At 66.5% G+C, this 113,409-nt stretch carries 107 protein-coding genes, 2 tRNA genes and 1 pseudogene (2 of these 110 running past the window's edge); 74 read left to right on the top strand and 36 right to left on the bottom strand.

Translation table 11 applies throughout. From position 1 onward, the window contains the following. The 3 genes from SOM18_RS12140 to SOM18_RS12150 form a co-directional block, all read left to right on the top strand. A protein-coding gene (locus SOM18_RS12140) for a S49 family peptidase (protein ID WP_320481770.1) crosses the window boundary here: on the top strand, positions 1-678 show its 3' portion. Its footprint begins 201 nt before the window's first position; only the last 678 of its 879 coding nucleotides appear in the window; the start codon falls outside the window, past its left edge; the stop codon is at positions 676-678. Positions 679-923: 245 nt separating this feature from the next. Then, entirely contained in the window at positions 924-1,850 is a 927-nt protein-coding gene (locus tag SOM18_RS12145; RefSeq protein ID WP_320481771.1) for a GAF domain-containing protein, read from the top strand. A 27-nt stretch (positions 1,851-1,877) separates the two neighbouring features. Next, complete coding sequence (locus tag SOM18_RS12150; RefSeq protein WP_320481772.1) at positions 1,878-2,168, top strand: hypothetical protein; 291 nt, start codon at positions 1,878-1,880, stop codon at positions 2,166-2,168. A 352-nt stretch (positions 2,169-2,520) separates the two neighbouring features. Here the strand turns inward: SOM18_RS12150 and SOM18_RS12155 are convergent, their stop codons facing one another. Together SOM18_RS12155 and SOM18_RS12160 are read right to left on the bottom strand one after the other, a co-directional pair. Next, entirely contained in the window at positions 2,521-2,679 is a 159-nt protein-coding gene (locus SOM18_RS12155; RefSeq protein ID WP_320481773.1) for a hypothetical protein, read from the bottom strand. 185 nt (positions 2,680-2,864) lie between these two features. Next, positions 2,865-4,088: an XRE family transcriptional regulator gene (locus SOM18_RS12160; RefSeq protein ID WP_320481774.1), complete on the bottom strand. Its 1,224-nt coding sequence runs from the start codon at positions 4,086-4,088 to the stop codon at positions 2,865-2,867. Between the two features lie 476 nt (positions 4,089-4,564). Between SOM18_RS12160 and SOM18_RS12165 the strand changes: the two genes are divergently transcribed. Beyond that, complete coding sequence (locus tag SOM18_RS12165; RefSeq protein WP_320481775.1) at positions 4,565-4,753, top strand: hypothetical protein; 189 nt, start codon at positions 4,565-4,567, stop codon at positions 4,751-4,753. A 266-nt stretch (positions 4,754-5,019) separates the two neighbouring features. After that, positions 5,020-5,391 (top strand): PBECR2 nuclease fold domain-containing protein, encoded by a 372-nt coding sequence (locus tag SOM18_RS12170; RefSeq protein WP_320481777.1) that lies wholly within the window; start codon positions 5,020-5,022, stop codon positions 5,389-5,391. A 457-nt stretch (positions 5,392-5,848) separates the two neighbouring features. Here SOM18_RS12170 and SOM18_RS12175 read toward each other — a convergent pair whose 3' ends face one another. After that, positions 5,849-6,079, bottom strand: coding sequence for a hypothetical protein (locus SOM18_RS12175; RefSeq protein ID WP_320481778.1), 231 nt, complete (start codon positions 6,077-6,079; stop codon positions 5,849-5,851). Between the two features lie 632 nt (positions 6,080-6,711). Between SOM18_RS12175 and SOM18_RS12180 the strand changes: the two genes are divergently transcribed. Genes SOM18_RS12180 through SOM18_RS12195 form a run of 4 tightly spaced genes read left to right on the top strand, consistent with a single transcriptional unit; the run spans position 6,712 to position 9,444 of the window. Continuing rightward, on the top strand, positions 6,712-7,155 hold the full coding sequence (locus SOM18_RS12180) for a hypothetical protein (RefSeq protein WP_320481779.1): 444 nt from the start codon (positions 6,712-6,714) through the stop codon (positions 7,153-7,155). Next, entirely contained in the window at positions 7,152-8,177 is a 1,026-nt protein-coding gene (locus SOM18_RS12185) for a hypothetical protein (RefSeq protein ID WP_320481780.1), read from the top strand. The genes SOM18_RS12180 and SOM18_RS12185 overlap by 4 nt, the downstream gene beginning before the upstream one ends. Continuing rightward, complete coding sequence (locus SOM18_RS12190) at positions 8,174-8,368, top strand: hypothetical protein (protein WP_320481781.1); 195 nt, start codon at positions 8,174-8,176, stop codon at positions 8,366-8,368. Before SOM18_RS12185 ends, SOM18_RS12190 begins: the two co-directional genes overlap by 4 nt. Next, on the top strand, positions 8,368-9,444 hold the full coding sequence (locus tag SOM18_RS12195; protein WP_320481782.1) for a tyrosine-type recombinase/integrase: 1,077 nt from the start codon (positions 8,368-8,370) through the stop codon (positions 9,442-9,444). The genes SOM18_RS12190 and SOM18_RS12195 overlap by 1 nt, the downstream gene beginning before the upstream one ends. 13 nt (positions 9,445-9,457) lie before the next feature. Here SOM18_RS12195 and SOM18_RS12200 read toward each other — a convergent pair. After that, positions 9,458-9,531 (bottom strand) — tRNA-Gln (locus SOM18_RS12200). A gap of 185 nt (positions 9,532-9,716) precedes the next feature. On the opposite strand from SOM18_RS12200, the gene SOM18_RS12205 reads away from it, so the two are divergent. Beyond that, the gene (locus SOM18_RS12205; protein WP_031439729.1) at positions 9,717-10,736 is read left to right on the top strand and encodes a Ppx/GppA phosphatase family protein; all 1,020 of its coding nucleotides are present in this window, start codon (positions 9,717-9,719) and stop codon (positions 10,734-10,736) included. Next, positions 10,733-11,413: an RlmE family RNA methyltransferase gene (locus SOM18_RS12210; RefSeq protein ID WP_031439728.1), complete on the top strand. Its 681-nt coding sequence runs from the start codon at positions 10,733-10,735 to the stop codon at positions 11,411-11,413. The genes SOM18_RS12205 and SOM18_RS12210 overlap by 4 nt, the downstream gene beginning before the upstream one ends. A 425-nt stretch (positions 11,414-11,838) precedes the next feature. On the opposite strand, the gene rpoZ is transcribed toward SOM18_RS12210, so the two are convergent. Beyond that, positions 11,839-12,183 (bottom strand): DNA-directed RNA polymerase subunit omega, encoded by a 345-nt coding sequence (rpoZ, locus tag SOM18_RS12215; RefSeq protein WP_031439727.1) that lies wholly within the window; start codon positions 12,181-12,183, stop codon positions 11,839-11,841. 163 nt (positions 12,184-12,346) lie between these two features. On the opposite strand from rpoZ, the gene SOM18_RS12220 reads away from it, so the two are divergent. Further along, the gene (locus SOM18_RS12220; protein ID WP_414712124.1) at positions 12,347-13,549 is read left to right on the top strand and encodes a phospholipase D-like domain-containing protein; all 1,203 of its coding nucleotides are present in this window, start codon (positions 12,347-12,349) and stop codon (positions 13,547-13,549) included. 24 nt (positions 13,550-13,573) lie between these two features. Here the strand turns inward: SOM18_RS12220 and tldD are convergent, their stop codons facing one another. Continuing rightward, positions 13,574-15,004, bottom strand: a complete 1,431-nt coding sequence (gene tldD / locus SOM18_RS12225) for a metalloprotease TldD (protein WP_031439725.1) — start codon at positions 15,002-15,004, stop codon at positions 13,574-13,576. Positions 15,005-15,022: 18 nt separating this feature from the next. Continuing rightward, a complete protein-coding gene (locus SOM18_RS12230) occupies positions 15,023-15,256 on the bottom strand; it encodes a zinc-finger domain-containing protein (RefSeq protein WP_031393477.1) in 234 nt (77 codons plus the stop codon). A gap of 272 nt (positions 15,257-15,528) precedes the next feature. Here SOM18_RS12230 and SOM18_RS12235 point away from each other — a divergent pair, with 272 nt between their 5' ends. Then, positions 15,529-16,452: an ABC transporter ATP-binding protein gene (locus tag SOM18_RS12235; RefSeq protein ID WP_166746624.1), complete on the top strand. Its 924-nt coding sequence runs from the start codon at positions 15,529-15,531 to the stop codon at positions 16,450-16,452. 40 nt (positions 16,453-16,492) lie between these two features. Here SOM18_RS12235 and SOM18_RS12240 read toward each other — a convergent pair whose 3' ends face one another. Further along, a complete protein-coding gene (locus tag SOM18_RS12240) occupies positions 16,493-18,274 on the bottom strand; it encodes a hypothetical protein (RefSeq protein ID WP_031439723.1) in 1,782 nt (593 codons plus the stop codon). 217 nt (positions 18,275-18,491) lie between these two features. Next, the gene (locus SOM18_RS12245; RefSeq protein ID WP_081874162.1) at positions 18,492-18,989 is read right to left on the bottom strand and encodes a PilZ domain-containing protein; all 498 of its coding nucleotides are present in this window, start codon (positions 18,987-18,989) and stop codon (positions 18,492-18,494) included. A 366-nt stretch (positions 18,990-19,355) separates the two neighbouring features. Here SOM18_RS12245 and SOM18_RS12250 point away from each other — a divergent pair, with 366 nt between their 5' ends. The 9 genes from SOM18_RS12250 (at position 19,356) to SOM18_RS12290 (ending at position 30,696) form a co-directional block, all read left to right on the top strand. Then, positions 19,356-21,158 (top strand): ABC transporter ATP-binding protein, encoded by a 1,803-nt coding sequence (locus SOM18_RS12250; RefSeq protein ID WP_320481784.1) that lies wholly within the window; start codon positions 19,356-19,358, stop codon positions 21,156-21,158. Further along, complete coding sequence (locus SOM18_RS12255; RefSeq protein ID WP_052380852.1) at positions 21,155-22,075, top strand: hypothetical protein; 921 nt, start codon at positions 21,155-21,157, stop codon at positions 22,073-22,075. The genes SOM18_RS12250 and SOM18_RS12255 overlap by 4 nt, the downstream gene beginning before the upstream one ends. Before the next feature lie 880 nt (positions 22,076-22,955). After that, the gene (locus SOM18_RS12260) at positions 22,956-23,237 is read left to right on the top strand and encodes a PqqD family peptide modification chaperone (RefSeq protein WP_037528629.1); all 282 of its coding nucleotides are present in this window, start codon (positions 22,956-22,958) and stop codon (positions 23,235-23,237) included. 37 nt (positions 23,238-23,274) lie between these two features. After that, on the top strand, positions 23,275-25,239 hold the full coding sequence (locus SOM18_RS12265) for an asparagine synthetase B family protein (protein WP_037528632.1): 1,965 nt from the start codon (positions 23,275-23,277) through the stop codon (positions 25,237-25,239). After that, on the top strand, positions 25,239-26,291 hold the full coding sequence (locus SOM18_RS12270) for a 50S ribosomal protein L11 methyltransferase (protein WP_052380851.1): 1,053 nt from the start codon (positions 25,239-25,241) through the stop codon (positions 26,289-26,291). The genes SOM18_RS12265 and SOM18_RS12270 overlap by 1 nt, the downstream gene beginning before the upstream one ends. After that, on the top strand, positions 26,288-26,773 hold the full coding sequence (locus tag SOM18_RS12275) for a lasso peptide biosynthesis B2 protein (protein WP_320481785.1): 486 nt from the start codon (positions 26,288-26,290) through the stop codon (positions 26,771-26,773). Before SOM18_RS12270 ends, SOM18_RS12275 begins: the two co-directional genes overlap by 4 nt. Next, on the top strand, positions 26,767-27,978 hold the full coding sequence (locus tag SOM18_RS12280) for a nucleotidyltransferase family protein (protein ID WP_192007824.1): 1,212 nt from the start codon (positions 26,767-26,769) through the stop codon (positions 27,976-27,978). Before SOM18_RS12275 ends, SOM18_RS12280 begins: the two co-directional genes overlap by 7 nt. Positions 27,979-28,294: 316 nt before the next feature. Then, positions 28,295-29,476 (top strand): polysaccharide pyruvyl transferase family protein, encoded by a 1,182-nt coding sequence (locus SOM18_RS12285; protein ID WP_031440303.1) that lies wholly within the window; start codon positions 28,295-28,297, stop codon positions 29,474-29,476. Continuing rightward, the gene (locus SOM18_RS12290; protein ID WP_031440302.1) at positions 29,473-30,696 is read left to right on the top strand and encodes a glycosyltransferase family 4 protein; all 1,224 of its coding nucleotides are present in this window, start codon (positions 29,473-29,475) and stop codon (positions 30,694-30,696) included. Before SOM18_RS12285 ends, SOM18_RS12290 begins: the two co-directional genes overlap by 4 nt. On the opposite strand, the gene SOM18_RS12295 is transcribed toward SOM18_RS12290, so the two are convergent. The 3 genes from SOM18_RS12295 to SOM18_RS12305 all read right to left on the bottom strand — a co-directional run bounded on the left by SOM18_RS12295 (position 30,683) and on the right by SOM18_RS12305 (position 32,701). Continuing rightward, positions 30,683-31,258 carry a hypothetical protein gene (locus tag SOM18_RS12295; RefSeq protein ID WP_152555456.1) on the bottom strand — a complete coding sequence of 192 codons (576 nt, stop codon included), beginning with the start codon at positions 31,256-31,258 and terminating at the stop codon, positions 30,683-30,685. The two genes, SOM18_RS12290 and SOM18_RS12295, sit on opposite strands and share 14 nt — an antisense overlap. Before the next feature lie 57 nt (positions 31,259-31,315). Continuing rightward, on the bottom strand, positions 31,316-31,615 hold the full coding sequence (locus SOM18_RS12300) for a polysaccharide biosynthesis/export family protein (RefSeq protein WP_320481786.1): 300 nt from the start codon (positions 31,613-31,615) through the stop codon (positions 31,316-31,318). A 78-nt stretch (positions 31,616-31,693) separates the two neighbouring features. Beyond that, positions 31,694-32,701: a LacI family DNA-binding transcriptional regulator gene (locus SOM18_RS12305; protein WP_031440287.1), complete on the bottom strand. Its 1,008-nt coding sequence runs from the start codon at positions 32,699-32,701 to the stop codon at positions 31,694-31,696. Between the two features lie 124 nt (positions 32,702-32,825). On the opposite strand from SOM18_RS12305, the gene SOM18_RS12310 reads away from it, so the two are divergent. From SOM18_RS12310 to SOM18_RS12350, 9 genes are read left to right on the top strand one after another with little or no spacing between them, the layout of a single operon-like run. After that, entirely contained in the window at positions 32,826-34,088 is a 1,263-nt protein-coding gene (locus tag SOM18_RS12310) for an MFS transporter (protein WP_235188335.1), read from the top strand. Next, entirely contained in the window at positions 34,085-35,149 is a 1,065-nt protein-coding gene (locus SOM18_RS12315) for a sugar phosphate isomerase/epimerase family protein (protein ID WP_031440285.1), read from the top strand. The genes SOM18_RS12310 and SOM18_RS12315 overlap by 4 nt, the downstream gene beginning before the upstream one ends. After that, complete coding sequence (locus tag SOM18_RS12320; protein ID WP_056406580.1) at positions 35,146-36,288, top strand: Gfo/Idh/MocA family protein; 1,143 nt, start codon at positions 35,146-35,148, stop codon at positions 36,286-36,288. The genes SOM18_RS12315 and SOM18_RS12320 overlap by 4 nt, the downstream gene beginning before the upstream one ends. Next, positions 36,285-36,674, top strand: a complete 390-nt coding sequence (locus SOM18_RS12325) for a c-type cytochrome (protein ID WP_192007838.1) — start codon at positions 36,285-36,287, stop codon at positions 36,672-36,674. Before SOM18_RS12320 ends, SOM18_RS12325 begins: the two co-directional genes overlap by 4 nt. 13 nt (positions 36,675-36,687) lie before the next feature. Then, entirely contained in the window at positions 36,688-37,599 is a 912-nt protein-coding gene (locus SOM18_RS12330; RefSeq protein ID WP_031440857.1) for a hydroxypyruvate isomerase family protein, read from the top strand. A 26-nt stretch (positions 37,600-37,625) separates the two neighbouring features. Then, a complete protein-coding gene (locus tag SOM18_RS12335) occupies positions 37,626-38,441 on the top strand; it encodes a 3-keto-disaccharide hydrolase (RefSeq protein ID WP_192008155.1) in 816 nt (271 codons plus the stop codon). Next, positions 38,438-39,013 (top strand): gluconate 2-dehydrogenase subunit 3 family protein, encoded by a 576-nt coding sequence (locus tag SOM18_RS12340; protein ID WP_031440859.1) that lies wholly within the window; start codon positions 38,438-38,440, stop codon positions 39,011-39,013. The genes SOM18_RS12335 and SOM18_RS12340 overlap by 4 nt, the downstream gene beginning before the upstream one ends. Beyond that, positions 39,010-39,855 carry a sugar phosphate isomerase/epimerase family protein gene (locus SOM18_RS12345; RefSeq protein WP_031440860.1) on the top strand — a complete coding sequence of 282 codons (846 nt, stop codon included), beginning with the start codon at positions 39,010-39,012 and terminating at the stop codon, positions 39,853-39,855. Before SOM18_RS12340 ends, SOM18_RS12345 begins: the two co-directional genes overlap by 4 nt. Positions 39,856-39,876: 21 nt before the next feature. Beyond that, a complete protein-coding gene (locus SOM18_RS12350) occupies positions 39,877-41,553 on the top strand; it encodes a GMC family oxidoreductase (protein ID WP_031440861.1) in 1,677 nt (558 codons plus the stop codon). Between the two features lie 57 nt (positions 41,554-41,610). Here the strand turns inward: SOM18_RS12350 and SOM18_RS12355 are convergent, their stop codons facing one another. Next, positions 41,611-42,696, bottom strand: coding sequence for a LacI family DNA-binding transcriptional regulator (locus SOM18_RS12355; RefSeq protein ID WP_031440862.1), 1,086 nt, complete (start codon positions 42,694-42,696; stop codon positions 41,611-41,613). Between the two features lie 259 nt (positions 42,697-42,955). Between SOM18_RS12355 and SOM18_RS12360 the strand changes: the two genes are divergently transcribed. The 9 genes from SOM18_RS12360 (at position 42,956) to SOM18_RS12400 (ending at position 57,268) form a co-directional block, all read left to right on the top strand. Then, positions 42,956-44,128 (top strand): glycoside hydrolase family 43 protein, encoded by a 1,173-nt coding sequence (locus SOM18_RS12360; RefSeq protein WP_235188383.1) that lies wholly within the window; start codon positions 42,956-42,958, stop codon positions 44,126-44,128. Continuing rightward, positions 44,128-45,573 (top strand): xylulokinase, encoded by a 1,446-nt coding sequence (gene xylB / locus SOM18_RS12365; RefSeq protein WP_031440864.1) that lies wholly within the window; start codon positions 44,128-44,130, stop codon positions 45,571-45,573. Before SOM18_RS12360 ends, xylB begins: the two co-directional genes overlap by 1 nt. A gap of 9 nt (positions 45,574-45,582) precedes the next feature. Further along, a complete protein-coding gene (xylA, locus tag SOM18_RS12370; RefSeq protein WP_031440865.1) occupies positions 45,583-46,890 on the top strand; it encodes a xylose isomerase in 1,308 nt (435 codons plus the stop codon). 398 nt (positions 46,891-47,288) lie between these two features. Continuing rightward, positions 47,289-48,539 carry an arsenic transporter gene (locus tag SOM18_RS12375; protein ID WP_320481787.1) on the top strand — a complete coding sequence of 417 codons (1,251 nt, stop codon included), beginning with the start codon at positions 47,289-47,291 and terminating at the stop codon, positions 48,537-48,539. 53 nt (positions 48,540-48,592) lie between these two features. Next, positions 48,593-49,873 (top strand): MFS transporter, encoded by a 1,281-nt coding sequence (locus SOM18_RS12380; protein ID WP_031440867.1) that lies wholly within the window; start codon positions 48,593-48,595, stop codon positions 49,871-49,873. Positions 49,874-49,975: 102 nt separating this feature from the next. Beyond that, positions 49,976-51,553: an L-aspartate oxidase gene (gene nadB / locus SOM18_RS12385; protein ID WP_031440868.1), complete on the top strand. Its 1,578-nt coding sequence runs from the start codon at positions 49,976-49,978 to the stop codon at positions 51,551-51,553. A gap of 116 nt (positions 51,554-51,669) precedes the next feature. Beyond that, positions 51,670-52,779, top strand: coding sequence for a serine hydrolase (locus SOM18_RS12390; protein WP_192007841.1), 1,110 nt, complete (start codon positions 51,670-51,672; stop codon positions 52,777-52,779). A gap of 78 nt (positions 52,780-52,857) precedes the next feature. Continuing rightward, complete coding sequence (gene polA, locus SOM18_RS12395; RefSeq protein ID WP_031440871.1) at positions 52,858-55,632, top strand: DNA polymerase I; 2,775 nt, start codon at positions 52,858-52,860, stop codon at positions 55,630-55,632. 118 nt (positions 55,633-55,750) lie between these two features. Further along, positions 55,751-57,268 (top strand): lipopolysaccharide biosynthesis protein, encoded by a 1,518-nt coding sequence (locus SOM18_RS12400; RefSeq protein ID WP_031440872.1) that lies wholly within the window; start codon positions 55,751-55,753, stop codon positions 57,266-57,268. Between the two features lie 33 nt (positions 57,269-57,301). Here SOM18_RS12400 and purH read toward each other — a convergent pair whose 3' ends face one another. The 4 genes from purH to SOM18_RS12420 form a co-directional block, all read right to left on the bottom strand. Next, positions 57,302-58,864 (bottom strand): bifunctional phosphoribosylaminoimidazolecarboxamide formyltransferase/IMP cyclohydrolase, encoded by a 1,563-nt coding sequence (purH, locus tag SOM18_RS12405; RefSeq protein ID WP_031440873.1) that lies wholly within the window; start codon positions 58,862-58,864, stop codon positions 57,302-57,304. Between the two features lie 253 nt (positions 58,865-59,117). Then, the gene (locus SOM18_RS12410) at positions 59,118-60,821 is read right to left on the bottom strand and encodes a heparinase II/III family protein (protein ID WP_320481915.1); all 1,704 of its coding nucleotides are present in this window, start codon (positions 60,819-60,821) and stop codon (positions 59,118-59,120) included. A gap of 29 nt (positions 60,822-60,850) precedes the next feature. Continuing rightward, positions 60,851-61,510, bottom strand: coding sequence for a ribulose-phosphate 3-epimerase (rpe, locus tag SOM18_RS12415; protein ID WP_031396295.1), 660 nt, complete (start codon positions 61,508-61,510; stop codon positions 60,851-60,853). Positions 61,511-61,581: 71 nt separating this feature from the next. Continuing rightward, a complete protein-coding gene (locus SOM18_RS12420) occupies positions 61,582-62,859 on the bottom strand; it encodes an RsmB/NOP family class I SAM-dependent RNA methyltransferase (protein ID WP_031440875.1) in 1,278 nt (425 codons plus the stop codon). Positions 62,860-62,961: 102 nt separating this feature from the next. Between SOM18_RS12420 and SOM18_RS12425 the strand changes: the two genes are divergently transcribed. After that, entirely contained in the window at positions 62,962-63,120 is a 159-nt protein-coding gene (locus SOM18_RS12425; RefSeq protein ID WP_081874308.1) for a DUF1674 domain-containing protein, read from the top strand. A gap of 229 nt (positions 63,121-63,349) precedes the next feature. After that, on the top strand, positions 63,350-65,179 hold the full coding sequence (locus SOM18_RS12430; protein WP_235188384.1) for an AsmA family protein: 1,830 nt from the start codon (positions 63,350-63,352) through the stop codon (positions 65,177-65,179). 46 nt (positions 65,180-65,225) lie between these two features. On the opposite strand, the gene SOM18_RS12435 is transcribed toward SOM18_RS12430, so the two are convergent. After that, the gene (locus SOM18_RS12435) at positions 65,226-66,203 is read right to left on the bottom strand and encodes an NAD(P)H-dependent glycerol-3-phosphate dehydrogenase (protein ID WP_031440877.1); all 978 of its coding nucleotides are present in this window, start codon (positions 66,201-66,203) and stop codon (positions 65,226-65,228) included. Next, the gene (tsaD, locus tag SOM18_RS12440) at positions 66,200-67,228 is read right to left on the bottom strand and encodes a tRNA (adenosine(37)-N6)-threonylcarbamoyltransferase complex transferase subunit TsaD (protein WP_031440878.1); all 1,029 of its coding nucleotides are present in this window, start codon (positions 67,226-67,228) and stop codon (positions 66,200-66,202) included. The genes SOM18_RS12435 and tsaD overlap by 4 nt, the downstream gene beginning before the upstream one ends. Positions 67,229-67,303: 75 nt before the next feature. On the opposite strand from tsaD, the gene hemC reads away from it, so the two are divergent. Together hemC and SOM18_RS12450 are read left to right on the top strand one after the other, a co-directional pair. Beyond that, positions 67,304-68,212, top strand: coding sequence for a hydroxymethylbilane synthase (gene hemC, locus SOM18_RS12445; RefSeq protein WP_031440879.1), 909 nt, complete (start codon positions 67,304-67,306; stop codon positions 68,210-68,212). Further along, complete coding sequence (locus SOM18_RS12450; RefSeq protein ID WP_320481789.1) at positions 68,209-69,855, top strand: uroporphyrinogen-III synthase; 1,647 nt, start codon at positions 68,209-68,211, stop codon at positions 69,853-69,855. The genes hemC and SOM18_RS12450 overlap by 4 nt, the downstream gene beginning before the upstream one ends. Before the next feature lie 52 nt (positions 69,856-69,907). Here the strand turns inward: SOM18_RS12450 and SOM18_RS12455 are convergent. After that, positions 69,908-71,455: pseudogene (locus SOM18_RS12455) on the bottom strand (protoglobin domain-containing protein). Between the two features lie 202 nt (positions 71,456-71,657). Then, positions 71,658-71,732 (bottom strand) — tRNA-Gly (locus tag SOM18_RS12460). Between the two features lie 163 nt (positions 71,733-71,895). Between SOM18_RS12460 and SOM18_RS12465 the strand changes: the two genes are divergently transcribed. The 7 genes from SOM18_RS12465 (at position 71,896) to SOM18_RS12495 (ending at position 79,959) form a co-directional block, all read left to right on the top strand. After that, a complete protein-coding gene (locus tag SOM18_RS12465; protein ID WP_031440882.1) occupies positions 71,896-72,693 on the top strand; it encodes an ImuA family protein in 798 nt (265 codons plus the stop codon). Then, positions 72,662-74,167 (top strand): Y-family DNA polymerase, encoded by a 1,506-nt coding sequence (locus SOM18_RS12470; protein ID WP_235188385.1) that lies wholly within the window; start codon positions 72,662-72,664, stop codon positions 74,165-74,167. The genes SOM18_RS12465 and SOM18_RS12470 overlap by 32 nt, the downstream gene beginning before the upstream one ends. 7 nt (positions 74,168-74,174) lie before the next feature. Beyond that, entirely contained in the window at positions 74,175-77,558 is a 3,384-nt protein-coding gene (locus tag SOM18_RS12475) for an error-prone DNA polymerase (protein WP_031440884.1), read from the top strand. Positions 77,559-77,646: 88 nt separating this feature from the next. Next, positions 77,647-78,543, top strand: a complete 897-nt coding sequence (locus SOM18_RS12480; RefSeq protein ID WP_031440885.1) for a tetratricopeptide repeat protein — start codon at positions 77,647-77,649, stop codon at positions 78,541-78,543. Next, the gene (locus SOM18_RS12485) at positions 78,540-79,142 is read left to right on the top strand and encodes an LON peptidase substrate-binding domain-containing protein (RefSeq protein WP_031395355.1); all 603 of its coding nucleotides are present in this window, start codon (positions 78,540-78,542) and stop codon (positions 79,140-79,142) included. Before SOM18_RS12480 ends, SOM18_RS12485 begins: the two co-directional genes overlap by 4 nt. Further along, entirely contained in the window at positions 79,139-79,327 is a 189-nt protein-coding gene (locus SOM18_RS12490; protein ID WP_031440886.1) for a Trm112 family protein, read from the top strand. Before SOM18_RS12485 ends, SOM18_RS12490 begins: the two co-directional genes overlap by 4 nt. Next, positions 79,327-79,959 (top strand): DUF2238 domain-containing protein, encoded by a 633-nt coding sequence (locus tag SOM18_RS12495; RefSeq protein WP_031440887.1) that lies wholly within the window; start codon positions 79,327-79,329, stop codon positions 79,957-79,959. Before SOM18_RS12490 ends, SOM18_RS12495 begins: the two co-directional genes overlap by 1 nt. Here the strand turns inward: SOM18_RS12495 and SOM18_RS12500 are convergent. Beyond that, positions 79,941-81,155 carry a UbiH/UbiF/VisC/COQ6 family ubiquinone biosynthesis hydroxylase gene (locus SOM18_RS12500; protein WP_031440888.1) on the bottom strand — a complete coding sequence of 405 codons (1,215 nt, stop codon included), beginning with the start codon at positions 81,153-81,155 and terminating at the stop codon, positions 79,941-79,943. The genes SOM18_RS12495 and SOM18_RS12500 overlap by 19 nt on opposite strands. Positions 81,156-81,298: 143 nt before the next feature. Between SOM18_RS12500 and SOM18_RS12505 the strand changes: the two genes are divergently transcribed. From SOM18_RS12505 to SOM18_RS12525, 5 genes are all read left to right on the top strand, one after another. Next, positions 81,299-83,614 carry a DNA translocase FtsK gene (locus SOM18_RS12505; RefSeq protein WP_031440889.1) on the top strand — a complete coding sequence of 772 codons (2,316 nt, stop codon included), beginning with the start codon at positions 81,299-81,301 and terminating at the stop codon, positions 83,612-83,614. Positions 83,615-83,825: 211 nt separating this feature from the next. Continuing rightward, entirely contained in the window at positions 83,826-84,446 is a 621-nt protein-coding gene (locus SOM18_RS12510) for a LolA family protein (RefSeq protein ID WP_031395416.1), read from the top strand. A 261-nt stretch (positions 84,447-84,707) separates the two neighbouring features. After that, complete coding sequence (locus SOM18_RS12515) at positions 84,708-85,490, top strand: exodeoxyribonuclease III (RefSeq protein WP_037528589.1); 783 nt, start codon at positions 84,708-84,710, stop codon at positions 85,488-85,490. After that, entirely contained in the window at positions 85,487-86,542 is a 1,056-nt protein-coding gene (gene ribA / locus SOM18_RS12520) for a GTP cyclohydrolase II (RefSeq protein WP_031440892.1), read from the top strand. Before SOM18_RS12515 ends, ribA begins: the two co-directional genes overlap by 4 nt. Next, entirely contained in the window at positions 86,539-87,051 is a 513-nt protein-coding gene (locus tag SOM18_RS12525; protein WP_051916637.1) for a YdcF family protein, read from the top strand. The genes ribA and SOM18_RS12525 overlap by 4 nt, the downstream gene beginning before the upstream one ends. Here the strand turns inward: SOM18_RS12525 and SOM18_RS12530 are convergent. Then, positions 87,048-87,731 (bottom strand): HAD family hydrolase, encoded by a 684-nt coding sequence (locus tag SOM18_RS12530; protein ID WP_031440893.1) that lies wholly within the window; start codon positions 87,729-87,731, stop codon positions 87,048-87,050. The two genes, SOM18_RS12525 and SOM18_RS12530, sit on opposite strands and share 4 nt — an antisense overlap. Continuing rightward, positions 87,728-88,426, bottom strand: a complete 699-nt coding sequence (locus tag SOM18_RS12535; RefSeq protein ID WP_235188386.1) for a YggS family pyridoxal phosphate-dependent enzyme — start codon at positions 88,424-88,426, stop codon at positions 87,728-87,730. Before SOM18_RS12535 ends, SOM18_RS12530 begins: the two co-directional genes overlap by 4 nt. A gap of 22 nt (positions 88,427-88,448) precedes the next feature. On the opposite strand from SOM18_RS12535, the gene SOM18_RS12540 reads away from it, so the two are divergent. Next, on the top strand, positions 88,449-88,961 hold the full coding sequence (locus SOM18_RS12540; protein WP_031440895.1) for a thiamine phosphate synthase: 513 nt from the start codon (positions 88,449-88,451) through the stop codon (positions 88,959-88,961). Between the two features lie 43 nt (positions 88,962-89,004). On the opposite strand, the gene SOM18_RS12545 is transcribed toward SOM18_RS12540, so the two are convergent. Beyond that, the gene (locus SOM18_RS12545) at positions 89,005-89,715 is read right to left on the bottom strand and encodes a hypothetical protein (protein WP_234387526.1); all 711 of its coding nucleotides are present in this window, start codon (positions 89,713-89,715) and stop codon (positions 89,005-89,007) included. A 247-nt stretch (positions 89,716-89,962) separates the two neighbouring features. Here SOM18_RS12545 and SOM18_RS12550 point away from each other — a divergent pair, with 247 nt between their 5' ends. Genes SOM18_RS12550 through holA form a run of 4 tightly spaced genes read left to right on the top strand, consistent with a single transcriptional unit; the run spans position 89,963 to position 94,449 of the window. Then, positions 89,963-90,394, top strand: coding sequence for a DUF3576 domain-containing protein (locus SOM18_RS12550; RefSeq protein WP_031396163.1), 432 nt, complete (start codon positions 89,963-89,965; stop codon positions 90,392-90,394). Between the two features lie 10 nt (positions 90,395-90,404). Then, positions 90,405-92,918: a leucine--tRNA ligase gene (gene leuS, locus SOM18_RS12555; RefSeq protein WP_320481790.1), complete on the top strand. Its 2,514-nt coding sequence runs from the start codon at positions 90,405-90,407 to the stop codon at positions 92,916-92,918. After that, positions 92,915-93,433: an LPS assembly lipoprotein LptE gene (lptE, locus tag SOM18_RS12560; protein WP_031396161.1), complete on the top strand. Its 519-nt coding sequence runs from the start codon at positions 92,915-92,917 to the stop codon at positions 93,431-93,433. Before leuS ends, lptE begins: the two co-directional genes overlap by 4 nt. Further along, positions 93,430-94,449, top strand: a complete 1,020-nt coding sequence (gene holA, locus SOM18_RS12565; RefSeq protein WP_031440897.1) for a DNA polymerase III subunit delta — start codon at positions 93,430-93,432, stop codon at positions 94,447-94,449. The genes lptE and holA overlap by 4 nt, the downstream gene beginning before the upstream one ends. A gap of 70 nt (positions 94,450-94,519) precedes the next feature. Here holA and SOM18_RS12570 read toward each other — a convergent pair whose 3' ends face one another. The 6 genes from SOM18_RS12570 to SOM18_RS12595 are packed head-to-tail and all read right to left on the bottom strand — an operon-like array spanning position 94,520 to position 100,271. Beyond that, positions 94,520-95,431, bottom strand: coding sequence for a ParB/RepB/Spo0J family partition protein (locus tag SOM18_RS12570; protein WP_031440898.1), 912 nt, complete (start codon positions 95,429-95,431; stop codon positions 94,520-94,522). Positions 95,432-95,441: 10 nt separating this feature from the next. Then, positions 95,442-96,224, bottom strand: coding sequence for a ParA family protein (locus tag SOM18_RS12575; RefSeq protein ID WP_031396158.1), 783 nt, complete (start codon positions 96,222-96,224; stop codon positions 95,442-95,444). Next, entirely contained in the window at positions 96,221-96,841 is a 621-nt protein-coding gene (locus SOM18_RS12580; protein WP_031440899.1) for a 16S rRNA (guanine(527)-N(7))-methyltransferase RsmG, read from the bottom strand. Before SOM18_RS12580 ends, SOM18_RS12575 begins: the two co-directional genes overlap by 4 nt. Beyond that, positions 96,838-98,673: a tRNA uridine-5-carboxymethylaminomethyl(34) synthesis enzyme MnmG gene (gene mnmG / locus SOM18_RS12585; protein ID WP_320481791.1), complete on the bottom strand. Its 1,836-nt coding sequence runs from the start codon at positions 98,671-98,673 to the stop codon at positions 96,838-96,840. Before mnmG ends, SOM18_RS12580 begins: the two co-directional genes overlap by 4 nt. Before the next feature lie 54 nt (positions 98,674-98,727). Next, positions 98,728-100,008: a tRNA uridine-5-carboxymethylaminomethyl(34) synthesis GTPase MnmE gene (mnmE, locus tag SOM18_RS12590; protein ID WP_320481792.1), complete on the bottom strand. Its 1,281-nt coding sequence runs from the start codon at positions 100,006-100,008 to the stop codon at positions 98,728-98,730. Between the two features lie 8 nt (positions 100,009-100,016). After that, positions 100,017-100,271 (bottom strand): DUF6489 family protein, encoded by a 255-nt coding sequence (locus tag SOM18_RS12595; protein ID WP_031440901.1) that lies wholly within the window; start codon positions 100,269-100,271, stop codon positions 100,017-100,019. Positions 100,272-100,327: 56 nt separating this feature from the next. Here SOM18_RS12595 and SOM18_RS12600 point away from each other — a divergent pair, with 56 nt between their 5' ends. Together SOM18_RS12600 and SOM18_RS12605 are read left to right on the top strand one after the other, a co-directional pair. Further along, positions 100,328-100,801, top strand: a complete 474-nt coding sequence (locus tag SOM18_RS12600) for a methylated-DNA--[protein]-cysteine S-methyltransferase (protein WP_031440902.1) — start codon at positions 100,328-100,330, stop codon at positions 100,799-100,801. After that, on the top strand, positions 100,798-101,499 hold the full coding sequence (locus tag SOM18_RS12605; RefSeq protein ID WP_031440903.1) for a dienelactone hydrolase family protein: 702 nt from the start codon (positions 100,798-100,800) through the stop codon (positions 101,497-101,499). Before SOM18_RS12600 ends, SOM18_RS12605 begins: the two co-directional genes overlap by 4 nt. A 237-nt stretch (positions 101,500-101,736) precedes the next feature. Here SOM18_RS12605 and SOM18_RS12610 read toward each other — a convergent pair whose 3' ends face one another. From SOM18_RS12610 to hemE, 4 genes are all read right to left on the bottom strand, one after another. Then, on the bottom strand, positions 101,737-102,456 hold the full coding sequence (locus tag SOM18_RS12610) for a TerC family protein (RefSeq protein WP_031395108.1): 720 nt from the start codon (positions 102,454-102,456) through the stop codon (positions 101,737-101,739). 237 nt (positions 102,457-102,693) lie between these two features. After that, positions 102,694-103,950, bottom strand: a complete 1,257-nt coding sequence (gene rho, locus SOM18_RS12615; RefSeq protein ID WP_031395107.1) for a transcription termination factor Rho — start codon at positions 103,948-103,950, stop codon at positions 102,694-102,696. Positions 103,951-104,223: 273 nt separating this feature from the next. After that, complete coding sequence (locus SOM18_RS12620) at positions 104,224-104,685, bottom strand: CopD family protein (RefSeq protein WP_031440904.1); 462 nt, start codon at positions 104,683-104,685, stop codon at positions 104,224-104,226. After that, positions 104,682-105,710 carry a uroporphyrinogen decarboxylase gene (hemE, locus tag SOM18_RS12625; protein WP_031440905.1) on the bottom strand — a complete coding sequence of 343 codons (1,029 nt, stop codon included), beginning with the start codon at positions 105,708-105,710 and terminating at the stop codon, positions 104,682-104,684. Before hemE ends, SOM18_RS12620 begins: the two co-directional genes overlap by 4 nt. A 349-nt stretch (positions 105,711-106,059) precedes the next feature. Here hemE and SOM18_RS12630 point away from each other — a divergent pair, with 349 nt between their 5' ends. The 11 genes from SOM18_RS12630 to SOM18_RS12680 all read left to right on the top strand — a co-directional run bounded on the left by SOM18_RS12630 (position 106,060) and on the right by SOM18_RS12680 (position 113,140). Further along, the gene (locus SOM18_RS12630; RefSeq protein ID WP_031440906.1) at positions 106,060-106,875 is read left to right on the top strand and encodes a pyruvate, water dikinase regulatory protein; all 816 of its coding nucleotides are present in this window, start codon (positions 106,060-106,062) and stop codon (positions 106,873-106,875) included. Next, on the top strand, positions 106,872-107,465 hold the full coding sequence (locus SOM18_RS12635) for a Maf family protein (protein WP_031440907.1): 594 nt from the start codon (positions 106,872-106,874) through the stop codon (positions 107,463-107,465). The genes SOM18_RS12630 and SOM18_RS12635 overlap by 4 nt, the downstream gene beginning before the upstream one ends. A 126-nt stretch (positions 107,466-107,591) precedes the next feature. Next, positions 107,592-108,407 carry a shikimate dehydrogenase family protein gene (locus SOM18_RS12640; protein WP_031440908.1) on the top strand — a complete coding sequence of 272 codons (816 nt, stop codon included), beginning with the start codon at positions 107,592-107,594 and terminating at the stop codon, positions 108,405-108,407. After that, positions 108,404-108,991: a dephospho-CoA kinase gene (coaE, locus tag SOM18_RS12645; protein WP_031440909.1), complete on the top strand. Its 588-nt coding sequence runs from the start codon at positions 108,404-108,406 to the stop codon at positions 108,989-108,991. The genes SOM18_RS12640 and coaE overlap by 4 nt, the downstream gene beginning before the upstream one ends. A gap of 7 nt (positions 108,992-108,998) precedes the next feature. Next, complete coding sequence (gene dnaQ / locus SOM18_RS12650) at positions 108,999-109,691, top strand: DNA polymerase III subunit epsilon (RefSeq protein ID WP_320481916.1); 693 nt, start codon at positions 108,999-109,001, stop codon at positions 109,689-109,691. 49 nt (positions 109,692-109,740) lie between these two features. Beyond that, positions 109,741-110,337 (top strand): ribosome hibernation-promoting factor, HPF/YfiA family, encoded by a 597-nt coding sequence (gene hpf, locus SOM18_RS12655; protein WP_031395099.1) that lies wholly within the window; start codon positions 109,741-109,743, stop codon positions 110,335-110,337. A gap of 101 nt (positions 110,338-110,438) precedes the next feature. Further along, positions 110,439-110,906 carry a PTS sugar transporter subunit IIA gene (locus SOM18_RS12660; RefSeq protein WP_031440910.1) on the top strand — a complete coding sequence of 156 codons (468 nt, stop codon included), beginning with the start codon at positions 110,439-110,441 and terminating at the stop codon, positions 110,904-110,906. Next, the gene (locus SOM18_RS12665) at positions 110,896-111,375 is read left to right on the top strand and encodes a PaaI family thioesterase (protein WP_031395097.1); all 480 of its coding nucleotides are present in this window, start codon (positions 110,896-110,898) and stop codon (positions 111,373-111,375) included. The genes SOM18_RS12660 and SOM18_RS12665 overlap by 11 nt, the downstream gene beginning before the upstream one ends. Before the next feature lie 10 nt (positions 111,376-111,385). Next, complete coding sequence (locus SOM18_RS12670) at positions 111,386-111,712, top strand: DUF1491 family protein (protein WP_031440911.1); 327 nt, start codon at positions 111,386-111,388, stop codon at positions 111,710-111,712. Positions 111,713-111,901: 189 nt separating this feature from the next. Beyond that, positions 111,902-112,525, top strand: a complete 624-nt coding sequence (locus tag SOM18_RS12675) for a cell wall hydrolase (protein ID WP_235188388.1) — start codon at positions 111,902-111,904, stop codon at positions 112,523-112,525. 117 nt (positions 112,526-112,642) lie between these two features. Beyond that, positions 112,643-113,140 carry an MmcB family DNA repair protein gene (locus tag SOM18_RS12680; RefSeq protein ID WP_031440913.1) on the top strand — a complete coding sequence of 166 codons (498 nt, stop codon included), beginning with the start codon at positions 112,643-112,645 and terminating at the stop codon, positions 113,138-113,140. 60 nt (positions 113,141-113,200) lie between these two features. Here the strand turns inward: SOM18_RS12680 and SOM18_RS12685 are convergent, their stop codons facing one another. Then, a protein-coding gene (locus SOM18_RS12685) for an ankyrin repeat domain-containing protein (protein ID WP_235188389.1) crosses the window boundary here: on the bottom strand, positions 113,201-113,409 show its 3' end. The gene runs 448 nt beyond the window's last position; only the last 209 of its 657 coding nucleotides appear in the window; the start codon falls outside the window, past its right edge; its stop codon occupies positions 113,201-113,203.

Raw genomic sequence — 113,409 nt, forward strand, 5'->3', positions numbered from 1 at the left:
GTGCTGGCGCCCCACGGAATGTATGGTGGCGGTACTTCTTACGATATGATCGCCCAACGCGTTCGCGAGGCAGCTGACGACAAGCGGATATGCACGATCATTCTCGACGTCCGCAGTCCCGGCGGAACGGTCTGGGGCTGCGAAGAGGCGGGTGATGCCATCTTTCAGGTGCGCGCCACGAAACCAATCGTCGCAGTTGCAAGTCCATACAGCTTCTCCGCTGCGTACTGGCTCTGCACTCAGGCATCGAAATTTTACGCCACCACCTCGGGAGAAGTAGGTTCGGTCGGCGTCCGGTCGGGGCACACCGACATGTCCGGCTTCGAGACCATGATCGGCATGAAAACGACGCTTATAGCGTCTTCGCCGGACAAGATCGCAGGACACCCCCACGCGCCTCTGTCCGACGACGATCGCGCGGAGATCCAATCGGGTGTCGATGCTTCGAACCGGCGCTTTGCGATGGCGATCGCGCGCGGACGCGGCATGAGGTTCGCCAATGTCGCGGAGGTTCATGGAACGGGCAAGACGTTCTCCGCCAGTCGGGCGCTAGGGCGGGGCGCCATCGACGGCGTAGCTACGCTAAGAGAAATCGCGAGTCGTCAGGGATCAGCGCAAACCCGACTCGCGTTGATGCGCCGTCAAGCGGCGGTGATGGAACTGGCAGCCGACCTCTGATCGCCTCCGTGTAAACAGCTATTCGGCTACTGAAATACCGAATAGCTGTTCTACGCAACCGGATTGGCAACGCGCAAGTCTGGCCAGATAAGCCGGCTCTCCCAAGGCCAGCAACCCGACGGCGTACTTCGTCCCGCTGTGAAGATGAGTATCACGATGCGGACAACGTCGTCCCAGAATTACGAACCACGTATCTGTCTTTCCCGCGAATGACGCCGTAGGTTAAGCCATTCTTGGGGGGCGCAATGCCGAATACACCGATTGAGGACGCGCTGGCCCACGCCCGCCGGTCCATTTACCTAAACAACCGCTTCGTCAGCTTTCTTACTCTCCTGCTCATACCATTGGTGCTCGGGCTTTGGGTTGAGAAGGCGGAGCCGGCGGTTGTCGGAAGTCTCACGTTCTGGGCGGTCATCCTCATTATTTTTGCCATACAGACGTTCGCATACGTCATGCTTGACCGCAAAGCATCCGAAGACACCCCTCAGCTAGTGTTCGAATATGGCGAGCTAGCAAAATTAAACGAGCGTCTGAGAGGCTATGCCACGGAGTTGTCCGCCAGCTTGGAAAACACCGTGGCAGCTGAGCAACTCGGCCGGGCATGGTCGGCAAAACAGGCCCACCTCGGGATTTTCTTCGAGATGAAGGTCGGGACGGTGGATGAGGCGTGCGCATCGGTTATCGACCCCCTTCTTGGCCAAGCAGGCAAAATATTTAGCTGGGGATACGACGACCTATGGACGGTCGCAGTTTACAGATGGGACGAGGTCCAAAACCTATTGCTACCCGTCTGGTGGAAGAGAGCGTCGGAGCATCCATCGACTGGCGATCCGCGAGCATGGCAAAATGGCGAGGGGCATTGCGGAACGGCGTTTATGAGCCAGCAGACGCTTTTTACCGAGGATTTGAATGACCCTAGCACATTCAATCGAGTACGGCCGACGCCTGCAAACGTCCGGGACTATGACCATGATGTCTACAGGTCGTTCGCTACCGTGCCTCTAACCATCGCTCATCCTGACGGCGAAGTTCGATTAGGCGTCGTTACATTGACCAGCAATGTGCTGGGCCGCTTCGGCGAAACGAATGTCAGTGTGGCGGAGCACCTAGGCGATATTCTTGCACAGGTGCTGTACCTAGACCGGCTTGCGAACGTTGAATCACCGTCCTAGGGTTTCAACTTAACAAGGAGCATAGCGATGGCGAAGCGGAGCGAGGCTGACATGGGGTCTCTTTCGTTCGGGGATCGCTCGTTGTCGAAAACGGCAGCGCGCGAGCTGCTGAACACCAAGTCCGGCAACACCCTCGGCTGCATCATAGATACAGCGGTGGTTCGGATTAAGGATGCGAAAACGACGAAGGCGGAACGGTTGACCGACGCCCATTTTTCGACGCGATATGAAGCGACCGTGAGCGGCCGTAACGAAAAAACCGGACGGTATTTGACTGCACCGTCCGGTATATGGCGGAAGCCCCGCGAGCTGGCTTAAGTCCAAACAAAGGTGTGCCAGACAAAGGCGCACTCAAGTTTTTATCGCGATCTCAAGCGGATAATTCGCGGCCGGGTTAATAAACCGATAGGTTGCTTACACTGCGCATGGGACAATTCGTCGTCCGAAGTCCGAGACGATGTTATCTACGCAGTAAAAACCTTCGGGAACACAGGCCCGATCAAAACATGGTCGGCCATGCACGCGACAAATGTCCACATTGCGCGGACGAGGCCGCTCGATCACACATTGCTAGGTGCGCCCAATCCCCGACATCTCGTCGGGAGTTGCAACTTAGTAGCCGACGTGCGGCACCGCCTGACGGTGTCGCACGCGTCTAGCATTTCCCTTCTTAACCCAGCCGCTTGCGCTCCATACTGATGGCTGCGGTATCGAACCGCAGCGCGGACGCCGCGGCGACCACGCCCGCCTCCTTGGCGGCCATCCGCGCGAGATAGGCGGATACGGGTTCGTGCTTCCGCCCACTACCGCGGACGTCACGCTGCGGCACGCTTTTGTGAACGGCTCCGGCTGGTCGGCGCCGGGAGCCTGACGCTGGCGGCGTCCTCGCCCGTGCTGCCGTGAACGAACTGGTAATGGCGTCATCTCGACTCCGCGCTCCAGTGGCCGAGACCCGCCCGCAGGTTCTCGGCGTCTACGAGCGCATGCGACAGGCTGGCGCTGGCCTGGCCTGAGCTATCGCCACCGTTGTGGACGCACGACGTTGTCCGTCGCGATCTGATCGGCATCGACCAGAGCGATCGGCGTCGCCGCGTCGATCCCATTGCGCTTCAACCGGATGTCGCTGACCGTTCCTTTGTTCTCGAAGAAGCCTGCCGGCAGATCGCAAAGGCTCTCGACGTCATGCGCGTAAAGCCGTAGCCCATCGAGTAGCTGGGTGCGCGTCACTATCCTTTCGTCGCAGAGCAGCTTGATCGAGCGACCGAGCAGACGAGGACGCTCCGGTTCCATGTCGCGGTCGAGGGGTTCAGCCTTCCGCCAACCCTTCGCGCTGTAGTGCTTGAACAGCCGCTGCTTTCCCTCGTCATCGATGATGCCGAGGTTGGCGCATCGCATGATCATCGCGCCGATCGACACTTTCCAACGTGATTTAAGCGCCTGGAAACCGGGGAGCGACGGTGACCAGACCTCGGCGCTGAAGCTCTCCGCCGGCAGCAGGAAAGCTCCGGCAAACGCGAACGCCTGACGCTCGATCTCCTTGAACGCAGCTGCATCGTAAAGCGTGCGCTCGGTCAGGCCACGATGCAGAACGAGATGACCGAGCTCGTGCGCTGCATCCATTCGTGATCGAACGCAGGTCTGCTTGTCCGTAGCAAGGAATACATAGGGCCGACCGTCGGCCATCGACCAATTCGACAGCCCGTCCATATTGCCGCTGTCGATCTGCTCCTTCACAACGATGATGCCGGCGTTTTCCATGACCAAAAGAACGTCGGAGATGGGGCCAAGTCCGAGACCCCACTTCTCCCGACATTCCATCGCCACACGCTCGATGTCTTCATCGCGTATCTCGAGGAAATCGCGGACGTCGAGCGTCGGGACATCCGGTGCCGGCAGGTCCAATTCCTGTTGCAGATACAACGACACGTCCTGCGCCCACCGCAGCCGCGAACCGACGCGCGCACGCATGGCCTTGCTGGTAGCAGCCATAGATCGCGCGAACATCGGCGCCGCACCATGCTCCACTGGCGTGGCAAGGAAGTAGCTGACGGGCAGGTTCAGCCCTTTTGCAACCGCGTGCAGAGCTTCTGGCTCTGGCAGTTGCTCGCCCGATTCCCAGCGGGAAATATTCGAGCTTTTACGCCCGCTGAGGTCCGCAAGCGCGACCTGGGTCAGACCGCGCGCCGCACGGGCCTCGATCAGCCGCTCTGGCCGGAAACCTGGAACACCACTTCTCATTCTATCGTCATCCTAGCGGAGGGCGGTCAGCCCTCGGAACGCCCTTTTAGCTTTGGTATCGCACGGTCCCTGATTTCCACCGGCGCACTGGTCGTGGGGACCGACCTTGTGTCGGCATCGTGGTACATGGCAAGTATGTCGGAAATTGGAACGATCTCCACCCATGTCCGGAGATCCTTGTGGGGGAAGCCTACTCCGACCCATGCAGGTAGCGATGGATTGCCACGGGTGTTCGCAGTGACGACGAGCATTGCACAAAGCCGATCGTCCCGGGGGGCTTCGACTAGTTCGAACAGTCGCAACTGCGTACCACTGAGCCAAGCGTTGAACTCCGCGAACTGACGCCGGAACTTGCTGGGCCGCGGGGGGCCGATGTGTGGCTGGACGTTTCCACGAATGAGGTGGATGCCGTCCGAACTAGCGACGCTATACCTCCCACCCTTCGGCGTCGTATGTGGTGATGCGACCAGGAGGCCATGCTCTCTGGTATCGCGACGGAAGCCAGCCTCCAATCGTGCATGCCGCAGCTGTGCCACCGTATTACGATATTCGGGTTCTTCGACATGGCGATCAGCGATGCGTACGGCCTCGGCGAACGCCGCGTCGGCCATCGCTGGGAGATCGATCCACAGTTCGCGTGGCGTCGCGGCCACCAGTCTTTCTAGGCACTGCCCCACGAACCGCATCCTTATGCTACTTGCGTTATAGTGGATATTGCGCCATGTTTTTTGCGTGAGCAAGCGTAATCTCGCGTTTGTGTATTATTAGATTCCGCGTTTGTTCTTCGAAGCCGCCCTTATCATCGTCTATCGGCGGTAAGGCCGCATTGCACGCCCTGCCTCAACCGGTGGGACGCGCCTCTTCCGATGAAGGATGCGCCATTTAGGTCAGCCACGTGAGCCAGAAGCCCCGCCCTCGTATGATCCCCTTGTTGTTCGGCGATGTCCCCATCGCCGCGATCAACGATGCGTTGGGCTTAGAGCTGGATGAGGGGCAGGCGGTCATGTCAACGAATGCCCTTAAGCATGCGCAGAAGCGGCATCCCCTCGATTACGCTCGGTGCCTTCCACACGTCGCCAGTGTGGTAACGAACCCGCTCTATGTTCGGGACGACTTCAAGAACGATGGCAAGATCGAGCTGGTCGGCCGGCCGGCCGCACTGAGCGATTTTCTTCTCGTCGCGGTCGAGATCGTGCTCGACGAGGATGGGCGGTACAACGTGACGTCGTTCTATCCCATATCGGAAAACAAGGTCGCCAAGCGCCGCGATACGGGACACCTTCGGCGCGTCAGCCTGCTCTAATACGAAACGACCCCCCGACTGGCGCCGAGGGGTCGTCCGTTCTGAAGCTCATAGCCGGGCTGCCCACCCCCGGATCTCTTCGTCCTACGGGACTACTGTACCAAAAGCGCCGCAACGCCGCTGGTGTGTGAGGAGGCTGTTCTCACCTCTAAGAGCTTCATTAGCTTGCTTGTCCGTATGCGGTCTATGTGATGATTGATGACCGTGGTGTCAACACCAAGTTGAAAGGTTGGTTGCGTTAAACGTGTTGGAAATGGCTTCTCATTTGCGTTGGTCATAAGCCTAACCGTGTTGACCAATCGCATTCAGTTGCGTGGCACGCCGTAGCGCACCACCGGTTAACGTCACGTTTTCGCATTCAGCAAAGTGATGAATGCGATGGTCGCTTTTCCACGCTCCTTTTCATCGCCTCGGACAGCTCGCGTCGCCGGCCTCGGCAATCCACACTCCTTCAAACCTACATCAGCTCGCACAGGATCGAGACGGAGCGTTGATTGGCGCTGTCCGGTCGCTCGAACCTTCGGCCTGTGACGCGAATGTCGACGATGCGGCCTGTGTCCTGATCCGCGACCTGCAAAATGTCACCGGTCGACGGCAACGCGGGGAAGTCTCCCGGCATGTTCCTCCAGCCCGACGGTGTCATGTAGGCAATCAACACCGGGATCGTGGGGATCATGAACGGCGACATGCACTCTCTCCTGGACGCGACGCCGAAGGCGTTCGGCACCGTCTAAATTCTCACAATCGAGACGATCAGCGTGCCGATTGCAATGATCATCGATGCCAAGCTGATCTAGTATGCCCGACCCGCTGGCGCCGCCCACGCCTCCCGGTGCCGTAGTTCTTGGTCCAGCAGTGATAGGCTCTGCTTGTTGGTGGCTTTCCCGATCCAGCGGTAAAGCGCATCGTCCGACAAGTGGCGGACGACGGAAGCATCGACAGGATCAACCAACCTCCCAGCTTCAAGCTCACAAAACGTGTGAAGTATGTTGGTGTGGCCGCGACGTCGTAATCGGCCCCAGCGCTTCCGCGCCTTTTCAAGCACGTGGATGGTCAGCGGCGAGCCGTTCAGCCAGCAGCGTACGGATAGCCTCCGGCCGAGACGGAGGTGGATCGAAGGCCGCGATCCATTGGTCCAACGCTGCCAACTGATTTGGCTGAAGGCGAACTAGCACAGGCGTCCCCACTCCTGTCGGAGCGGGACCTCGTTTCCGTGATTTCAGGGTTTGACCGTCCATGATGACCCTGATATCAGGGATACGAGCCGAACGGAAGCTTCCAACGACCGCCCGGCTCTGACCAATCGCACGGAGAAGACCCATGCAACAGGCTACCAGCGCCCATAGCGGCGCGCGCACCGGCACGTCACCGGTAAATATCACGAATATTTTCACCCCCAGCCGTCGCGGCTTGCTCGGACTCGCCGGTGTCAGTGCGCTGGCATGCGCAACACCCGGCGTTGCCATCGATTTTCCAGCGCCAGCGAGCGCTGTCATGGCTGCCATTCGCGCCAATGACCACGCGGAAAGCCGTTTCAATTCACTCCCCGACACCTTGGAAAGGACCGATCCCGCACGGCACAAAGCGGAGGAGGCGTTGATGCACGATGCTTACGACAACTGTCTTCGACAAACGCCAACCAACTGGTCCGAATTTGTGGCGATGCTGTCCGTAGCGACCGATGAGGGTAATTTTGAGCTGGATGAAAGTCACAGCGGCAATTTTATGCGCCATGCACGCCGACTTTTGGCAACCACAGCATGAGTACCCGCAACCCTACCCGCCGCGCCGTCTTCGGCCCGTCCGCCAGCGCGGTCGCGATCGCGGCGACCGTCACCCTACCAACCCTTGCCGCGTCCGCGAGCGTCTGGTCCTCAACTGTTTGGCTTGACCGTTGGGGACGCCTCGGTTGCGGAGCGAGGCTCGACGGCCATCTCCTGCTCGAATTGACGCCGCGAGATGGACAGGAAGGCCCCGCCAGCATGCTGCTTGGCGAGCTTGGCACCCCCGGCCGGACCGAATCGATAACGGCGTTGCTCGACATCGCGTACGCAGAGGATGGGGCTGTTCGCGCCGCGCTATCGGAAACGCCAAAATCGTCGCTTGACCGCAAGCCGATGCAAGCGCATCTAGTGCAGATGCAAGAGCATCTAGAGACAAATACGACGTGGACGATTCCCGATAACGTCCCACTTTTCACGATGGCGACCGTCGCGAGAGCAGCGGATGTTCCGCCAGCGACTGTTCGGGCTTGGTTTCAGCGCGGCCATGTGTCGCTAAACGAGGGGGATTCAAAGGCTCACACCAAGGGGGCACCAAACCGGTTCACGCTTCGAAGTGTGTTGATGCTCGCAGCTACCGCAGAATTAGTCCGGCTTGGTACCACGCCAGGTGCCGCGTTCGTGGCCTCCGAGCATTGGATGATCCACGGCGTCCTGAAAGGCCAGTACGGCGCACCCGCACGACGTGAGGGAGGCGGCCTCTTCCCTCACCCATTCAAGACCTACTTGGTGATTGGCGCGGACGGTGTTGGGCGGACGCCTAACCAGTGGCCTTGCGAAATTGTCGCTATCGATCCTCATAGCCCGACCGCCCATTCCGCGTTCTTCAACGCCCTTTTCTTCCGCGGGCGAGGAAGCGCAAAAATTGTGCTCCTCAACATGCTCGACAGACGTGTTCGGCAGATTTGTTACGAGACGATCCTCGGAAAAGACGCTCCAAACGAGCCTGACTGGGAAGCCGAGTTTGTTGAAACGACGGCATCCGACACGGCCGTGACAAAATGAGCAAGCGGCTCACGTCCCCTACCAAGTCCGATGTCTCGCGCGTTGTGAGCGGCGCGATGGCCGCTGGCGTCCAGATTGGCGAAGTTCGCGTCCTGCGCGACGGAAGCATCGTGATCATCCCAGCGGGCATGGCGGATCCCGCGATCCTCGACGACGAGATCGACGCCAAGTTGGAAGAGTTCGCCCGCTGATGACAAACAAGCGCCTCCTCTACGTGACCGCGTTCGACGATCGGCACGGCAAGCGCCGGTGGCGTTTCCGCCGGAAAGGCTATCCGCCCTACTCATTCAAGTCCCCCCACGGGACCAAAGCTTTTGAGCGCGAATACGCGGCCTGCCTCAATGCAGATCAGGCGCCGGTTGCATCGCGTCCGTCGATACCGGGCAGCGTCAGTGACGTGATCGCTCGCTACTATAGCGACAACGCGTTCCTTGACCTGCGACCCTCTACGCAAGGGGTGTACCGAGGGGTCCTAGAGCGCTTCAGAGAGGCTTTCGGAGACGTTTCGATCAAGGCCTTCGATGCCGATCGAATCGCGCGCCTGATGACGGCTATGCGTCACAAGCCGCACGCTGCTGCGCGGCTGCGCAAGTTGCTGGCGCAGCTGCTACGCCTTGCGCGGCGCTCGAAGCTCGTGCCGGTCGGCTTCGACCCAATCAAGGACACCAAGGCGCCGAAGACGGAAGGCGGGGGTTACCACCCCTGGACGGAAGAAGAACTGGCCGCCTTCGAAAACGAGTTCCCGGTTGGCACCAAGCCACGCCTAGCATTCGATCTCCTTCTGTACGGCGCGCAGCGTAGTGGGGACGTCCGCCTGATGACGCCAGCTATCATAGCTGGCGGACGCATCCGGCTAGACCAAAGCAAGACGACCAATTCGGTTGATATTCCGGTCGTCGCCCCTCTCCAGGTGTCGCTGGACGCTGGGCCTTTAGGCCGTGTCACGCTGATGGAAACCAAAGACGGCGAGCCGTACACGGAGAAGGGTTTTTACGGGATGATGAAGAAGGCCTGCATCAAGGCCGGCATTCCACACTGTTCTCCTCACGGCCTCCGCAAAGCGGCAGCGCGGCGATGCAAGGACGCAGGCTGTACCAATGAAGAGGGCATGGCGATCACAGGCCATAAGAGCGAAAAAGAGTACCTGCGCTACGCGGGATCGAACGCACGTCCCGAAGTCGCAGACGCTGCCATGAACAAGGTTATGGCTAACCGAACCGTACGGTTAGCCAGCACACCCTCGCAACCTATTGAAAAGAGGGCGTAATGACCCCCAACGCTGGATGCCCCGTGAGGATTCGAACCTCAATAGGCGGTATCAGAAACCGCAGTCTTACCATTAGACGACGGGGCATCAGCGAGGGCGCGATCTAAGCGGGGGTTTGCGCCGTGTCAACGCCCTGATGGTGCCAATTCGCCACGTCGCTTGCGTAATCGCCGCGCTGCGCTACATTCGTCGCCAAGCACCGGGCGGGTATTTTCCCGCGGCGGCAGATATAGATAGTGAGTTTTACGGCGATGGGGGATGTTTCCGCCCGAATGCCGTCCCGGCAGGCTGGTCCTGCCCGTCCGGCGGCGACCCGGCCCGGTCGAGGGCGGTGGGCCGATGCGCAGGCGTTTGCCGCGCTGGATCTCGGCACCAACAATTGCAGATTGCTGATCGCGCGCCCGCAGGCCGGCGGATTCGCGGTGATCGACGCGTTCTCGCGGATCGTCCGGCTCGGCGAAGGGCTCGCGTCCACCGGGCAGCTGAGCGACGCCGCGATCGAGCGCACGATCGCCGCACTGCGCGTGTGTTCGGACAAGCTGAAGCGTCGCAACGTCACGCTGGCGCGCTCGGTCGCGACCGAAGCCTGTCGCCAGGCGCGCAACGGCCCCGCCTTCATCGCCCGCGCGCTTGCCGAGACGGGTATCCATCTCGACATCATCACCGCGGAGGAAGAGGCGCGGCTGGCCGTGCTCGGCTGCCATGCGCTGATCGAACCCGGCAACGACCCCGCACTGATCTTCGACATCGGCGGCGGTTCGACCGAGCTTGTGCTGGTCGATACGTCGACGCCGATCCCGACCGTGCTCGACTGGCATTCCGCCCCCTGGGGCGTCGTGTCGCTGACCGAACATGCGGGCGGCGGCAAGGGCGAGGCGGGCCGGCGCGCAGCCTATGCGCGGATGCGCCAGGTCGTCGCGGACAGCATCGCGCCGTTCGCCGCGCGGCTGCCGCTCGACGTCGAGCGCCCCCGACTGCTCGGTACCAGCGGCACCGTGACGACGCTGGGCAGCGTGCATCTCGGGCTCAGCCATTATGACCGGTCGGAGGTCGACGGGCTGATCGTGCCCGCCAGCGCGATGCGGCGGATCAGCGCGGACTTGTCGCACATGGCGATCGAGGAACGGGCGAAGCTCGCCTGCATCGGAAACGAGCGCGCCGACCTGGTGGTCGCGGGCTGCGCGATATTGGAGACGATCATGGACATCTGGCCCGCCGAACGGCTCGGCATCGCCGACCGCGGCATTCGCGAGGGCATATTGCGCCGCCTGATGGGGAGCCCCAGGCCATGAGTCGCGGCGGATCGGGCGGGCACACCCGCGTCCTTACCGCACGCAAGCGGACCGCGCAGTCGACGCGCTGGCTCGAGCGCCAGCTGAACGACCCCTATGTGAAGCGCGCCAAGGCCGAGGGCTATCGCAGCCGCGCGGCGTACAAGCTGACCGAGCTCGACGAACGGTTCGAGGTCATCAAGGGGTCGAAGCGCGTCATCGATCTCGGCATCGCGCCGGGTGGCTGGGCACAGGTGATCAAGCGCCGCCTGCCCAAGGCGGCGGTGGTCGGCATCGACCTGCTGCCGGTCGATCCGATCGACGGTGTGACGATCTTCCAGATGGATTTCATGGACGACGCGGCGCCCGCAATGCTGATCGACGCGCTCGGCGGCGCGCCCGACCTGGTGTTGTCGGACATGGCGGCGAATACGGTCGGCCATCCGCAGACCGACGCGCTCAGGACGATGGCGCTGGTCGAGGCGGCACTCGATTTCGCCTGTGACGTGTTGGAAAAGGGCGGGACCTTCGTCTCGAAGGTGTTCGCAGGCGGCGCCGATTCCGCGCTGGTCGCCGAGATGAAGCGCAACTTCACCAGCGTGAAGCACGCCAAGCCGCCGGCGAGCCGCAAGGGGTCGGTCGAGTGGTTCGTGGTGGCGCAGGGGTTTAAGGGGCGATCGGTCGATCGGGAGGGCTGATCCACCGATCGACCCGGCCTACCCCGTTCGTGCTGAGCGTAGTCGAAGCACCTTGAGTCCCATGCCCTTCGACTACGCTCAGGGCGAACGGTGTGGGGGGTGGCGAACGGTGCGGGCGGTGACGCACGGTGCGGGCGGTGACGCACGGTGCGGGCGGTGACGCACGGTGTGGGATGGCGACCGGTGTCGGGGTGGCGACCGGTATGAGGGTTGCGACCGGTGGCCATCGGGACGGCGAATGCGAACCGCCCCCGTTACCCCCCGCCTCACCCCCAACGACACCCGCAAAGAAAAGGCCCGCGGACCTTCAGGTCCACGAGCCTTTCAATCACACCAACCAAGCGATGCCGAAGCATCGTTCGCCGGAAACCGATCAGGGTCAGATCACAACATGGCCCGGCTCGCGCCGCTCCACGTCCGTGCGATCAACCCTCGTAATCGGCACCCAGATTCTGGTTGCGCGGCGGGGCGGCGGCGGTGAGGCGCAGCGCCTCGGCCGATGCCGCGAGGCTGCCGACGGCATCGACCTCGTCGTCATCGTCGACACGAACCTTCTGCAGGCCCTGGATGACCGATTCCTTGAGATGCGCTGGCTTGACGTTCTCGTCGGCGATCTCGCGCAGCGCGACCACCGGGTTCTTGTCGCGATCGCGGTCGAGCGTCAGTTCGGCGCCGCCCGAGATCTGCCGCGCACGCTGCGCTGCGAACAGCACCAGGTCGAACCGGTTGGGGATCTTGTCGACACAATCTTCGACGGTAACGCGCGCCATGACGCTTCCTTCGCAACAAACACCGATAGGGAGAACAAAGGCGCCTACCCACACTGCGCCACAAAGTCAAGATTTTGCCGGTGGGCGTCCCGCGCTACCCCGTGTCGCCCCGCCGCAAGGTTGCATCGGCCCGATGCTATGTCCACTACCCCCGGCCATGACCATGCCCGCCCCCGAGCTCGATCGCATCACGGCCCCGCAGGCGGCGGAGTCGGTCTTCACCGTCGATGGCAACCGGCTGACGCTGCTCGAGGCGGGCCCCGAACGCCTGACGGCGCTGATCGGGCTGATCGACGGCGCGCGGCAGTCGCTGCGAATCCTCTATTACATCTACGCCGACGACGATGCCGGCCAGCGCGTGAACGCGGCGATGATCGCGGCGGCGAAACGCGGCGTGACGGTCGCGCTGATCGTCGACGGCTTTGGCAGCGACGATGCGGCGAGCGCCGATTTCTTCGACCCGCTCGAAGCCGCCGGAATCGCGGTGTGCCGGTTCTCCGCACGATTCGGTCGGCGATATCTGCTGCGCAATCACCAGAAGCTTGCGCTGGCGGACGGCGAACGGGACGACGCGCGGATCATCGTCGGCGGCTTCAACGTCGAGGATGACTATTTCGGCACGATTGCCGACAATGCCTGGCGCGATCTCGGCCTGCTGATCGAAGGCCCGGCCGCGGGGCGGCTGACGGGCTATTTCGATGCGTTGAGCAGCTGGATCCACCAGCCCAAGGGCAAGCTGCGCAAACTGAACCATGCGCTGCGCCGCTATAGCGAGACGCAGGGGCCGACACGCTGGCTGATCGGCGGACCGACGCGGCGGCTGTCACCTTGGGCGCGGGCGGTCCGCGACGACATGCGCCGGGCGACGCGGATCGACATCATCGCCGGCTATTTCACGCCAAGCCCGACAATGTTGCGCAGGCTCGATCGTGCCGGGCGTCGCACCGACCGCGTGCGCATCGTCACCGCCGCGAAATCGGACAACAACGCGACAATCGCCGCCGCGCGGTTCACCTATGCCGGACTGTTGCGCAAGGGCGTGCACGTCTTCGAATATCAGCCGACCAAGCTGCACACCAAATTGTATGTCATCGACGACGCGGTCCATATCGGCTCCGCCAACTTCGACATGCGCAGCCTGTTCATCAACATGGAGCTGATGATCCGGATCGAGGATCCCGGTTTCGCCGCGCATGTCCGCCGCTATGTCGACGCCGAAATCGCCGCGTCGACCGAGATCACGCCGGCGCTCTACAAGGCAAAGACCGGCTGGCTGCAGCGCGTGAAGCAGTTCGGCGCCTATTTCGTGGTCGCGGTCGTCGACCCCAATGTCTCGCGCGGATTGAACTTCGGGATCGAGGACTAGGACGCCGCTGAACGGCGGCGCCCGTTACTGCGCCGCCGTGCCGCCGACCGTCAGGCCGTCGACCAGCAGCGTCGGCTGGCCGACGCCCGCCGGCACCGACTGCCCGCCCTTGCCGCACATCCCGATGCCCTCGTCGAGCGCGAAGTCGTTGCCGATCCCGCGCACCTTGGTCAGCGAGCTGGGGCCGTCGCCGATCAGCGTCGCGCCCTTGATCGGCGCACCGAGCTTGCCGTCCTCGACCAGATACGCCTCGGTGCAGCTGAACACGAACTTGCCCGACACGATGTCGACCTGCCCGCCGCCGAACGCCTTGGCGAAGATGCCCTTCTTGACGCGGCTCAACAGCTCGGCGGGATCGTCGTTGCCCGCCTTCATGAAGGTGTTGGTCATCCGCGGCATCGGCGCGTGGGCATAGCTTTCACGGCGGCCATTGCCGGTCGCCTCGACGCCCATCAGCCGTGCGTTGAGCCGGTCCTGCATATAGCCCTTGAGGATCCCGTCCTCGATCAGCACCGTCTCGCGCGTCGGCGTACCCTCGTCGTCGATCGTCAGCGAGCCGCGGCGATCCTGGAGCGATCCGTCGTCGACCACGGTCACGCCCTCGGCCGCGACGCGCTCGCCGATGCGGCCCGAAAACGCCGACGTGCCCTTGCGGTTGAAATCGCCCTCGAGCCCGTGACCGATCGCTTCGTGCAGCAGGATGCCGGGCCAGCCATTGCCGAGCAGCACGGTCATCTCGCCGGCGGGCGCCGCGATCGACTCGAGATTGACCAGCGCCTGCGACAGCGCCTCGTCGATCGCCCGGTTGTACGTCTCGGGCTCGAAGAGGTCGGTATAGAGATAGCGGCCGCCGATGCCGTAGCTGCCCGTCTCGCGACGACCATTCTGCTCGGCGACGATCGACACGTTGAGCCGCACCAGCGGTCGCACGTCGGTCGCGATGAAGCCGTCGGCGCGGACGATCTCGACCACCGACCATGTCCCCGACAGGCTGACCGACACCTGCGCCACGCGCGGATCGCGCGCGCGCGCGGCGGCGTCGATCGTCTGGCAGAGGTTCACCTTGTCCGCGAACGGCACGAGGTCGAGCGGGTCGGCGGCGGTGTAGCGGTGGCGGTTGGTGCCCTGGGGCGGGCCGGCCTTGGCGGCAACGCCCGGCTCGATCAGCGCCATCGTTTCGGCGGCGCGGCGGATCGCGGCGGGGGTCATCTCGTTCGAATGCGCGAACGCGGTCATCTCGCCCGACACCGCGCGCAGGCCGAAGCCCGAGCTGGTGTCATAGGAGGCGGTCTTCAGCCGGCCGTCGTCGAAGCCGAACGCCTCCGCCTTGCGGTACTGGAGATAGAGTTCGCCGTCATCGGCCTTAGCGAGCGCCTTGGCGGTCAGCGCCTGCGCCTGCTCGGGGTCGAGCGTGTCGCGGTAGAGGAACGAGCGGGGGTCTGCAGCTATCGTCATCCGATAGATATAAGCGGCTTAGCGCCCTGCGCCATCCCCATGGTCGCGCAATGTCGACTGGTCCGCGCCATCGGCGGCCCCGCCGACCAGGATAAAGCGCCGATCGCAATAGCCGCAATCGACATAGCCGGTCTCGTCGATCTGCAGCCACACGCGCGGATGGCCGAGCGCTGCACCGCCGGGAATGTCGGTGGCGCCGTCGCAGGCGACGCGGGCGTGGGTGACGCGGGTGGTTTCGAGCGGCGGATGCATGCGGGCGCGATAGCAAGCGCGGGCGGGGCGGGCAATTGGTTCTTCGGTGGTGATAGGAAGGAAGAATTTGTTCACGCGGAGGCGCGGAGGCGCGGAGGTGTTGCGCTTGTCGCGAAGCGACCTTCACATCAGGAATGGCGGAACAGGGAGTGGGTCTTCCGACCGACAGGCTGGATGCGACATCTCCGCGCCTCCGCGCCTCCGCGTGAACAAATCTTCTTTGCAACGCCCGAGGGGATGACCCGCCCTTCCCGCCCCGCTATGCCGCGACCATGACCGAAGCCGCGATCGCCATCACCAATCTCTGCAAAACCTATGCGGGCGGCAAGCGCGCGCTGGACGGGGTGACGTTCGACGTCCCGCGCGGCCAGATCTTCGGGCTGCTCGGTCCGAACGGTGCGGGCAAGTCGACGCTGATCAACATCCTGGCGGGGCTCGTCAACAAGACTGACGGCAGCGCCGCGATCTGGGGCTTCGACATTGACGCCCACCCGCGCAACGCCAAGGCGTCGATCGGCATCGTCAACCAGGAGATCCTGTTCGACCCATTCTTCTCGCCGTTCGAGACGCTCGAGATCCAGGCCGGGCTGTACGGCGTGCCCAAGGCGAAGCGCCGGACGATGGAGCTGCTCCGCGCGGTGCATCTGGAGGACAAGGCGCACGCCTATGCGCGCACGCTGTCGGGCGGCATGAAGCGGCGTCTGATGGTGGCCAAGGCGATGGTCCATTCGCCCCCCGTGCTCGTGCTCGACGAGCCGACCGCGGGCGTCGACATCGAACTGCGCCAGCAGCTCTGGACCTATGTCCGCAGCCTCAATGCCGCCGGCGTCACGGTGATCCTGACGACGCATTATCTTGAGGAAGCCGAAGAGCTCTGCGACCGGATCGCGATCATCAACAACGGCCGCCTGATCGCCAACGAACCGACCCGCGAACTCGTCGGCAAGGCGCAGGAAAAGATCGTCGCCGTCACCGTCGACCGCGATGTCGGCATGGTCCCGGCGAACGCCTGCTTCCAGAAAATCGCGCTCAAGGGCACGCGCACGCTCGAAATCACCTATGCCAAGGACCGCGTCAACGCCGGCGAAGTGCTCGCCGCGGTCCAGTCGGGCGGTTTCGGGATCGTCGACGTCTCGACCAAGGAACCCGATCTCGAGGACGTGTTCCTCAGCCTCACCCGCGCCGCCAACGCCTGAGCGCGCACGGCACCGGGCGCAGTGCCGGGGCCGGTTCGGTTCACGCCGTGGGGCAGACCACCGTCGTGCCCTGGCCACGGTTGCTCAGCGTGGCGCGGTAGAAGAAGGAGTCGCTGCCATAGGTCTGGTTGGGGCCGAACACGAGATCGACCTTATCGCCGATTTCGAGGCCGAACTTGACCCCGTTGACCGTGGCGGTGTCGACGACGATTCCCGAGGCGACGGTCACGCCATTGCGGGTGATGCGGTAATCGACGCCGTCGCCCGTATTTGCCTTGCTGAAACAGGCGGACAGTTCGACCTGCATCGCGCGCGGCGCGGTATAGCGGATCACCGCGCGGATCGGGTTCGCGCCATCGCCTGCCGGTGCGGCGGTGGTATTGTTGATGCGCAGCGGCTTGGACCAGCGATCGCCGAAATGGCTCGCGAAATCGGTGTCGAACACGCCGAGCCGGGTATCGACATTCGCCTTGTCGCGACGCCAGTAGCTCCAGGATCCGCTGCCATATTGCAGCATCGTGTCGGCAACGACCTGCGACGCGGTGATCGTATAGCCGGTGGCCCCGCTGACGATCAGCGGCTCGGATCCGATCTTGACCGGGCCAGCAGGCAAGGCCACCCCGTACATGTCGCGAACAACACCGCCGGTGAAGCTGATCGTGCCGCGCAGCCCCCATACGACCCAGCGATCGGCACCGATCCGGTAGAGGTTGAACGGCTGGTCCCCGGTATCGACCCGCACCGGCTGACCGTATGGCAACAGCGAATCGATGACGTTGCGATAGGCCCTGCCCTGCGGCTTGATCAGCGATCCGGTAAACAGCCCCATATACGGAAAATGAGTCTGTTCGACGAGCGCGTACCAGGACGCATGCCGGACGCCGGCGGCATAGAGCTCGACGACCGATTTCACCAAACCGGCCGAGGCGCGCCGCGTATCGGCATATCCGAAGCTAAATTCCGTCGCCCAGATCGGCTTTGGCGTCCCGTAGCGGCTCATGGCGGCGTTGAGATTGGCAATCTCGAAATCAATCCCCTCGGCATCGGGGCGATAGGGATGGACCGCGACGCCGTCGATCACGTCGAGCATGCCGACCGCGAACAGCGAGGTCAGGAACCCCGTCCCGATCACGTTGGTCGATCCACCGAGGATCGCGACCTGCGGGTTGGCGGGCTTCACCCGGGCATAGAGGACCCGCAGCATGTCGACATAGGCGCGGAACTTGTCGACGCCGGCCGGATAATCGAGCGCGCCGGCACTGTTGACTTCGTTGCCGACCTCGATCGCCACGACACAGGATCCGAACCGCGTCAGCAGCGCGGCGATATAATTCGCATAGGCGGTCCGGCCCGCCGCGGACGACACCATCCGCCCGCCGTCGTAGAGCGCGTTCTTGGGCGTGATCGTGAGCGTCAGCGCACCGCCGCGTCCGCAAAATGTGGCGAGCGTCTGAACCGGGGTACCGGAAAAGTCGTACACGCCCGCCGTCCGCTCGACACTGGCCCAGTTGACCGTATCGCGCACGGATTTGGTCGCGAGCGGTGTCGTGAGATCGAGCCATGCCGGGCTCCATCCCTGGCTGAAATGAGTCTGCACGCCGAACGCGAACCCGGTCTCGCTCGGCAAAGCGCTCGTCGCCGCAGTGCCGGTCGTCACGCCCGGGGCCTGCTGGCCACTCGCCGGTTGAGACGCCGTCGCGGATGTCGAGACGACCGTGATCGCCGGGTCGGACACAGATGCGCCGCTCGCGCCGATCGCAAATGCCGTGACCCCGTACAACAACGTCGCCGCTGCCAGACCGGCCGCTAGTTTCGCCTGCATTCGAACGCCCCCCGCGCCAAACATGCCCGTCGCCCTCACGACGAATCGCTGCACTTTTCCTACCCCACTTGTAGAACAGATGAGTCTAAAATGGATGAAGTCGGCATTTTTTGGATTGAATATCGTGTTCGAGCAGCATTTCGGACGAATATCACTGCCAAACTACTGGCAAACAGCAGTTTTGCCGATCTAAGTACTGATATCTCGGGATCGCTGGTCAGAGCCAGCCAACGACCAGTCCGAGCAGCACCCAGGCACCGACCCCGCACCCGACCATGACGAAGGCGCGCACGGGTCGCGGCCAGGGTGTGATGTCGGGCATGGACTCAGCCACGGGTGCGTCATGCACCGCCGGGTCCTTTTCGAACATCGCGTGGACGATCGTCTGGCCGGAAAATGCCTTTGCGAACGTCTCTGCCGGAATGGGCACCGCGAAGACACATCCATAGCCGCCAGGTGCGAGACGGACGACATCTGCCTCGACGGTAGCACCGCCGCCGCTGAGCGCGAGACGCAGGCGCGTCCCCACAGTCATCGGGATCGAGGACCGCAGACGGCACCCTGTCGTCGAGAAATCCTCGACGATCACGTCATGCGCGACACCCGGCATGAGCCGTAATGTGCTGTCGGCGGAGACGACGCGCCGTGTGGCACGGCTTTCGCGCATCGTCAGCGCATCGATGGGCATGATCTGCATGGTTGCGGTGAGTGACATCGGTCCTCCAGGTTAAGGGCCGTATAAGTCGCGGCTCTTAACACAAGATTATCAGCGCAGTCCGGCATCATCATTTTTGCAGTTAACCCCCTAACAAATGCCATTATACAGATGCTTAGCAAATCAACATTTGTTTTCTTAAACAATAACCTCAGAGATTAACGCTGAAACGTCCAATAATGACCCGCGTCATTGCTGATCATTGCACACTGCCTTAGGCGGAAAGACTATATGGTGTGCCGATGACAGATACCCCAAGCTCCCCGATCGACGCGCATCGGCATGACATCGCCAGCATCGATCCGACGGCCTATGGCGCCGCCTCGGGGATCGCGCTGCGCATCACGACGGTACGGGCATGACCTTGTGAATTGGCAGGAAGCACGGGCCTTCGTCATCGCATTCTGCCTGTTCAAGCCGCGCGCGTCGCTCGCGACGGGCCTGCTCGTCGCGATTGCCGGCCTGGTCGAGGCGCTTGGCCTCGTCCTCATCATTCCACTTCTCCAGATTGCCGGGGGGACGGGCGCTCGCGGACACTGGTCCACACTGCTCGCCCGGCTGCATCTCGACAGCCGCCCGGAGCAGATCACGCTCGTGCTCTCGGCCTTTGCCGTGCTCATGCTCGTGCGCGCCGCGCTGATCTCGATCCGGCAGAGCGCGGTCATCCGGCTGGAGCTGGAATTCCTGTCCTCGCTGCAGATCAGGCTGATCGAACGCCTGGGGGCAGCACCCTGGAGTGCGATCGTCGGGCTGCGGCATGCCCGGGTCAATCGTATCCTCGGAAGCGACCTCCAGCGGCTCGGCCAAGCTGCGATCGGGCTCGTCCAGTCCATCGTGGCGGCGATCACATTGACGGTGCAGCTGACCATCTCGATGCTGCTCAGCCCGCTGCTCACGCTGCTCGCGGTCCTGTTCGTCGCGACGGGCGCGCTGCTCAGTGCCCCCTTGTTCCGCGCCGCCAGACAGGTCGGCGACAGCGTGACCGATGCCAATCTGATGATGGTGAACGAAGTCGGCCAGTTTCTCGGGGCCCTCAAGCTCGCGATGAGCCAGAACCTGGCCCCCCGGTTCGTCGCCGATTTTTCGAACGCCATGACCGACTCGGTCCAGGCCGAGCTGACCTTCGTCGCGCGGGAAAACCGATCGCGGCTCCGCATGACGGTGGCGGGCATCGTGATGGCGGGCGGGATCGCCGGGATCGGACTGGGCGTGGTCGCAGTCCCCGTCCCGACGCTGGTCGCGCTGCTGCTGATCCTGTCGCGGATGGCCGGACCAGCGCAGGCGCTGCAGACCCAGGCGCTCGAGGTCGTTCGCGCGCTGCCGGCCTATGCGCAGATTCGCGAGCTGGAGGCCGAACTCGCCAGCGATCGCGGTCTTGCGACCGACGCGATCCTGCCGGCGCTGGAGGTCCTGTCGTTCGACCGGGTCGGCTATCGTCACCCGCGCGGGGCCGACGGCGCGGGTTCCGGCGTCGACGCGCTCGATCTGGAACTCCGGCGCGGCGAGTTTCTGGGCGTGGCGGGGCGATCGGGCGCGGGCAAGACCAGTTTCGCGGACCTGCTCGTCGGCCTCTACCACCCGCAGGCTGGGCGCATCCTGCTCAACGGCACCCCCGTCACGCTGGCGAACCACAGCGCCTGGCGCGACCGGCTCGCCTATGTCGCGCAGGATCCGTTCATGCGCCATGCGAGCATTCGCGAGAACCTGCTCTGGTCCAACCCGGGCGCGAGCGATGCGGCGATCGCACGGGCGCTATGGATCGCCGACGCGGACGACCTGCTCGCACGACTGCCCGAGGGGCTCGCCACCTGGGTCGGCGAACGCGGCAGCCTGATCTCCGGGGGCGAACGCCAGCGGCTAGCACTCGCCCGCGCGGTGTTGCGCGATCCGCAATTGCTGATCCTCGACGAGGCCACCAACGCGATCGACATCGATGGTGAACAGATCATTCTTCACCGGCTGCGCGAGGCGTGTCCCGACACGACCATCCTGATGATCGCGCACCGGCTCGAAAGCCTACGCCGGTGTGACCGGATCCTCCTGTTCGATGCCGGGCGCGTCGTTGCACAGGGATCGTTCGAAACGATGCGATCGCGGCTGGTCGCGGTCGAGCGCGACGATGCGACCGCCGCGGCGCCGCACGCCGGACAGACGCAGGGGGCATCGTGAATTTCTATCGCGCGTTCGGACTGGTGTTTCGCTCGGACATCCCGCTCGGGTCGCTTGCCGCGAACCGCATCGCGGCACAGCAGCCCGATGTCGATATCCGACGCGGCACCCCGGCACGCCCCGATCCGGGGGTCGCCGTCGACGATATGCGGGTCGAGATCAACGCCGACTCGTTGCGCTTGTCCGTGCCCGAGTGCGGCTGGTTCGACGTGACGGGGGGTGCGCGCATCATCTACGAGGCGCGGGCCGGCATCCCGGCGGAACACATGCCACCCTATCTCCTGGGGACCGCGCTGGGGGCACTGCTCCATCAGCGCGCGCTGCTGCCGCTGCATTGCAACGCGATCGTCCATGACGGCAGGGCCTATCTGTTCTGCGGGGATTCCGGCGCAGGCAAGTCGACGCTGGCCGCGGTGTTCGAAGCGCGCGGCTATCCCCTCCTCACCGACGATCTGTGTGCGATCGCAGCGGATGCGGAGGGCCGGTTTTCGGCCACCCCGGGAATCCCACGGCTCAAGCTCTGGATCGAATCGCTCACGGCACTCGGCCGCGAAGGCGCGGAGGTCACCCGCATTCCCTGGTATGAGGACAAGTTCGAGGTCGCGATGTCGCGCGCCGCCGAGGATCGCCGCTATCCCGTCGCCGCCATCTATCATCTGCGTCAGGCCGACGAGGATGCGCCGCCGGGCATCCACCGTCTGCAGGGGCTCGAGGCTGCCAATGCGGTGACGGCAAACATCTATCGCCGCCGCATCGCCGACCTCCTTGGCCGCGCGCCGGGCTATCTGGCCGAATCGATGGCGCTGATCCGTAGCGTTCCCCTTTTCCGATTCAATCGACGATGGGGGCTGCAGAACGTCATCGAAGATGCCGCCCTTGCCGAAGCCCATCTACTCGGCGTGAAGATGACCCAATAAGGGACGCAATGCTGCCATTGTAAGCAAAACGGTTGCGATGATTCCGATGATCTGTGCGACGACCGGGCAACAAGAAGTATTAGCTTAAACCGCATTGAAACACGATCTTTGGGAATTAGTCATGACACAGCATCGCAAGACATGGCAGCGTCCAGTACTTGTTCGCATGGATGCCGCCGATGCCGAGAGCGCATCACTGATGTATAATCGGGACTATTATCACCGCCAGATGGGCCCGTCTTGATTCCACAGTCCCGGTGGGTCGACGAAGCGCACCGGGGCGCGTTGACCTCGGGAACCCAGTCACGATCATAGCGGTGCCGCGCCCTTGAATGTGCGGTCCCCCGGCTCCGAACCACGCTGAACTCGCGCTCCGGTTCGATAATGACGATGCATGATTTCGCCGTCTTTCACCGCCGCTCGATCACGTCACCGTGATTCTTCAAGCAAATCCGGTTGGTTGACGGGTAACAAGTCGCCACGATCATACATACGAGCCGCGAATTCATAAATGGTAAGGAAAACTATTCACGCCTTTTGGGCCGTTTATGCAATTATTGCGAAAGCCGGAAGCTGATCGACATGCCGCCGATACAGCAAATGCTACAAGGGGTATCGATATGGTCAAGACTCGCAAGACATGGCAGCGCCCTGCACATGTTCGCATGGACGCAGCAGATGCCGAGAATGCTGGACAGCCCTATAACCGCGACCAGTTTCGTCGTCAGATGGGCCCATCCTGATCTTCAGTCCTGAACAGGCACGGGAAATCGCGCGGCGGTAATGCCGCGCGATTTTTTGTTGGGCATCGATCGGCCCGCCAGGCGCGCCGCCTCCGCGGACGGCCTGCGAAACGCTTCAAGAAGCATGGGAATTCTGTTTGGCTCGTGCAGATTTGGATACGCCGGTCCGCCGCAGCACATCGGCGGCAACGGCGGAGATTGACGGGCAACTGGTCGCGCTCGATATCAATAAGGGCGTTTGCTACGGCCTCAACGAGGTCGGTACGCGCATCTGGGGCCTGATCGATGCCCCCATGTCCGCGCGAGCGATCAGCGCGATTCTCGTGGACGAATATGACGTCGACCAGGCGACCGCCGAGGAGCAGACGCTCGATCTGATCCTCGAACTGCTCGCGGCGGAGTTGGCGATATCCGCCTGATCCGCGGAGGCACGCGCATCGATCGGGAGCGCATGGCGTGACAGCGATCTATGGCCTGACGCACTGGTCCGACCGGGACGTCGATGCCGATGCCGACCGCATGGGTACGGTGCTGGCCCGCTATGGCCGCGACGCGCACGAAATCTGGCGGGGGGGGACGATCGCGCTGGGCGCGCGTCACACCTTCCTGCTCGACGAGGACCGGTTCGTCGCCCCGATCCATGCCCGCGACCGCCGCTATGCAGTGGTCGCGGACGTGCATCTTACCGAGCGTGCGGAGCTGGAACGCGAACTCGGCCATTCGGGCGGGTCGGCAGCGGCACTGTCCGATGCGATGCTGGTCGCCGATGCGCTCGAACATTGGGGCGAGGGCGCGTTCGACCGCCTCTATGGCTGGTTCGCGATCGCCGCCTGGGACACGCAGGACCAGCGGCTGCTGCTCGCGCGCGACTTCATCGGCAAACGCCCGCTTTATTATCTGCGCGCCGAGGACGGCACGCTCGCCTTTGCCTCGATGCCCGACGCGCTGCACGCGCTCGGCATCGTCCCACGCGCGGCGGACGAGGACCAATATCTACGCCTGTTCCGCCGCGCGCCGCTTTCGCCGGATCGCACGCCGATGGCCGGTATCTCGCGCATCATGCCGGGATATTATGGCGTATTCACCGCACAAGGGGCGACGACGCACGCCTATTGGAAACCTGATCTGACGCCGTTGCGACGCCAGACGCAGCGCGACTATGAGACCCAGATGCTCACCCGGCTCGACGCCGCGGTCACGGCGACGCTGCGCGGCGCGGGCGACGAGATCGCCGCGCATCTCTCGGGCGGGTTCGATTCGACGACGGTCGTCGTGACGGCGGCGCGGCTTCTCGCGGATACGCCGAAGCGGATTGTCGCCTATACCGCGGCCCCGCATCACACGCCGCAGACCTACCAGACGCATCATTTCTCCGACGAAAGCGCGCTCGCTGCCGAAACCGCGGCGATGTATCCCAATGTCGAACATGTCGTGATCCGCAGCGATGCTCCGACGCTCGCGGCGCTCGACCGCACCGTCGATCTCTATCCCGAGCCGATCCCCAATCTGTGCAACATGGTGTGGGTCGACGCGATCAACGCAGCGGTGCAGCGCCGCGGCATCCGGGTCCTGCTCGAGGGCACGATGGGCAATCTTTCGATCAGCGCATCGGGCGTCGCGGCGCTGCCGTCGCTGGCGCGACGCGGACGGTTGCTCGCCTGGGCGCGGCTCGGCCGGGGGCTGGTCCGGTCGGGGTGGATGCGCTGGCCGGGCGTCGGCTGGAACACGATCGGCCCGTTGTTGCCCGTATCGCTGTGGAAACGGGTGATGCGCGCCCGGGGCATCGTGATGCCGTCGGTCGCCACCGCCATCCCGCTGCTCCCTGAGACGCTCGCCCGGGTCGAGGCGCGCATCGCCGCGGAGAACCCGACGATCGACCCGGCGCATGCGGCGGACCTGTCCGACGCGATGCGGTACGGCACCGATCCTGTCGGCGCCAATCTGCGCATGGTGGCCGGCAATGAGGACGGCAGTTTTTTCAAGGCAATGCTGGCGGAGTTCAGGATCGACGTCCGCGATCCGCTTGCCGACCGACGCCTCGTCGAATGGGCGCTGCGCGTGCCGGTCGAACGCTGGGCCTGGGGCGGCGAGCCCCGCGCGATCCTGCGCGGGGCCATGCGGGGCAAGGCACCGCCGAGCGTGCTCGATACCCGGCTGCGCGGCTATCAGGGCGCCGACTGGCCCGTCGCGCTCGTCGCCTCGCGCGACCGGCTGCGCGACGAGATCGACCGGATGAAGATGTTCGATCAGACCGCCGGGACGATGGATGTCGACCGGCTCCAGAAGCTGGTCGACGACATGCCGCCCGCCGATTCACCGCTTTGGACGGATATCGCCTATGAGATCGCCTATCGCGAGAATCTGCTGCACGCCGTCGCACTGGCCAGCCACATGCGTCGGACCGCCGGGAGCAATTATTGATGACCGCGGACGATCGTCTCGATCCGGGTATTCAGCGGCTGATCGCGGCTGTCGACGGCCGGCCCGATGCGATGGTCGCGCTGGCCCTGACTCTCCTGCTGCCCCGCGGCCTGACGCAAACCGCGCGACGGTTGTGCGACGCTGCGGTGGCGCTCGCCCCCGATGATCGCGAGATCGCAGCACAGGCGCGCCGGATTCGATCGGCCGGGGTCGGCAAATGGTATTTCACGATGGTGCAGGACGATGATCGCCACGCGCTCTATGCCGAGGCGCTGCGCAGCGTGATGCCGGCCGACGCGACGCTGCTCGATATCGGCGCCGGGACCGGCCTCTTCGCGATGATCGCGGCCCGGGCCGGTGCCGCGCGCGTCATCGCCTGCGAGCGGGATTCCGTGGTTGCAGCGGCCGCATCCGCGGTCGTCGCCAAAAACGGCTATGCGGACCGCGTGACGATCGTCCCGAAGGACGCGCGCGATCTGCAGATCGGGGTCGATCTGGCCGCGCCCGCCAATGTACTGCTGTGGGATAATCTCGCGAACAACCTGATCGGTGCGGGTGGACTGAGGACGGTCGAGGATGCGCGCGCGCGCCTGCTTACGCCGGACGCGGTGATCATGCCGTACCGGGCCGAGATCATGGTCGGGCTCGCCACCCATCGCCGCCCCGCCGATTATGCGATGGGCATCGTCGACGGCTTCGACATGACCCCGTTCAACCAGCTCGCGGTCAGCCATGATACGCCGGACCGGGGGGCGATCGACCTTCGCTCGAATGGCGTCGCGATCTTCGACATGGACTTTACCGGCCCGCCGATCCCCGCGGCGCGCAACGCCGTCACGGTCCACGCGACCGCAGGTCGGGTGCACGGGATCGTCCAGTGGATCCGCTTCCATCTGACCGAGGGGATCGTCTACGACACGATCGATCCCGGCGTGCGGGCGTTCGAAACCGAGGTGACGCCGGTCGAGCCGTTCGACGTCACGGACGGGCAGGCGGTGGTGATATGCGGCCGGCACGACCGCGACGTGCCATGGTTCTGGCTGGAGGCATGATCGTGCCACGCCGCCAGGATGGATTCTGGACCAAGTTCGGCCGCTTTTCGTGGGAGGAGCGGTTCGCCCTCGCCGAGGCGACCATCCTGCTGACGGTCTCCGCACCGCTGATCCGCCACGCGGCGCTGCCCCGGCTCGGCCGGATCGCCTCACGCCCGCTGCCCCGCCCGCTCCCGCCCGGGCCACGCCGGCGCGACCTGGCCGAGATCATCGCCTGGGCCGTCGATCGCGCGGCCAAGCGCAGCCGCCTGCGCGCGCTGTGTTTCGAGCGCGGGCTCACCGCACAGGTCATGCTGCGGCGGCGCGGAGTCGATTCGACGCTGTTCTATGGGATCCGCCCCGGTTCGAAGATGCCGCTCGACGCGCATGTCTGGGTTCTCGATCAGGGATTCGACGTGACGGGCACGCCGCCCGATGGAGGCTATGCGATCCTGGCGTCGTTCCCGCCGGGTCGTGAGGCGAGCGGATTTCAGCCGTGTTGAACCTCGATGCGCTGATCGACGGCGATGCCCAGATCGCCTCCCCGGAATTCGCGCTCGTCGTCGCGGCAACGCGGTGGCCGCATGATCCGCGCTGGGCAGCACGGCTTCGCGATCTGGCGTTACAGGTCACCGATTGGCCGCGCGTCGCGGCGATCGTCGAGCGCCACCGCGTTGCCGGCCTGTTTGCGGCAGGCCTGAACCATGCGGGCCTGCCGGACATCGATGCCGGGACCGAAGCGCGCGCCGCGATCGGGGCACTCGCGCGGGACAGCGCGGTGCAGGAACTGCAATCCGTCTTCGAAACGCTACACTTGGTACGCGCGCTGGAGGGGGCCGGCATTCCCGTCCGGGTGCTGAAGGGCGCGACTGCGGCGATGCTCGCCTTTGGCCGCTATGGTGTCCGCTACAGCATGGACATCGATCTGATCGTCGCCAAGGACCAGGTCGCGCACGCCGCCAGCCTGCTCGACGCGCGGGGCTATGTGCGGATCGCGCCGGCGGCCGATGCGAGCGCGGCGACGATGCGGGCGCGGATGGCGCGCTACAAGGATCTCGCATTCGAGCATCCGGATTCGGGGCTGATGGTCGAGCTGCACTGGCGCCTGTTCCAGAATCCCTATCTGTTGCGCGGCGATGACCTCGATGCGCGCGAGCCGATGCAGCTCGTGCCGGGCGCCAGCGTGGCGGTTCTCCCGCGCGCTCCCGCGATCCTGTACCTGTTCGCGCATGGTACAGAACATGGCTGGGCGCGGTTGAAATGGCTCGCCGATATCGGCGCGATCCTTGCCGCCGAGACGCCCGCCGACCTCGATCAATTCTATGCGCGTGCACAGAAGCGGGGGGCGGCACGACTGGTGGCGGCGGGACTCATTCTCAGCCATGCCCTGTATGAGACCGCGCTGCCCGGCGCGATCCGGGACGACCTGGCACGCGACTGGCGGCTGCGATCGCTGGTGCGCACCGCTTATGCGAGCCTGATCGGCGACGAGGATGGCCGCGAACTCGAGCAGGTCGCGCATGCGACGACGCGCAAGAACCTCAGCCACTATCTGATCTCGCGCGATCCGCGTTTCGTGGTCCACGAACTGCGCTACGATCTGCTCGACCGCAGTGCGGAGGGGCTGAAGGGGGGCTCGCGGCTAGGCCGAGTGTCGCGACGGCTTTGGGCACTGTCCGGCGGCCGACGCCATGCCCAAAATGGCTAGGGCTCGACGGCTTTCACGATGATCTCAAGCCACGATGATTAATGCACCCCTGATTCTGGTATTGCAGTTCATATGTCTGGGATGTTTTAGATCTCTAATGTCTGTCAGTATATTGTGCAATTACCAGACTTTATCACCATATAGCGATTTGATTGATCATTTTTAGATTATATTTACTCGCAACGCTGCTCTGATGTTGCACGTAGGATATTTCGTCGGTAGGTTTGATCCGATCGGCGCGATAAAGTCTGATTACTCATTTGCGCCAACCGTCGGGTCCCCGTCATAATCTGCTGTCAGCCTAGGAGGCGCTGCTTTGAAGGTCGCGCTTTTCAATGTGAAATACAGCCCGAATCTGGGCGATGGGCTGCTGTCCGAATGCACTGAGCTCGAATTGCACCGCGCCGGGATCGATGCGGTCTCGATCGATCTTGCCGGCAGGACGGGCTACGCGCCCGGTAATGCCAGCCGGGGCAGGATGCTCGCCGTGCTTGAGGGAATGCCCGCACCGCTGCGCCGCGTCGCGACCCGCACGATCCTCTCGGCGCTGGCGGCGATCCGGCTGCGCCCGGCGTTTCGCCGCCAGCTCGTCGATTGCGATGCGGTCGTCGTCGGCGGCGGCAATCTGTTCAGCGACAGCGATCTCAATTTTCCCGTCAAGATCCACGCCGCACTGTCTGAAGCGGTGAACCTGCCGGCCGCGGTCTTTGCGGTCGGCGTGGCGCGGAACTGGTCCGCGACCGGTAGGCGATTGTTCGCCGACGGATTGCGGAATGCCACGATGGTCTATGCGACGGTGCGCGACGAACGATCGCGGGAGATCTGGGACGACCTCCTCCCCGCACCGATCCCCCGCGCGGGGCTGGTTCGCGACCCGGGTCTACTGGCCAGCCGGCACTATCCGCGAGGCCCCGCCTCCGCCGACCACCGCAGCGTCGGGTTATGCATCACCGATCCGCTCGCGCTGCGCTATCACGGCCATGACACGGATGCCGGAGACATGGCGCACTGGTATGGTGGCGTGGCGACGGCGCTTGCCCAGGCGGGATGGACCGTCGGGCTGTTCACCAACGGCAGCCCCGAGGACCGGGCGTATCTCAATCGCAACGCGGCAGACTGGATCGCGGCAGCCGTGCCGACGCGCATCACCCGCATCGCCGATTTCGCCACGCCCGGCGACCTCGCCACGTTCATCTCGAGCTGCGACCTGATGGTTGCGCACCGCATGCACGCCTGCATCGCCGCGCATTCCTTCGCGGTTCCAACGATCCTGCTCAAATGGGACCCGAAGCTGGAAAGCTTTGCCGAGATTGCGGGCCGATCGGACTATTTCGTCGACCCCGCGACGATCACGCCGACCGCGCTGGCCGAGCTGGCCGCACGGGCCGAGCAGGCCGGGGTCGATCGGGCCGCGTGCACGGCGTTGATGGATGCGGCGGCCGGCGACGTTGCGGCGCTTGCCCGCGCACTCAGGGCGGCGGTCGCGGCGCGTTCATGATCGATCATATCGTCGTCATCAACGACCTGTCGGTACCCAAGGGCGGGGCGACCGCACTCGCGCTGGCATCCGCATCGGCGTTTCGCGCACGCGGCTACCGCGTCACCTTCGTCACCGGCGATGATGGCGACAACCCGGCGCTCCGCGACCAGGGTGTCGAGATCGTCGCACTGGGAAGCAAGCGGCTGCTCTCGGGCGGCGCGCTGACCGCGCTGACCCGCGGCGTCTATAATCGCGCGGCCGCCGACATGGTCGCGCGCTGGATCGCCGCCAATGATCGCCCGTCGACGGTGTATCATGTGCATGGCTGGGCACAGATCCTGTCGCCGTCGCTGTTCGCCGCGATCGCGCCGGTGCGGGCGCGGCTCGTCTATTCGGCGCATGATTTCTTCCTGGCCTGTCCAAACGGCGCGTTCGCGTTTCTGAAGAGCGGTGCGGTCTGCACGCTGACGCCGATGTCGCCCGGCTGCATCGGCGCGAACTGCGATCGTCGCAGTTACGCGCACAAGCTCTGGCGGGTCAGTCGGCAGGCGGTGCAACGCCATCTTTATGATCCGCGCCACTCGCCGCCGGTTCTGGCGATCCACGAATCGATGCGCCCGTATTTGATGCGCGCGGGCATTCCGGACGCGGCCATCGAAGCGCTGCCCAATCCGGTCGTGCCCTGGTGCAACACCCGGGTCGAGGCCGAACGCAATGCCGAAATCCTGTTCATCGGCCGCCTCGAAGCGACCAAGGGTCCCGATCTTGCTGCAGCGGCGGCGCGGGCGGCGGGGTGCACCTTGCGTGTGATCGGTGACGGCGTCCTGCGCGAGTCGCTACAGGCCAGCTATCCCGAAATGTCGTTCATGGGCCAGCAACCGCCGGCGGCGATCCGCGGCTATGCGGAACGCGCGCGGATGCTCGTCATGCCGAGCCGTTATCCCGAGCCCTATGGGTTGGTCGCGGCGGAGGCGCTGTGGAGCGGCCTGCCCGTCATCATCACCGATACCGCCTTCCTCGCAGACGATATCGTCGCGGCGGGCGCCGGGCTGGCGATCGAACCGCGCGACACGCTAGCGTTTGCCGCCGCGATCCGGCTGATTGCCGAAGATGATGCGCTGGCACGCCGAATGAGCGAGGCGGCCTATGGCCACACCCGCGGGCTCGCGCTGACGCCCGACGCGTGGATCGACCGCCTGCTCGACGCCTATGCGCGTCGCCTGGCTATGGCAGCGTGACTGACGCCGGCGCGGGAAGCAGCAGCGGCAGCGGCAATGCGCCCCCGCGTGCACCCCGGCGGTCCGCCCGGGCGGTCCTGGCCGCGGTTGTCGTCGCATAGCCGGTCTTGACGACGCCCCTACTGTCGTCGGCCATCGTAGCTTTTCCGGCGCGTGCGCGGCCGGCGCCACGGCGCTCGCTGCCGGCAAGGACCCGATAGGGATTGGCGAGCGCCGTCGCGCGTAGCCGTTGCGCACGCATCGGCAGGATCGCCGCACCCAAGGCCGCCATGCCATAGAGCAACCGCATCGCGTCGATCGAATGATGGAAAAACGCCGATCCCGCGAATTCGCCGAGCGTCAGGCCGATCGCGCCAAGCCCGGCGATATCCGCGCTGCGCACCATCGGCAGGCCGAGCAGCAGCAACAGCGCCAGCGCATAGGCGATGATTGCGCCCAACGGAGCCGCGATCAGATCCGCGGCGGACAGCAGACCCGCCGCGACGACGAGCAGCACTAGGCCGCCCCGCGCGGCCATGACCACGTCTGCGCCGGTGATCCAGTGGGAGGGTCCTCGAATCATGGCCACAGCCATAACCGGGACACCTCAATTTCGTATTAAACCGGCCGGGGACCGCGATCAGAAATAGCGTTCGCCGACGCGGATCGTATCGCCGGGCTGGACCTCGATCGGCTGCTCGCGAATGACGACGGTGCGCTCCTCGGTCGCCCGCGCGCGACGGATATAGATATGGTTGCGATTGGCCCGATAGGAGAACCCGCCCGCGGCCGCGACCGCCTGCTCGATCGTCATGCCGTTCACGAACGGAAACTCGCCCGGCCGCGCGACTTCGCCCAGGATATAATAAGGGCGATAGTTGAGGACCTCGACGCTGACGTGCGGATTGTTGACATAGCCCTGGGCAAGGCTTGCCGTCACCGATTGCGACACCTGCTTGGCGGGACGCGGCCTCAGGGACGATGCGGGCGGCCCGTCGGACGGTGCCGCGCGCGCGCCTTAGCGGTCGGTGCGCGGCCCGGCTGTGCTGCCGCGCACCACGAGCGTATGCGCGAGCGTCGTCTGCCGCCGCGGGCATTCGACGCCGCGCAGTATGTCGACGAGCAGCTCGACGGTACGCCGGCCGATCATCCCCTTGGGTTGCGCGATGGTGGTCAGCGCGGGCTGGAAATAGCGTGCGAGCGGAAGATCGTCGAACCCCATGACCGACACGTCGCGCGGACAGGACAATCCGGCCTCGCCGATCGCGCTCAGCGCCCCCAGCGCCATCTCGTCGCTGAAGCAGAAAATCGCCGTCACCCCGGCGGCGAGCAGCGCACGCGTGGCCACGAACGCCGACCCCGCGGAATAATCGCCGATCTCGACGTGCAGCGCGTCGCGCAGACCGCGCAGCTCGGCCGCCCGCAGCGCACCCGCCAGACGGTCGCGGCTGATCGGACTGATCTCGGGGCCGGTGACGACGCCGATCGCCCGGTGGCCGAGATCGGCGAGATGCGCGATCGCCTCCGCGCTCGCCGCCGCATTGTCGATATGGACGCTGGGGACGCCGAGATCCGCACTATATTCGCAGCCATTGACGATCGGTGCGGCACCCCCCTCCCGCGCGAGCAGCGACGCCAAGCTGTCGGGGAGCCGATGGCCGAGGAAGATCAGCCCGTCGACCTCGCGACGCGACAGCATATCGGCATATTGATCCTCGACCGCGGAATCATGCCGCGTGTCGCCGACAACGACCGAATAGCCCGCGTCGCGCGCCGCCTCCTCTGCGCCGCGGATGACGCTGGCGAAGAACGGGTTCGAGATGTCGGGGACCGTCAGCAGGATCTTGGCGGCGCGCAGCGTGCGCAGGCTGCGCGCGGCGACATTGGGGGCGTAGCCCGACGACCGGACGATCGCGAGCACGCGCAGCCGAGTCTTCTCGGACACCTGATCCGGTCGGCTGAGCACGCGCGACACGGTTGCGGTAGAGACGCCAGCCATCGCGGCCACTTCGATGATCGTCGGCATCGCCGGGTCATGGATCCGGCCGCTGCCGCTGTCGACCGATAACCGATGTAATCCTTTACATCGATGCTTCGCCGACCTAGCCTTATGTCAGACAAGCAGCAAAACTGCGGTTGAGAGGTGGCGAATGGCGGTAGCGGACGATCTGGGAACGGCCCCCTTGCGCGGTGTCGACACCGCGGCGGGCGGCATGCTCACCGCGCGCCTCAGTGCGCTGATGTTCATGCAGTTTTTCGTCTGGGGCGCGTGGAACGTCACGCTCGGGCTGGCGATGCAGACCGTCGGGATCGGCAACCTGATCGGCAATGCCTTTTCGGTCGGTCCGATCGCCTCGATCGTCGGCTCTTTCCTGCTCGGCATGGCGGCGGCGCGCTATGTCAGCCCGAAGATGCTGATGGTCATCCTCCATCTCGTCGGCGGCGTAATCCTGTTCGTGCTGCCGTCGTTCGTGACGCCCGAACGCGGTGCGAGCTTCGTCTGGCTGCTGCTCGGCTACATGATCCTCTACATGCCGACCGTGGGGCTCGCGAACACGATCGCACTCAAGAGCTTTGGCGATCGGACCGACAATTTCCCGTTCGTGCGCGCGTTCGGAACGCTCGGCTGGATCACCGCGGGGCTGATCATCGGCTGGGCGGGACTGTCCGCCAGCCCGCAGATCTTCCGCGTCGCGGCGGTCGTCTCGATCGCGCTCGGGCTCTACAGCTTCACGTTGCCCAATGTCGCCTCCGACGCGCCGCGTGACGAAAGCGTGCTGCGCCAGGTCCTGTGCGTCGAGGCCTTCGGTCTGCTCCGCCAGCGGTCATTCCTGATTTTCATGACCTGCGCGACGCTGATCTCGATCCCGCTCGCCATGTATTACGCCTATGCCTCGCCCTATGTCGGCGCGACCGGCATCACCAATGTCGGCGGCACGCTCGCGATCGGGCAGATGTCCGAACTGGTCTTCATGTTCTCGATGCCGTGGCTCTACCGCCGGTTCGGCGTGAAGCCGCTGCTGCTGGTCGGGATGATCGCCTGGGCGGCCCGCTACGCGCTGTTCGCGATCGGTGACGGCGGGTCGAGCCTCTGGGCGGTCTATCTCGGCGTCGCGCTGCACGGCGTCTGCTACGACTTCTTCTTCGTCGCGGGCGCGATCTACACCGGCACGATCGCGACGCCCAAGGGGGTGAACGCACAGGCGCAGGGGATGCTGACGCTGTTCACCTATGGCGTCGGCATGCTGCTCGGGTCGCAGATCGGCGCGATGCTCTATGCGCAGCTGCCCGCCGCCCCGACCATCGCCGACTGGCAGCATATGTGGTGGTATCCCGCGATTGCCGCCGCCGTGATCGCGCTGCTGTTCCAGATCCTGTTTCGCGACGATACCCGACGGGAGATTGCAGCATGACCGGACTGCGCGGACCAGCCATCTTTCTCGCCCAGTTTCTCGGCACCGAGCCGCCGTTCGACACGCTCGACGGACTTGCCGAATGGGCTGCCGGACTTGGCTATGTCGGGGTGCAGATCCCCTGCACGTCGCAGCTGATCGACCTGTCGCTGGCTGCCGAGAGCAAGACCTATTGCGACGATCTTAGCGGCCGGCTCGCCGCGCATGGCATCGCGATCACCGAGCTGTCGACGCATCTCCAGGGCCAGCTCGTCGCGGTCCACCCTGCATATGATGCGCTGTTCGACGGGTTCGCCCCGCCCGAGCTGCACGGCAAGCCCGCCGAGCGCCAGCAATGGGCGGTCGAACAGGTCAAGCTGGCCGCGCGTGCGAGCGCCAATCTCGGCCTGTCCGCGCATGCGACCTTTTCGGGCGCGCTTGCCTGGCCCTATGTCTATCCCTGGCCGCAACGCCCGGCCGGGCTGATCGAGGAGGCGTTCGCCGAGCTCGCGCGCCGCTGGACCCCGATCCTCGACGTGTTCGCGGAGGCCGGCGTCGACTGCGCGTTCGAGGTGCATCCGGGCGAGGACCTCCATGACGGCGCGTCCTGGGAACGCTTCCTTGCCGCGGTCGACAACCATCCGCGCGCGCGCCTCCTGTTCGACCCGTCGCATTTCGTGCTGCAACAGCTCGACTATCTCGACTTCATCGACCGCTATCACGACCGGATATCCTGCTTTCACGTCAAGGATGCCGAGTTCAACCCGACCGGCCGATCGGGCGTCTATGGCGGGTATGAAAGCTGGGTTGACCGCGCCGGCCGGTTCCGTTCGCTCGGCGACGGACAGGTCGATTTCTCCGCAATCTTCAGCAAGATGGCGCAATATGGCTTTGCCGGCTGGGCGGTGCTTGAATGGGAGTGCGCGCTCAAGCGGGCCGAGGACGGCGCGCGCGAGGGCGCACCGTTCATCCGTGATCACATCATCCGCCTGACCGAGCGCCCGTTCGACGATTTCGCCGCCAGCGGGATCGATCGCGCATCGATCCGTGCGATCCTGGGACTGGCGGAGGACCGCGCATGACCCGGCTGCGGCTCGCGATGGTCGGCGGCGGCGAGGGCGCGTTCATCGGCGCGGTCCACCGGATGGCCGCCGCGCTCGACGGCGACTGGGACCTCGTCGCGGGTGCGTTCAGTACCGATGCCGGCCGCAACACGCGTACCGGCACACAGCTCGGGCTCGCCCCGGCACGCGTCTATGCGTCGTTCGAGGCGATGATCGCCGGCGAAAGCGCGCTGCCCGCGGACATCCGCGCGCAGGCGGTCGCGGTCGTCACGCCCAACCATCTCCACGCGCCGATGGCGATCGCCGCGCTCGACGCGGGCTTCGACGTGTTGTGCGAAAAGCCGATGGCGATGAGCGTCGCCGAATCGGAGGCGATCGCTGCCGCCGCCAAGACCAGCGGCCGGCATTTCGCGCTCGCCTTTACCTATAGCGGCTATCCGATGATCGAGGAGGCGCGCGCACGCGTCGCACGCGGCGATCTTGGCGCGATCCGCCTCGTCCAGGTCGAATATCTGCAGGGCTGGCTCAGTTTGCCGATCGATGGTGACGGCAACCGCCAGGCCGAGTGGCGGACCGACCCGGCCCGTGCCGGGCTGGGCGGCTGTCTCGGCGATATCGGCACGCATGCCTTCCACCTCGCCGAACATGTCTGCGCGCTGCGGGTCGAGGCGGTCTCGGCGGATCTGACGACGCACGTGCCGGGCCGCCGGCTCGACGACGATGTCAGCGCGATGCTGCGGTTTGAGGGCGGTGCGCGCGGCATGCTGAAGGCGAGCCAGGTCGCCGCCGGCGAGGAAAATGCGCTCACGCTGCGAGTCTATGGCGAGCGTGGCGGGCTCGAATGGGCGCAAATGGAGCCGAACACGCTCGTCATGCGCTGGCTCGACCGCCCCGCCGAGATCGTCCGCACCGGCGGCCCCGCGTTGCAGCCCGGTGTCGCCGCGCTGACGCGGACCCCGTCGGGCCATCCCGAAGGCTATATCGAGGCGTTCGCCAATCTGTATCGCGCCTTTGCGGCAACCGTCCGCGGCGAGGGCGGGCGCTGGTTCCCCGGCGTCGTCGACGGGCTTCGCACGATGCGGTTTATCGAGGCGGTGATCGCCAACGCGGCATCGGACCGCAAATGGTCGCCGCTCTATCCTGGAGAGACGGAATGAAATTCTTCATCGGGCTTGGCGCGGCCGGCATCGGCGCGGCGGCCCTCATCGCCGTCTGCGCGCCGACCAGCGCCCAGACGACGCCCGCCGCGGCGCCCCCGGCCTTTGCCGCGTGCCGGGCCTGCCATACGGTCGACAAGGGCGGGCGCAACGGCATCGGCCCCAATCTTCACGGCGTGGTCGGCCGTGCCGCCGCCGCGGCGCCGGGGTTCAATTATTCGCCCGCGCTGAAGGCGTCGAAGCTGCGCTGGGACGACGCGACGCTGAGCGAATATCTCGCCTCGCCGTCGAAGAAGGTCCCTGGATCGCGCATGCCGATCGCGACCCCGGATCCCGCGAAGCGCGCCGCGATCATCGCCTATCTAAAGGCGGCGGGCTCGAAATGAGACGGATCCGGCGATGACGCTCTCACGCCGCACGCTGATCGCGGCCGGCGCCGCAGTGTCGCTGCTCCCCGCGGGGATCGCCGCGCAGCGCCGCGGCACGACCGCCGCCCGCTTCTCGCTTGGCTATGCGCCGCATGAGGGCAGCTTTGCGAGCCGCGGCGGGTTGATCGAGCAGATCGCCTTCGCCGCCGACCAGGGCTTCACCGCTTGGGAGGACAATGAGGCCGCGGCCCGCCCCGTCGCCGACCAGGAGCGGATGGCCAAGGCACTGGCGCAGCGCGGCATGACGATGGGCGTCTTCGTCGCGAGCATGCCAAAATGGGCGAAGTCGCGGCCCCTGCTCGGCGCCAATGACGACGCCGATCGCGAAGGGTTCCTGACCGATATCCGCGCGTCGATCGCGGTCGCCAAGCGGCTGAACGCGACCCGGATGACCGTCGTCACCGGCTTCATGGACCCGAAACTGCCCGTCGAGATTCAGACGGCGCGCGTGATCGACGTCATGCGACGGGCCGGCGATATCGTCGCGCCGCACGGCATCGCGATGGTGATGGAGCCGCTCAACACGCGCACCAACCATCCCGGCGTCTATATGCAGACGATCGCGCAGGGCTATGCGGTCGCCCGCGGCGCGAACAGCCCTGCGGTCAAGATCCTGGCCGACCTCTACCATGAGCAGATCCAGTCGGGGAATCTGATCCCCACGCTGGACAGCTGCTGGAGCGAGATCGGCTATCTCCAGTTCGGCGACAATCCCGGCCGCAACGAGCCGATGACGGGCGAGATCAACTATGCCGCGATCGTCCGCTGGCTGCGCGGCCGGCGCTATGCGGGGGTAATCGGCATGGAACACGGCAATTCGGTGGCGGGACGTGCGGGCGAGGATCGCCTGATCGCCGCCTACCGCGCGATCGACGCGGCATGAGGGGGAAGAGCATGACGAGCTATGTGATGGCGGGGGTCGTCGCGGCGATGGCGCTGATGACAACGGGGTCCGTTGCCGCGCAGGACAAGCCGGGCTTCAAGGACACGCCGATGCTGCCCGGCGGCCAATGGCGTGTCCACGACGCCGACCGCCCTGCGCCCGTCGCCGTCGCGCCGGCCGCCACCCCCGGCGGTCCGCCCGCCGACGCGATCGTGCTGTTCGACGGCCGTTCGCTCGATGCGTGGAAGCCCGATCGCATCGCCTGGCCGATCGAGAACGGTGCGCTCATAATTCCGTCGCGCGCAAAAAGCGGCGGCGAGAACAATCTCGTCTCGAAACAGAGCTTCGGCGACGTGCAGATGCATCTCGAATTCCGCTCGCCCAATCCGCCGACCAAGAGCTCGCAGGACCGCGGCAACAGCGGCATCTGGTTCATGCAGCGCTACGAGCTGCAGATCCTCGACGGCTATCGGAACCCGACCTATGCCGATGGGACGGTGGGCGGGGTCTATGGCTGGAAGCCGCCGCTGGTGAACCCGGCGCGCAAACCCGGCGAATGGCAGACCTACGACATCGTGTTCGAGCGGCCGCGCTTTGCCGCCGACGGCAGTCTGGTTCGGCCAGCTTACGTGACCGCTTTGCTCAACGGCGTGCTCGTCCAGAACCACCAGGCGATGCTCGGCACGACCAACTGGCGCCATGTCGCACGCTATACCGCGCATCCCGATGCGGCGCCGATCCAGCTGCAGGACCATGATTCCCCCGTGGCGTTCCGCAACATCTGGATCCGCCCGCTGACCGATGCGGCAATCGCGCAGGACCTTGGAAAGGACGGTAAATGATCGATCGCAGAACCGCGCTGGCCGGTGTCGCCGGCATGTTCGGCGCAGCGCTCTATGCCCCGATCGCGCGCGCGGCCGGGCTCGCGCAGCAGCCGGCGGGCGGTATCCCGCCGATCAGCGAAGGGCCACCGAGCGCGCCGGTCTTCACGCCTGCACAACGTGCACTGATGACCGCGCTCAGCGAGCGCGTCCTGCCGACCACCGATACCCCCGGGGCGATCGCGGCGGACGTCCCTGCCTTTATCGAAAAGCTGCTGGCCGACTGGGCCCGACCCGAGGACCGCGTGCCGATCATCGCCGGGCTCGACGCGATCGAGGCGCGCTGTCTGCAGGACTACAAGGTCGCCGGCGCCCGGGCGACCGCGGCACAGCACGACGCGCTGCTCACCCTGGCGATGAACGACGGCCTGCCGTCGGGCGGCGCGTTCTTCACCGCATTCCGACAGCTCGTCATCACCGGCTATTACACGTCCGAAATCGGCATCACGCAGGAACGCGAATATCTGCCGGTGCCGGGCGAATATAACGGTGCCTTCCCCTATTCCCAGGTCAACAAGGTGTATTCCTCATGATCCTCAGCCGTAGAACCCTGCTTACGGGCACCGGTGCGGTGGCGGCGCTCGCGCTGGTCGATCGCTCGATCTCCCCCGCCTCCGCCGCACAGCTCAAGGCGATCGGCCTGCAGCTTTATACCGTGCGCGAGCTGTTCGCGAAGGACCCCGTCGCCACGCTCGAGGCGGTTGCGCGGATCGGCTACCGCGAGGTCGAATTCGGCGGCGGCGGGTACGAGACGATGGATCATGCGCTGCTGCGCAAGACCATGGACCGGCTCGGCCTGACCGCACCCTCGGTGCATATCGGCTATGACGCGCTGCTTCAGCGGTTCGAACCGTCGGTGGCGATGGCGAGGACGCTCGGCGCGAAGACGGTCGTGCTGCCGTACATGACTGACGAGCATCGCAACGAACAGGGCTGGAACGCCGCGCTGCCCAATTTCAACCGCTTCGCGACGCAGCTGAAGTCGGCGGGGTTCGGCTTTGCCTATCACAACCATGATTTCGAATTCACGATCCGGCCCGGCGGGGTCAGCCTGTACGACCGCCTGCTCAGGGAAACCGATCCCGCGCTCGTCAAGCTCGAGCTCGATATCTACTGGGCGGCGCATGCGGGCGAGGATCCCGCGGCGCTGATCGACCGGCTGTCCACCCGCCTCTACGCCTATCACGTCAAGGACATGCGCCCCGATCGCAGCATGACCGCGGTCGGCCAGGGCACGCTCGACTTTGCCGCGCTGTTCAAGCGCAAGTCGGGCGCCGGCGTGCAGCATTTCTACGTCGAGAACGACCAGGCGCCCGCGCCCTATCTGCCCGACATCACCACCAGCTTCCGGACGCTGCGCGCACTGCGCTTCTGATCGAGACAGGAGACCAAGACCATGGCCGCAACCAACAGGTTCGACGCGATCGTCATAGGATCGGGCGTGAGCGGCGGGTTCGCTGCGAAGGAACTCACCGAAAAGGGCCTGCGCGTCCTGATGCTCGACCGCGGCGTGATGGTCGAGCACGGCGAAGGCTATGCCTATGATGGCAAGCCCGCCTACGAGGTGCCTGCGCGGAACATCATGCCCCCGGCGCTCGTCAAAAGCGATTATTTCATCGCCAAGCACGGCTATGTCGCACCCAGCAACCGCGCCTTCTACAATGACGACCGGCTGAACCCCTATGCCTATGACGAGGGCAGCAAATTCTACTGGATCCGGCCCGCGGCGGTCGGCGGCAAGTCGCTGATCTGGGGACGCTGGTGCTTCCGGTGGAGCGAGGAGGATTTCGAGGCGAACAAGCGTGACGGAATCGATGGCGACTGGCCGATCCGCTATGGCGACGTCGCGCCCTGGTACAGCTATGTCGAGAAATATATCGGCGTGTCCGGCTCGCGCGAGAATCTACCCTATCTGCCGGACAGCGAATTCCAGCCCCCCATCCCGATGAACGTCGCGGAAAAGTGGCTGAAGCAGAATCTGGAAAGCCGCTTCCCCGGTCGCAAGCTGATCAACACGCGCCTGTCCAACATGACCGAGGACAAGCCCGAGCAGAACCGGACCAAATGCCAGTTCCGCAACCAGTGCAGCAATGGCTGCTCGTTCGGCGCCTATTTCTCGACCCAGGCGGTGACGCTGCCCGCGGCGCGCGCGACCGGCCGATTGACGCTGCAGTCGGACGCGGTCGTCACCAGCCTTGATTATGATCCCAAGGCCAAGCGCGTGACCGGCGTCCGCTACATCGATACCAAGACCGGCCAGGCGCAGTCGGTCCAGGCGGACCTCGTCTTCCTCTGCGCCTCGGCGATGGCATCGACGCAGATCCTGCTCAATTCGCGTCCGGCGGGCAGCGATCGCAGCCATTTCGACACGAGCGGCACGCTCGGCCGCTATGTGATGGACCATATCTTCCGCGTCGGGGTCGACGGCGAGATCGGCGGGATGCAGGAGTTCATCGAATATGGCCGCCGCCCGGGGGGCGTCTATATCCCGCGCTTCCGCAACATCGGCGGCGACGACGGCGTCGGCTTCAAACGCGGCTATGGCTATCAGGGCGGCGCCTATCGCACGCCTGCGGCACCCGTCGGGTTCGGCGCTTCGATGAAGCACGGGATGCGCAACTATGCGCCGTGGCACTTCAGCATGGGCGCGTTCGGCGAATGCCTGCCCTATGCCGACAATCATGTGTCGCTGCATGCGTCGAAGGTCGACCGGTTCGGGGTGCCGCTGCTCCGGTTCGACGTGCGCTTCCACGACAACGAACTCAAGATGATGGCCGATGCGCGGGCGCAGGGCGAGGCGATGCTTCGCGGGGCCGGGCTGACCAACGTCAAGAGTTCGGAACAGGAGCACGTCCCCGGTGACGCGATCCACGAGATGGGCGGCGCGCGCATGGGTCGCGATCCGCGTACTTCGGTGCTGGACGCGTGGAGCCGCGCGCACGAGGCCACCAACCTCTACGTCACCGACGGCGCGCAGATGGCTTCGGCCTCCTGCGTCAATCCGTCGCTCACCTTCATGGCACTGACCGCGCGCGCCGCCGACCACGCGGTGAAGCAGCGCACCCGCGCCTGATCGGCCCCCGCCACCCATCGATGATATCGCTATCATCGATGGGTGGCGGGTGACGGATCAGTCGACGGAGACCTTGGGCCTGCGCCGCGGTGCCGAGTCGGACTGGCGCCGGATCAGCGTAAAATCGAACGTCTTGTGCCGGTCCTGCGGATCGATCGCCTGCGACCGGCGGATGGTCGAGGCGAGCATTTCTACCGCAGACCGCGCCATGTCCGCGATCGGCTGGTGGATCGTCGTCAATTCGGGCCAGATCGCGGTCGACAAAGTCGTGTCGTCGAACCCGCACACCGTCAGGTCGCCCGGCACGTCGAGCCCGCGCCGATGCGCGACCGCGACCGTCGCAGCCGCCATGTCGTCGTTCGACGAGAAGATCGCCGATGGCTGCTCGGCGAGCCCCAGCAGCGTCTCGGCCGCATCGAGCCCCGATCGGTAGGTGAACAGCCCGTGCGCGATCAGCGACTCGTCGCGCGCGATCCCGGCCTCGTCCAGCGCCGCCGCATAGCCTTCGAGCCGGCGCGCACTCGACGACAAATTGGGGTTGCCGGTGATGAAGCCGATCCGGCGATGGCCCAGCGCGATGATGTGCCGGGTCATCGTCAGCGCCGCCTCGCGGTCGTCGATGCGGATCGCCAGCATGTCGGGCACGGGCAGCCCGCTCGCCAGCGACACGGTCGGGACGTGTGCCGCCGCTAGCAGGTCGAGCACCGCATCCGCCTCGCACAACGGCGGCGGCAGGATGATGCCGTCGATCCCGCCCTCGATCAGGTGACGCGTCACCGCGATCTCGTGCTCGCCCAGGTCGCATTTCTCGATGATGATCTGCACGTCGCTGCGCGCCGCCTGGTCGAGGCTGCCGAGCAGGAACTCGCTGAGAAAGCCCGCGCTCGGGTTGCTGTAGAGCAGGCCGATGCGGACCTGCCCCGCCCCGGCCAGGCTGCGCGCGGCCGGGTTGGGCGCATAGTTCAGCGTCGCGATCGCGTGAGTCACCGCATCGCGCGTCGCGGCGCGCACATTGCTCGTGCCGTTGATCACGCGCGACACGGTCATCGGCGAGACCCCGGCGAGTCGCGCGACGTCGCTGATGGTCGGCGCGCCGCCGGTGCGCCGCGAAGTCTTGACGCGGCCGATCGAGGAAGTGTTCATGTACCAACCGTTAGCGCACCCCCTTGACGCGGCAAAGCCCCACGCGATCCGATCCCGAGTCGGTCAACGTCGTCGGACCCCGATGGACGGCTCGCCCCGTTGCGGGACCCCGGCCGTTCTTTTCACGGGGTATTTTTCGTGCGCGATGATGCGGAACCCCCTTGCTCCGGCGCACGGGAGGGATATGATAGCGCTATCTCCCGCCACGGCGGAGGACAGGTCTCGTAGAAGACCGGTTTTTAGGAAGGATCATAAGGTCATGCGCCTCCGTTTCCCCATGCCTGCCCGCCGTGCGCGCGCGGTCCCGTTGCTGGCCGCCTCCGCTCTGGTCGTTCCCGTGCTGGCGGGTCTCGCACCCACATTGTTCACGGGCGGGACCGCGACGGCGCAGTCCGCCGCCAAACCGCAGGGCGAACCGCGCAGCCCCGAGGGCAAGCGCTATCTGTCGCAGCCGCTGGTCACCAGCATCTACACCGCCGACCCGTCCGCGCATGTCTTCAACGGCAAGATCTATGTCTATCCGAGCCACGACATCGACGTGACGACCGCCGACGACGATCTGGGCAACCAATATGCGATGCGCGACTACCGCGTGCTGTCGATGGACCGGATCGGCGGGCCGGTGAAGGTGAACCCCGTCGCGCTCGACGTGAAGGACGTGCCCTGGGCGTCGCAGCAGATGTGGGCGCCCGACGCGGCCTATAAGAACGGCACCTATTATCTGTATTTCCCGGTGCGCGACAAACAGCTCGACAAGAACGGGCTCGGCACCTTCCGCATCGGCGTCGCGACGTCGAAGAGCCCGGTCGGCCCGTTCAAGGCGGACCCCAAGCCGATCGCGGGCAGCTTCTCGATGGATCCCGCGGTGTTCACCGACGCGAACGGCGCCAGCTACATGTATTTCGGCGGCATCTGGGGCGGCCAGCTGCAGCGCTGGAAGGACGGCAAGTTCGATCCCAACGGCTCCGACACCGATCTCGGCCAGGACGACCAGCCCGCGCTGTCGGGCAAGATCGCGCGGTTGAACCCCGACATGAAGAGCTTTGCCGAGACGCCGCGCGACGTCCAGATCCTCGACGAGGCCGGCAAGCCCGTGCTCGGCGGCGATCATGAGCGGCGCTTCTTCGAGGCGTCCTGGGTCTTCAAGCGCGGTGGCAAATATTATTACACCTACTCGACCGGCGACACGCACTTCCTGAACTATGCGACCGGCGACAACCCGTACGGGCCGTTCACCTACAAGGGGCATATCCTGAAGCCGGTGCAGGGCTGGACGAGCCACCATTCGATCATCGAGTGGAACAAGAAATGGTGGCTGTTCTATGCGGACACGCAGCTGAGCAACAAGAACCACCTGCGCAACGTCAAGGTGACCGAGCTGAAGTTCGCGCCCGACGGCTCGATCCCCACCATCGATCCGTTCGTCAACTGATGTTCCTCGGAATCGACATCGGCACCTCCGGCGTGAAAGCCGTGGTGCTCGACGAGGCCGGCAGCGTCGTCGGCCAGGGCGTCGCCGCGCTGAGCGTCCAGCGGCCGCATCCGCTCTGGTCCGAACAGGATCCCGATGCGTGGTGGCATGCGACCACCGCGGCGGTCCAGGCCATCGACCCGGCCGTCCGCCGTTCGGTCCGCGGCGTCGGGCTTGCCGGGCAGATGCACGGCGCGACCCTGCTCGACGCCGACGACCGCCCTTTACGCCCCGCGATCCTGTGGAACGACGGCCGCAGCTTTGCTGAGTGCGAAGCGATGGAGCGTGCGGTGCCCGATCTGCGCGCAATCGCGGGCAACATCGCGATGCCGGGCTTCACCGCGCCCAAGCTGCTCTGGGTGCGCGAGCATGAGCCCGAGATCTTCGCAAAGATCGCGACCGTGCTGCTGCCCAAGGACTATGTCCGCCTGCTGATGACCGGCGACAAGGCGTCCGACCTGTCGGACAGCGCAGGGACCCTGTGGCTCGACGTCGCCGCGCGGAGCTGGAGCGACGCGCTGCTGGCCGCGTGCGGGCTGACGCAGGCGCAGATGCCACGGCTGTACGAAGGCTCCGAGATCACCGGCACGCTGACCGCCGAGGTCGCCGAACTCTGGGGCATGCCGCCGGTCCCCGTCGCGGCGGGGGGTGGCGACAATGCCGCGGGTGCGGTCGGCGTCGGCGTGGTCGCGGACGGCGATGCATTGCTCTCGCTCGGCACCTCGGGCGTGATCTTCGTTGCGACCAGCGACTTCCGCCCCAACGCCGATAGCGCGGTCCATGCCTTCTGCCACGCGCTGCCGGGCATGTGGCACCAGATGTCGGTCCATCTGTCGGCCGCGTCGTGCATCGACTGGGTCGCGAGGATCACCGGCGCGACCGGCCCGGCCGACCTGTTCGCACGCGCCGAAGCCGCCGGTCCTGCCAGCGGCCCCGAGATCTTCCTCCCCTATCTCTCGGGCGAGCGCACGCCGCACAATGATGCCGAGGTCCGCGGCGCGTTTCTCCGGCTCGACAACGACACCGATGCCGGCCGTCTGTCGCAGGCGGTGCTCGAGGGCGTCGCCTTCGCGCTCGCCGACGGGCTCGACGTGCTGCGCGCGGCGGGGACGACGGTCGAACGCCTCGCGGTCATCGGCGGCGGCGCGCGCTCGCGCTACTGGGGCGCGGTGCTCGCCGCGGCGATGGAGGTCGAACTCGTCTATCTCCAGGGCGGCGAGGTCGGCCCCGCGCTCGGCGCCGCGCGGCTCGCGCAGCTCGGTGTCGATGGCGGCGATCCTGCGACGGTCTGCGTCGCACCGCCCGTGTCGCACCGCATCGCCCCCGACCCCGCACTCGTCGCCGCGCTCGCCGAGAAAAAGGCGGCGTTCCGCCAGGCCTATCCCCGTATCACCCCCAAGTCATAGGAATCCCCGATGTCCGACTTCTTCGCCGATATCCCCCAGATCAAATATGAGGGCCCCGACAGCAGCAACGAGCTGGCCTATCGCTATTACGACAAGACCAAGGTCGTGCTCGGCAAGACGATGGAGGAGCATCTGCGCTTCGCCGCGTGCTTCTGGCACACCTTCTGCTGGCCGGGGTCGGACGTGTTCGGCGGGGGCACGTTCAACCGCCCCTGGCATGCCGGCGCCAACGACTCGGCTGCCGCAGCGCACAAGCGCGAGGTCGCGTTCGACTTCTTCAAGAAGCTCGACGTGCCCTATTACTGCTTCCACGACGTCGACGTCATGGCGGATGCCGCCAATGTGACCGAGCATCGCCGGTTCTTCGCCGAAGCCGTCGACCACCTCGAACAGCTCCAGGCCGCGTCGGGCCGCAAGCTCCTCTGGGGCACCGCCAACGCGTTCAGCCATCCGCGCTATGCCGCCGGCGCGTCGACCAACCCCGATCCCGAAGTCTATGCCTTTGCCGCGCTGCAGGTCCGCGACGCGCTCGAGGCGACGCATCGCCTCGGCGGCCAGAACTACGTGCTGTGGGGCGGTCGCGAAGGCTATGAGACGCTGCTCAACACCGACATGAAGCGCGAACTCGACAATTTCGGCCGCTTCCTGAGCCTGGTCGTCGAGCACAAGCACAAGATCGGCTTCACCGGCACGATCCTGATCGAACCCAAGCCGCACGAGCCGACCAAGCATCAGTACGACTTCGACACCGCGACGGTGTACGGCTTCCTCAAGCGCTACGGGCTCGAGAACGAGGTGCGCGTCAACATCGAGGCGAACCACGCCACGCTGTCGGGGCATACCTTCGAACACGAGATCGCGACCGCCAACGCGCTCGGCATCTTCGGGTCGATCGACGCCAATCGCGGCGATCCGCAGAATGGCTGGGATACCGACCAGTTCCCCAATTCGGTCGAGGAACTGACGCTGGCGATGGTCGAGATCCTGCGCGGCGGCGGCTTCACCACGGGCGGCTTCAACTTCGACGCCAAGGTCCGGCGCCAGAGCATGGACGCGGCCGACCTGTTCTACGGCCATGTCGGCGGCATCGACGTCGTCGCGAAGGGCCTGCTCGCCGCTGCCGCGATCATCGAGGATGGTCGGGTCGATGCGATCAAGGCCAAGCGCTATGCCGGCTGGGACGGTGACTTCGGCAGCACGATCGGCGGGCTGGATCTGGCCGGTATTGCCGATCTTGCGGTCGAGCGCGACATCGATCCGAAGCCGGTTTCGGGCCAGCAGGAACGCCTTGAAAACCTGATCAACCGCTTCCTCTGATCAACCCGCGACGCCGGGGCCACGTCCTGACGGACGGGCCCCGGCCTTGCCGCCGCTCGCCGCCCAGCCGCTGCGATCAAGCCGCTGGGAACAGGCGATAAACCCGTCAATCCGGGTCCGATTGCCACATGAACGATTTGTCACGATCGCGGCGGGGCCCTTTGCCCCTGCTGCTGTGTTGTCGCGCCTGACACCAGTTGTCCACAAGTCATGTCAGGGGCCGGATCGATGCGTAACACAATCATTAGGGCAACGACACTTCCCGATCACGCCGCCTAGTCTGAAAGGACCATGGCGAGGACCAGGGTGATGACCGGCTATGCTAGTCATTGTGGCGATAATAACTGCCGTGTCGCGCCGGATCGGTGCCGCATCGGAAAATGCGACGGACACTGCGCGTGCCCCCCGAGACTAGCCTGACCTGGGCAATCTGCGCGGCGGCGACGGCCGGGGTGATCGCGCGCCCGTTCCGCCTGCCCGAGGCGGTGTGGGCGGTCGCCGGCGCGGTCGCGCTGCTCACGCTGGGTCTGTTGCCGCTCGCTGCCGGGCTGGCCGCGGTCGGCAAGGGCATGGACGTCTATCTCTTCCTGATCGGCATGATGCTGCTCAGCGAGACCGCGCGTCAGCAGGGCCTGTTCGACTGGATCGCCGCGACCGCCGCGCGCGGCGCGCGGGGGTCGCCCGTCCGCCTGTTCGCGCTCGTCTACGTCACCGGGATCGTCACCACGACCTTCCTGTCGAACGACGCCACCGCGGTCGTGCTCACGCCCGCCGTCTATGCCGCCGCGCGCAAGGCGAAGGCGGATCCGCTGCCGCTGCTGTTCGCCTGCGCGCTCATCGCCAACGCGGCAAGCTTCGTGCTGCCCATCTCCAATCCGGCGAACCTCGTGCTCTATGGCGGCACGATGCCCCCGCTCGGCCAGTGGTTCGCGTCATTCGCGCTGCCATCGGTCGCGGCGATCGTCGTGACCTACGGCGCGCTCCGCTGGACCGAGCGTGCGCGGCTCGTCGGACAGTGCGAGACGGAGATCGCACGTACGCCGCTGACCCTCGGCGGCAAGGCGGCGCTGGCAGGGATCGTCGTCACGGCGGTCGTGTTGTTGCTGGCCTCGGCGTTCGACGTGCAACTCGGGTTGCCGACCTGCATCGCCGGGGTCGCGACGACGCTCGCCATCTGCCTGCTGGTCCGCATGTCACCCCTCATGGTCGTGCGCGACGTGTCGTGGAGCGTGCTGCCGCTCGTCGCCGGGCTGTTCGTGCTGGTCGAGGCGCTCGATCATAGCGGCGTCATCGGCCACGTCGCGGCGTGGTTGCGTGCAGAGGCCGCCGATTCGGCGCGCGCGGCGATGACCGCGGGGACCCTGCTCGCTTTCGGGTCGAACCTGGTCAACAATCTTCCCGCCGGGCTGATCGCGAGCACCGCGGTCGCGCAGGCGCAGCCGCCGCGCGTCGTCGTCGATGCGCTGCTGATCGGCGTCGATCTTGGCCCCAACCTGTCGATCACCGGGTCGCTCGCGACGATCCTGTGGCTCCAGGCGATCCGCCGCGAAGGCCTCGATGTCGGGTTCCTGCGCTTCCTGAAGGTCGGCGCGGTGACGATGATTCCCGCGCTCGCCGCCGCGCTCGGCACGCGCCTGCTGATCGGCTGACCCTCGACGCTCCCCTCTGCCCGCCCCCTCTTTCCCAGGACCAAGGACCGACCATGGCGACCCTCTCCGCTTCCCTGCCCTCCCGCCACCCCCCCGGCGGCAAAGCTCCGCACCGTCATGCGCCGGCGGGACGCACGCTCGATGCGCTCAACTTCTTCCTTGCCGACGTGCGCGACGGGCTCGGGCCCTATCTCGCCATCTATCTGGTCGCGGTCCGCGGCCCCGCGCATGGCTGGAACGAGGCGACGGTCGGGCTGGTCCTGACGATCGCCGGGATCGTCGGCCTGATCGCGCAGACGCCCGCCGGCAGCCTGATCGACAAGAGCCGCAACAAGCCGCGGATCGTCATGGTGGCAGCGTTGCTGGTGACGTTGGCCAGCGTATCGCTGCCGTTCGTCACGGGCTTCACCGTGGTGACCATCACCCAGTCGGTCGCCGCCGTCGCGGGCGCGATCTTCGCCCCCGCGATCTCGGCGATCACGCTCGGTCTGGTCGGGCCGAAGATGTTCGCCAAGCGGGTCGGCCGTAACGAGGCGTTCAACCATGCCGGCAATGCGGTGTCCGCCGGGCTCGCGGGCGTGCTCGCCTGGACGTTCGGACCGGTCGTGGTCTTCTGGCTGATGGGCGCGCTGACCGTTGCAAGCATCGTCACCGCGACGCGGCTCCACAACGACGATATCGACAATGCCGTCGCGCGTGGCCTCGACTGCGAGCCCGATGCGGACTGCGACGAGCCGAGCGGCTGGAAGACGCTGATCGAGAACCGCCCGCTAATGACCTTTGCGGTGATCGCGTTCCTCTTCCATCTGGCGAATGCCGCGATGCTGACCTCGGTCAGCCAACTGCTCGCGCGCACCGTCGGCAAGGATCAGGCGACGTCGCTGACCGCCGCGTGCATCGTCGCGGCACAGCTCGTGATGGTGCCCGTCGCGATCTTCGTCGGCCGGCATGCCGAACGGCTCGGCACCAAGCCGCTGTTCCTCGTCGCCTTCGGATTCCTCGCCGCGCGCGGCGCGCTCTACACGCTGTCCGACGACCCTTATTGGCTGGTCGGCGTGCAGGCGCTGGACGGCGTCGGCGCGGGCATTTTCGGCGCGCTGTTCCCCGTCGTGATCGCCGACCTGACCGAGGGCAGCGGCCGGTTCAACGTCAGCCAGGGCGCGGTCGCGACGACGCAGGGGCTCGGCGCGGCGCTGTCGGCGACGCTGGCGGGATCGATCATCGTCTGGGCAGGCTATAGCGCGAACTTCCTGACGCTCGCGGCGATCGCGGGGGCCGGGTTCCTGCTCTATCTGGTCACGATGCCCGAGACGAAAAAGCGCGCGCGCGGATAAGTCCGGGCGATCGATCCGAACACCCCCCTGTCCTGTGGTCTCACTTTCGTGCAACAGCAGGACCCCGCATCACCCTGTCCCCTGCCCCGGATCCCGAGCCGCATGACCAGCGACATTCTCATCATCGGTTCCGGCGCGGCCGGGCTGACCGCCGCGCTCACCCTCGCCGACCGTTTCACCGTCACCGTGCTCGCCAAGGGGGCGCTGAACGAAGGGTCGACCGCTTGGGCACAGGGCGGGATCGCCGCGGTACTCGAACCCGGCGACACGTTCGAGAATCATGTCGAGGACACGATGGTCGCCGGCGCCGGGCTGAACGATCGCGGGATCGTCGAGATGGTGGTCGAGGGCGCGCCGGCCGCGATCGAACGACTCACGCATCTCGGCGTGCCGTTCGAGACCGAAGGGAACGCGCTGCACCTGACGCGCGAGGGCGGCCACAGTCATCGCCGGATCGTCCATGTCGCCGACGCGACCGGCTGGGCGGTGCAGGAGGCGCTGCAGAGAGCCGCCGAAGCGCACCCCAACATCACGCTGGTCCCCGACCAGGTCGCGATCGACCTCGCCACCGGGCGGCACGAGATGCGCTATTCGGGCGCAGGCCGGGTCTGGGGCGTCTATGCGGTCGACCGCGGCACCGGACGCGTCGCGCTCTACACGGCGCGCGCGACGATCCTCGCGACCGGGGGTGCGGGCCGCACTTACCTGTTCTCGACCGCGCCACGCGGCGCGACGGGCGACGGCATCGCGATGGCTTGGCGCGCGGGCGCGCGCGTGTCGAACATGGAGATGATGCAGTTCCACCCGACCTGCCTCTACAATCTGGAGGTCAAGAACTTCCTGATCACCGAGGCGGTGCGCGGCGAAGGCGGACGGTTGATCAACCCGACCACCGGCAAGCGTTTCATGACCTATTATGATCCCGTCCGGATGGAGCTGGCGCCGCGCGATATCGTCGCGCGCGCGATCGATGCCGAGATCAAGCGCTACGGGCTCGATTACGTCCATCTCGACATCAGCCACATGCCCGCCGACTTCATCCGGCATCATTTTCCGAACATTCACGAAAAGCTGCTGACCGTCGGGATAGACATGACGACGCAGCCGATCCCCGTCGTCCCTGCCCAGCATTACACCTGTGGCGGGATCGTCGTCGACGAGCATGGCAAGACCGACCTTCCCGGGCTCTATGCGGCGGGCGAATGCACCGAATCGGGGCTGCACGGCGCGAACCGGCTGGCGTCAAACTCATTGCTCGAATGCTTCGTGTTCGGCGAGGCCGCGGCGGACAGCATCGCCGCCGATTGGGACAGCCTGCCCCCGCCGCCGCCGATCCGCCCCTGGGACGAAAGCCGCGTCACCGATTCCGACGAGGAAGTGGTCATCAAGCAGACCTGGACCGAGATCCGCCGCTTCATGTGGAATTATGTCGGCATCGTCCGCACCACCAAAAGGCTCGAACGCGCACAGCACCGGATCGCGATGCTGAACGAGGAGGTCGCCGAATATTACCAGCATTTCCGCGTCACGCCCGACCTGATCGAACTGCGCAACCTGCTCCAGACCGCCGAACTGATCGTCCGCTCGGCGCTGCACCGTCACGAAAGCCGCGGCCTGCACTACACGCTCGATTATCCGCAGATGCTGCCGGAGGCGGTCGACACGGTCCTGACGCCCTGACGTTCCACGTCCCGGCGCGCCGTGCGTGCAGTTCGTCGCAGCGAGGCACGCGGGGCGTATCGCGGCGATCGGGACCGTATCAGGATCGTAGCGCTATCGCAGGATATCCGACACCCATGGCAATTGGCAGGTTCGCGCGTCTTTTCGTGACCGGCGGCATCGCGCTCGCGCTGACCGGCTGTGGCTCGACGTCGCGCCCCGGGGCGACCGGCGCCGCGCCGCAGGGCGATGGAACCGCCAGCGTATCGATCCCGGTCCCATTGCCCACCGCACGCGCCACCCGTGCCGCGCCCGCTCCGCTGGTCACCGCGATCGACGCCTTGCACCATGATTTTGCGGGCAAGGCGGGGATCGCGATCCGCGCGGTGGACGAGGGCTGGACGGTCGAGGCCGGCGGGCGCCAGCGCCTGCCGCAGCAATCGGTCAGCAAGCTTTGGGTCGCGATCACGCTGCTTGACCTGCGCGACCAGGGCAAGGCGAAGCTCGAGGATCCGGTCGTCGTCCGCGCGGAGGACCTGACGCTGTTCCATCAGCCGATCGCGATGCTCGTCACCGGCGACGGCTATCACACCACCGTCGGCGAATTGCTCAGGCGCGCGCTGACGCATAGCGACAATACCGCGAACGACCGGCTGCTGAGCTATGTCGGCGGCCCGCGGGCGGTGCGCGGCATGATCCTGCGCAAACAGCTGGGCGAGATCCGCTTCGGTCCGGGCGAGCGGCTGTTGCAAAGCGGGACGGCGGGGCTCGTCTGGCAACCCGCCTATGCGCTCGGCAACGCGTTTGCGGTCGCCCGCGCACGGCTCGATCCGCAGATCCGCGCCGCCGCACTCGACGCCTATGTCGCCAATCCGCCCGATGGCGCCGCGCCGATCGCGATCGCGGACGCGCTGGCCCGGCTCGCGCGGGGCGAATTGCTCAGCGCCAGCTCGACGCAGGTCCTGCTCGACACGATGGGCGCGTCGGTCACCGGCCGCGCCCGGCTGCGCGCCGCGCTGCCCGCGGGGTGGCGGATCGCGCACAAGACCGGCACCGGCCAGGATCTCGGTCCCCGCAACGCCGGCTTCAACGATGTCGGGCTCCTGACGGCGCCCGACGGCAAGCGCTATGCGATCGCGGTGATGATCGGCGACACGCTGCGGCCGATCCGCGAACGCCAGATGCTGATCCAGGCGGTCGCCGCCGCGGTCGCCGCGCATGCCGGTGGCGCCCGCCCGTCGGTCTGAGATTTTCCTCACACCTGATACCCAACAACCACGCTTCGCCCATTGGTCCGCGCGCGCGCATCCGCTAGACCGCGCGCGATGCCCCATCTCTATCTCGTCGACGGCTCCGGCTATATCTTCCGCGCCTATCACCGGCTGCCGCCGCTTACCAACAAGCATGGCGAGCCGGTCGGCGCGGTGTACGGCTATACCACGATGCTGTGGAAGCTCGCGGACGAGGTCCATGCCGCGGATGGCCCCACCCACATGGCGGTCATCCTCGACAAGTCGTCGAAGACGTTCCGCAACGATCTCTACGACAAGTACAAGGCGCAGCGTCCGCCCCCACCCGAGGATCTCGTCCCGCAGTTCCCGATGATCCGCGACGCGACGCGCGCCTTCTCGCTGCCGTGCATCGAGACCGAGGGGCTTGAGGCCGACGACATCATCGCCTGTTATTCGAAGGCCGCGCTGGCGCAGGGCTGGTCGGTCACGATCGTCTCGTCGGACAAGGACCTGATGCAGCTGATCGAGCCCGGGCTCGACATGTACGACACGATGAACAACCGCCGGCTGGGCGCGGAGCATGTCGCGGAAAAATTCCACGGCGTCACCCCGGCGCAGCTCGGCGACGTGCTCGCGCTGATGGGCGACAGCGTCGACAACGTCCCCGGCGTCCCCGGCGTCGGCCCGAAGACCGCCGCCAAGCTGATCCTCGAACATGGCGATCTCGAATCGGTGCTCGCCGCCGCCGAGGGGATGAAGAAGGGCAAGCTGCGCGACAATCTGATCGAGCATGCCGAGATGGCGCGGCTGTCGAAGGTGCTGGTCACGCTCAGATGCGACGTCGCGCTGCCCGAGCCGCTCGAGGATCTCGAGCTCAAGGGCATTCCCGACGCACCGTTGCGCGCGTTCCTCGATCATCACGGCTTCAAGTCGCTGATCGCCAAATTGTCGGCCGTCGCCGAAGCACCGGTCGCCGAGTCGACCGTCGTCGCGGACATGGACGCGGACGAGCCGTGCAAGCATGACGATTACGAGACCGTCGTCGACGAGGCGGCGCTCGACCGCTGGATCACGCTGGCAAAGCATCAGGGCTGGATCGCGATCGACACCGAGACGACCGGGATCGACGCGACGCGCGCCGACCTGGTCGGGATCAGCCTGGCGCTGCATCCGAACCTCGCCTGCTACGTACCTATCGCGCATGGCGGCACCGATTTGCTCGCGGAAAACCCGGCCCAGATCGACCGCGCGGTCGTGCTGGCGAAGATGAAGCCACTGCTGGAGGATCCGAGCATCCTCAAGATCGGCCATAACCTGAAATACGACATGATCGTCCTCGCCCGCGCCTATGCCGCCACCGGAGGCGTGACGATCGCGCCGTTCGACGACACGATCCTGATGAGCTTCGATCTCGACGCGGGGCTTCACGGCCACGGCATGGACGAGCTTGCCGCGACGCACCTTTCGCACACCTGCATCGCGTTCAAGGACGTGGTCGGCACCGGCAAGTCGCAGCGCAGCTTCAACGAAATCGACCTCAAGGCCGCGACCCATTATGCCGCGGAGGACGCGGACGTGACGCTGCGCCTGTGGCGCCGGTTCAAGCGCCGCCTGCCCGCCGAGGGTTCGACGCGGGTCTACGAGATGGTCGACCGCCCGCTCGTCCCCGTCATCGCGCAGATGGAGATGCACGGGATCAAGGTCGACGCCGCGAAGCTGTCGAAGCTGTCGACCGAGTTCGCCGCGCAGATGGCGAGCCTGGAGACTGAGATTCACGCGCTCGCCGGCGCGCCGTTCACGATCGGCAGCCCCAAGCAATTGGGCGACGTGCTGTTCGAGAAGATGGGCATCAAGGGCGGCCGCAAGGGCAAGTCCGGGGTCTATTCGACCGACGTCACCGAACTCGAGCGCATCGCCGCCGACAAGGATTCGCCCGGCGCGGTGATCGCGCGCAAGGTGCTCGACTGGCGCCAGCTCTCGAAGCTGAAATCGACCTATACCGATGCGTTGCAGGCGCAGATCAACCCGGCGACGGGTCGCGTCCACACGTCCTACTCGCTGACCGGCGCGCAGACCGGCCGGCTGTCGTCGACCGATCCCAACCTGCAGAACATCCCGATCCGCACCGAGATCGGCCGCCAGATCCGTGACGCGTTCGTGGCGGAGCCCGGCAACGTGATCCTCGCCGCCGACTACTCGCAGATCGAGCTGCGACTGGCCGCGCACATGGCCAACGTCCCCGCGCTGAAACAGGCGTTCGCGAATGGCGACGACATTCACAGCCTCACCGCGCAGGAGCTGTTCGGCGAGGTCAACCGCGACACGCGCGGTCGCGCCAAGACGATCAACTTCGCGATCCTCTACGGCATCTCGCGCTGGGGGCTCGCCGGCCGGCTTGACGTGTCCGCGGACGAAGCACAGGCGATGATCGACCGCTATTTCGATCGCTTCCCCGGCATCTCCAGCTACATCGTCGACACCACCGAAAGCGTCCGCGCGACCGGGTTCACGACGACGCTGTTCGGCCGCAAGACGCATTTCCCGCGGATCCGCTCGAAGATCCAGCACGAACGCCAGGGCGCCGAGCGCGCCGCGATCAACGCGCCGATCCAGGGGACGAGCGCGGATATCATCAAGCGCGCGATGGTCCGCATGGGCCCTGCACTGCTCGAAGCCGGGCTGCCGAACGTGCGCATGCTGCTCCAGGTCCACGACGAACTCGTGTTCGAACTGCCCGAGGGCGATGTCGAGGCGGCCAAGCCCGTCATCGAACGCGTGATGGCGACCGCGGCCGAGCCGGCGGTGACGCTCGACGTGCCGCTGGGGATCGAGATCGGCACCGGCCTGAGCTGGGGCGCAGCGCATTGATCGCGCGGGGCGGCAGCCGGCCACGCCCGGCTGACTCGCACAAGCGCGGCCGGCGGAGCCTTCGCTCCGACCGACGACGCGGCCGTGCCGCGGCGCGGCGCACCAGCGGCGCCCGCCCGTGACCGAATCGACCAAGGATATCGACACGCTCGCCAAGGGCGGTCGGACCAACATTGCGGGCTTTGTCCTCCGCCTCGCCGCGCGCATCCCGTTCCTGTTCATCGCGGGCCGCATTTACGGCCCGGACCTGGTCGGCCGGTTCGCGATCGCGGTCGTGGTGGTCGAACTCGCCGCGCTGCTGGCGACGCTCGGGCTCAAGCGCGGTCTCGCGCAGGCGCTGAGCAGCACCGAGCGGCCGCACGCCTATGTCGTGTGGGATGCGATGGCGGTGGCGTTCGTCGCGTCGCTGATCGCGAGCGCGGTGCTCTTCACCTTCCCCGAGATCATGTATCCCAATACGGCGATCACTGGGCTCGACCGGTTCCTGCCGCTCATCATCGTCGCGGTCGCCTGGTCCGACGTCAGCCTGGCAGCACTCGCCTATCGGCTGAACGTCAAGGCCGCGGTCACCGCGCGCGCGGTGGTCGAGCCGTGGACGATCTCGATCGCCGCCTGGGCCTTTTCCTATTTCACGATCCGCGACGGGCTCGTGCTGAGCTATGTCGCGTCGATGACTGCGGCGCTGATCGCCAGCCTCGTGCCGTTCGTGCGCAGCTACGGGCTGCCGCGCGGCTGGTCGCCGCATCTGCGCCCGCTCTACGCGCTCGCCCGCGCCAATGTGCCGCTGGCGGGCGCGGACATCCTCGAATGGGGCAGCCGCAACGTCGACCGCTTCATCCTCGGCGTGATGTTCGAGCCCAAGGTCGTCGGCATCTATTATATGGCGCAACAGGTCGCGAGCCTGCCGCAGAAGCTTAAGACAAGCTTCGACCCGATCCTCGGCCCCGTCATCACGCAGAGTCTTGCGGTCAACGACCGCGCGGCGATCGCCAACCAGGTCCGCCAGGTCGCGTTCTGGATCATGGCGGCACAGGGTGGCCTCGCGCTGATGGGATCGATCCCCGGCGAGGCGGTGATGGGCGTGGTCGGGCCGCAATTCGTCGCTGGCACCGCCGCGCTCGCCTTCCTGCTGACCGCCGAATTCCTCGCCTCGAGCGGCGCGGTCAGCGAATCCGCGCTCGTCTATATCGCGCGGCACCGCAATCTGATGATCTCAGCGGTGATGCTCGCCTTCCAGATCGGCCTCAGCTTCGCGCTGATCTTCGCGATCCGCCGGCTTGGCTATCCGGTCAACTATCAGGCCGCAGGGCCCGCGATCGCGCTCATGATCTCGGTCGCGCTGACCTCGATGATCAAGTCGCGGCTGCTCGGAAGCCTGCTCGGCGCGAGCGTCTCGCCGTGGCGCTGGCCGCTGGTCTGGGCGGCGCTTGCCGCGATCGTCGTGGGCACGGGCTTTACCGCGCTACCCAAGCGGCTCGAATGGGTCGAACTTGCGGTCGGCGAGCCGGCGATCGCCGCGACCTATCTCTTCATCCTGTGGAAATGGGCGTTCGGGCCCGCCGACCGCGCCCTGTTCGCCAAGACCCCCGAGCCCAGCGAAGCGACGCTGCCGCGGAGCGGGTCGCCGGTCCGCTGATCCGGCCCCCCGAAGCCGGGGGGCCGCCGGCGATCAATGCCGGAAGTGGCGCATCCCGGTGAACACCATCGCCAGCCCCGCCTCGTCCGCCGCCGCGATCACGTCGGCGTCGCGGATCGACCCGCCCGGCTGGATCACCGCGGTCGCGCCCGCCTCGACCGCCGCGAGCAGCCCGTCGGCAAACGGGAAGAACGCGTCGGAGGCAACCGCCGAGCCGATCGTCCGCGGCGTCGCCCAGCCCGCCTTGTCCGCCGCATCCTTGGCCTTCCACGCGGCGATGCGCGCGGATTCGAGGCGATTCATCTGCCCCGCACCGATGCCTGCCGTGCTGCCGTCCTTGGCATAGACGATCGCGTTCGACTTGGTGTGCTTGGCGACGGTCCAGGCGAAGCGGCAGTCGGCGAGTTCCTGCGGCGTGGGCTGGCGCCTCGTCACCACCTGCAACTCGCCGGGCGTGCCGTTGTCGCGCCCCTGTACGAGCCAGCCGCCCGCGATCGACTTGGCGGTGAGCCCGGCGCGCGCCGCATCGGGCAGGTCGCCGGTCAAAAGCAGACGCAGGTTCTTCTTCGCGGCGAACAGCGCGATCGCCTCCTCGTCGGCATCGGGTGCGACGACGACTTCGGTGAAGATGCCGGTGATCGCGCGCGCGGTCTCGACATCGAGGCGGCGGTTGACTGCGATGATCCCGCCGAACGCCGACACGGTGTCGCAGGCGAACGCCGCGGCATAGGCCTCCTCGAGCGTCGCGGCGGTCGCGACGCCGCACGGATTGGCGTGCTTGACGATGACGACCGAGGGGGCGGCATCGCGGAACTCGGCGACGAGCTCGAGCGCAGCGTCCGCGTCGTTAAGATTGTTGTAGCTCAGCGCCTTGCCCTGCACCTGACGCGCCTGGCCGATGCCGCGGACACCATCGGTCGCGGTGTAGAAGGCCGCCGACTGGTGCGGGTTCTCACCATAGCGGAGCGCATCGCCGCGCTTGAGCGTGATCGGCAGCGTGGCCGGAAACTGCTCGCCCTGGTCGACCGTGCCGAACCAGGTCGCGATCGCCGAGTCATAGGCGGCCGTGGTCGCGAATGCCTTGGCGGCGAGGCGCTTGCGGTCGTCGAGCGTCGTGCTGCCGCCCGCAACCAGCGCATAGTCTGCGGGATCGGTGACGATCGCGACATAGGCGTGGTTCTTGGCGGCCGAGCGCACCATGCTGGGGCCGCCGATGTCGATATTCTCGATCACCGTGTCGCGGTCCGCACCCTTCGCGACGGTCGCCTCGAACGGGTAGAGATTGACGATCACGAGGTCGATCGCGCCGATCTGGTGCTCCTCCATCGACGCGGCATGCCCCACATCGTCGCGCACCGCGAGGAGGCCACCATGCACCATCGGGTGCAGCGTCTTGACGCGGCCATCCATCATCTCGGGAAAGCCGGTCAGCTCCGACACGTCGCGCACCGTGAGGCCTGCCGCCCGCAGCGCGGTGGCGGTACCGCCGGTCGACACCAGTTCCACACCGTGGCTCGCAAGCGCGGTGCCGAGATCGACGATCCCGGTCTTGTCGGAGACGGACAGGAGTGCGCGCTTTATCGGGATGCTGGTCATGACAGGTCTTTCGTGATCCGGGTTTCGCCGTGCGGCGGGCCTTAGCGTCGGTTGGGGTTGGGGAACAGGGGGCGGGTCGCGCGCAGATGTCGCCGTCTCGCGCCACGCCACGAATATAGCACCTCCCCGGCGGAGGCCGGGGTCCAGTTGGGGAACGTCGCCAACCTAAGACGGCGCTTCGTCATCGCCACCTTTCCAACTGGACCCCGGCCTCCGCCGGGGAGGGTGATTGTAAACGCTCTCGGTTTGGCGCTCAGGCCTTTTTCAGTGCCCAGCTCACGCTCGCGCCGCCCGCCGCGGCCTCGCCGGTGATCATCAGTTGCTGCGTCGCGACCGGGCGGCCGTCCGCGTCGATCCAGACGCTGTCCTCGACCACCAGCGCGCCGCCGCGGCAGCGGAACTGCCAGATCGCGCCGCCCGGCAGGCGGAGGATCGCGCCCAGACCGTCCGCGGTCGGCGACACCTGCACCCCCGCACCCAGATGGAAGCGGATCGCGAACAGCGAAAGGCCCAGGCGCCGCTTGCTGCCCTTGGGCAACAGCGCGTCTTCGCCCCGTAATTCACGGCCGTCGCCGGTCAGCATCAGCTGCCGGCGGTGCACAAAGCCCCAGCGCCGGACATAGCCGTCATGGCTCGCTTCGATCCGGCTCGCTGCCTCCGATTCTTGCCGGCTCAGCTCGACTTCGGCAACGCCGCGGCCGAGCGTTCCGTCGGCGTGGATCGCGGTCGAGTTGCTGTCGGCGATCGTCAGCGTCGAATGCGCGGCGGTCGACCGCAGACCTTCGACCATTGCCGGCGGCAGTTGCGCGATCCCTGCCCGTGCGCCGCCGCAATTGACGACAAGCCGCGCCGGGCCATCGGAGAATTCGAACGCGAGCGTCGAAGCGCACCCGCCTTCGACAAGGCGTGCGACGGGTGGCGGCGCGGCGTCGACGATCAGCACCGAGGAGGCCGCCGCCAGCCGCTGATAGCCCCAGTCGCGCGCCTGGCGGAGCGGCCGGGTCCGGATGCCGCTCGCCTCGATCACCGCGGCGACCTGAGTCTCGCTTGCGGGGCCCCCGCCCTGCCAGCTCGACAGCCCAAGATCGCCATGCGTCACGCCGAGCAGCGCCGCGACCATCCTGGTGAGCGTCGTCGCGACGGGCTCGGGCAAGGCCAGGTTGCGTGCAAGGTAACTGTCCTGGAGCAGCGTCAGAAGCTGGATCGAATCGAGCAGCATCGCCGGGCTGCGCGAGACCGAACCGCCATCGTCGAACAACCCGGTGCCGAGCGCGCGCAGCAGCCCGGCCTCACCGAACGCGCGGCGCGGGTCACCGCCCGGGATCAGCAGCCCGGCGGCGACGACGCCGCACCATGCCGCGATCCGCGGTGCGCCTGCGGGCACCTTGTCCGCGCTTCGATCGAGGTGCAGCGCGCCCCGCGCGAGCGCGTTCAGCACCTTCGAGCGGTAGACTAGGTCAGCCGACGACAGGATCAGCGGCGCATGCGCGGTCCAGAACAGGATCCGCCTGCCCCAGAGGTCCGGCCGCCACGCGATCCCGCCCGGCGTGTCGGCATAGGCGGTCAGCCACAGCCCCATCAGATATTCGGCGATCGGTGCCCCGCGTGCGCGGGTTGCGACGGTCGACAGGTCGCGCAGCCAGGCAAAGCTGTGGAAATAGTCGGCAAAGGGACCGGGCAACGGCTTTGCCAGATCGAGCGTCTCGATATCGCGCGCCTCGCCGCGGAACGACAGCATGCCCTCGAGCAGCATCGTGCCCCGCGGGATGTCACCGAGCACCGGATCCTCGGGGACGGCGATCAGCTTGAGCGGATAGCGCCCCTTGAGCCGCAAGGCATGGAGCGGCGTACGCCAGGTCAGGCGGTGAAAGCGCTCCGCCAGCCGGTCAGCGAGCGACAGCCCGTTGTCGCCGCCGAGCCGGATCAGGCGACGTCCTTCGTCGATACCGTCGAGCATTGGATCGGTCACGGGATCGGGCTGGTCGGTCAATCGCCCCTCAATGCCGCGATGTTGGCGGCATATTGTGCCGGCCCCCCGCGAAACACCGACGTCCCCGCGACCAGCGCGTCCGCACCCGCATCGATGCAGCGCTTCGCCCATTCGGCGTCGACACCGCCATCGACCTCGAGATCGATCATGCGACCGCTCTTCTCGATCATCGTCCGGATCGCGGTGATCTTCTTGAGCTGGCTGGGGATGAAGCTCTGCCCGCCAAACCCGGGATTGACGCTCATCACGAGCACGAGGTCGACCATGTCGAGCAGGTAATCGAGCATCTTCGCCGGCGTGCCGGGACAGATCACAACGCCCGCGCGCTTGCCGAGCGACTTGATGTGCTGGAGCGAGCGGTGGATGTGCGGGCTGGCCTCGTAATGCACGGTGATGCAGTCCGCGCCGGCCTCCGCGAACGCATCGAGATACGCATCGACGGGGGCGATCATCAGATGGACGTCGAACGGCTTGGCGGTGACGCCGCGCACCGACTTCATGACCGCGGGGCCGAACGAGATGTTGGGCACGAAATGCCCGTCCATGACGTCGATATGGATCCAGTCGGCGCCGGCCGCATCGATGGCGCGGACCTCCTCACCCAGTTTGGCGAAGTCGGCGGACAGGATCGAGGGGGCGATGCGGACGGGTTGCATGAATTTGTCCTAGCGGGGGATTCACGTGGCGCGAAGGCCTTCAATCCTCCCCCAAAGCGGGGGAGGAATGATCAGGCGCGCTTCAGACGGGTGATGAAGAAGCCGTCGCAACCGCCTTGTTCGGCGAGCATGCCCGGCAGCGTGCGGACGGTACCGGTGTCGGTCGGCGTGATTCCGGCGGGGAGCTCGGCCTGGTCGACCGGCACGATCGAATAGTCGCTGCGCGCGGCGAGGAACGCGTCGAGCTGCGCCTCGCCCTCCGACGGTTCGAGCGAGCAGGTCGCGTAGACGAGCGTACCGCCGGGCTTCACCCAGTCGGCCGCGCGCGCGAAGATCCGCGCCTGCAACGCCGCGGTCTCGGCGATGATCGAGGGGCGGACGCGGTGGAGCACGTCGGGGTGGCGACGGAAGATGCCGGTCGCGCTGCACGGCGCGTCGATCAGGATCGCGTCGGCGGGCTCGGCGGGCGCCCATTCGAGAAGGTCGGCGTTCACCACCTCGGCCTTCAGATGCGTGCGATAGAGATTCTCGCGCAGACGTTTGATCCGGCTCTGCGAATTGTCGACCGAGGTGACGGTCCAGCCCGCGGACGCGAGCTGCAGCGTCTTGCCGCCGGGCGCCGCGCACAGATCGAGGACATGGCCCTGCCCCTTGCCCAGCAAGCGCGCGGGAAGCGAGGCGGCGATGTCCTGCACCCACCAGGCGCCGTCGCCAAAGCCCTCCATGTCGGGGACCGAGGCGTGATCGCCGAGCCGCAGATGCCCGGGCATGAAGCTCTCGCCGCCAAGCTTTTCGCGCCAGCCTTCGGTTTCGGCGGGGTCTGCGATCGTCAGGTCGAGCGGCGGCGGCGCCGCGATCGCACGGCCGGCATCGTCGACCATCTCCTCGCCCCATGCGGCTTCCCAGCGCAGCTCGACCGGAGCGGGCAGCGTGGGCACCTCGGGTAGCAGCATGTTGGCGCGGAACAGCGTCCCGAACACGCCGTGGACGAGCTTGCGCGGACCGCCATCGACCAGCGGCAGCACGGTCGAGATCGCGGCGTGCGACGGCGTGCCCAGGATCAGCACCTGGACGAGTGCGATCCGCAGCGCCATCCGCGCCTTCGCATCGTCGGGCAGATTGGTCTTCGTGACCGAATCGATCATCGCGTCGAGATCGGGGAGCCGGCGCAGCGTCTCGGCGGCGATCGCATGCGCAAGCCCGCGATCGGGTCCGTGGATCGCGCGGGTCGCGGCGGGCAGCGCGGATTCGAGCGACTCGCCGCGGCGGAGAACCGCATCGAGCAGGCGCAGCGCGGCGCGGCGGGTGGGGACGCCAAGCGGCTCGGGGGCGTGGGTGTAGTCGGGCATAAGAAGGTCCTTCGCGTTCAGGTGCCGCGCGCTGCATTGGCAAGTCGCACGGCGCGCCCCATGTGGCGGTTACGACGCCAACACGCAATCCGGAGAGCCATGATGGGCCAGCGCCCCGACCATGTGAAGCCACCCGCCTATCTGTCGAAGGATACACCGGTGCCACAGCCCGAGCCGATCGTGCCCGACAAGGACCCCGAACCGCGCGACCCGACGCGCTATGGCGACTGGGAACTGAAGGGCATGGCGATCGACTTCTGACAAGTGGCCCGCTTACCCCCCGGCGGAGGCCGGGGCCCAGTAGGAGAGGTGGGCGTAACGTAGCGCCGCCGTTCGTTAGCGACGTTTCCCAACTGGGCCCCGGCCTTCGCCGGGGTGGTGTGTCGATCGAAACGACGGGTAAATCTGCGGCAGCGGTCCTGACGCAGGCGGAACGTATTTCACGGCGGCGCGTCGCGGTAGGATGAGGGGATTCTTCGCAAAACGCTGGGTGAAAATCACCGGCATCGTCGTCGCTGGCGTGCTGGTGCTGGGGTTGATCGTGCTCGCTGCCTTCCCTTGGGGGTCTCTTAAGGGGGTGATCCAGCGGCAGCTCACCGCGCGGTTCGGCCGGCCGGTGACGATCGGCGGGATCGAGCGCGTCGACACGTTCGGGTTCAACCCGACAATCCGGATCACCGACGTCCGTATTCCGCAGGCGGAATGGGCCGGAGCGGGCGATTTCGTTCAGCTGCGCGACGCCGAAGCCACCTTTTCCGGGCTCGCGTTGCTGAAAGGTGCGTTCGGGCCGCGCGACGTGAAGGCGCGCGGACTGCGGCTCGTGCTGGTCCGCGACAGGAACGGCCGCACCAATTGGGAACGCCCGGGCAAGCCGAAGGGCGGCGGGAGCTCCACCGACCTCGACGGACTGACGATCAGCGACAGCGTGATCGCCTATCACGACGACAAGCAGGACCGGTTCGTCACCGCACGCTTCGCCTCCGATCCGGTGCACGGCATCCGCGCGGCCGGCAACGGCACGATCCGCGGTGCGGCGGTGCGGATCGCCGTGGCGGGGCCTTCGGTCGAGCGGTTCCAGGGCAAGCCCTGGCCGTTCACCGCGTCGATCGACGGCGACGCGCTCTCGATCACAGCGAAGGGCCGGATGGACCACCCGCTCGACACCGACGCGATGGAGCTCGACGTGACCGCACGCGCGACCGACCTCAAGCTGATCGACGCGGTGATCGAGGCGGGGCTGTTCCGCACGCAGCCGGTGTCGTTCTCCGCGCATGTCCGCCACGACCAGCCGAAATGGACCGTCACGCAGCTGAAGGGCGTCGTCGGGCGGTCCGATTTCACCGGGCATGTCAGCGTCGACAAACAGGATGGCCGGAGCAAGGTCGACGGCGCGATCGTGTCGCGACAGTTTGATTTTGGCGATCTGGCGTCGGACGAGGGGAAGGCGAAGGGGGCCGCGCTCGAACGCGCAATCGGCCCGCGGCTCGTGCCCAATACGCGGATCGATATCGGCAAGATCGACACGACCGACGCGCGGATGGCGTTCCGGATCAAGCGGATCGTGAGCGCCAAGGGCGCGTCGCCGATTCTGTCCGCCAGGGGCGTGCTGGCGATCGACCACCAGTTGCTGACGCTCAGCGACCTCGACGCGCGATTGCCGCATGGCCGGGTCGAGGGGAAGCTGACGGTCGACCAGCGCGGCGACCGCAAGGTGCCGATGGTCGATATCAACCTGCGGCTGCGCGGCAGCAGCGTGCAGGATCTCGCGGGCGGCGGCGGCGATTTCAGCGGCAATGTCAGCGCGCGCGCACGACTGAGGGGGCCGGGCACGACGATCCGCGCGGCGGTCGGCAATGCGAACGGCACGATCGGTTTCGTCGCACGTGACGGGCAATTGCCGCAGGGGATCGCGGCGGCTTTGGGATTCGATGCCGCGCGCGCGCTGCTGGCGAAGGATGGCGAGCGCGCGGGGCTGCGCTGCGTCGTGCTGAAACTCGACGTGACGCGCGGCCATGGTCGGATCGATCCGATGATCGTCGACACGACCGCCAGCCTGATGCGCGGTCAGGGGAGCGTGGTGTTTCCCGGCGAGACGCTGAACATCCGGCTGACGGGCACGCCGAAACAGCATGCGCTGCTGCGCGTGCCGGGCTCGGCCTATATGACCGGCACGATCGAGCGGCCGGCGGTAACGATCCCGCCCGAGGTGAAGTCGGTCGGCAACATCTTCAAGGCGATCGGCCGCGCGATCACGGGAAAACAGGGCCCGACTGCGCGCGATGCGGATTGCTCGGGGCTCGCGGCGCGCGTGCTGCGCTAAACCGATCCTCCCCCGCCAGGGGGAAAATGAAGCAATCGCCTCCTAATCAGCCCGCCTCGTCCTTGAGCGGTCGCGCGAGCAGGTCGCCGATCACGTCGCGGACCGGGGCGCCTTCGAGCAGGCGGCAGACGGCCTCGGTGATCGGCATGTCGACGCCCGCGTCACGCGCGGCCTCGCGCAGCACGGGGGCGGTGAATGCGCCTTCCGCGACCGTACGGCGATCAGCCAGCAACGCGGCGGCGGCCTTGCCGCGCCCCAGCCCGACGCCAAGCGAGAAATTGCGCGAACTCGTCGAGGAACAGGTGAGCACCAGGTCGCCGAGCCCCGACAGCCCGGCCAGTGTCTCCGCACGGGCGCCGCGCGCGAGCCCGAACCGCGTCATTTCGGCAAAGCCGCGCGCGATCAGCGCGGCACGCGCATTCTGGCCGAGCCCGGCCCCCTCGACCACACCGCAGCCGATCGCAAGCACGTTCTTCACCGCCCCGCCAATTTCCGCCCCCGCGACGTCGGTCGACGCATAGGTCCGGAAATGCCGCGCGGCGAGCCGGGTCGCGAGCGCTTCGCCAAGCGCCTCGTCCTCGCAGGCGAGCGTCACCGCGGTCGGCAGCCCCGCCGCCACCTCATGCGCGAAGGTCGGCCCCGACAGCACCGCGATCGGCGCGTCGGGATGCACCGCACGGGCGACCTCGCCGACCAGCCGCTTGCTCCCCGCCTCGATCCCCTTGGCGCACAGCACCAGCGGGATGCCGCTGATCGGCGCGGCGGCGAGCACGCTGCCGACATGCTGCGCCGGCGCGACGACAAGGATCGCGTCCATGTCCGCCAGCGCGCCGAGATCGCCGGTGGCGCGGATCGTCGGCGACAGCGCGACGCCGGCGAGGAACAGCGCGTTCGCATGGGTCGCGTTGATCGAGTCGACGACGGCCGGCTCGCGCGCCCACAGGATGACGTCGCGGCCTTCATGCGCGGCGACCTGTGCCAGCGCGGTGCCCCAGGCGCCGCCACCAATGACGCCGATCCTCATGCCTTCACCCCTGCGCCGCGCACCGCCTCGGCATCCGGATCAAGCGGCCAGCGCGGGCGGGCCGCGGTGTCGAGCGGGTCGGTCAGTCCGGCGGCGAACCGCTCCGCCCCGGCCCAGGCGATCATCGCCGCATTGTCCGTGCACAGCCAGAGCGGCGGCGCGACGAACCGCAGGCCGCGGGTCGCGGCAAGCGTCTGCAGCGCGCCGCGGACCGCGCCGTTCGCGGCGACCCCACCCGCGACGACCAGCGCGGTGGGCGTGACCGTCAGCCCGTTCAGCGCCCTGGTCGTGCGGTCGATCAGGCAATCGACCACCGCGGCCTGGAACGACGCGGCGATATCCTCCGGCGGATAGTCCCCGACGACCCGCGCGACCGCACTTTTGAGACCGGCAAAGGAGAAATGCGGTTCGGCCGAACCCTTGAGCGGGCGCGGCAGCGGCACGGCCTTTGGATTACCCAGCGCGGCGGCGCGCTCGACCGCGGGACCACCAGGAAAGCCGAGGCCGAGAATCTTGGCGGTCTTGTCGAACGCCTCACCGGCCGCATCGTCGATCGTCGTCGCGAGTCGGCGATACGCGCCGACCCCTTCGACCAGCAGCAACTGGCAATGCCCGCCCGACACCAGCAGCAGGAGATAGGGGAAGGCGAGATCGGGATCGGACAGCCGCGGCGACAGCGCATGGCCTTCCAGATGGTTGACTGCGATCAACGGCTTGCCCGCGGCATGCGCGAGCGCCTTGCCGGTGACGAGCCCGACCATGACCCCGCCGATCAGCCCCGGCCCGGCCGTCGCAGCGATCGCATCGACATCGGCCAGCTTGAGCCCCGCATCGGCCAGGGCCGCGACGATCAGCGGCTCGAGCGCCTCGACATGCGCGCGTGCCGCGATCTCCGGCACGACCCCGCCGAACGGCGCATGTGCCGCCTCCTGCCCGAGCAACCGGTGCGCCAGCACCTGTCGATCGGCGGTGACGAGCGCGGCGGCGGTTTCGTCGCAGGAGGATTCGATACCCAGAATGATCATCCCATATCCCTATCGCGCCGGACAAGGCTTGTCCTCACGCTTGTCGAACGCGCCGCGTTTCTGCATGCAGGCGTCATGACTAGTTTTCGGCTCGGCACACGCGGCTCGCCCCTCGCCCTCGCGCAGGCAGGCATGGTGCGCGACGCCTTGTGCGCCGCGCATGGCTGGTCCCCGGATCGGATCGAGACGGTCGTGATCCGTACCACGGGCGACCGTGTGCAGGATCGCGCGCTCGCCGAGATCGGCGGCAAGGCGCTGTGGACGAAAGAACTCGATCGTGCGCTGCACGACGGCGAGATCGATTGCGCCGTGCATTCGATGAAGGATGTCGAGACGATCCGCCCGCAGACCCTGCAGATCGCCGCGATGCTGCCGCGCGCGGACGTGCGCGACCGGCTGATCGGCGCGGAAACGCTTGCCGATTTGCGCCAGGGCGCGGTCGTCGGCACCAGCTCGCCGCGGCGACGCGCGCAGATGCTGCGATCGCGCCCCGATCTCGACATCGTCCTGATCCGCGGCAACGTCGATACGCGACTCGCGCGGGTCGCGGCCGGCGACATGGACGCGACGCTGCTTGCCGCCGCCGGGCTCGATCGTCTCGGGCGGACGGCGATCGGTCATGCCATCCCGACCGACATCATGCTGCCCGCACCCGCCCAGGGTGCGGTCGGGATCGAGACGCTGGTCGGCAAGCCGGCACAGGCGATCGTCGCGGCGATCGATCACGCCGATACCAGCCTGTGCGTCCGGACCGAACGCGCGTTGCTCGCGCGGTTGGGGGCGGATTGCCATTCGCCGGTGGCAGCCCTTGCCTCGCTGGCCGGCGAGACGCTGACGCTGCGCGGCGAACTGATCGCCGAGGACGGGTCGTGCGACGTCGCCGGCGCGATCGAAGGCGGGATCGACGAAGATCTTGGTACCGCACTTGCGCTCGACCTGCTGACCCGCGCCCCCGCCAGCGTCCGGCGCCTGTTCGCCGCATGACCCGCGTCGTCGTGCTGCGCCCGGAGCCGGGCAACGCCGACACATGCGCCAAGCTTCGCGGACTGGGGCTCGAGCCCCTGGCGATGCCGGTGTTCACGGTCGTGCCCGTCGCCTGGACGCCGCCCGACCTCGGCGGGTTCGATGCCGTTCTGCTGACCAGCGCGAACGCGATTCGCCATGGCGCCCTGCCCGACACACTCAAGGCGCTGCCTGTGATTGCGGTCGGCGACGCCACGGCCGCCGCCGCCCGACGCGCCGGCTTCAGTGTCGCGGTGACCGGCACCAGCAACGTCGATGCCGCGATCGACACAGCGCGGGCGTCCGGGTTCGACCGCCTGTTCCACCCGGCGGGCCGCGATCGCAGACCGACCGGCCCGGGCGTCGTCGCGTGCACCGTCTATGCGAGTGACGCGCTGCGGATCGGCGATAGCGTGTTGCCTCGGCACGAAGACCTGCTCGTGCTGATCCATTCGCCCCGCGCCGCGCATGCGTTCGCTGAGCATGTCGCACAGGCCGGCGTCGACCGGTCGCGCATCACGATCGCGGTGATCAGCCAAGCCGCGGCAGACGCGGCGGGCAGCGGCTGGGCCGCGCTGGTCGTGGCGGAGACTCCCACCGACGATGCGCTTGTCACGATCGCCGCAAAGCGCGCGATTGACCCTGACGCGCGTCGCGGGGATAAGCGCGTCATGAGCGACCACGTGCCGATCGAGCGTCCCCGGGCACGCGGCCCCCGCCTGGGTGTTATCATCATAGTGATCGGACTGGCTTTTATCGCCGGATCGGTGGCGATGGGCTATGCGCTGAAAACGATGCCATGGTTTGGTCAGCGCACCGGTCTGACGGCCGCTGGATCGACCACGGCCGCTGCGGCATCGGGCAACCCCGATTTCACCCCCGCGCAACCGCTCAACGCCAATGGCGAACAGCCGCGGGTCGACACCGCAATGCTGGCAACGCGCGAGGCGACGCTGGCGGGCCAGCTCACCGCGCTCGAGGCCCGGACCGCAGCCGTGTCGAGCGACGCGATGGCAGCCGGTGGTCAGGCGACCCGCGCGGAAGGCCTTATGGTCGCGTTCGCCGCGCGTCGGGCGATCGAGCGCGGTGTCGGGCTGGGCTATATCGAGGAGCAGCTGCGGCTGCGCTTCGGGCGCGCCCAGCCGCGCGCCACGGCCGCGGTGATCCAGGCCGCGCACCAGCCGGTCACGATCGAGGATCTGCGCCAGGGGCTCGATACGATCGCGCCGCAGATCACGAGCACCAACGGGACGACCAATGACAGCTGGCTGCAGACCGTGCGGCGCGAATTCAGCAACCTGATCGTGCTGCGCGAAGAGAGCATGGCCTCGCCCATGCCCGCCGACCGTCTTGCACGGGCGCGTCGACTGCTCGAGGCCGGCCAGGTCGAGGCGGCCCGCGCCGAGGTCGAGCGCCTGCCCGGCGCGACGCAGGCGAGCAACTGGATGGACGCTGCCCGCCGCTACATCGTCGCGCGCAAGGCGCTGGATATCCTCGAGAACACCGCGCTGATGGGCCAGGCGGGCCAGCCCCAGCCCACCCCGATCGTGGTCACCACCCCGGTGCTGCCACCGGTCGCGACATCGACGCAGAGCGAGGCGCCGGTCGCCGTACCCGCCCCCTGACGCCCCGCCCGGGCGACCGGCCGAGGCCTGTCGCCTAGGACTTGTCAGGGCGTCAGAAGGAGTTCCAGTCGTCCTCGTGGCGAACCATCGCCGGGATTGCGGCTGGCGGCAGCGGCTTGACCGGCGACGTATAGCTTTCGGGCTGGCCATAATCCTGTTTCGCAGGTGCGACCGGCGGTCTGCCAGCGCGGGAGTCGCCGGTGCGGAACCGTCGGGCCTGGTCGGCCAGCGTGCCCACCTCGGCGGCTAGGTTGCGCGCTGCCGCCGACGTTTCCTCCACCATCGCGGCATTTTGCTGCGTCGTCTGGTCCATCGTCCCGATCGTCGCGGAAATCTCGGTGATCGCGACCGACTGGGCCTGATTGTCCCGCGCCATGGTGGCGAGCAGGGCGTGAACCTGTGCCACGTCGTCCGATATCGCCGCGAGCGCACCATCGACCTTCGTCACCGCATCGACCGCGGTGACGATGTCGGTCTGCGTCACCGTCAGCTGGTCGCGCGCGCGCTTGGCCTCTTCCTCCGCACGCATCGCGAGCGCGGATACCAGATCGGCCACGACCGCGAATCCGCGACCCGCGTCGCCGGCCCTTCCCGCCTCGACCGCGGCGTTCATCGCCAGGACGCGTGTTTGGAAGGCGATCTTGTCCAGCCCCTCGATCACGCTGTCGATGCCCTTGGCGCTGTCCGATACGCGGCCCATCGCCTGTACCGCCAGATCCGCCACCGTGCGACCGCCCCCGACCGTCGCGATCGCCTGATCGGCGCGTTCGACCGTCTGGCCGGCCGCGGTCACGGAGGCGCGAAGCCGGCCATCCATCTGGGTCACGGACGCGGCAGTCTCCTCAAGCGACGCGGCATTGCTCTCGGTCCGGCGGGCAAGATCCTCCGATGCCTGCGCGATCTCATTGGATCCGGTGCGGATCGCGGTGGCGCTTTCGGACACCGCGCCGATCAGCGTGCGCAACTGGTTGAGCGCGTCGTTATAGCTGTCCTCGAGCGGCGCGAAGCTGGCCGGGAGCCCCGTCAGCGTCGTCGACAGATCCCCGGCGGCAAGCGCGTTCAGCGCCTTGCCCATGGTCGTGATCGCAGCGTTGCGTTCGACCTGGGCTTCCTCGAACTACATCGACAGCGACAATTCCATGTCAAGCAGCGCCGCCTTGACGATCGCGATGCCGGCATCGGTCGCGCTCGGCGTGCGGAGCCCCTTCACCAGCCGCCGCCAAGGGCTGTAGTGGCGGCCGATCCCCGCAAGCAGATTTTCGAGAACGAGCGCATAGGCGCCGACATACCATCGCGGCTCGAGCCCGATCCGCGCGTGAACGGTCCCGATCCGCCGTACGCTGTCATAGAAGCTCGCGTCGAACTGGCCTCGTGCGATGTTCATCCAGTGCTTGGCCTGAGCCGACTTGGCCGAAGTCATGTGGCCGGCATCGCGAAAGAAGGGCGAGGTTTCGGGCTGATTGCGGACCCGGTCGTAGAATTTGTCGAGCGCGCCGCCGATCAGGGATTCGATCAAGGGCCGGACGGCGGCGACGGTCGCCTGCTGATCGGCTCCCATTTCCATGAATGCGAGACGCGACGAAACTTGGTCAACGGACACGGACGGCTCCGAATATAGCGGTAGATGACCAATTTATAGCAACGCGGCGCCGCTATCGGTCAGGTCCGCCTCAACAAATCGTCATCGTCGAGCATACATAGATCAAGCATGCCGTACGTATGGCGTGATGCCATCTGGGAGTTTACCGTGGAGGTTTGGAATCACCCGATCGGCGAAAGCCGCTGCCGTTCAAGGCAGCGACTGGAGCGGGCGAAGGGATTCGAACCCTCGACCCCAACCTTGGCAAGGTTGTGCTCTACCCCTGAGCTACGCCCGCTCTGGCGCCTGTGCCGCCGGTCTGTAACGACACGGTGGCGGGGTGAGGCGCGCTATTAGCCCGGGGTTTCGGATCCGGCAAGCGCCTTCTTTGCAAAATTTGCAGCGACCATCGCGAAGAATGTCCTTGGCGACTCCCCCAATAGAACATTACAAGAACAATTGTGAACGACTCGACCGCCCTGATCGCCCGCCTCAAGCGGATCGCGACGACCGGCCTGCCATCGCAGCGCGATGGCCGGGCGGTCGAGGCCTGGATGACCGAGGGCATGGCCAAGGCGCAGCTGCACGAGATCTTCGCGTCAGTCGACGATTCGGCAAGCGCCGCGGGTTTCGCGGTCGCGACAACTCTGGCCGCGCGAGCGGTGCCGTTATTGTGGCTGCGCACCGAGGCGAGCGAACGCCAGGGCGGGCGACTCCACGCAAACGGTCTGGTGGAAATGGGTCTCGACGTCTCGTCGCTGGTCCTCGCGCTGGTCGATGACGAGGCCAGCCTGTTGCGCACCGCCGCGGATGCCGCACGATGCCAGGGGCTGGGAACGCTGGTCATCGAATCCTGGGGTCGGGCGGCGAGCATCGATCTGACGGCGACGCGTCGGCTGATGCTGGCCGCCGAAACCTCGGGCGTGACCATACTCAGCCTCAGGATCGATGCGGCCCCCGTGCCCAGCGCCGCTGCGACGCGCTGGCAGGTGACATCGTGCCGGTCGCAACCGCTGGACGCGGACGCCCCGGGCAAGCCGGCCTTCGATATCGAATTGCTGCGTCGACGCGGAGGCCAGGCCGGCCTGCGCTGGCGCGTGGAGTGGAATCGTGACGCGTATGACTTCGAACAAGCCCTCCCCCAACCCGACATTGAAACCAGCATCGATACCGCGCCGCTATCTGGCGCTGGTATTCCCATGGTTGCCGATCGAGCGGCTGCGGACGATGCGCCCCCATCTGTTCGTCGGACGGGCTGAGGCACCGATCGCGTTCGTCGAGTCGGTTGCGGGCGGGGTACGGCTCAAGTCGCTCGACCGCGAAGCGCTTCGCGCCGGGCTCGAACCCGGGCTGACGCTTGCCGATGCGCGGGCACGCGTACCCGGACTCGAAACCTATCAGCATGATCCGCATGCCGATCACGAATGGCTCGAGCGGCTGGCGGACGGATGTCAGCGCTATACCCCGTCGGTCGCGCTCGATGCCCCGGACGGGTTGATCCTCGACATCGCCGGCTGCGTCCATGAATTCGAGGGTGAGCGCCGGCTTGCCGCCGATCTTGAGGAACGGCTGGCCCGCCGCGGCCTGCTGGTGCGACATGCCTTTGGCGACACGCCGGATACCGCGCGGGCGCTCGCGCGGTTCGCAGGGGCGCCTGCCCCCGACGAACGCCGCGCGGTGAAGCGCCTGCCGGTCGCAGCACTCGGCCTCGACGACGATGCGACGACCGCCTTGTCGCGCGCCGGGTTGAAGACGGTGGGCGACGTGATGGCACGCCCGCTCAGCGTGATCGCGGCGCGATTCGGCGAAGACGCCGCGATGATGATCCGCAGGCTCGACGGAACAGTGAAAGGCCCGATCGTGCCGCGGCAGACGATCGCACGGATCGGCGTCGAACGCCGCTTTGCCGAGCCGATCGCGCGGACCGACTATGCGCTCGAGATCCTGTCTGAGCTTGCGACCGAGGCCGGGATCCAGCTCGCCGAACGCCATGAGGGTGGCAGGCGCTGGGAGGCGAGGCTGTTTCGCGCCGACGGGCTTGTCCAGCGGTTGCGGATCGAGACGGGCCAGCCGACGCGCGACGTCGCCGTGCTGATGCGGCTGTTCCGCGAACGGATCGACAGTCTCGCCGACCCGCTCGACCCCGGCTTCGGCTATGACCTGATCCGCCTCGACATCGCGCTCGCCGAACGACTGGATGCGACTCAGCTGAAACTGGAGGGAGGGCAGAAGGGAGACGGCCAGGACCGGGATGGCCAGAACCGGAACGTGGCGCAGCTCGTCGACCAGCTCGGCACGCGGCTCGGTCGGGCACGGGTAAGGCGGTTCGCGGCGCGTGACAGCCATATTCCCGAACAGGCCGAACTGATGCTGCCGGCGGCGGACGCCGCCGCGGTCAGTGCACGCCCGGCGCCGTGGGCCGCCCCTGAATCGGGCGAACCGCCGCTGCGCCCGATCTATATGTTCGATCCCCCGCACCCGATCGAATCGATGATGGCCGAGGTCCCGGACGGTCCGCCGCACCGGTTCCGCTGGCGCCGCACCGTCCACGACGTCGCGCACAGCGAAGGCCCCGAACGCATCGCAGGCGAATGGTGGCGGCGTCAGGACATTCCGACGCGCGATTACTACCGGGTCGAGGATCGCCGCGGCCGCCGCTTCTGGATCTTCCGTCACGGCCTGTATTCCGAGGTCGAGACCCCGCGCTGGTATCTCCACGGCGTCTTCGCATGACCGCGCCGTGACCGCCTTTGCCGATTCCGCCTTTGCCGAACTCGTCGCGGCGACCAATTTCTCGTTCCTCGACGGCGCGAGCGATGCCGGAACCATGGTCGGTCGCGCGGTCGAGCTGGGCCTTGGTGGCATCGGCATCGCCGACCGCAACACCGTCGCCGGCGTGGTCCGCGCCCACCAGGCGCTGAAGAAGGCCAAAGACGGACTGCTGGGGATGATGCTGCCGCCGATCGACTTCCGGCTGATCGTCGGGGCGCGGCTGGTGTTCGAGGACGGGACCCCCGACATCGTCGCCTATCCTTCGACCCGGCGTGGCTGGGGGCGCCTGACCCGCTTGCTGACGGTCGGCAACCGTCGCGCCGAGAAAGGCGGCTGCATCCTCGGGCTCGGCGACCTGATCGCGCATCATGCCGACATGATGCTGGTGGTGATGCCCGAGAGCAGCGCACGCGGCGCAACGGCCGTATCGCCGCTGCCCGACGGTGACATGCTGCCCGAACGCCGCGACCGCGACCTGTCGAGCGTCCTCCACGCGGTGAAGCGGCTGGGGGCGGACTGTGTCTGGCTCGGCGTGACGATGCCGCGCGGCGGACGCGATCGGCGGCGGCTGGCACGGCTGGCGGGGCTCGCCGACGCGGCGAGCATACCCGTGCTCGCGACCACCGACGCGCTCTATGCCTATCCCGACGACCGCGACCTGCACGACATCGTCACCTGCATCCGCGAAGGCACCAGCATCCACAAGGCCGGTCGCCTGCTCGCCGCCAATGGCGAACGCCATCTGAAGGACACGGACGAGATGGCGCGGCTGTTCCGCGATCGTCCCGATGCGGTGGGACAAAGCGCCCGCCTGATGGCGCGGATCGCGTTCTCGCTCGACGACCTGCGCTACGAATATCCGCATGAGCCTGTCCCGCCGGGATGGGAGGCGCAGGACTGGCTGGAGCATCTCGTCTGGCAGACCGCGCTCGAACGCTATGACGACCGCGTACCCGACAGGATGCTGGCGCTGCTCCATGAGGAGTTCACGCTGATCCGCGAGAAGAACTATGCCTATTACTTCCTGACCGTCTCCGACATCGTCCGGTTTGCGCGCAGCTGCGACCCGCCGATCCTGTGTCAGGGCCGCGGTTCGGCCGCCAATTCAGTGGTCTGCTATCTGCTCGGCGTCACCTCGGTCGATCCGATGAAATACGACCTGCTCTTCTCGCGCTTCGTCTCCAGCGAACGCGACGAGCCCCCCGATATCGACGTCGATTTCGAGCATGAGCGGCGCGAGGAGGTGATGCAGTATATTTATCGCCGCTATGGCCGCGACCGCGCGGCGATCGCCGCGACGGTGATCCATTATCGCCCCAAGAGCACGGTGCGCGAGGTCGGCAAGGCGCTGGGCCTGACCGAAGACGTGACGCAGAAATTGACGAGCACCGTCTGGGGCAGTTTTTCGAGCCGGTTCGACGAACGCCGCTTCACCGAAACCGGGTTCGATCCCGACAATCCCGAGATCGCGCGGCTTCGCGAGATGGTCGACCGGCTGCTCGAATTTCCGCGGCATCTGTCACAGCATGTCGGCGGGTTCGTGCTGACGCAGGGACGGCTCGACGAAATGGTGCCGATCCACAACGGCGCGATGGCGGACCGCACCTTCATCGAATGGGACAAGGACGATATCGACGCGCTGGGGCTGATGAAGGTCGATATCCTCGCGCTCGGCATGCTGACCTGCATCCGCAAGAGCTTCGACCTGATGCGCGAGCATGGCCACGGCGATCACCTGCTCGACACGATCGCCGTCGCCGAGGACGACCGTGTCTATGACATGCTGTGCAGGGGCGACAGCATCGGCGTGTTCCAGGTCGAAAGCCGCGCGCAGATCAACATGCTGCCGCGGCTGCGTCCGCGCAAACTCTATGATCTGGTGGTGCAGGTCGCGATCGTCCGCCCCGGACCGATCGAGGGCGACATGGTCCATCCCTATCTCCGCCGTCGCAGCGGCAAGGAGAAGGTCGACTTCCCCTCGCCCCACCCGCGTTTCGGCCCGCCCGACGAACTTCAGCAACTGCTGCGCTTCACCTATGGCGTGCCGCTGTTCCAGGAACAGGCGATGAAGCTGGCGATCGTCGCGGCCGGGTTCACGCCGGGCGAAGCGAACCAGTTGCGCAAGTCGATGGCGACGTTCCGCAAGGTCGGCGGCATGGATAACTTCCAGGCCAAGCTGATCGGTGGCATGGTTCGCCGTGGCTATGAGGCGGAGTTCGCCGAACGCTGTTTCAAACAGATCGAGGGGTTCGGATCCTACGGCTTTCCCGAAAGCCATGCGCTGTCGTTCGCGCGGCTGGTCTATGTCTCGTCGTGGATCAAATGCTTTCACCCCGCGGTGTTCACCTGCGCGCTGCTCAATTCGCAGCCCATGGGGTTCTACGCCCCGGCACAGCTGGTGCGCGACGCGGTCGAACACGGGGTGACCGTGCTGCCCGTCGACGTGAATGCGAGCCTGTGGGACAATGGCCTCGAAGCCGGCACCACGGTCGGACAGGAATCGTTGCGCCTCGGCTTTCGGCAGGTCGACGGGTTCCGTGCGGAATGGGCGCACAATCTCGTCGCGGCGCGCACGCTCGCGCGCTTCACCGGGATCGAGGACCTTGCCCGCCGCGCCGACCTGCCGCAGCGCGCGATGAACCTGCTCGCCGACGCGGATGCGTTCCGCTCGCTCGCCAAGGATCGCCGCGAGGCGCTGTGGGACGTCCGCCGTACCCCGCCCAGGCAGCTCGCGCTGTTCGCCGCCGCCGATGTGCCCGAGCTGGGCGTCGAACCCGATGCACAGCTTCCCGCGATGCCCCTGTCCGAACAGGTCGCTGCGGATTACCAGACGACCGGCCTGTCGCTGAAGGCGCATCCGATGGCGTTCCTGCGCGATCGCTTCGCCGCCGAGGGAATCCTGTCGAGCGCGCAGGCCTGTGCCACCAGGGACGGCCGGCGCGCCAGGGTCGCGGGCATCGTCCTCGTCCGCCAGCGCCCGGGGAAGGGCAATGCGATCTTCGTGACGATCGAGGACGAGACCGGCGTCACCAACGGACTGATCTGGGCGCGCGATTTCGAGGCGAACCGCCGCGCGGTGATGGCCTCGCGGCTGATGGTTCTCGAAGGGGTGATCCAGCGCAGCGAGGAGGGCGTCACGCATCTGATCGCATCGCGCGTCCAGGATCGCAGCGCGATGCTCCGGTTCCTGTCCGAGGACCATGCACTCGATGCGCCATTGTGCCGCGCGGACGAAGTGGTCCGTTCCGTTCCGACGCGCAGTCCGGATTCACGGACGTCGCTGTCGCAACCCTCGCGCGCGCAGCATCCCCGCGACGTGCGTGTCCTGCCCAAGTCGCGCGACTTCCATTGAGAGTGTCGGTAAGATGGTGGCAATCACCGCGCCGCCGCCCCAGATAGCGCAAAGTTCAATACGGGAGTGTATGTTGGCCACGCTTGGAATGTCGCCTGCCGAGAAGGACGCCGTCGAGGCGTTCCGTCGCGATGTCGTCGAACCGTCGATGACGAAACTCGTGATCATCGACTTCTGGGCGGAATGGTGCGGGCCGTGCAAGGCGCTCGGGCCGACGCTCGAAAAGGTCGCCGCCGATTATGCGGACAAGGGCGTCGTGCTGGCGAAGGTCGATACCGACAAGAACCAGTTCATTGCCGCGCAATTCCAGATCAAGTCGATCCCGACCGTCTATGCGATGTACCAGGGACAGCTGGTTGCCGACATGACCAGCGCACGCACCGACTCACAACTGCGTGTGATCCTCGATCAGTTGCTCAAGCAGCTGCCGATAGAAGCGGAGGCCAATACCGACGCCCCCGACATCGAACCGCTGATCGCGATGGGCGAGGAGGTCCTTGCCGAGGGCGACGGGGAACGCGCGCTCGGTATCTTCCGCCAGATCGCCGACATGGCCCCCGAACACCCCGCGGTCCATGCCGGCTTCGTCCGCGCGCTCGTCCTGACCGGGCAGCTCGACGAGGCGGCGGACTGGCTTGCGAACCTGGACCCCGCGATCGCCAAGGATCCGGCGATCCACCGCGCGCAGGCCGCGCTGGCGCTGGCCCAGTCCGCGCCGCCGGTCGCCGACCTGTCGCCACTGATCGCCGCGGTCGAGGCAGCACCAGACGATTTGGCCGCGCGCTTCGCACTCGCAAACGGCCAGATGGCGGCGAACGACCGCGATGCCGCCGCGGACAACTTTCTCGCCATCATCGCCGCGGATCGCGACTGGAACGAGAGCGCCGCGCGGACGCAGCTGCTGAAATTGTTCGAGGTGGTGGGCCTCGAGGATCCCTGGGTCTCTGGACAGCGGCGGCGCCTGTCTGCGATCCTGTTCGGATGACGACCCGGCTCTCCATCTTCCCCCTGCCCGGCGCGCTGCTGTTCCCGGGCATGCAGTTGCCGCTGCACCTGTTCGAGCCGCGCTATCGGGCAATGATCAGCGACGCGATGGCGCGCGACCGGCGGATCGGCATGATCCAGCCGCGCGGTGATGATGGAGAGCTCTACGCACTGGGCTGCGTCGGCAAGATCGCCGAGGTCGAGGCGCTCGAGGACGGACGGTACAATGTCGTCCTCGAGGGCGTCGCGATGTTCCGCATCGTCCGCGAACTTGATGTCACCACACCCTTCCGCCAGGTCGAGGCCGAACTGCTGCCGGTGATCGAGGACGACACGCTGTCGCTCGGCCGGCGCTCGTCGCTCGAACTCGAATCGCGTCGCTTTGCCGACGTGCAGGGCTATGCGGTCGACTGGGACGCGGTCGCGCGGCTCGACGACGAGAGTCTGGTCAACGGCATCGCGCAGATCGCCCCGTTCGATTCCGCCGCCAAGCAGGCGCTGCTCGAGGCCCCCGACATCGAAACGCGCGCCGAGCTGATCATCCAGCTGATGCAGTTTTTCGGGCGACACGACGGCGACGAACAGGTGACGCTGCAATGAGCGGGCTCGATCCCTGGCTGCTCGAACGCCTCGTCTGTCCGGTGTCGCGCACGCCCCTGCGCTACGACGAAGCCGCGCAGGAGCTGATCTCCGATGCCGCCGGGCTCGCCTATCCGGTCCGCGACGGCGTGCCGGTGATGCTGGTCGAAGAGGCGCGGCCAATCGATGGTGCTGCAACCGCCTGATGGCGAAACCAGACCGCCGCCTCGTCATCCTGGGGGCGGCCTGGAGCGTCGGGCTCGCGGCATCGGGATGGTCGCCCTTTGATCGCGCCACCTGGTGGATGGAGGTGGCGCCCGTCCTGATCGCCTTTCCGATCCTGGTGGCGCTGCGTCACCGGTTCGCCTTCACCCCTCTGGCGCTGTCCCTGATCGCGTTTCATGGCTTCGTGCTGATGCTGGGTGGCGCCTATAGCTATGCCCGCGTCCCGGCCGGTTTCATGGTGCAGGACTGGCTGCATCTCGCGCGCAATCCCTATGACCGGTTCGGTCACCTGATCCAGGGATTCGTCCCCGCGATCGTGCTGCGCGAACTGTTGATCCGGGGTCGGCATATCGCCTCGCCACGGCTGCTGACCATCACCGCCCTCGCCTATTGCCTCGCCATCAGCGCGCTGTACGAACTGATCGAATTCGGTGCGGCGGTTTCGCTCGGCGAGGGCGCAGACGCGTTTCTCGGGACGCAGGGCGACCCCTGGGATACGCAGTGGGACATGCTGATGTGCCTGGTCGGCGCCGCGCTCGCCGTCATGCTGCTGTCCCGCCCGCACGATCGCCAGATCGCGCGGACGGGCGATGGTCAGATCGTCAGACCCTGAAGCAGCTTGGGCAGGTCGCCGCTCTCACCCCGCGCCTCTGCCATGAAGCGATCCTTGAGCGGCGGTAGCGCGTTGACCGCGCTGATGCCGAAGCGGCGCACCGCACTCGCGGTCTTGCCGGGCATGCCGAACAGCCGGGTCAGCGTGTCGGTCGCGGCCGCGGTCATGAACGTGTCGAGCCCGCGCCAGCGCTGATAGCGCGCGAGCAGCGCCGCATCGCCGAGGTCGAGGCCGAGGCGTTTGCCCTCGACCAGGACTTCGGCCAGCGTCGCCACGTCGCGAAAGCCGAGATTGAGCCCTTGTCCAGCGATCGGGTGGATGCCGTGCGCCGCATCGCCGACCAGCGCGAGCCGCGTGTCGGTAATGCGCGCCGCGTGCTGAAAGCCGAGCGGATAGGAGGAGCGCGGCGTCAGCTTCGACAGCTCGCCGAGAAAGCCGCCCATGCGCTTGCTCGCCTCGGCGAGGAACGCGCGGTCACCCATCTTGAGCATCCCTGCGGCGTTTTTCGTGTCGACCGTCCACACGATAGCGGAGCGATGCCCCTCCGCATCGTCGGGCAGCGGCAGCAGCGCAAACGGGCCGCTGGCGTAGAAGATCTCGTAGGCGACATCCTCATGCGAGCGTTCGTGATGAAAGGCGGCGATGATCGCGGTGTGATCATAGGACCAGTGCGCCATCGTGATCCCGGCCGCCTCGCGCGTCGGCGACTTGCGCCCCTCGGCGACAACGACCAGCGGCGCGCGGACCACCGCGCCCGAATCGAGCGTCGCGGTCACCCCCGCGGCGCTGCGGTCGAGATCGGTCGCGCGCGTCATCATCCGCAGGTCGACATGCGCCGCCGCGCTCGCGGCATCGAACAGCGTGTGACGGAGCAGCTTGTTCTCGTACATCGTGCCCAGCGCGCCGTCGTCCGCGGCGGGGACGAAATCGAGCTTGCCCGGTTCCAGCCCGTCGCTGACGCGAATCTGGCGGATCGCGCAGCCCTGCCCCGCCAGCGTCGCGCCGACGCCGATCGCATCGAGCATCCGGTGGCTCGCGCTCGCGACGGCCGAAGCCCGGCCATCGAAGCCCGGCGCCAGCGTGACCGCGGGGTCCGCCGGATCGATCACGATCGTCGAGATGCCGTGCACGTCGAGCGCCACGGCGAGCGTCGCACCGACCAGCCCGCCACCGAGGATGAGTACATCTGTGTCCATGATGCCGCTCTATCCCGCCCGCCCGCCGCTGCCAACGTCGATCCGGGGTCGCTTTAACCCGTGTTGTCGCGTGCTCGCCTTGACGTCGGACCCGCCCGGCGCGATGAAAAGTCGGATTTTCGCACATTGAAGGATTTGAGGTCATGGCCAGCCGCGCGCAGCCAGCCTTATGGCGTGAGACGGTAAAGGCGGGGGCGGTGCGCAGCGGCGCGCTGATCGCCGCGATCGCGCTGTTCGTCGCGACGTTGCTGATGGCGCTGGCGCTGGCCAGCTATCATGCCAGCGATCCGGCGCTGAACACCGCGTCGGGCGGCTATCCGGCCAACCTGATCGGCCCGCCGGGCGCGTGGTTCGCCGATATCGCGCTGTCGCTGTTCGGCCCCGCCGTCGCGCTGCTGCTGCCGGTCGGGCCGATCCTTGCGATGCGGCTGTGGCGCGACCTGCCGGTCGGACGCTGGGCGCGGATGCTGCGCGGTGCGACTCTCGGCGTTGCGCTGATGGCCAGCGCGCTCGCCTTCGTGTCCGACGCGTCGGTGCTCGCACTTCCCGCAGGCTGGGGTGGCATCATCGGCCTGTCGGTCGCCAATGCGGTGCATTGGGGTCTTGGTTTCCTGGGCCAGCCGGTCGCCGAACTCTGGTCGGCGCGCGCCGTCGGGCTCGTCGCCGCGATCGCGGGGGCGATCGTCTGGGGCAAGAGCATCGAGATCGATCTGGGCGAGCGCAAGTGGCGCTTCCGGCGCAACCGGATCCCGGCGCTCGGCTATGATGACGGGGCCGACGGCTATGTCGGTGGGCCTGACGACGAGGACGAGCCGCTGACGCTGACGCGCAAGCCCGTCGAGCCGCGCGCGATCGCCGAACCCGATCCACGCCCCGCGCCCGTCATCGCCGACCGCCAGAACGCGCCGTCGCAGGCGAAACCCAAGGAACGCCAGCTCGACCTGCGCGACAATTACACGCTGCCGAGCGTCGACCTGCTGACGCCGTCGCCGCCGAGCCAGGGCAATGTCGTCGACAAGGCCGGGCTCGAACGCAACGCGCGGCTGCTGGAGAACGTGCTCGACGATTTCCACGTCAAGGGATCGATCATCGAGGTGCGGCCGGGGCCGGTCGTGACGATGTACGAGCTCGAACCCGCGCCCGGCATCAAGGCGAGCCGCGTGATCGCGCTGGCCGACGACATCGCGCGCAACATGTCGGCGATCTCCGCACGCGTCGCGGTGATCCCGGGACGCAATGTGATCGGCATCGAACTGCCCAATGCGCGGCGCGAGGCGGTCTCGCTCCACGAGCTCGTCGGCAGCCAGACGTTCGAGGATCAGGCCGCGCAGCTGCCGATCATCCTGGGCAAGAACATCGCGGGCGATTCGGTGATCGCCGATCTCGCGCCGATGCCGCATCTGCTGGTCGCCGGGACGACAGGCTCGGGCAAGTCGGTCGGGCTCAACAGCATGATCCTGTCGCTGCTGTACAAGCTGACGCCGAACCAGTGCCGGATGATCATGATCGATCCGAAGATGCTCGAACTGAGCATGTATGACGACATCCCGCATCTGCTGTCGCCGGTCGTGACCGATCCCGCCAAGGCGGTGCGCGCGCTGAAATGGGCGGTTGAGACGATGGAGGATCGCTATCGCCAGATGTCCTCCGTCGGCGTGCGCAGCCTCGCGGGCTTCAACGACAAGGTGCGCGGTGCCAAGGCCAAGGGGCAACCCCTGGGTCGGAAGGTGCAGACCGGCTATCACCCCGACACCGGCGCGCCGATGTACGAGGAGGAGAAGCTCGAATATGACGTGTTGCCGCAGATCGTGGTGATCGTCGACGAGCTGGCCGATCTGATGATGACCGCGGGCAAGGAGGTCGAATTCCTCATCCAGCGATTGGCGCAGAAGGCGCGCGCGGCGGGCATCCACCTGATCATGGCGACGCAGCGGCCGTCGGTCGACGTGATCACCGGCGTCATCAAGGCAAACCTGCCGACGCGCATCAGCTTCCATGTCACGTCGAAGATCGATTCGCGCACCATTCTCGGCGAACAGGGCGCCGAACAGCTGCTGGGCAAGGGCGACATGCTCTACATGCCCGGCGGCAAGGGCATCGTCCGCGTCCACGGGCCGTTCGTCAGCGATGACGAGGTCCGGCTGGTGGCGGATCACTGGCGGTCGCAGGGCCTGCCCGATTACATCTCGTCGGTAACCGAGGAGCCCGAGGACGGCTTCACGCTCGAAGGCTCCCCGACCGGCGAGGATTCGGCGGAGGACCAGCAATATCGCAACGCCATCCAGCTGGTCTGCGAATCGCAAAAGGCGTCGACCTCGTGGCTGCAGCGGCAGTTGCGGATCGGCTACAACTCGGCCGCCCGGTTGATCGAGCGGATGGAAAAGGACGGCATCGTCGGCCGGCCCGATCATGTCGGACGCCGCGAGGTCCTGCGCGATACCGAAGGGCATGCGATCTGAGGGGTTGAGGGGGGGCGTCCAGCACACCCCTGCCCGTCATCCCAGCGAAGGCTGCGATCCAGAGCCCCAAGACCCGGCCTATGCGGCGCTGGATCCCGGGTCAGGCCCAGGATGACGGAGGCTCTGGCGGCGATGACCCGATCCTCACGCATCCCAGTTCACAACCCGTTCAAGCCGGGCCCGGCATTGCCCGGCGTCCAAGGAGATTTCGATGTTCAACACCCGCCCCGCGGTGATCGCGACGATCGCCGCCCTCTCGGTCGCCGCCGTGCCGTCGCCGATCGCCGCACAGGCGACCGGCGACCTCGCCGCCGTCCAGAAGCACCTGCAATCGGTCACGACGATGACCGCCGACTTTTCGCAGGCGGATCGCAACGGCAAGGTGCTGACCGGCGTGCTGACGCTCAAGAAGCCGGGCAAGCTGCGGTTTCAATATGAGAAGGGCGTGCCGATCCTGATCGTCGCCGAGGGCGGCGCACTGACCTTCATCGACTATTCGGTGAAGCAGGTGCAGCGCTGGCCGATCAAGAATTCGCCGCTCGGCGTGCTGCTCGACCCCAGTCGCGACATCACGCGCTATGCCAAGCTGGTCCCCGGCTATGACAACCGCGTCGTCTCGGTCGAGGCGAACGACCCCAAGCATCCTGAATATGGCCGCATCACTTTGGTGTTCGCACGCGATGCCGCCGCCCCCGGCGGGCTGATGCTGCAGGGCTGGGTCGCACTCGACAGCCAGAACAACCGGACCACCATCCGCCTGTCCAAGCAGAAGTTCGGCGGACCGGTCAGCGACAACACCTTCCGGTGGAACGACCCGCGCCGGACCCGGTAAGTCTGGTCACCTCCTGAAAATGAACGGCATTGTCGTTTCATTCATCCCGGCGACAGGTTCCTGGCGCTAGGGGCTGAGTCGCGGATGTGGGGCATTCGGGATTTTTCCCCCTGTTGCCCGGATGGTGTCCCCATTGTCTGCCTGCGTGACGAACGCTGAGTCGGCCCTCGCTCCACGCCCCCGGAGCGGGGGTCTTTTCGTTGATCGACACGCCGCCGCGCGATCCTTGTCGCCACCCCCACGCGGCGCTACATCGCACGCGTGAAAATCGTCTCCTGGAACATCAACTCGGTCCGCTTCCGGATCGCCATCGTCGAGCAGTTTCTGAAGGAAGCCGCGCCCGACATCCTGTGCCTCCAGGAAACCAAGGTCGTCGACGACGACTTCCCCTTCGATACGTTCCGCGCGCTCGGCTATGAGCATATCGTGCTTCACGGCCAGCGCATGCATCACGGCGTCGCGATCCTGAGCAAGGTGCCGATCGTCGCCGACGACCGGTTTGACTGGCAGGCGAACAGCGAAGCCCGCCACGTCGGCGTGCGCCTGGAAAACGGCGTGCGGCTGGAGAATGTCTATATTCCCGCTGGCGGCGACGTGCCCGACCGCGACGCCAATCCGAAATTCGGCCAGAAGCTCGACTTTCTGGAGCGGATGACGCGCTGGTCGGAAACGCTAAGCGGCCCGACGATCCTGGTCGGCGATTTCAACATCGCGCCGCTTGAGGCGGACGTCTGGAGCCACAAGCAGCTGCTCGACGTCGTCAGCCATACGCCGGTCGAGGTCGAGGCGCTGGCCCGGCTCCAGGCAGCGGGAAACTGGGTCGATCTCGGCCGCCGCTTCCATCCCGCCCCTGCGCGGCTGTTCACCTGGTGGAGCTACCGCGCGAAGGACTGGGCGACGTCCGATCGCGGGCGGCGGCTCGATCACATGTGGGCGACGGGCGCGGCCGCGGAGGCCGCGATCGCGCATCACGTCTTCGAGCCGTGCCGCAGCTGGCTCAAGCCCTCCGACCATATCCCGATCCTGACCGAGTTCGCCTTTTGAGCGATCGCCCCAATCCGCGCGCCGCGGCCCGCGCGGTCGATGCCCTGCGCCGCGGCTGGCCGATCGCGATCGACGGACTGACGTTGCTCGCGGTCGAGACGGCGGACGCGGACCGGCTCGCGGCATTCGATCCACCGGCGACCGGCGGCGTGCTGATCTCGTCTGGACGGGCGGTGACGCTGAAGCTCGCCAATCAGCTCGAGGCGGCCGACCCGACCGCCCCCGTCCTGGTCGATCGCGCGCCCTGGATCGATTTTCCTGCCGCGACCGCGCTTGCCGACCCGCAGTTCGACCTCGCGACGCCGCTCAAGGGTCCGTTCCGCACCCTGCCCGTCCCGCATCCCGACGCAGCCGCGGCGGCGTTGCGGCTCGCACGGATCGCCGGGCTGTTGCCCGCCTTCTTCCTGGGCAGCGGCGCGCCCGAGGCGATCGCGACCGCCGCCGATATCGATGCGCATGAGGATGCGACCCGGCTCGTCATCGCGACCCGCGCACGCTTGCCGGTCGAGGGCGCGGAGGATGCCGAGATCGTCGCCTTCCGCTCGCCGGAAAGCGCCGATGAACACATCGCCCTCCTGATCGGGCAGCCGAACGGCGATGCCCCGCTCGTCCGGCTGCACAGCGAGTGCCTGACCGGTGACGTGCTCGGCAGCCTCAAATGCGACTGCGGGCCGCAGCTCCACGCCGCGATCCACGCGATCCGGCACAGCGGCTGGGGCATATTGCTCTATCTGCGTCAGGAGGGGCGCGGCATCGGCCTGGTCAACAAGCTGCGCGCCTATGCGCTGCAGGATCAGGGGTTCGACACGGTCGACGCCAATACCCGGCTGGGCTTCGCGATCGATGCACGCGATTTCGGCGTTGCCGCGCGGATGCTGAGCCTGCTCGGCCAGAACCGGGTCCGGCTGCTCACCAACAATCCGGCCAAGGTCGCCGGGCTCGAGGCGACTGGTGTGACGGTGGCGGAGCGCGTCCCCCATGCGCTGCCCGCCAATCCGCACAATGCCCGCTATCTCGCGACCAAGCGCGACCGCACCGGACATCAGCTTTGATTGATATACCTCCCTCGCGGCGGCTGATCGTCGTGTTCGGCGCCGCGGTGCGTGCGGATGGCAGCCCGAGCCCGACGCTCGAGCGACGGATCGCGTTCGCGGCAGCGGCGGCAGCGCGCTATACCGAGGCGGACCTGTTCTGTTCGGGCGCGATCGGCCGTCATGGTCCGTCGGAGGCGTCGGTGATGGCCGACCGGCTGGCCGAAACGGTCGATCGGTCGCGGATCCACCTCGACGAAGCCAGTCTCGATACACTGCAGAGCGTGGTCGCAGCGACCCGGTTCGCCCGCGCGGGGCAGTATGCCCAGTGCATGATCTGCACCGACGGCTATCACCAGCCGCGCATCCGCATGTTGTTCGCGATGCTGGGGATGCCCGCCAGCGCGATCCACGTCCCGCATGGCGGCAGCCGCCGCTACCAGATCAAGATGCGCGCACGCGAGGCTGCGGCGATCCCCTATGACCTGGTGGCGGGCGTCGGCGCGATCCTGCGCAGGCGGCGGGCCTAGGCCCCCTCTCGCAGGACGCGCGCCACCGCCTCGAAATCGTCGGCCAGCGCATCGACGCCGATCGCCTTCAGCCGCGCGCCGTGGTCCGGCCCGCAATGCGACCCCGCGGACAGTCCGATGACATAGCCGCCCGAGGCCACCGCGCCGGTCGCGCCGACCGGCGAATCCTCGAGGATCGCGGTCCGGCCGATATCGACGCCCAGCCGTTCGGCACCATACAGATAGAGATCAGGCGCAGGTTTGCCGTTCGTGACATGCTCGCGGCCGCTGTAGAGATGATCGCCGAACGCGTCGCGCAGGCCGATATGGTCGAGGTGCCGCGCGATCCAGCGGGTCGGGCTCGACGAGACGATCGCCTTGGGCAGATCGGCCGGCAAGGCGCGCACGAAGGCGACCGCACCCGCGATCGCATCGATACCGGCGGCCATCACGCGGTCGTCCTCCGCCTTGCGCGCCGCGTAGAACGCCTCGGGCAGCGGCCGGTCGATCCAGCGCTCGATCGCGTCGACGAACTGCGGCCCGGCAAGCCCCATGAAGTTCGCCATCGACTCCTCCGCGGTGATCGGATGCCCTGCCGCGGTCAGCCATTCGGCGATATGGCGGTTGCCGAGCGCCTCGCTGTCGATCAGCACCCCGTCGAAATCGAACAGCAGCGCGTCGAACCGGACCGCGCCGGTCATGCGCGATGCCCCCGCGCGCCGAACAGCGCGCTGCCGATCCGGACATGCGTCGCGCCGATCGTCACCGCGGTCTCGAAGTCGTCGGACATGCCCATGCTCAGCCCCGACAGCCCGCAATCGCGCGCAAGCTTTGCCAGCAGCGCGAAATAGGGCGCAGGCTCGACGTCGGCGGGAGGCAGGCACATCAGCCCCGCAACCGGGAGGTCGGCCGCGCGGGCCGCGTCGAGCAGCGCGGGCAGGTCGGCGATCGCACAGCCGCCCTTTTGCGGCTCATCACCGATATTCACCTGGAGATAGCAGTCGGGGCGCCGCCCGCTCTCGCGCATCGCCTTGCCGAGCGCCGTGACCAGCGACGGACGATCGACGACATGGATGCAGTCGAACAACGCGACGGCATCCGCCGCCTTGTTCGACTGCAACTGCCCGATCAGGTGCAGGACGACGTCGGGGTATCGCGCCTTGAGCGATGGCCATTTGTCCGCCGCTTCCTGGACGCGATTCTCGCCGAATATCCGCTGACCCTGTTCGAGCAGGGGTTCGATCGCCGCCGCCGGATGCGTCTTCGACACCGCGATCAAGGCGACGTCCTCGGGCTTGCGACCGGCAATCTCGGCAGCCTTGGCAATCCGCGCGCGGATCTCGGCCAGGCGCTGCGCGCGGTCGGTTTCGTCGGTCATGCCGTTCGTGTCTGTCATGCGGGGCGCTATAGGCAGCAAGATGCCGCACCGAAACCCCGTCCCGCGCCTCTGGCTGATGACCGACGAGCGGATGGGCGATGCACTATGGCATGCGCTGCAGCGTATTCCGCCCGGATCGGGGGTCGTGATCCGCCATTATCAGACGCCCCCGGCGCAGCGTCGGGCGCTGGCGCTGCGCATCCGCCGCATCGCGCAGGCACGACGGCTGGTGGTGGTCGCGCGGCCCGGATTTGCCGGGATCGACGGCGTGCATGGCGCCGGCCGCGGTGGGAGCTTGCGGACCTGGCCCGCGCATGATCGGCGCGAGGCGATGCTCGGCGCGCGGGCCGGTGCCGACGCGCTGTTCGTGTCGCCGATCTATCCGACGCGGTCGCATCCGGGGGCGCCAGCGATCGGTCCCGCGGCTGCTATGCGGGTTGCGCGCGGGCTCGGCCTGCCGATCATCGCGCTGGGCGGCATGACCGCCGCACGGTGGCGGCGACTCAGGATGCTGGGCTTTCACGGCTGGGCCGCGATCGATGCGTGGACGTGATGGGGGCAATTCGCGGCTCACCGCCGGTCATGCTGCGCCCGGATCAGAAGCGGAAGGCAGTCCCGAGATAGACAGCTTGGCTGTCGCGACGATCGTCCTCGAGCCGAACGAACCGCTCACGGTCCGACCGATAGCGGACGCCCGCGGTCACATCGATGTTGCGCGTAAGCGAATAGGATCCGCCGAGATCGACAGAATAGCTCGGCGCATCCTCGACGAGACGCGGCGTATTGGCGAGCGGACGATCCGCCGCAGCCTTGACGCTGCCCGTGAACCGCTTGCCCGCATAGCTGACCGCGACATCGGCGGAGCTGCGACTGCCCGGCATCCCGGCCAGATCGACGCGTGCCAGATCGCCCGACACCGCAAACCGCTTCCAGCCGACCGACATGCCCAGATTATACGCGATCGGCGCCAATCCGACGGTCGGCGCGGTGCTGGTCGCGAGACGCGTGGTATCGATACCACGGTTGGTCTGCGCGCGGACAGCGACGGTGACGGCACGATTGTCGCGACGCGTTTCGGCCGGGGTGAAGCGGAAGCTGCCGGCATCGAAGCCGCCGCGCGCGAACAGCGCCGCAAGCCGGGGATCCGCCGCCGATGGGGTGAAGCCGCCCGTGCCCCGCACCGACAGCGCCGGGCGCTTGGCGATGCGGACCTGCTGTTCGGAGGCGCCGAACGCGGGCGCGACGAAGACCGCAGCGGCAGCAGCCACTCCGGCGAACATCCCGACCATCACGCGCTTGGCGACCAAAATAACAACTCCCTGCGAATCTTTTATAGACGAATCTTGTTACGATTCCTTCGCTGAACGGCAGCTAACACAGATCGATCCTCGTCAGCTATCCGCACCTAATGATTATCCGAAGGTGTTGCATCAGACACACAGAACAGGTCGAACGCCGTGGTTGCCGGACGAATTGCAGACGCCCACCCCATCCTTGCGGGTAGCAGGCCCGCCCTGTAGAGGCTGACGACGATCTATTGCCAGGATGATGCCGATGTTCCGCCCGCGTACCGCCCTCGTGGTTCTCGCCGCTCTGCCGCTGGTTGCGTGCGGCGGCGGCAGCGCCCGTCCCAAGGCCGATCTGGCCGCGTCGAAGATCACCACGATCGGCGTCAACAGCTATCTCTGGCGCGCGACGCTCGACACGCTGAGCTTCATGCCGCTGCTTCAGACCGACTCCAATGGCGGCGTCATCGTCACCGACTGGTACGTCAACCCGCAGACCCCGGCCGAGCGGATGAAGGTAACGGTATCGATCCTCGACCAGGACCTGCGCGCCGATGCCGTCCGCGTCGCGGCACTGCGCGAGATCAACCGCAACGGCCAGTGGGTGTCCGCACCCGTCCAGGCGGCGACCACGCAGAAGCTCGAGGACATCATCCTGACCAAGGCCCGCGACCTGCGTCGCGCCTCGATCGCGGGCTGAGGACGACATCATGGCGTCGCGTTTCAATGCGTTGAAGGCGGACGCGGCGTGGCAGAAGGTCTGGGACGAACGCAACACGTTCGCCGCTGACGATTCTTCGACCAAGCCGCGCTCGTACGTGCTCGAGATGTTCCCCTATCCGTCGGGGCGCATCCACATGGGGCATGTCCGCAACTACACGATGGGGGACGTGCTCGCGCGCTTCCGTCGGATGAAGGGCATGGAAGTGCTCCATCCGATGGGCTGGGACGCGTTCGGCATGCCCGCCGAGAACGCGGCGATGGAAAAGGGCGTGCATCCGGGCAATTGGACGCGCGCCAACATCGCCACGATGAAGGCGCAGCTGAAGCGGCTGGGCTTCGCGCTCGACTGGACGCGTGAGCTGGCGACGTGCGAGCCTGACTATTACGGGCATGAGCAGGCGCTGTTCCTCGACCTGTTCGCGGCAGGCTTGGTCTACCGCAAGGAATCGGCGGTCAACTGGGATCCGGTCGACATGACCGTGCTCGCCAACGAGCAGGTGATCGACGGGCGCGGCTGGCGCTCGGGCGCGCTGGTCGAGCGGCGCAAGCTGTCGCAGTGGTTCCTGAAGATCACCGACTTCGCCGACGAGCTGGTCGACGGCCTTGGCGCGCTCGAGCATTGGCCTGACAAGGTCAAGCTGATGCAGGAGAACTGGATCGGCCGCAGCCAGGGCCTGCAGTTCAAGTTCGCGCTGGCGGGCAATGCGACCGGCATCGACTCGGTCGAGGTGTTCACGACGCGGCCCGACACGATGTTCGGGTCGAGCTTCGTCGCGGTCGCCGCGGATCATCCGATCGCGCGCGCGATCGCCGAGACGAACCCCGATGCGGCTGCGTTCATCGAACTCTGCAAGCGTGGCGGCACCACCGCGGCGGAACTCGATACGCAGGAGAAGCTGGGCTTCGACACCGGGATCCGCGCGACGCATCCGCTCGATAAGACGTGGGAACTACCCGTCTACATCGCGAACTTCGTGCTGATGGAATATGGTACGGGCGCGGTGTTCGGCGTGCCCGCGCATGACCAGCGCGATCTGGATTTCGCGCGCAAATACGACCTGCCGGTCAAGCGCGTCGTCAGCGAAGGCGACGACGAGGCCCCCGTGTTCGTCGGCAACACCGCCTGGACGGGTGCGGGCACGATCGTCAACTCGCACTTCCTCGACGGAATGGACATTGAGGACGCCAAGCGTGTCGTGATCGAGCGCGCCGAGGGCGAAGGCTGGGGCAAGGGCACGACCGTGTTCCGCCTGCGCGACTGGGGCGTCAGCCGCCAGCGTTACTGGGGCACGCCGATCCCGATCATCCACTGCGACGCGTGCGGCGCGGTGCCGGTGCCCAAGGACCAGCTGCCGATCGTCCTGCCCGAGGACGTGTCGTTCGACATCCCCGGCAACCCGCTCGATCGTCATCCAACCTGGAAGCATGTCCCCTGCCCTAGCTGCGGCGGGAATGCGCGACGCGAGACCGACACACTCGACACGTTTGTCGATTCATCGTGGTATTTCATCCGCTTCGCCAGCCAGCCGGATGCGAAACCGTTCGACCGGACGGGCGCGGAGAAGTGGCTGCCGGTCAACCAGTATATCGGCGGCGTCGAGCATGCGATCCTGCATCTGCTCTACGCCCGCTTCTGGACGCGCGCGCTGAAGCATATCGGCATGCTCGACATCGCCGAGCCGTTTGCCGGGCTGTTCACGCAGGGCATGGTTACGCACGAGACGTACAAGTCCGCGGACGGCCGCTGGCTCGGCCCCGACGACGTGCGCGACGGCATCGAGATCGCGACGGGTGACGCGATCACCGTCGGTCGTGTCGAGAAGATGTCGAAGTCGAAGAAGAACACCGTCGATCCCGAGCCGATCGTCGACCAGTATGGCGCCGACGCGGTGCGCTGGTTCGTGCTCTCCGACTCGCCGCCCGAGCGCGATCTGCCCTGGAGTGAATCGGGTATCGAAGGCGCGTGGCGGTTCGTCCAGCGTCTCTGGCGCCTGATCGAGGCCGACGGTGCCGCCAACGCCGAGGGTGACGACATCGCGTTGCGCAAGCTCTGCCACCGGACGACAGTGGGTATCGAGAGCGATATCAATGGCTTGCAGTTCAACAAGGCGGTCGCGCGGCTCTACAGCCTGTGCAGCGCAATCGAGAAGGCACCGCAGTCCGCCGACCGCGAACAGGCGATCCGGACCTTGCTGCTGCTCGTCAGCCCGATGGTGCCGCACGTTGCCGAGGAAGCCTGGGCGACCGCGGGTAACGACGGCCTGATCGCCGACGCTGTGTGGCCCGAAGTCGATCCGGCGCTGCTGGTCGATGACGAGGTCACCATCGCGGTGCAGGTCAATGGCAAGCTGCGCGACACGCTCGTCTTCCCCAAGGGCGCGCCGAAGGATGAGGTCGAGGCGGCCGCGCTGGCCTCTGACAAGATCGTCCGCCTGCTCGAGGGCAAGCCGCCCCGGAAAGTGATCGTCGTGCCCGACCGCCTCGTGAACATCGTCGCATGACGCGGTACGCGCTTCTTGCCGGGGCCCTGCTGCTCTCGACCAGCCTGGCGGGTTGCGGGCTACATCCGCTCTATTCGGGCGGCAGCAGCGGCGCGGTTGCCGGCACGCTCGGCCAAGTCGAGATCACGCCGATCGAGGGCAAGTCCGGGTGGCTGATGGCGACCGCGCTCCGCGATCGGTTGCCGTCGAACGGCGCTGCGCCGCTGTATCGGATCGATATCCGGCTCGAGGACCAGATCAACGGCCTCGGCGTGCGTCGCGACGACAGCGTGTCGCGCGAACGCCGGATCCTGCGCGCGCGCTATCAGCTCGTCAGGATCGGTGACGGTACCGTCCTGCTCGACGCGACTGCCGGATCCGACGCCGGCATCGATGTCGTCCGGTCCGAATATGCGACGATCGCTGCCGAGAATACCGCGCTGGAACGTCTGTCGGGAATCGTTGCGGATCAGATCGTCGCGCGGATCGCGCTCTATGCGCAGCGGACCCCGCCGGCCCCCACGCCGGCCCCGTGAAGGCCAGCGCCAACCAGATCCGCGCCGCATTGGCCAGGCCCGGCCCCGATATCCGTCTCTATCTCCTCCACGGCCCTGACGAGGCCGGTGCAAGCGACCTCGCCCGCACGCTCGCCAAGGCGATGGGCCCCGATGCGGAGCGTGTCGATCTGGATGGCGCACAGCTCAGATCCGATCCCTCGCGGCTTGCCGACGAGGCGGCCGCCCTGTCGCTCTTCGCCACCGCGCGTCACGTCCGCGTAGCGTCGGCGGGCGAGGAGAGCCTCGAGGCATTCACCACTCTGTTGAACGCCGATCGAGCGGGCAACCCGGTCGTCGCGATCGCGCCCAGCGTCAAGACGAGTGCGAAGATCGTCAAGCTGGCGCTGGAATCGCCGCGTGCGATGGCGTTCGCCTGCTACGCGCCGACCGCCGCCGATGCAGAGCTGCTCGCCAGCACGATGGCGGGCGAACAGGGCCTGCGCCCTGCCCCCGGCGTCGCGCGCCGCCTCGTCGAGACCACCGGCGGCGACCGGGCGGTCATCGCGCGCGAGATCGACAAGCTTGCTCTGTATCTCGACGCGAGCCCCGAACGACCGCATGATCTCGACCACGCTGCGCTCGATGCGATCGGCGCAGACCTCGGCGAGGCGGAGATGGGTCAGGCGATCGACGCGGCGATCGAGGGGCGTGTCGCCGATCTCGGGACCGAACTCGCGCGGCTGGAAGAAGCCGGAACCTCGCCGATCCCGTGGCTGCGGCAGCTCGTCCGCAGACTGATCGCGCTGGCCGAGATGCGCGGCGAGATCGATCGCGGCGAGTCGGTCGATACGGTGATGAAGCGCCACCGCGTCTTCTTCCGCGACGAGGCACAGACCGCCAAGTCGCTCCGCCGCTGGTCGCCAGTGATGCTCGCTACGGCCATCGCCCGAGTCCGCACCGCCGAACGCGCGATCATGGCCCCGGGCAATCCCGGCGGGGTCGTCGCGGATGCCGCCATCGTCGCCCTTGCCCAAGCGATCGCGCGCAGAAACTAAAGCCCGCTAAATTCCCCCCGTCAGGCGGACGTAACGGAGGGGAGGACGCGACCCGCTTCCCCCCAGAAGTTCAAATCGCCCCGCCCGTCAGCCGTTGGCACACCATGTCGAGCTGATCGAGCGTCGAATAACTCAGTGTCAGCGTGCCGCCCGTCTCACTATGCGCAACGCGCACCTGTAGACCCAGCAGATCGGCCAGCTGCCGCTCGAGCGCTGCGATATCCGCATCGGGGATCCGCGCCTCGTTCGCCGCGGTCGCCGCAGCCCCGCCCGACCGAGTCCGGCCCGGTTTGGCATCGCGCGCCAGCTTTTCGGTCTCGCGCACCGAAAGCCCGCGGGCGATCACCTGGTCCGCCAGTGTCTCGACATCGGGCGAACCGAGCAGCGCGCGCGCGTGCCCCATCGACAGCGATCCTTCGACCACCTGCGACTGAACCTGCGCAGGCAGTTCGAGCAGCCGCAACAAATTGGCGACATGGCTGCGCGACTTATGGACGATCTTGGCCAGCACCTCCTGCGTATGGCCATATTCGGCCGCCAGGCGCTGATAGGCCTGCGCCTCCTCGATCGCGTTGAGATCCTCGCGCTGGATATTCTCGATCAGCGCGATTTCGAGCGTTTCGGCGTCGTCGAAGTCGCGGACGACGACCGGGACCTCGTGCAGTCGCGCCCGTTGTGCCGCGCGCCAACGGCGCTCGCCCGCGACGATCTGATAATCATGACCGTGCGGCCGGACGATGATCGGCTGGATCAAGCCCCGTGCAGCGATCGAGGCTGCGAGCTCGCTCAGCATCGCTTCGTCAAAGTGACGGCGGGGCTGGTCAGGATGCGGCGACAACGAACTGACCGGCAGCATGCGCACGCCGCTATTGGTCGGCGCATCACCGCTCGCGCTTACCGGCGCCTCGCGGGCCATCTCGCCCAGCAGCGCGTTCAGTCCGCGACCGAGCCCCGGCCGGCCGCGCTTGGTACCTTCACTCATGCCAATACCCTCACGCGGCTGCCCGTGCCGATACCGGAAGCCGACCGATCATCTCGCGGGCAAGCGCGATATACGCCTGCGATCCGCTGCAGCGATGGTCGTAGATCAGCGCCGGAAGTCCGTGACTGGGCGCTTCCGACAGCCGCACGTTGCGCGGGATGACCGTTTCGAACACCACCTTGCCCAGCACCGCGCGGACATCCGCCGAGACCTGATCGGTAAGCCGGTTGCGGCGGTCATACATCGTCAGCGCAACGCCGAGGATCGACAGGCCGGGGTTGAACCGCTGACGGATACGCTCGACCGTGCTGAGCAGCTGCGACAGGCCTTCGAGCGCGAAGAATTCGCATTGGAGCGGCACGAGCAGCGCATCCGCTGCGACCATCGCATTGATCGTCAGCAGCCCGAGCGAAGGCGGACAATCGATCAGCGCGATATCCCAATGCCCGGTCGAGTCCTGCATCGCACGATCGAGCCGATGCGTCCGGGCATCAAATTCGACGAGCTCGATCTCCGCCCCCGACAGATCGACCGTCGCGGGGATCACGTCGAGCCGGGGCACGCGGCTGTGCACCACGGCCTGGTCGATCGTCGCTTCGCCGATAAGGACGTCATAGCTCGATTTGACGCGTTGCGCATGGCCGATTCCAAGGCCGGTCGAGGCGTTGCCCTGCGGGTCGATATCGACCAGCAGCACTCGCATTCCCGTCGCCGCCAATGCGGTCGCGAGATTGATGGCACTGGTGGTCTTGCCCACCCCACCCTTCTGATTGGCGACCGCGATGGTGATCATCGCGCGCGGACTCGATCCAGAACCACGATAGACGACTCCGGGTTCGTGACGCTTTGTTCCACGTGGAACATAAAGTGCCAAGGCTTCTGAAGTGCGGTGATCTCTGCCTCATCGAGACGCCCCCGAGGCAATAGCCACCGCGTCTCTGTTGTGGCGCAGTGCGCCGCGCCACGCAAAAGGTTTTCGAGCGAGGCGACCGCGCGCGCCGAAATGATCCGCGCCGTTGCGGTGACGGACTCGACCTTGGTCGGATGCACTCGAACCTGCTCGCCGAGCCCGAGCCTGGCGACGCAGAGCTGGAGAAAGTCCGCGCGACGCCGGCGTGGTTCGACGAGATCGACCGGCCCATTGCGGACCAGTGCGACGACCATGCCCGGAAAACCACCTCCGGTCCCGATGTCGAGCCAGCGCATCGCATCCGTCTCCGGGCCCGCGAGTGCAACCAGCTGAAGCGAGTCGACGACATGCCGCTCCCAGATCGTCGGGATCGTCGAAGGTGCGATCAGATTCTGATGCGCGGCCTCCTCGACGACCATCGCGACGAACGCCGCAACCCGCTCGGTCGCGACGGGGCCAAACCGCTCGAGGACCCAGGTCCGTGCTTCGTCTTCGGTCATGCCGGCACTCGTTTCGTATGGAGAAGCACCGCAGACAGCGCTGCGGGCGTGATGCCCCGGATGCGTGCCGCAGCGGCCAAGGACAGCGGTCGTGCCGCACTCAATCGGTCGATCATTTCGTTCGACAGACCGGGGACCCGATCATAGGCAAGATCCTGGGGTAACAGGATCGCTTCGTCCGCACGCAACCGCGCGACCTCCTGCGCCTGCCGTTCGATATAGGGGGCGTAGCGCGCATCCTCGACGACCTCGTCGACCACCGCCGCCGGGATCCCGATCGCCGCATCAGGCGCGACATGCGCGAGCTTCACGCCCTCGAAGCGCAACCAGTCGAACGCAGTCCGCCGCGCGCCATCACGCCCCACCGCAACGCCCTGATCCGCGATCTCGGTCGCGGTGCGTTCGCCGTGCAGCGCGGATCGGAACCGGGCCCGGTCTTCGCCACGCGCGCGCTGATGGGCAAGCCGCGCGGTGCCGAGGCATCCCGCCGCCTCCGCGATCCCACCAAGCCGTGTCTCGGCATTGTCCGCGCGAAGCGACAGCCGGAACTCGGCACGCGCGGTCAGCATCCGGTATGGCTCGGTGACGCCCTGCAGGACAAGGTCGTCGATCATCACGCCGAGATAGCTCGACGCGCGGTCGAGGATCACCGGTGCGAGATCACAGGCATGCGCCGCCGCATTGAGCCCGGCGACCAGCCCCTGCCCCGCTGCCTCTTCATAGCCCGTGGTCCCGTTGAGCTGGCCGGCGCAGAACACGCCGTCGATCGCGGGAAGCGCCAATCGCGTATCGAGCGCGCGCGGATCGATATAATCATATTCGACGGCATAGCCCGGCATCGTCATCACGACACGCTCGAGCCCGGGAATGCTCGCGAGCATCGCTGCCTGAACCTCGACGGGCAAGGACGTCGACAGACCATTGGGATAGATCGTCGCGTCGTCGAGCCCCTCGGGTTCGAGGAACAGCTGATGGCCGTCGCGGTCGCCAAAGCGAGAAACCTTGTCCTCGATCGACGGACAATAGCGCGGCCCCGCGGCCTCGATCGCGCCGGTGAACAGCGGCGACCGGTGGAACGCGTCGCGGATGATCGCATGCGTCTCGTCCGTCGTCCGCGTGATCGCACAGGCGACCTGCGGCAGGATACGGTCGGTCGTCATCGGCGACATCGTCCATGGCTCGGGATCGGAGGGCTGCTCGGCAAGCGCGCCCCAATTGATCGTCCGCCCGTCGAGCCGTGGCGGGGTTCCGGTCTTAAGCCGCGCCATGGGCAGCGCACGCGCGCGGAGCTGGTCCGCCAGTGGCTTCGCCGCGCGCTCGCCGATCCGGCCCCCTTCCTCGCGGTCATCGCCACGGAAGATCCGCCCGCCCAGGAACGTCCCAGTCGCGAGCACCACCGCGCGCGCTGCGACCACGGCGCCGTCGGCAAGCACGACACCTGCGACGCGACCACCCTCCAGATGCAGCGCGCTGACCTCGCCGGCGATGATCGACAGGTTCGGCGTCGCCGCCAGCTGTGCCTGGATCGCCGCTGCATAGAGCCTGCGGTCGGCCTGGATCCTCGGCCCCTGGACCGCGGATCCTTTGCTGCGATTGAGCATCCGGTGATGGATCGCTGCGGCATCGGCAGCACGACCGATCAGCCCGTCAAAGGCATCGACCTCGCGCACCATATGGCCTTTGCCAAGCCCGCCTATCGCCGGGTTGCATGACATCGCACCAATCTGCCGCGCGTCGAACGACACCAGCGCAGTACGCGCGCCCCTCCGCGCTGCCGCGGCTGCGGCCTCGGTCCCGGCATGGCCACCGCCAACCACCATTACATCGAACATGCCATCGCCGTAGAGCGACGCGACGATCGCGTCAAAGTTGTTCCACGTGGAACATCACTTGCCGATGCAGAACCGGCCGAACAGTGCATCGAGCATCTCGCCGGTCGCATCGAGACCGAGCACTGCGGCGAGCCCGGTCCGAGCTTCGCGGAGATGCTCCGCAACGATCAACGGGTCCGTGCCCGCCGCACGCAGTGTCGCCGCAGCCCGCTCGCAGCGTAGGCGCTGATCCGCCTTGAGCGCCAGATCGTCATTGCGGGGAAGCAGCGCGGCTGCGCGATCATGGACCACGGCCCAGAGCCGGTCGAGCGATGCCTGATCGCTTTGTGAGAAGGCAATTACCCGACCGGGCGGAACGCCCCCGTCCCGCCCCGGCAGATCGGCTCGGGCGTGAACCCAGATCGCATCCTCGCGTGGCGGCGCCGTGTCGGCCAGCCACAGCAGCAGGTCCGCCGTCTCCATCGCGGTCTCCGCCCGGGCGACGCCGATCGCCTCGATCGGATCGAGCGTATCGATCAGACCAGCGGTATCAGTCAGGACATAGGCGACCCCGTTCCGCAGGACCGGGACATCGATGCGATCACGCGTCGTCCCAGAGATCGGCGAGACGATCGCGGCATCGCGCTCCCCCATCAGATTGAGCAACGTCGATTTCCCGCTGTTGGGCGGGCCGCCGATCACGACGCGAAGGCCGTCTTTCAGCCGCTCGACCGGGGGGCTCGCGACCACCATCTCGATCTCAGCCGCCAGCGCTGCGAGATCGGCGAGCACCGCGTCGAAGGCCGCCGCATCGCTCGTCACGTCATCCTCGTCGGCAAAGTCGAGCATCGCCTCGATCCGTGCGGACAGCATCGCGACCGCGTCCATCCAGCCGCGCACCGCCTGGCTCACCCGCCCCTCGGTCGCGGTGATCGCGGCAACACGCTGCGCCTCGGTTTCGGCCTCGAGCAGATCCGCCAGCCCTTCGGCCTGGGTCAGGTCGATGCGTCCGTTACCAAGCGCGCGGCGGGTAAATTCGCCCGGCTCGGCCAGTCGTAACCCGGTCATTGCCGCAAGCGTGCGTTCAACCGCAGCGATGACCGCCCGCCCCCCATGACAATGGAGCTCGACCAGATCCTCGCCCGTCGCGGTGTTCGGGCCCGGGAAGACGATCACCAATGCGCGATCGAGCATCATCCCGCTCGCATCACGCAGAGCACGCAAACTGGCATGCCGCGCGGCAGGAAGCGGCCCGGCGAGCGCGACCGCTGCCGCAAACGCCTCGGGCCCCGATATCCGCACCACTGCGATCGCCGCGGGCGGGCGCCCGCTCGACACTGCAAAGATCGTCGTCATTCTGTTACTCAACCGCCCGTTTTGCCCGTCTGCGTCGCGCCGTCGAACATCCGTTTCCAGAACGCCATCCCCGCCTCGCCCATCGGCTGCCATCCGCGCATCATCGTCTCGATCATCTCAGGCTGCATCGCCCCGTCGCCGAGCCCTGGCATCGCCTCGATCATCATCGCGACATAGCGATCATGAATCGGTGTCAGGTCGGGCAGGCCGACCGCGCGGCGGGCCTCTTCGGGCGTGCATTCGATTTCGATGTTCATCTTCATGGACGGCCCTTTCGGTGGCGCTTGAGCCGCACGGCGGGGCACGGCATAGCGTGGCAATGTATGCGCGGGATGCCGCCTCGATCGCAACGCCTATCGGGCTGATCCGCGTGACCGGCAGCACCGACCGGATCGACGCGATCGCGATCGACCGGGACGGCATCGTCGAGGCGACCATGAACCCGGTGATCCGCGAAGCGCTTCGCCAGCTCGACGCGTATTTTGCCGGCCGTCTCACCGTCTTCGACCTTCCGCTCGCGCCATCGCTGACGCCCCGCGGCGACGCGCTGCGCCAGGCGATCGTTGAGGTCCCTTACGGCCGGACCGCCAGCTATGGCGATCTCGCGCAGGCGATCCGGTCCAGCCCGCGTGCGATCGGCCAGGCCTGTGCGCGCAATCCGTTTCCGATCGTCGTCCCCTGCCACCGAATTCTCGGAGCCGGGGGCGGGCTTGGTGCGTATTCCGCAGGCCAAGGCCCGATCACAAAATCCCGGCTGCTCGATCTCGAACGGCCGCAAGGAGGATTGCTATGACCAACACCACCACCATCCCGACGCTCGCGGGCGACGGCAGCTTCACCGCCTATCGCGCGGTCCCCGCCGGCACGCCCAAGGCCGCGATCGTCGTGATCCAGGAAATCTTCGGCGTGAATGCCGGCATCCGCCGCAAGTGCGACACGCTCGCCGAGGCCGGCTATCTCGCGATCGCCCCGGACCTGTTCTGGCGGCTGGAGCCGGGCATCGAGCTCGACCCGGACGTGAAGCCCGAATTCGATCGCGCGCTCGAACTCATGGGCCAGTTCGACCAGGACAAGGGTATCGCCGATATCGAGGCGACGATCCGCGCCGCGCGCAGCGAACTCGGTGACGGCGCCAAGGTCGGCGCGGTCGGCTATTGCCTCGGTGGCCGCCTCGCCTTCATGACCGCGGCGCGCACCGACATCGATGCGAGCGTCGGCTATTACGGCGTCGGGATCGACGGGCTGCTCGGCGAGAAGCACGCCATCGCAAACCCCGTGCTGCTCCACGTCCCCGAGGAGGATCACTTCGTCGACAAGGACGCGCAGGCGGCGATGCACGCCGGGCTCGACGATCATCCCAAGGTCACGATCTACGATTATGCGGGCGAGGATCACGGCTTCGCGACCGAGTTCGGCGAGCGCCGATCGGATGCGTCGGCCAAGCTGGCGGACGAACGCACCGCTGCATTCTTTGCCGAGCATCTGGGCTGAGGGCTGAAAGGCACGCCTCTCCCATCGTCATTCCCGCAAAGGCGGGAATCCATACTGGCTAGCGTGGGTACAAGATCGCCGACCTTGAAGGATATGGATCCCCGCCTCCGCGGAGATGACGATGGGGGTCGTGTCTGAACGCACTATAAGCGGCATGACGAACGACCAAGCGCCACAAAAAAAGGCCTCGCCGGACGATCCCGGCGAGGCCTTTTCCTTATCCGGACACTGCCCCGATCAGCCGAGCAGCGACACGATCCCGAGCGTTTCACCGGTACCGGTCCAGCCCTCGTAGATCATCTTCACCGCGACCACGAGGATCACCGCCAGGCCGATATAGGCGATCCAGCGATAGCGGTTGATGATCCGGGCGATGAAGTTCGCTGCCAGGCCCATCATCGCGACCGACAGCAACAGGCCGATCACGAGGATCCCCGGATGCTCGCGCGCTGCGCCCGCGACCGCGAGCACATTGTCGAGGCTCATCGACACGTCGGCGACCGCGACCGCCCAGGCGGCGCTGGCAAAGCCCTTCGAGGATTTGATCCCCGAGCGTTCGTCACCCTCGATTTCCTCGGAGCCGGCGTTCTGTGCACCCTCGCGGATTTCACGCCAGAACTTCCAGCTGACCCACAGCAGCAGCAGGCCGCCCGCGAAGATCAGCCCGACGATCCCCATCAGCCACGTCACGATCAGCGCGAAGAAGATGCGCAGGACGAGCGCGGCGCCGATGCCGATCAGGATGACCTTCTTGCGCTGGTCGGCAGGAAGCCCCGCGGCGAGCGCGCCGACGACGATCGCATTGTCGCCGGCAAGGACGAGGTCGATCATCAGGACCGATCCGAACGCGGCCAGCGCCTTCGGGTCGCCGAGATTGGAGAAGTCGGCGACGATGTGCTGCCAGATTTCCAGCGGTGAACCGGGTCCGGTTACTCCCGATGCGGCGGTGGCCAGCATGGCGATGATACTCAAGATGTCAGCTCCCGGTGACGGGCCACCACCGACGTGCGGAGATGGCGGATTTCAATGGGTTTCATAGCAAAGCGGCACACGAAAGCCATTGCTCTCGCGTGCCGCATTTTGGGTCGGTGTACTTGGCCGGACATGGGCGAAGCCCATGTCGTCGGTCGGGGCGGTACCCCGCCGGCCGGATCGATGCGAGTCCCGCTGCAGCGTGCAGCGGGCCGCATTCGATCACTGATTCATGCTGTCGAAGAAATTCTCGTTGGTCTTCGAATCCTTCATCTTGTCGAGCAGGAACTCCATCGCGTCGATCGTGCCCATCTGCATGAGGATACGACGCAGCACCCACATTTTGGAGAGCTTGGCCTTGTCGACCAGCAGTTCTTCCTTGCGGGTACCCGACTTGCCGACGTCGAGCGCCGGGAAGATGCGCTTGTCCGCGACCTTGCGGTCGAGCACGATTTCCGAGTTGCCGGTGCCCTTGAACTCCTCGAAGATCACCTCGTCCATGCGGCTGCCCGTGTCGATCAGCGCGGTGGCGATGATCGAGAGCGAGCCGCCCTCCTCGATGTTGCGCGCCGCACCGAAGAAGCGCTTCGGACGCTGCAGTGCGTTCGCATCGACACCACCCGTCAGGACCTTGCCTGACGACGGCACGACGGTGTTGTAGGCACGACCCAGACGGGTGATCGAATCGAGCAGGATCACCACGTCCTTCTTGTGCTCGACCAGGCGTTTAGCCTTTTCGATCACCATCTCGGCGACCTGCACGTGGCGCTGCGCGGGTTCGTCGAACGTCGAGCTGACGACCTCGCCCTTCACGCTGCGCTGCATGTCGGTGACTTCCTCGGGACGCTCGTCGATCAGCAGGACGATCAGGAACACCTCGGGGTGATTGTCGGTGATCGCCTTGGCCATGTTCTGCAACATGACCGTCTTGCCGACGCGCGGCGGGGCGACGATCAGCGTGCGCTGGCCCTTGCCCTGCGGCGACACGATGTCGATCACCCGCGCTGACTTGTCCTTGACGGTCGGGTCGGCGGGATCGAGCGTCAGCTTGCTCTCAGGATAGAGCGGCGTGAGATTGTCGAAGTTGACGCGGTGGCGAACGACGTCGGGGTCGTCGAAATTGACAGCCGTGAGCTTCACCAGCGAGAAATAGCGTTCGCCATCCTTCGGCCCGCGAATCTCGCCCTCGACCGTGTCACCGGTGCGCAGGCCGAACTTCCGCACCTGGTTCGGCGAGATGTAGATGTCGTCGGGCCCGGCGAGATAGTTGGACTCGGGCGAGCGGAGGAAGCCGAAACCATCGGGCAGCACTTCGATCGTGCCGAGTCCCATGATCTGGTCGCCATTGTCCGCCTGCACCTTCAGGATCGCGAACAACAGGTCCTGCTTGCGCAGCGTCGAGGCGCTCTCGACCCCCAGTTCCTCGGCCAGCTGGACCAGCTCGGCGGGCTTCTTCTTCTTCAGGTCTTTGAGATGCATGGGGATTTCCGGATAGCGATCAACGGGAACAGGTTCGGTCTGCGGGTGCGCTGGAAAGCGGAACTGGGCGAGCCGAACAGGCAGGACCACACGACCGGGCAGGACGCCAGGAGGCCGTGCTGGGAATCGGGGTAGAATTGGGGGGGCGGTTAGTCAAGCAGAGACGGGGCGACCGCCCTCGCCGTCATCCTCGGCTCGACCCAGTATCCAGAGCCACAAACGGTGTCCTCCGCCGCTCCGGATCCTGGATCAAGTCCAGGATGACGTGGGTGTTCAGAACGGCTTGACGATCACCAGCACGACGATGAGCGTCACCGCCAGCGCAGGGATCTCATTGAGCATCCGCAACTGCTTGCCCGTCAGCGTCGGCTTCCCGGCCGCGAGCTTCTTCGCATAGCCGACCGTCCAGCCATGATAACCCGTCAGCAGGAACACCAGCAGCAGCTTGAGATGCAGCCACCCCAGCCCCGGCGCGCCGTCCGCCAGCCCGAGGTTTAGTGCCAGCGCGAGTCCCAGCACCCAGACGACGATCATTGCCGGGGTCAGGATGATCTTGCGGATCTTGCCCTCGCGCTCGATCCAGCTCGCCGCCTCCGCTGCATTGCCCGCGGCCAGCGCCTCCTGATGATAGACGAGATAGCGCGGTAGCATGAACAGCCCCGCCATCCAGAAGATCACGAAGATCAGGTGTGCGGCCTTTACCCAGTCATAGGCCGCCCCGAGAAAACCGCTCATGTCGTGCTCCTGACGCGGGCGATCAGTTGCTCGACATGCGCGATCGGCGTGTCGGGCAGGATACCGTGCCCCAGATTGAAGACGTGCGGACGATCACCGAACGCCCCGAGAATCCGGTCGATCGCCGCATCGAGATCCGCACCGCCCGCGATCAGCGCGAGCGGATCGAGATTGCCCTGCACCGGCAGGTCGGCGGGCAGCGACGCATGCGCCCAGACCGGATCGACCGTCTCGTCGAGCCCGATCGCATCCGCACCCGTCTCGCGCGCATAAGCGGGGAGCTTGCCCCCTGCCCCCTTCGGAAAGCCGATCACCGGCACGCCGGGGCAGCGCGCATGGAGTTCGTCGATGATCCGCGCGGTCGGCGAGATCACCCAGCGTTCAAACTGCGCGGGCGACAGGGATCCCGACCAGCTGTCGAACAACTGGACCGCATCGACCCCCGCCTCGATCTGGCGGACGAGATACTCGACGGTGTTGTCCGCGATCGCATCAATGATCGCTCCGAAGGCTGCCGGATCGCGATAGGCGAAACGCCGGGTCTCGCCCTGATCCTTGCTGCCCTTGCCCGCCACCATATAGGTCGCGACCGTCCAGGGAGACCCCGCAAAGCCCAGGAACGTCGTCTCGGGCGGCAAGGCCTCGGCAACCCGCGTGACGGTCTCGTAGACCGGCTCCAGCCGCTCCAGCACCGACTGCAGGCGATCGAGCGCATGATCGACCAGCGCGGGTTCGAGCCGCGGTCCCTCGCCCACACCGAAGCTCAGATCCTGCCCCAGCGCCCAGGGAATCATCAGGATGTCCGAGAACAGGATCGAGCCGTCGAAGCCGAACCGGCGGATCGGCTGCAGCGTCACCTCGGCCGCAGCCGCGGGATCGGTCGCGAGCGCGAGGAACCCGCCCTTTTCCGCCCTGAGCGCGCGATATTCGGGAAGATAGCGCCCGGCCTGGCGCATCAACCACAGCGGCGGAGTTGCCTGACGGTCGCCGCGCAATGTCGCCAGAAGCGGCTTGAAAGTCGGCATATTGGGGGTCGGATCGGTCAGCGGAGCACCCTTCTTCTACTATAAGAAGATTCAAGAAAGAGGTTGTTGCAGTGGTTGGGCGGTTGATCACGGGACTTATGCGGTGATCCCGGAAATGCCAACAGCTTGACCTCTGCACACCCGTACAAACGCGCTGATTCGATTCAACCGTTCCCGCAACCCACAGCCTGTGGATAACTTTTCGGGCTGTGCGCGGCCCTGTGGATAAAAGGTGACTTATCCACAGCGACCGGCCCGCTTGGCGGGAGGCGTGAGTTACGCTAGCCCTTATCCGCATGTTATCCACAGATTCATTCCGATGGCCCCTCGCGGCAGGGCTACGCGACCTATGATACGGCTCCATCTTCACCTGCTGTCGGACTCGACGGGCGAGACGCTGGAGAACATCGCCAAAGCCGCGCTCGCGCAATATGACGATGTCGAGACCGTCCGCCATTTCTGGCCGATGGTCCGCACCGAGGCACATCTCGAGCGCATCCTTCAGGAGGTCGCGCAGAATCCCGGGCTCGTGATCTTCACCCTGGTGAACCCCGCGACGCGGCGGATCCTCGAACAACGCTGCCTTGCACTCGGGCTGCCCGCGGTCGCGCCGCTCGATCCGGTCAACGATGCACTGTCGGGACTGCTGGGTCAGCAGGCCAAGGCGCGGCCGGGTCGTCAACACGTCCTCGACGCCGCCTATTTCGCGCGTGTCGACGCGATCCAGTGGACGATCGCACATGACGACGGGATCGCGTGGGAAGAATGGGAGGAGGCCGATATCGTCCTCGCCGGCGTCTCGCGCTCGTCGAAGACGCCGACCTCGATCTATCTTGCCAACCGCGGCTACAAGACCGCGAACATCCCGATCGTCGTCGAAAGCCCGCCGCCGAAGATCCTCTACGCCTTGCGAAAGCCGCTGATCGTCGGGCTGACGACCAGCGCCGACCGGCTGATCCAGGTGCGCCGCAACCGGCTGCTGTCGCTGCATCAGGCACCGGACACCTCCTATGTCGAGGAAGAGGCCGTGATGCGCGAACTCGCCTTTGCGCGGCGGATGTTCGCGGACAATGGCTGGCCGGTGATCGACGTGACACGGCGGTCGATCGAGGAAACCGCGGCGGCGATCATCGCGCTGTGCAACCAGCGCCGGCCCGAGGCATGAGCTTCCTGATTCTCGCGTCGCAGAGTGCGTCGCGTCGCGCGATGCTCACTGCGGCGGGCGTCGCGTTCGATGCGACCTTTGCGGGTGTCGACGAGGATGCGGCGAAGGCGGCCCTGGTCACGCTCTCGCCGCGCGATCTGGCCGACGCGCTTGCCGAGCTCAAGGCAACGAAGGTCTCGACGCGGATGCCGGGGCATTTCGTCCTTGGCAGCGACTCGCTCGTCGCGCTGGAGGATGGCACGATCCTCGACAAACCGGTCGATCGCGATGACGCGGCCGCGCATCTGCGACGGATGTCGGGCACGCATCATGACCTGTGGAGCGCGGCGGTCATCGCGGAGAATGGCCGACCGGTGTGGCGCCATGTCGAACGCGCGCGGATGCATGTCCGGCCGCTGTCCGACGCGTTTATCGAAACCTATCTCGATGCCGAGTGGCCTGCGATCGCGGGGTGTGTCGGCTGTTACCGGATCGAGGGTCCGGGCGCGCAGCTCTTCACGAAGATCGACGGCAGCCAGTTCACCGTTCTCGGCATGCCGCTGCTTAACGTGCTCGATTTTCTCCGGACCCGCGGTGCACTCCCCGCCTAGCGCGTGGGCCGCTGACGGGCATCGGCGTTCGTCTGGCAATCCCGGCGGTATCGATTACACGCGATCGATGCGCGGTGGGCGGCGTCGAACGCCGGCCAGCCAGCCCGGGATCTTATGGAGCTCTGAATGACCCCTCGCCCCTATGCCGAAGTGATCGGCGATCCGATCGCTCAATCGAAATCGCCGCTGATCCACGGCTTCTGGCTCGACGCGCTCGGGATCGACGCCGAGTACCGGCACCAGCACGTCACCGCGGAAGAGCTTCCGGCCTATTTCGCCGAGCGGAAGAGCGATCCCGCATGGCGGGGCTGCAATATCACGATGCCGCACAAGCTGGCGGCGCTCGACCACGTGTGCGACCCCGGCGACGTCCGGGGGTCGATCGGCGCGGTCAATACCGTCTTCCGCAACTCCGCCGGCGACTGCATCGGTACAAATACCGATGCCGCGGGGTTCTGGGCGCCGATCGATGATCTCGATATCGCCGGCCAGCCCGTCACGGTGATCGGTGCAGGCGGCGCGGCGCGGGCGATCCTCTTCGCCCTGTCGCGCATGGGCGTCGGTCCGGTGACGATCCTCAACCGCAATCCTTTGAAGGCGGCGGCGTTGCTGTCGACATTCGGGCTCAAGGGACAGGCGCTGCCGATCGGTCCGGCGGTCCCGCCGTCGCGGCTGCTGGTCAATGCGAGCATCCTCGGCATGGCCGGCCAGCCGCCCCTCGACCTCGATCTCGGCGCGCTCGATCCCGACTCGCTCGTGTATGACATCGTCTACGCGCCGCTCGAGACCGGACTGCTCAAGGCCGCCCGCGCGCGCGATCTCGAAACCGTCGACGGGCTCGAGATGCTGATAGGTCAGGCGGCGGTCGCGTTTGAGATTTTGTTCCACGTGGAACCCCCGCGGGACCGCGACGAGGCCTTGCGCGCGCTGCTCACCGCATGATCATCGGGCTTACCGGGTCGATCGGCATGGGCAAATCCGCCGTCGCCGCGATGTTCGCGGAGGAAGGCGTCCCCGTCTTCGACGCCGATGCGACGGTCCACCAGCTGCAGAGTGTCGGCGGCCGACTCGTCGCACCGATCGGCGCCGCGTTTCCCGGCACCGTCCAGGACGGCGCGGTCGACCGTACACGCCTGGGGGCGGCGGTGTTCGGCGACGACGATGCGATCCGCCGTCTCGAGGCGATCGTGCATCCCGCGGTCGGTGAGGAGCGTCAGGCGTTTCTCGATTCTCATGCCGGCGCACTCGTCGTGTTCGACGTGCCGCTGTTGTTCGAAACCGGTGGTGACGCGCGAGTCGACTGTATCGTCGTCGTGACCGCCGCCGCCGAGGTCCAGCGGGCCCGCGTGCTCGCCCGCCCCGGCATGACCGTCGAGCGTTTCGCCGCGATCCTCGCCCGCCAGACACCCGATTCCGAGAAACGCGCGCGTGCCGATCATGTCATTCGCACCGACACGAGCTTCGACGAAACCCGCGCGCAGGTTCGTGCGGTGATCGCTTGCGTGACGGGACGTGAGCGCCGATAACAGCCGGATGCGTGAGATCGTCTTCGATACCGAAACCACCGGCCTCAGCTTTTCCGGTGGCGATCGCATGGTCGAGATCGGCTGTGTCGAGATGGTCAACCGGGTCGAGACCGGGCGCACTTTCCACGCCTATTACCATCCCGAACGGGACATGCCGGTCGAGGCGTTCAACGTCCACGGGCTGAGCCAGGCGTTTCTCGCCGACAAGCCGCGGTTCGGCGACGGCGTGGCGGACCTGCTCGATTTCGTCGGCGATGCGCCGATGATCGCCCATAATGCGAGCTTCGATTTCTCGTTTCTCAACGGCGAACTCGTCAAATGCGGACGGCCGATCATTCACCTGAACCGGATGATCGATACGCTGCAGATCGCCCGCAGCCGTCATCCGGGCGCGAAGCATTCGCTTGATGCGCTGTGTTCGCGGTTCGGGATCGATCGGAGTCACCGCGTTCTCCACGGCGCGCTGCTCGACGCGCAGCTTCTGTCGCAGGTCTATGTCGAGCTGTTGGGTGGTCGCCAGATCGGTCTCGGCCTGCTCAGCGAGCGAACCGTCACCGCCGCGACTCCGGTCGTCGCACCGGCGCCTCGTGTCGTTCGGCAACCGCGTGTTTTCACGGTCAGCGAGGGAGACCTTGCGGCCCATGCCGCGTTTATGAAGGGGATCAAGGATCCGATTTGGGGGGCCGTGGCGTCCGGATGACGCCGGGCGGACGGAGCCAATAGGACCGTCCGATGAGAAGGAGACGATAATGGATATCCGGATTTCTGGTCATCAGGTCGCCACTGGCGATGCGCTCAACAGCCATGTGGAAGACCGACTCCAGGGTATCGCCGACAAGTATTTCTCGCGCGCCATTTCCGCCGAGGTCACGTTCGGCAAGGGGCCGCATGATGCCGGCTTCAAATGCGATATCGTCGCGCATGTCATGAAGGGGCTGGTGCTCAAGGGCCATGCCGATGCCTATGACGCCCGTGCCGCGTTCGACAGCGCCGCGGCCAAGATCGAAACCCAGCTTCGCCGCTATATGCGCCGCCTGAAGGATCGCCATGCCGGTGAAGCCGTGGCGATCGCGGAAAGCAACGGCTATGACAATGCAAGCTATACGCTGTTTCAGGAGCAGGTCACCGAGGACGATGCCCCCGATGCGCCCCTGATCATTGCCGAGACGCGCGTCGACATCCCCGAGGCCAGCGTATCCGACGCGGTGATGATGCTGGATCTTCGCAATACAGCCGCACTATTGTTCATGAATGCGGGTACTGGCGCGCATAACATGGTTTATCGCCGCGGTGACGGCACGATCGGCTGGGTCGAACCGCAACGCTCCGCATCCGCCGCACCATAATAGAGCGCGCGAGCCGCAACAGCTGTTGTGACGCTGCGCTTTACGCCCCCGTGCAAACCGTTAAGGCGGGGCGTGCGGGGGCGCTTTGAGACATGAACAGCATGAATGACTTCAGTGATATGCTGCGTCCGGACGCGGTCCTGACCGGCATGGTCGCGGCAAACAAAAAGGCCGTGCTTCACCATGTCGCCACGCTTGCTGCCGACATTGTCGAAGGCGACGCAAAAACTATCGCGGACCGTCTGATTGCCCGCGAAAAGCTGGGTTCGACGGGATTTGGCGGTGGTGTCGCGATTCCCCATGCCAAACTCGACGGACTGACGCAGGTTACGGCTGTGTTCGCGCGACTGGCGCAGCCGATCGATTTTCAGGCCGTCGACGATCTGCCCGTCGATCTCGTCTTCATGCTGTTGTCGCCGACCGATGCCGGCGCGGTTCATCTGAAGGCACTGGTGCGGATATCGCGCCGGCTGCGCGACAAGCTGTTCCTGGACAAGCTGCGCGGTGCGGGTTCGACCGATGCGCTCTATGCGCTGTTCACCGCCGATGCGGTCCGCGATGCCGCCTGAACTGGCCTCCGCCGGCGCCGAGGCACATTTCCGTGCGCTGGAATCGCTCTACGCCTGTGCGCCGATCAACCGCTTCTTCGAATCGACGCTCGAGATACCGGAGGCCGGCGTTGCGCGGATCCGGTTCACGATCGACGAACGTCATTATCACGCCGGCGGTGCCGCGCACGGGACGAGCTATTTCAAGATGCTCGACGATGCCGCCTTCTATGCCGCCAACAGTCTCGTCACCGATCGCTTTCTCCTGACGACCGCGTTCAACCTGCTGCTGACCCGCCCGTTAAAGGCGGGGCCGGTCATCGCCGAAGGCCGCTGGATCAGCGGGAAGCGCCGCGTGTTCGTCGCCGATGCCCGGCTGATCGACGCCGAGGGGGAGGAGGCGGCGCGAGGTACGGGTACATTCATGCGCTCGCGGATCGCCCTGGCCGGGCTTCCCGGATACCGCGTCTCGCCGCGCCCGCTGCCGTGATCGTCCTGCGATGAGCGGCCGTCTTCCCAGCGGCGTCCTCGTCAGTGCGCTGCTGCGACGGGTCAACGACGCGGGCGGTTTTGGCGCGGTGCTCGCCAAAGGGGACGCGCAAAGCGGCGCAATCCTAGTGGTCGCCATCGATCGGGGCGCCCTGCCCCGCCTGCTCGAGCGCGGGATCGGCGCCGACGGGCGAACGGCGCTGATCGACTCGACTCCGTCCGAAGACCTCGACGGCTATTGGCGTCGACGGCGGTCGCGCGACCCGGATCTCTGGGTGATCGAGGTGGATGTCGCAGCGGCGGAACGGTTCGCCGCTGAAACGATCCTGGCCGATTGACTCCAAAGTCCCCCCGATAGAGGGGATATTCAACATTGATTGGCGTTGTGCTGGGACGGGTGCGATCCGGATCAGTTACGCAGTCGGGGGGATGCCTGGACGATCGGCTCGTACGATTGGTTCCGTGGTCCAACCGCATCTGAATAAGTTTGAATGACGATTTTGCAGCGGGCCGCAACGATTGCGGTCATGACCTTCTCTCTCGCCGGCCTGTTCGGCAACAGCGCGCCCAGCCAGGCGACCGGCGTCGATCGCTCGACCGCCAGCCTTACCGCACTCGCAAATATAAACGCCCTCTCCTCTCAGAATGTTCCGCAGACCGTTCCCGCCGTGACGCCCGTCACCGCCGTCGAGCCCGCTGCACCGACCGCCGTCCAGACGTCGGCCGAGATCGAAGACGAAGAATTCGAAACGCTCGCCCAGGCCGTTGCCGCGCAGGATAGCGCCGCCGCCGACGAAGCGCTCCAGTGCCTTGCCGGCGCCATCTATTTTGAATCCAAGGGCGAGCCCCTCACCGGCCAGCTCGCCGTCGCCGAAGTCATCATCAACCGCGCCAAGTCGGGTCGTTTCCCCGCCGACGTCTGCGACGTCGTCAAGCAGCGCGGCCAGTTCAGCTTTGTTCGCGGCGGCCAGATCCCCGCGATCAACAAGGGCACGTCGTACCGCACCGCCATCGCCGTCGCGAAGGTCGCACTGGCCGATGCGTGGAACAGCCCGGCCGAGAAGGCGCTGTATTTCAACACCGCCGATCGCCGCCCAGCAGGCCGCGTTATCAAGGTCGCTTCGATCGGCAACCACGTCTTCTATCGCTGATCGACAGCCGATCCGGACAAGGTCCGGTTCATGATCAGCATCCCACCTGCATCGCCAACGCTATAAACAGTCCGTGAACGCGCTTGCGTCGTTCGCGGATTGTTCTATTTCTGGCGCATGCTCGACAACCCCCCGGACTCCTGCATCGACGAACCCGGATCGCCCCTATGTGCCGCCGACGTGGCACGCGGCGTGATCCGGATGTTGTTGCGCCACGACCTGACCGCGATGGCGGAGGTTCCCCTCGACGGGGGGCGTCGCGCCGATCTGATGGCGATCGATGCCCGCGGGCAGATCGTCGTCGTCGAGATCAAGGTGTCGCGCGCGGATCTGGTCGGGGATGGCAAATGGCCTGAGTATCTCGGGCATTGCGATCGCTATTTCTGGGCGGTGCCGGCCGGGTTCGACATGCGGCCGCTGCAGGGGGCGGCGTTTCTGCCCGAACGTACCGGGATCATCGTCGCTGACCGCTATGACGCCGCGATCGTCCGTGAGGCGCATACGACCCCCCTGCCCGCGCATGTCCGCAAGCGGTGCACTTTGGCCTTTGCAAGACGCGCCGCGCGCCGTCTGATCGCACAGGTCGATCCCGACGCCGCCGGTCTCGCCTTCTGATCCGGCTGGCGGCTGATCCTCCCGATACGCGGCAGGATCAGCCGGCCGGCGACGTGGTCGTCAGAATTTCGGTCCCGAGACCGCCTTGCGGGTCTTCTTCGGCGCATCGGCCAGCAGCTTGGTCACCACGACGTTGCGGCCGTCCTGCTTAGCATAATCGCGGGCCGACATGCCGGCGATGATATCCGCCTGATCGGGATCCGCATTTTCGTTGAGCAGCACGCGGATCATGGCGATGTCGCGGCGCTGAACGGCGCGGATCAACGGAG

Origin of the sequence: Sphingomonas sp. CFBP9019, from assembly GCF_034045155.1 — a bacterium.
GTDB lineage: Bacteria > Pseudomonadota > Alphaproteobacteria > Sphingomonadales > Sphingomonadaceae > Sphingomonas > Sphingomonas aerolata.

Excerpts from the sequence above, each read along its gene's own strand:
- SOM18_RS12605 (WP_031440903.1), top strand. The coding sequence starts at position 100,798 with ATGACCAACACCACCACCATCCCGACGCTCGCGGGCGACGGCAGCTTC.
- SOM18_RS12290 (WP_031440302.1), top strand. The coding sequence starts at position 29,473 with ATGATCGATCATATCGTCGTCATCAACGACCTGTCGGTACCCAAGGGC.
- mnmG (WP_320481791.1), bottom strand. The coding sequence starts at position 98,673 with ATGTTCGATGTAATGGTGGTTGGCGGTGGCCATGCCGGGACCGAGGCC.
- SOM18_RS12450 (WP_320481789.1), top strand. The coding sequence starts at position 68,209 with ATGACCCGCGTCGTCGTGCTGCGCCCGGAGCCGGGCAACGCCGACACA.
- SOM18_RS12380 (WP_031440867.1), top strand. The coding sequence starts at position 48,593 with ATGGCGACCCTCTCCGCTTCCCTGCCCTCCCGCCACCCCCCCGGCGGC.
- SOM18_RS12410 (WP_320481915.1), bottom strand. The coding sequence starts at position 60,821 with ATGCTCGACGGTATCGACGAAGGACGTCGCCTGATCCGGCTCGGCGGC.
- rho (WP_031395107.1), bottom strand. The coding sequence starts at position 103,950 with ATGCATCTCAAAGACCTGAAGAAGAAGAAGCCCGCCGAGCTGGTCCAG.
- SOM18_RS12510 (WP_031395416.1), top strand. The coding sequence starts at position 83,826 with ATGTTCAACACCCGCCCCGCGGTGATCGCGACGATCGCCGCCCTCTCG.
- SOM18_RS12205 (WP_031439729.1), top strand. The coding sequence starts at position 9,717 with ATGCCGTCCCGGCAGGCTGGTCCTGCCCGTCCGGCGGCGACCCGGCCC.
- polA (WP_031440871.1), top strand. The coding sequence starts at position 52,858 with ATGCCCCATCTCTATCTCGTCGACGGCTCCGGCTATATCTTCCGCGCC.
- leuS (WP_320481790.1), top strand. The coding sequence starts at position 90,405 with ATGGCGTCGCGTTTCAATGCGTTGAAGGCGGACGCGGCGTGGCAGAAG.
- SOM18_RS12180 (WP_320481779.1), top strand. The coding sequence starts at position 6,712 with ATGCAACAGGCTACCAGCGCCCATAGCGGCGCGCGCACCGGCACGTCA.
- dnaQ (WP_320481916.1), top strand. The coding sequence starts at position 108,999 with ATGCGTGAGATCGTCTTCGATACCGAAACCACCGGCCTCAGCTTTTCC.
- hemE (WP_031440905.1), bottom strand. The coding sequence starts at position 105,710 with ATGCCGACTTTCAAGCCGCTTCTGGCGACATTGCGCGGCGACCGTCAG.
- tldD (WP_031439725.1), bottom strand. The coding sequence starts at position 15,004 with ATGACGATAGCTGCAGACCCCCGCTCGTTCCTCTACCGCGACACGCTC.
- SOM18_RS12305 (WP_031440287.1), bottom strand. The coding sequence starts at position 32,701 with ATGCCGACGATCATCGAAGTGGCCGCGATGGCTGGCGTCTCTACCGCA.
- SOM18_RS12245 (WP_081874162.1), bottom strand. The coding sequence starts at position 18,989 with ATGTCACTCACCGCAACCATGCAGATCATGCCCATCGATGCGCTGACG.
- tsaD (WP_031440878.1), bottom strand. The coding sequence starts at position 67,228 with ATGATCATTCTGGGTATCGAATCCTCCTGCGACGAAACCGCCGCCGCG.
- SOM18_RS12635 (WP_031440907.1), top strand. The coding sequence starts at position 106,872 with ATGAGCTTCCTGATTCTCGCGTCGCAGAGTGCGTCGCGTCGCGCGATG.
- SOM18_RS12480 (WP_031440885.1), top strand. The coding sequence starts at position 77,647 with ATGTCGCCTGCCGAGAAGGACGCCGTCGAGGCGTTCCGTCGCGATGTC.
- SOM18_RS12185 (WP_320481780.1), top strand. The coding sequence starts at position 7,152 with ATGAGTACCCGCAACCCTACCCGCCGCGCCGTCTTCGGCCCGTCCGCC.
- SOM18_RS12600 (WP_031440902.1), top strand. The coding sequence starts at position 100,328 with ATGTATGCGCGGGATGCCGCCTCGATCGCAACGCCTATCGGGCTGATC.
- SOM18_RS12295 (WP_152555456.1), bottom strand. The coding sequence starts at position 31,258 with ATGATTCGAGGACCCTCCCACTGGATCACCGGCGCAGACGTGGTCATG.
- SOM18_RS12530 (WP_031440893.1), bottom strand. The coding sequence starts at position 87,731 with ATGACCGGCGCGGTCCGGTTCGACGCGCTGCTGTTCGATTTCGACGGG.
- SOM18_RS12145 (WP_320481771.1), top strand. The coding sequence starts at position 924 with ATGCCGAATACACCGATTGAGGACGCGCTGGCCCACGCCCGCCGGTCC.
- SOM18_RS12495 (WP_031440887.1), top strand. The coding sequence starts at position 79,327 with ATGGCGAAACCAGACCGCCGCCTCGTCATCCTGGGGGCGGCCTGGAGC.
- SOM18_RS12275 (WP_320481785.1), top strand. The coding sequence starts at position 26,288 with ATGATCGTGCCACGCCGCCAGGATGGATTCTGGACCAAGTTCGGCCGC.
- SOM18_RS12210 (WP_031439728.1), top strand. The coding sequence starts at position 10,733 with ATGAGTCGCGGCGGATCGGGCGGGCACACCCGCGTCCTTACCGCACGC.
- SOM18_RS12620 (WP_031440904.1), bottom strand. The coding sequence starts at position 104,685 with ATGAGCGGTTTTCTCGGGGCGGCCTATGACTGGGTAAAGGCCGCACAC.
- SOM18_RS12355 (WP_031440862.1), bottom strand. The coding sequence starts at position 42,696 with ATGAACACTTCCTCGATCGGCCGCGTCAAGACTTCGCGGCGCACCGGC.
- coaE (WP_031440909.1), top strand. The coding sequence starts at position 108,404 with ATGATCATCGGGCTTACCGGGTCGATCGGCATGGGCAAATCCGCCGTC.
- SOM18_RS12315 (WP_031440285.1), top strand. The coding sequence starts at position 34,085 with ATGACCGGACTGCGCGGACCAGCCATCTTTCTCGCCCAGTTTCTCGGC.
- SOM18_RS12660 (WP_031440910.1), top strand. The coding sequence starts at position 110,439 with ATGAATGACTTCAGTGATATGCTGCGTCCGGACGCGGTCCTGACCGGC.
- SOM18_RS12350 (WP_031440861.1), top strand. The coding sequence starts at position 39,877 with ATGGCCGCAACCAACAGGTTCGACGCGATCGTCATAGGATCGGGCGTG.
- nadB (WP_031440868.1), top strand. The coding sequence starts at position 49,976 with ATGACCAGCGACATTCTCATCATCGGTTCCGGCGCGGCCGGGCTGACC.
- SOM18_RS12175 (WP_320481778.1), bottom strand. The coding sequence starts at position 6,079 with ATGTCGCCGTTCATGATCCCCACGATCCCGGTGTTGATTGCCTACATG.
- SOM18_RS12330 (WP_031440857.1), top strand. The coding sequence starts at position 36,688 with ATGACGCTCTCACGCCGCACGCTGATCGCGGCCGGCGCCGCAGTGTCG.
- lptE (WP_031396161.1), top strand. The coding sequence starts at position 92,915 with ATGACGCGGTACGCGCTTCTTGCCGGGGCCCTGCTGCTCTCGACCAGC.
- SOM18_RS12220 (WP_414712124.1), top strand. The coding sequence starts at position 12,347 with ATGCCCGCCCCCGAGCTCGATCGCATCACGGCCCCGCAGGCGGCGGAG.
- SOM18_RS12235 (WP_166746624.1), top strand. The coding sequence starts at position 15,529 with ATGACCGAAGCCGCGATCGCCATCACCAATCTCTGCAAAACCTATGCG.
- rpe (WP_031396295.1), bottom strand. The coding sequence starts at position 61,510 with ATGCAACCCGTCCGCATCGCCCCCTCGATCCTGTCCGCCGACTTCGCC.
- SOM18_RS12570 (WP_031440898.1), bottom strand. The coding sequence starts at position 95,431 with ATGAGTGAAGGTACCAAGCGCGGCCGGCCGGGGCTCGGTCGCGGACTG.
- SOM18_RS12540 (WP_031440895.1), top strand. The coding sequence starts at position 88,449 with ATGCCGCACCGAAACCCCGTCCCGCGCCTCTGGCTGATGACCGACGAG.
- SOM18_RS12150 (WP_320481772.1), top strand. The coding sequence starts at position 1,878 with ATGGCGAAGCGGAGCGAGGCTGACATGGGGTCTCTTTCGTTCGGGGAT.
- SOM18_RS12665 (WP_031395097.1), top strand. The coding sequence starts at position 110,896 with ATGCCGCCTGAACTGGCCTCCGCCGGCGCCGAGGCACATTTCCGTGCG.
- SOM18_RS12670 (WP_031440911.1), top strand. The coding sequence starts at position 111,386 with ATGAGCGGCCGTCTTCCCAGCGGCGTCCTCGTCAGTGCGCTGCTGCGA.
- SOM18_RS12490 (WP_031440886.1), top strand. The coding sequence starts at position 79,139 with ATGAGCGGGCTCGATCCCTGGCTGCTCGAACGCCTCGTCTGTCCGGTG.
- SOM18_RS12160 (WP_320481774.1), bottom strand. The coding sequence starts at position 4,088 with ATGAGAAGTGGTGTTCCAGGTTTCCGGCCAGAGCGGCTGATCGAGGCC.
- SOM18_RS12470 (WP_235188385.1), top strand. The coding sequence starts at position 72,662 with ATGCGCCCCCATCTGTTCGTCGGACGGGCTGAGGCACCGATCGCGTTC.
- SOM18_RS12230 (WP_031393477.1), bottom strand. The coding sequence starts at position 15,256 with ATGCATCCGCCGCTCGAAACCACCCGCGTCACCCACGCCCGCGTCGCC.
- hemC (WP_031440879.1), top strand. The coding sequence starts at position 67,304 with ATGACTAGTTTTCGGCTCGGCACACGCGGCTCGCCCCTCGCCCTCGCG.
- SOM18_RS12390 (WP_192007841.1), top strand. The coding sequence starts at position 51,670 with ATGGCAATTGGCAGGTTCGCGCGTCTTTTCGTGACCGGCGGCATCGCG.
- SOM18_RS12500 (WP_031440888.1), bottom strand. The coding sequence starts at position 81,155 with ATGGACACAGATGTACTCATCCTCGGTGGCGGGCTGGTCGGTGCGACG.
- SOM18_RS12420 (WP_031440875.1), bottom strand. The coding sequence starts at position 62,859 with ATGCCCGACTACACCCACGCCCCCGAGCCGCTTGGCGTCCCCACCCGC.
- SOM18_RS12680 (WP_031440913.1), top strand. The coding sequence starts at position 112,643 with ATGCTCGACAACCCCCCGGACTCCTGCATCGACGAACCCGGATCGCCC.
- SOM18_RS12360 (WP_235188383.1), top strand. The coding sequence starts at position 42,956 with ATGCGCCTCCGTTTCCCCATGCCTGCCCGCCGTGCGCGCGCGGTCCCG.
- SOM18_RS12550 (WP_031396163.1), top strand. The coding sequence starts at position 89,963 with ATGTTCCGCCCGCGTACCGCCCTCGTGGTTCTCGCCGCTCTGCCGCTG.
- SOM18_RS12640 (WP_031440908.1), top strand. The coding sequence starts at position 107,592 with ATGACCCCTCGCCCCTATGCCGAAGTGATCGGCGATCCGATCGCTCAA.
- SOM18_RS12345 (WP_031440860.1), top strand. The coding sequence starts at position 39,010 with ATGATCCTCAGCCGTAGAACCCTGCTTACGGGCACCGGTGCGGTGGCG.
- SOM18_RS12435 (WP_031440877.1), bottom strand. The coding sequence starts at position 66,203 with ATGAGGATCGGCGTCATTGGTGGCGGCGCCTGGGGCACCGCGCTGGCA.
- SOM18_RS12270 (WP_052380851.1), top strand. The coding sequence starts at position 25,239 with ATGACCGCGGACGATCGTCTCGATCCGGGTATTCAGCGGCTGATCGCG.
- xylB (WP_031440864.1), top strand. The coding sequence starts at position 44,128 with ATGTTCCTCGGAATCGACATCGGCACCTCCGGCGTGAAAGCCGTGGTG.
- SOM18_RS12310 (WP_235188335.1), top strand. The coding sequence starts at position 32,826 with ATGGCGGTAGCGGACGATCTGGGAACGGCCCCCTTGCGCGGTGTCGAC.
- SOM18_RS12630 (WP_031440906.1), top strand. The coding sequence starts at position 106,060 with ATGATACGGCTCCATCTTCACCTGCTGTCGGACTCGACGGGCGAGACG.
- mnmE (WP_320481792.1), bottom strand. The coding sequence starts at position 100,008 with ATGACGACGATCTTTGCAGTGTCGAGCGGGCGCCCGCCCGCGGCGATC.
- SOM18_RS12335 (WP_192008155.1), top strand. The coding sequence starts at position 37,626 with ATGGCGGGGGTCGTCGCGGCGATGGCGCTGATGACAACGGGGTCCGTT.
- SOM18_RS12580 (WP_031440899.1), bottom strand. The coding sequence starts at position 96,841 with ATGACCGAAGACGAAGCACGGACCTGGGTCCTCGAGCGGTTTGGCCCC.
- purH (WP_031440873.1), bottom strand. The coding sequence starts at position 58,864 with ATGACCAGCATCCCGATAAAGCGCGCACTCCTGTCCGTCTCCGACAAG.
- SOM18_RS12190 (WP_320481781.1), top strand. The coding sequence starts at position 8,174 with ATGAGCAAGCGGCTCACGTCCCCTACCAAGTCCGATGTCTCGCGCGTT.
- SOM18_RS12320 (WP_056406580.1), top strand. The coding sequence starts at position 35,146 with ATGACCCGGCTGCGGCTCGCGATGGTCGGCGGCGGCGAGGGCGCGTTC.
- SOM18_RS12325 (WP_192007838.1), top strand. The coding sequence starts at position 36,285 with ATGAAATTCTTCATCGGGCTTGGCGCGGCCGGCATCGGCGCGGCGGCC.
- SOM18_RS12165 (WP_320481775.1), top strand. The coding sequence starts at position 4,565 with ATGCTCTCTGGTATCGCGACGGAAGCCAGCCTCCAATCGTGCATGCCG.
- SOM18_RS12595 (WP_031440901.1), bottom strand. The coding sequence starts at position 100,271 with ATGAAGATGAACATCGAAATCGAATGCACGCCCGAAGAGGCCCGCCGC.
- SOM18_RS12610 (WP_031395108.1), bottom strand. The coding sequence starts at position 102,456 with ATGCTGGCCACCGCCGCATCGGGAGTAACCGGACCCGGTTCACCGCTG.
- SOM18_RS12240 (WP_031439723.1), bottom strand. The coding sequence starts at position 18,274 with ATGCAGGCGAAACTAGCGGCCGGTCTGGCAGCGGCGACGTTGTTGTAC.
- SOM18_RS12675 (WP_235188388.1), top strand. The coding sequence starts at position 111,902 with ATGACCTTCTCTCTCGCCGGCCTGTTCGGCAACAGCGCGCCCAGCCAG.
- xylA (WP_031440865.1), top strand. The coding sequence starts at position 45,583 with ATGTCCGACTTCTTCGCCGATATCCCCCAGATCAAATATGAGGGCCCC.
- SOM18_RS12535 (WP_235188386.1), bottom strand. The coding sequence starts at position 88,426 with ATGACAGACACGAACGGCATGACCGACGAAACCGACCGCGCGCAGCGC.
- SOM18_RS12425 (WP_081874308.1), top strand. The coding sequence starts at position 62,962 with ATGGGCCAGCGCCCCGACCATGTGAAGCCACCCGCCTATCTGTCGAAG.
- SOM18_RS12195 (WP_320481782.1), top strand. The coding sequence starts at position 8,368 with ATGACAAACAAGCGCCTCCTCTACGTGACCGCGTTCGACGATCGGCAC.
- hpf (WP_031395099.1), top strand. The coding sequence starts at position 109,741 with ATGGATATCCGGATTTCTGGTCATCAGGTCGCCACTGGCGATGCGCTC.
- SOM18_RS12505 (WP_031440889.1), top strand. The coding sequence starts at position 81,299 with ATGGCCAGCCGCGCGCAGCCAGCCTTATGGCGTGAGACGGTAAAGGCG.
- SOM18_RS12485 (WP_031395355.1), top strand. The coding sequence starts at position 78,540 with ATGACGACCCGGCTCTCCATCTTCCCCCTGCCCGGCGCGCTGCTGTTC.
- rpoZ (WP_031439727.1), bottom strand. The coding sequence starts at position 12,183 with ATGGCGCGCGTTACCGTCGAAGATTGTGTCGACAAGATCCCCAACCGG.
- SOM18_RS12575 (WP_031396158.1), bottom strand. The coding sequence starts at position 96,224 with ATGATCACCATCGCGGTCGCCAATCAGAAGGGTGGGGTGGGCAAGACC.
- SOM18_RS12340 (WP_031440859.1), top strand. The coding sequence starts at position 38,438 with ATGATCGATCGCAGAACCGCGCTGGCCGGTGTCGCCGGCATGTTCGGC.